General features: G+C 71.3%; 79 protein-coding genes and 1 pseudogene (1 of these 80 running past the window's edge). 34 read left to right on the top strand and 46 right to left on the bottom strand.

The window, feature by feature from the left end:
* The 6 genes from IE307_RS37010 to eccD form a co-directional block, all read right to left on the bottom strand.
* Positions 1-2,136, bottom strand: partial view of a hypothetical protein gene (locus IE307_RS37010; protein WP_191304111.1) — the 5' portion only. The gene continues 1,098 nt to the left of window position 1, outside the view; the window shows 2,136 of its 3,234 coding nt (coding positions 1-2,136); its start codon is at positions 2,134-2,136; its stop codon lies beyond the left edge, outside the window.
* A gap of 70 nt (positions 2,137-2,206) precedes the next feature.
* Positions 2,207-2,908: a hypothetical protein gene (locus tag IE307_RS37005; RefSeq protein ID WP_191304110.1), complete on the bottom strand. Its 702-nt coding sequence runs from the start codon at positions 2,906-2,908 to the stop codon at positions 2,207-2,209.
* Positions 2,909-3,017: 109 nt separating this feature from the next.
* Positions 3,018-3,305: a WXG100 family type VII secretion target gene (locus tag IE307_RS37000; protein ID WP_229905456.1), complete on the bottom strand. Its 288-nt coding sequence runs from the start codon at positions 3,303-3,305 to the stop codon at positions 3,018-3,020.
* Between the two features lie 38 nt (positions 3,306-3,343).
* Positions 3,344-3,667 (bottom strand): hypothetical protein, encoded by a 324-nt coding sequence (locus IE307_RS36995; protein ID WP_229905455.1) that lies wholly within the window; start codon positions 3,665-3,667, stop codon positions 3,344-3,346.
* Between the two features lie 150 nt (positions 3,668-3,817).
* Positions 3,818-5,239: a type VII secretion protein EccB gene (gene eccB / locus IE307_RS36990; protein WP_191304109.1), complete on the bottom strand. Its 1,422-nt coding sequence runs from the start codon at positions 5,237-5,239 to the stop codon at positions 3,818-3,820.
* Entirely contained in the window at positions 5,239-6,636 is a 1,398-nt protein-coding gene (gene eccD, locus IE307_RS36985) for a type VII secretion integral membrane protein EccD (protein WP_191304108.1), read from the bottom strand. The genes eccB and eccD overlap by 1 nt, the downstream gene beginning before the upstream one ends.
* Positions 6,637-6,768: 132 nt before the next feature.
* Between eccD and eccCa the strand changes: the two genes are divergently transcribed.
* Positions 6,769-10,743, top strand: coding sequence for a type VII secretion protein EccCa (gene eccCa, locus IE307_RS36980; protein ID WP_191304107.1), 3,975 nt, complete (start codon positions 6,769-6,771; stop codon positions 10,741-10,743).
* Positions 10,744-10,782: 39 nt separating this feature from the next.
* On the opposite strand, the gene mycP is transcribed toward eccCa, so the two are convergent.
* From mycP to IE307_RS36965, 3 genes are read right to left on the bottom strand one after another with little or no spacing between them, the layout of a single operon-like run.
* Positions 10,783-11,958: a type VII secretion-associated serine protease mycosin gene (gene mycP, locus IE307_RS36975; RefSeq protein WP_229905453.1), complete on the bottom strand. Its 1,176-nt coding sequence runs from the start codon at positions 11,956-11,958 to the stop codon at positions 10,783-10,785.
* Entirely contained in the window at positions 11,955-14,534 is a 2,580-nt protein-coding gene (locus IE307_RS36970; protein ID WP_191304106.1) for a hypothetical protein, read from the bottom strand. The genes mycP and IE307_RS36970 overlap by 4 nt, the downstream gene beginning before the upstream one ends.
* A 43-nt stretch (positions 14,535-14,577) precedes the next feature.
* Positions 14,578-16,971 (bottom strand): right-handed parallel beta-helix repeat-containing protein, encoded by a 2,394-nt coding sequence (locus tag IE307_RS36965; RefSeq protein WP_191304105.1) that lies wholly within the window; start codon positions 16,969-16,971, stop codon positions 14,578-14,580.
* Between the two features lie 188 nt (positions 16,972-17,159).
* Between IE307_RS36965 and IE307_RS36960 the strand changes: the two genes are divergently transcribed.
* Both IE307_RS36960 and IE307_RS36955 read left to right on the top strand, forming a co-directional pair.
* The gene (locus IE307_RS36960) at positions 17,160-19,859 is read left to right on the top strand and encodes an ATP-binding protein (RefSeq protein ID WP_191304104.1); all 2,700 of its coding nucleotides are present in this window, start codon (positions 17,160-17,162) and stop codon (positions 19,857-19,859) included.
* 69 nt (positions 19,860-19,928) lie between these two features.
* On the top strand, positions 19,929-20,093 hold the full coding sequence (locus IE307_RS36955) for a hypothetical protein (RefSeq protein WP_191304103.1): 165 nt from the start codon (positions 19,929-19,931) through the stop codon (positions 20,091-20,093).
* Here IE307_RS36955 and IE307_RS36950 read toward each other — a convergent pair whose 3' ends face one another.
* From IE307_RS36950 to IE307_RS36915, 8 genes are all read right to left on the bottom strand, one after another.
* Positions 20,094-20,603, bottom strand: coding sequence for a type VII secretion system-associated protein (locus tag IE307_RS36950; RefSeq protein WP_191304102.1), 510 nt, complete (start codon positions 20,601-20,603; stop codon positions 20,094-20,096). It lies immediately after the preceding gene.
* Complete coding sequence (locus tag IE307_RS36945) at positions 20,600-21,331, bottom strand: hypothetical protein (protein ID WP_191304101.1); 732 nt, start codon at positions 21,329-21,331, stop codon at positions 20,600-20,602. The genes IE307_RS36950 and IE307_RS36945 overlap by 4 nt, the downstream gene beginning before the upstream one ends.
* Positions 21,331-21,798: a hypothetical protein gene (locus tag IE307_RS36940; RefSeq protein ID WP_191304100.1), complete on the bottom strand. Its 468-nt coding sequence runs from the start codon at positions 21,796-21,798 to the stop codon at positions 21,331-21,333. Before IE307_RS36940 ends, IE307_RS36945 begins: the two co-directional genes overlap by 1 nt.
* 46 nt (positions 21,799-21,844) lie before the next feature.
* Positions 21,845-22,573: a response regulator transcription factor gene (locus IE307_RS36935; protein WP_191304099.1), complete on the bottom strand. Its 729-nt coding sequence runs from the start codon at positions 22,571-22,573 to the stop codon at positions 21,845-21,847.
* A gap of 186 nt (positions 22,574-22,759) precedes the next feature.
* Positions 22,760-24,118 carry an FNR domain-containing protein gene (locus tag IE307_RS36930; RefSeq protein ID WP_191304098.1) on the bottom strand — a complete coding sequence of 453 codons (1,359 nt, stop codon included), beginning with the start codon at positions 24,116-24,118 and terminating at the stop codon, positions 22,760-22,762.
* 170 nt (positions 24,119-24,288) lie between these two features.
* Positions 24,289-24,879 carry a type VII secretion system-associated protein gene (locus tag IE307_RS36925; protein ID WP_191304097.1) on the bottom strand — a complete coding sequence of 197 codons (591 nt, stop codon included), beginning with the start codon at positions 24,877-24,879 and terminating at the stop codon, positions 24,289-24,291.
* Positions 24,876-25,796, bottom strand: a complete 921-nt coding sequence (locus tag IE307_RS36920) for a hypothetical protein (RefSeq protein ID WP_191304096.1) — start codon at positions 25,794-25,796, stop codon at positions 24,876-24,878. The genes IE307_RS36925 and IE307_RS36920 overlap by 4 nt, the downstream gene beginning before the upstream one ends.
* Positions 25,793-41,929, bottom strand: coding sequence for a WXG100-like domain-containing protein (locus IE307_RS36915; protein WP_191304095.1), 16,137 nt, complete (start codon positions 41,927-41,929; stop codon positions 25,793-25,795). Before IE307_RS36915 ends, IE307_RS36920 begins: the two co-directional genes overlap by 4 nt.
* Positions 41,930-42,305: 376 nt before the next feature.
* On the opposite strand from IE307_RS36915, the gene IE307_RS36910 reads away from it, so the two are divergent.
* Entirely contained in the window at positions 42,306-43,559 is a 1,254-nt protein-coding gene (locus tag IE307_RS36910; RefSeq protein ID WP_191304094.1) for an FAD-dependent oxidoreductase, read from the top strand.
* Here the strand turns inward: IE307_RS36910 and IE307_RS36905 are convergent.
* The 3 genes from IE307_RS36905 to IE307_RS36895 all read right to left on the bottom strand — a co-directional run bounded on the left by IE307_RS36905 (position 43,511) and on the right by IE307_RS36895 (position 56,203).
* Entirely contained in the window at positions 43,511-54,391 is a 10,881-nt protein-coding gene (locus tag IE307_RS36905; RefSeq protein ID WP_191304093.1) for a WXG100-like domain-containing protein, read from the bottom strand. The genes IE307_RS36910 and IE307_RS36905 overlap by 49 nt on opposite strands.
* Positions 54,392-54,551: 160 nt before the next feature.
* Positions 54,552-55,589: a methyltransferase gene (locus IE307_RS36900; RefSeq protein ID WP_191304092.1), complete on the bottom strand. Its 1,038-nt coding sequence runs from the start codon at positions 55,587-55,589 to the stop codon at positions 54,552-54,554.
* Between the two features lie 14 nt (positions 55,590-55,603).
* Positions 55,604-56,203, bottom strand: coding sequence for a response regulator (locus IE307_RS36895; protein WP_191304091.1), 600 nt, complete (start codon positions 56,201-56,203; stop codon positions 55,604-55,606).
* 421 nt (positions 56,204-56,624) lie between these two features.
* Here IE307_RS36895 and shbA point away from each other — a divergent pair, with 421 nt between their 5' ends.
* Entirely contained in the window at positions 56,625-57,239 is a 615-nt protein-coding gene (gene shbA, locus IE307_RS36890) for an RNA polymerase sigma factor ShbA (protein WP_191304090.1), read from the top strand.
* Here shbA and IE307_RS36885 read toward each other — a convergent pair.
* The 8 genes from IE307_RS36885 to IE307_RS36850 form a co-directional block, all read right to left on the bottom strand.
* Complete coding sequence (locus IE307_RS36885) at positions 57,229-58,107, bottom strand: methyltransferase domain-containing protein (protein WP_191304089.1); 879 nt, start codon at positions 58,105-58,107, stop codon at positions 57,229-57,231. The genes shbA and IE307_RS36885 overlap by 11 nt on opposite strands.
* 79 nt (positions 58,108-58,186) lie before the next feature.
* Entirely contained in the window at positions 58,187-58,783 is a 597-nt protein-coding gene (locus tag IE307_RS36880) for a response regulator transcription factor (RefSeq protein WP_191304088.1), read from the bottom strand.
* A gap of 348 nt (positions 58,784-59,131) precedes the next feature.
* The gene (locus IE307_RS36875; protein WP_229905452.1) at positions 59,132-60,631 is read right to left on the bottom strand and encodes a tryptophanase; all 1,500 of its coding nucleotides are present in this window, start codon (positions 60,629-60,631) and stop codon (positions 59,132-59,134) included.
* 168 nt (positions 60,632-60,799) lie between these two features.
* Positions 60,800-61,390, bottom strand: a complete 591-nt coding sequence (locus tag IE307_RS36870) for a GTP-binding protein (RefSeq protein WP_191304087.1) — start codon at positions 61,388-61,390, stop codon at positions 60,800-60,802.
* A complete protein-coding gene (locus IE307_RS36865; RefSeq protein WP_229905451.1) occupies positions 61,374-61,706 on the bottom strand; it encodes a DUF742 domain-containing protein in 333 nt (110 codons plus the stop codon). Before IE307_RS36865 ends, IE307_RS36870 begins: the two co-directional genes overlap by 17 nt.
* Complete coding sequence (locus IE307_RS36860; RefSeq protein ID WP_191304086.1) at positions 61,703-62,131, bottom strand: roadblock/LC7 domain-containing protein; 429 nt, start codon at positions 62,129-62,131, stop codon at positions 61,703-61,705. Before IE307_RS36860 ends, IE307_RS36865 begins: the two co-directional genes overlap by 4 nt.
* A complete protein-coding gene (locus IE307_RS36855) occupies positions 62,128-64,395 on the bottom strand; it encodes a sensor histidine kinase (RefSeq protein ID WP_191304085.1) in 2,268 nt (755 codons plus the stop codon). Before IE307_RS36855 ends, IE307_RS36860 begins: the two co-directional genes overlap by 4 nt.
* 555 nt (positions 64,396-64,950) lie before the next feature.
* Positions 64,951-65,109, bottom strand: coding sequence for a hypothetical protein (locus IE307_RS36850; protein WP_191304084.1), 159 nt, complete (start codon positions 65,107-65,109; stop codon positions 64,951-64,953).
* 19 nt (positions 65,110-65,128) lie between these two features.
* Here IE307_RS36850 and IE307_RS36845 point away from each other — a divergent pair, with 19 nt between their 5' ends.
* The 4 genes from IE307_RS36845 to IE307_RS36830 all read left to right on the top strand — a co-directional run bounded on the left by IE307_RS36845 (position 65,129) and on the right by IE307_RS36830 (position 72,104).
* On the top strand, positions 65,129-65,743 hold the full coding sequence (locus IE307_RS36845; protein WP_191304083.1) for a hypothetical protein: 615 nt from the start codon (positions 65,129-65,131) through the stop codon (positions 65,741-65,743).
* 99 nt (positions 65,744-65,842) lie between these two features.
* On the top strand, positions 65,843-68,392 hold the full coding sequence (locus IE307_RS36840) for an NPCBM/NEW2 domain-containing protein (RefSeq protein ID WP_191304082.1): 2,550 nt from the start codon (positions 65,843-65,845) through the stop codon (positions 68,390-68,392).
* A complete protein-coding gene (locus IE307_RS36835) occupies positions 68,386-71,265 on the top strand; it encodes a discoidin domain-containing protein (protein WP_191304081.1) in 2,880 nt (959 codons plus the stop codon). Before IE307_RS36840 ends, IE307_RS36835 begins: the two co-directional genes overlap by 7 nt.
* Before the next feature lie 38 nt (positions 71,266-71,303).
* Entirely contained in the window at positions 71,304-72,104 is an 801-nt protein-coding gene (locus tag IE307_RS36830) for an alpha/beta fold hydrolase (protein ID WP_191304080.1), read from the top strand.
* Here the strand turns inward: IE307_RS36830 and IE307_RS36825 are convergent.
* Positions 72,026-72,517 carry a metallophosphoesterase family protein gene (locus tag IE307_RS36825; protein ID WP_191304079.1) on the bottom strand — a complete coding sequence of 164 codons (492 nt, stop codon included), beginning with the start codon at positions 72,515-72,517 and terminating at the stop codon, positions 72,026-72,028. The two genes, IE307_RS36830 and IE307_RS36825, sit on opposite strands and share 79 nt — an antisense overlap.
* A gap of 81 nt (positions 72,518-72,598) precedes the next feature.
* Between IE307_RS36825 and ku the strand changes: the two are divergent.
* Positions 72,599-73,384 (top strand): annotated as a pseudogene (gene ku, locus IE307_RS36820) (non-homologous end joining protein Ku); the annotation flags it as partial.
* 10 nt (positions 73,385-73,394) lie between these two features.
* Here ku and IE307_RS36815 read toward each other — a convergent pair.
* Together IE307_RS36815 and IE307_RS36810 are read right to left on the bottom strand one after the other, a co-directional pair.
* The gene (locus IE307_RS36815; protein WP_229905450.1) at positions 73,395-74,039 is read right to left on the bottom strand and encodes a PP2C family protein-serine/threonine phosphatase; all 645 of its coding nucleotides are present in this window, start codon (positions 74,037-74,039) and stop codon (positions 73,395-73,397) included.
* Between the two features lie 70 nt (positions 74,040-74,109).
* A complete protein-coding gene (locus tag IE307_RS36810) occupies positions 74,110-75,048 on the bottom strand; it encodes a helix-turn-helix transcriptional regulator (protein ID WP_191304077.1) in 939 nt (312 codons plus the stop codon).
* 43 nt (positions 75,049-75,091) lie between these two features.
* Here IE307_RS36810 and IE307_RS36805 point away from each other — a divergent pair, with 43 nt between their 5' ends.
* Together IE307_RS36805 and IE307_RS36800 are read left to right on the top strand one after the other, a co-directional pair.
* A complete protein-coding gene (locus IE307_RS36805; protein WP_191304076.1) occupies positions 75,092-76,168 on the top strand; it encodes an epoxide hydrolase family protein in 1,077 nt (358 codons plus the stop codon).
* Positions 76,169-76,199: 31 nt separating this feature from the next.
* Positions 76,200-78,806 (top strand): AfsR/SARP family transcriptional regulator, encoded by a 2,607-nt coding sequence (locus tag IE307_RS36800; RefSeq protein WP_191304075.1) that lies wholly within the window; start codon positions 76,200-76,202, stop codon positions 78,804-78,806.
* Here the strand turns inward: IE307_RS36800 and IE307_RS36795 are convergent.
* The 4 genes from IE307_RS36795 to IE307_RS36780 all read right to left on the bottom strand — a co-directional run bounded on the left by IE307_RS36795 (position 78,786) and on the right by IE307_RS36780 (position 82,667).
* Positions 78,786-80,333 carry an outer membrane protein assembly factor BamB family protein gene (locus tag IE307_RS36795; RefSeq protein ID WP_191304074.1) on the bottom strand — a complete coding sequence of 516 codons (1,548 nt, stop codon included), beginning with the start codon at positions 80,331-80,333 and terminating at the stop codon, positions 78,786-78,788. The two genes, IE307_RS36800 and IE307_RS36795, sit on opposite strands and share 21 nt — an antisense overlap.
* 74 nt (positions 80,334-80,407) lie before the next feature.
* A complete protein-coding gene (locus IE307_RS36790) occupies positions 80,408-81,439 on the bottom strand; it encodes an alpha/beta hydrolase (RefSeq protein WP_191304073.1) in 1,032 nt (343 codons plus the stop codon).
* Between the two features lie 45 nt (positions 81,440-81,484).
* A complete protein-coding gene (locus IE307_RS36785) occupies positions 81,485-81,844 on the bottom strand; it encodes a hypothetical protein (protein WP_191304072.1) in 360 nt (119 codons plus the stop codon).
* A gap of 49 nt (positions 81,845-81,893) precedes the next feature.
* Positions 81,894-82,667, bottom strand: coding sequence for a TetR/AcrR family transcriptional regulator (locus IE307_RS36780; RefSeq protein WP_191304071.1), 774 nt, complete (start codon positions 82,665-82,667; stop codon positions 81,894-81,896).
* 79 nt (positions 82,668-82,746) lie between these two features.
* On the opposite strand from IE307_RS36780, the gene IE307_RS36775 reads away from it, so the two are divergent.
* Together IE307_RS36775 and IE307_RS36770 are read left to right on the top strand one after the other, a co-directional pair.
* Entirely contained in the window at positions 82,747-85,005 is a 2,259-nt protein-coding gene (locus tag IE307_RS36775; RefSeq protein ID WP_191304070.1) for an ATP-binding cassette domain-containing protein, read from the top strand.
* Positions 85,002-85,784 carry a siderophore-interacting protein gene (locus IE307_RS36770; protein WP_229905449.1) on the top strand — a complete coding sequence of 261 codons (783 nt, stop codon included), beginning with the start codon at positions 85,002-85,004 and terminating at the stop codon, positions 85,782-85,784. The genes IE307_RS36775 and IE307_RS36770 overlap by 4 nt, the downstream gene beginning before the upstream one ends.
* An 80-nt stretch (positions 85,785-85,864) precedes the next feature.
* Here the strand turns inward: IE307_RS36770 and IE307_RS36765 are convergent, their stop codons facing one another.
* Positions 85,865-86,224: a class I SAM-dependent methyltransferase gene (locus tag IE307_RS36765; RefSeq protein ID WP_191304069.1), complete on the bottom strand. Its 360-nt coding sequence runs from the start codon at positions 86,222-86,224 to the stop codon at positions 85,865-85,867.
* Between the two features lie 61 nt (positions 86,225-86,285).
* Positions 86,286-86,612, bottom strand: coding sequence for a methyltransferase family protein (locus IE307_RS36760; RefSeq protein ID WP_191304068.1), 327 nt, complete (start codon positions 86,610-86,612; stop codon positions 86,286-86,288).
* A gap of 186 nt (positions 86,613-86,798) precedes the next feature.
* Here IE307_RS36760 and IE307_RS36755 point away from each other — a divergent pair, with 186 nt between their 5' ends.
* Genes IE307_RS36755 through IE307_RS36735 form a run of 5 tightly spaced genes read left to right on the top strand, consistent with a single transcriptional unit; the run spans position 86,799 to position 93,118 of the window.
* Positions 86,799-87,713 (top strand): ABC transporter permease, encoded by a 915-nt coding sequence (locus IE307_RS36755; protein ID WP_229905448.1) that lies wholly within the window; start codon positions 86,799-86,801, stop codon positions 87,711-87,713.
* The gene (locus IE307_RS36750; RefSeq protein WP_191304067.1) at positions 87,710-88,699 is read left to right on the top strand and encodes an ABC transporter permease; all 990 of its coding nucleotides are present in this window, start codon (positions 87,710-87,712) and stop codon (positions 88,697-88,699) included. The genes IE307_RS36755 and IE307_RS36750 overlap by 4 nt, the downstream gene beginning before the upstream one ends.
* 14 nt (positions 88,700-88,713) lie before the next feature.
* Positions 88,714-90,384: an ABC transporter substrate-binding protein gene (locus IE307_RS36745; protein WP_191304066.1), complete on the top strand. Its 1,671-nt coding sequence runs from the start codon at positions 88,714-88,716 to the stop codon at positions 90,382-90,384.
* On the top strand, positions 90,381-91,910 hold the full coding sequence (locus IE307_RS36740) for an ABC transporter ATP-binding protein (RefSeq protein WP_191304065.1): 1,530 nt from the start codon (positions 90,381-90,383) through the stop codon (positions 91,908-91,910). The genes IE307_RS36745 and IE307_RS36740 overlap by 4 nt, the downstream gene beginning before the upstream one ends.
* Positions 91,907-93,118, top strand: coding sequence for an FAD-binding protein (locus IE307_RS36735; protein WP_191304064.1), 1,212 nt, complete (start codon positions 91,907-91,909; stop codon positions 93,116-93,118). Before IE307_RS36740 ends, IE307_RS36735 begins: the two co-directional genes overlap by 4 nt.
* Here IE307_RS36735 and IE307_RS36730 read toward each other — a convergent pair.
* Together IE307_RS36730 and IE307_RS36725 are read right to left on the bottom strand one after the other, a co-directional pair.
* Positions 93,082-93,663: an SRPBCC family protein gene (locus IE307_RS36730; RefSeq protein ID WP_191304063.1), complete on the bottom strand. Its 582-nt coding sequence runs from the start codon at positions 93,661-93,663 to the stop codon at positions 93,082-93,084. The genes IE307_RS36735 and IE307_RS36730 overlap by 37 nt on opposite strands.
* On the bottom strand, positions 93,656-94,162 hold the full coding sequence (locus tag IE307_RS36725; RefSeq protein WP_229905447.1) for a winged helix-turn-helix domain-containing protein: 507 nt from the start codon (positions 94,160-94,162) through the stop codon (positions 93,656-93,658). The genes IE307_RS36730 and IE307_RS36725 overlap by 8 nt, the downstream gene beginning before the upstream one ends.
* Before the next feature lie 95 nt (positions 94,163-94,257).
* On the opposite strand from IE307_RS36725, the gene IE307_RS36720 reads away from it, so the two are divergent.
* On the top strand, positions 94,258-96,387 hold the full coding sequence (locus IE307_RS36720; protein ID WP_229905446.1) for an RICIN domain-containing protein: 2,130 nt from the start codon (positions 94,258-94,260) through the stop codon (positions 96,385-96,387).
* Positions 96,388-96,702: 315 nt separating this feature from the next.
* Here IE307_RS36720 and IE307_RS36715 read toward each other — a convergent pair whose 3' ends face one another.
* Complete coding sequence (locus IE307_RS36715) at positions 96,703-97,029, bottom strand: DUF6204 family protein (protein ID WP_191304060.1); 327 nt, start codon at positions 97,027-97,029, stop codon at positions 96,703-96,705.
* A 69-nt stretch (positions 97,030-97,098) separates the two neighbouring features.
* Here IE307_RS36715 and IE307_RS36710 point away from each other — a divergent pair, with 69 nt between their 5' ends.
* Positions 97,099-97,740 carry a thiaminase II/PqqC family protein gene (locus IE307_RS36710; RefSeq protein WP_191304059.1) on the top strand — a complete coding sequence of 214 codons (642 nt, stop codon included), beginning with the start codon at positions 97,099-97,101 and terminating at the stop codon, positions 97,738-97,740.
* Positions 97,741-97,776: 36 nt separating this feature from the next.
* Here IE307_RS36710 and IE307_RS36705 read toward each other — a convergent pair whose 3' ends face one another.
* Entirely contained in the window at positions 97,777-99,267 is a 1,491-nt protein-coding gene (locus IE307_RS36705) for a chitinase (RefSeq protein WP_191304058.1), read from the bottom strand.
* 94 nt (positions 99,268-99,361) lie between these two features.
* On the opposite strand from IE307_RS36705, the gene IE307_RS36700 reads away from it, so the two are divergent.
* Positions 99,362-100,126 carry an alpha/beta fold hydrolase gene (locus IE307_RS36700; RefSeq protein WP_191304057.1) on the top strand — a complete coding sequence of 255 codons (765 nt, stop codon included), beginning with the start codon at positions 99,362-99,364 and terminating at the stop codon, positions 100,124-100,126.
* Here the strand turns inward: IE307_RS36700 and IE307_RS36695 are convergent.
* Positions 100,116-100,946 (bottom strand): oxygenase MpaB family protein, encoded by an 831-nt coding sequence (locus IE307_RS36695; RefSeq protein ID WP_191304056.1) that lies wholly within the window; start codon positions 100,944-100,946, stop codon positions 100,116-100,118. The genes IE307_RS36700 and IE307_RS36695 overlap by 11 nt on opposite strands.
* A 57-nt stretch (positions 100,947-101,003) precedes the next feature.
* Entirely contained in the window at positions 101,004-101,822 is an 819-nt protein-coding gene (locus IE307_RS36690; RefSeq protein WP_229905444.1) for an ankyrin repeat domain-containing protein, read from the bottom strand.
* Between the two features lie 57 nt (positions 101,823-101,879).
* On the opposite strand from IE307_RS36690, the gene IE307_RS36685 reads away from it, so the two are divergent.
* Complete coding sequence (locus IE307_RS36685; RefSeq protein ID WP_191304055.1) at positions 101,880-102,746, top strand: DUF4231 domain-containing protein; 867 nt, start codon at positions 101,880-101,882, stop codon at positions 102,744-102,746.
* A gap of 182 nt (positions 102,747-102,928) precedes the next feature.
* Here the strand turns inward: IE307_RS36685 and IE307_RS36680 are convergent, their stop codons facing one another.
* Entirely contained in the window at positions 102,929-103,315 is a 387-nt protein-coding gene (locus tag IE307_RS36680) for a hypothetical protein (protein WP_191304054.1), read from the bottom strand.
* A 30-nt stretch (positions 103,316-103,345) separates the two neighbouring features.
* Between IE307_RS36680 and IE307_RS36675 the strand changes: the two genes are divergently transcribed.
* Genes IE307_RS36675 through IE307_RS36630 form a run of 10 tightly spaced genes read left to right on the top strand, consistent with a single transcriptional unit; the run spans position 103,346 to position 112,614 of the window.
* Entirely contained in the window at positions 103,346-103,891 is a 546-nt protein-coding gene (locus IE307_RS36675; protein ID WP_191304053.1) for a helix-turn-helix domain-containing protein, read from the top strand.
* 27 nt (positions 103,892-103,918) lie between these two features.
* Complete coding sequence (locus tag IE307_RS36670; RefSeq protein WP_191304052.1) at positions 103,919-104,998, top strand: NAD(P)/FAD-dependent oxidoreductase; 1,080 nt, start codon at positions 103,919-103,921, stop codon at positions 104,996-104,998.
* A complete protein-coding gene (locus IE307_RS47530; RefSeq protein WP_191304051.1) occupies positions 104,995-105,177 on the top strand; it encodes a 2Fe-2S iron-sulfur cluster-binding protein in 183 nt (60 codons plus the stop codon). Before IE307_RS36670 ends, IE307_RS47530 begins: the two co-directional genes overlap by 4 nt.
* Positions 105,174-106,364: an NAD(P)/FAD-dependent oxidoreductase gene (locus IE307_RS36660; RefSeq protein WP_191304050.1), complete on the top strand. Its 1,191-nt coding sequence runs from the start codon at positions 105,174-105,176 to the stop codon at positions 106,362-106,364. The genes IE307_RS47530 and IE307_RS36660 overlap by 4 nt, the downstream gene beginning before the upstream one ends.
* Positions 106,361-107,254, top strand: coding sequence for a dihydrodipicolinate synthase family protein (locus IE307_RS36655; protein ID WP_191304049.1), 894 nt, complete (start codon positions 106,361-106,363; stop codon positions 107,252-107,254). The genes IE307_RS36660 and IE307_RS36655 overlap by 4 nt, the downstream gene beginning before the upstream one ends.
* A complete protein-coding gene (locus IE307_RS36650; protein WP_191304048.1) occupies positions 107,251-108,243 on the top strand; it encodes a proline racemase family protein in 993 nt (330 codons plus the stop codon). The genes IE307_RS36655 and IE307_RS36650 overlap by 4 nt, the downstream gene beginning before the upstream one ends.
* A gap of 59 nt (positions 108,244-108,302) precedes the next feature.
* Positions 108,303-108,941 (top strand): VOC family protein, encoded by a 639-nt coding sequence (locus IE307_RS36645; RefSeq protein WP_191304047.1) that lies wholly within the window; start codon positions 108,303-108,305, stop codon positions 108,939-108,941.
* Positions 108,942-108,980: 39 nt separating this feature from the next.
* Positions 108,981-111,425: an ABC transporter permease gene (locus IE307_RS36640; RefSeq protein ID WP_191304046.1), complete on the top strand. Its 2,445-nt coding sequence runs from the start codon at positions 108,981-108,983 to the stop codon at positions 111,423-111,425.
* Positions 111,426-111,460: 35 nt separating this feature from the next.
* Positions 111,461-112,021: an ABC transporter ATP-binding protein gene (locus IE307_RS36635; protein WP_229905443.1), complete on the top strand. Its 561-nt coding sequence runs from the start codon at positions 111,461-111,463 to the stop codon at positions 112,019-112,021.
* Positions 111,997-112,614 carry an ATP-binding cassette domain-containing protein gene (locus tag IE307_RS36630; RefSeq protein ID WP_229905442.1) on the top strand — a complete coding sequence of 206 codons (618 nt, stop codon included), beginning with the start codon at positions 111,997-111,999 and terminating at the stop codon, positions 112,612-112,614. Before IE307_RS36635 ends, IE307_RS36630 begins: the two co-directional genes overlap by 25 nt.
* Before the next feature lie 49 nt (positions 112,615-112,663).
* Here the strand turns inward: IE307_RS36630 and IE307_RS36625 are convergent, their stop codons facing one another.
* Both IE307_RS36625 and IE307_RS36620 read right to left on the bottom strand, forming a co-directional pair.
* Positions 112,664-113,110 carry an Lrp/AsnC family transcriptional regulator gene (locus IE307_RS36625; protein ID WP_089911942.1) on the bottom strand — a complete coding sequence of 149 codons (447 nt, stop codon included), beginning with the start codon at positions 113,108-113,110 and terminating at the stop codon, positions 112,664-112,666.
* Positions 113,107-114,228 (bottom strand): M24 family metallopeptidase, encoded by a 1,122-nt coding sequence (locus IE307_RS36620; RefSeq protein WP_191304044.1) that lies wholly within the window; start codon positions 114,226-114,228, stop codon positions 113,107-113,109. Before IE307_RS36620 ends, IE307_RS36625 begins: the two co-directional genes overlap by 4 nt.
* A 28-nt stretch (positions 114,229-114,256) precedes the next feature.
* Here IE307_RS36620 and IE307_RS36615 point away from each other — a divergent pair, with 28 nt between their 5' ends.
* Positions 114,257-115,201 carry a 5'-3' exonuclease gene (locus tag IE307_RS36615; RefSeq protein ID WP_191304043.1) on the top strand — a complete coding sequence of 315 codons (945 nt, stop codon included), beginning with the start codon at positions 114,257-114,259 and terminating at the stop codon, positions 115,199-115,201.
* Positions 115,202-115,343 lie beyond the last annotated feature (142 nt).

Genomic DNA, 115,343 nt, shown 5'->3' with positions numbered 1-115,343 from the left:
ACCGCCCGCCTGTGAGCTGCCTGTGGACGGGTTCGTCAGGTCGTCGATCGCCTTGCCGGCGGCCTGCTTCGCCTGCTCCAGCGCAGCATCGCGGGCCGCATCTCCCGGGCTGGCCGAGGAGGTCTGCGGCGCGCCACCACCGGAGGGGCCGCCAGACGACGTCTCCGGCACGCCCGAAGGGCTCGTCAGGTCGCCGATCGCCTTGCCGGCAGCCTGCTTCGCCTGCTCCAGCGCGGCATCGCGGGCCGCGTCCCCTGGGCTGGCCGACGGGACCTGCGGCGCGCCGCCACCGGAGGGGCCGCCGGATGACGTCTTCGGCACGTTCGAAGGGCTCGTCAGGTCGCCGATCGCCTTGCCGGCGGCCTGCTTCGCATCCGCCAAAGCGGCATCGCGGGCAGCATCACCGGCGCCACCTCCGGACGGGCCGCCGGACGACGTCTCGGGCAGACCCGACGGGCTCGTCAGGCCGTCAATCGCCTTGCCGGCAGCCTGCTTCGCATCCTCCAGAGCGGCATCACGAGCAGCATCGCCAGGACCGTCCGACGAAGTCTGCGGCACGCCCGGCGCACCGCCGGCGGGAGCGCCCCCGGCGGAAGGACCGCCCGACGACGTCTCGGGCAGGCCCGACGGGCTCGTCAGATCGTCGATCGCCTTGCCGGCCGCGTCCTTCGCCTGTCCCAGTGCGGCATCGCGCTTGGCCTTGTCCTCGTCCTTCTTGCGGTTCGCAGATCCCATCGATGGCATCGTCGGCATCGACGGGACCGCGCCGCCGCCGGTCGACGGGGTACCCGACCCCGTGTCCGGCGGCGCGGAACCAGCGCCGGCACCGGACCCCGTTCCAGTGCCCGCCCCCGCGTCGGCGCCGGTTCCCGTTCCGGACTCGCTGCCCGTGCCACTGGACAGGGAGTCCGGGCTCGTGAGCGAGTCCATCGCGTCTCCTGCGGCCTTCTTGGCCGCGTCCAGTGCCTGCTGGTCGCCCGCGTCGTCCTTCTGCTTCGCCGCTGTGTCACCGAGCGTGCCACCGGGCGCGTCGGTCGGCTCACCGTTCGCGGAGTCGGTGTCTGCGGCGTCCGTGCCGCCCAGGTCGGCGCCGCCCAGGTCCGGGATGGCGAGGTTCGCGTCGCTCGAGCCGGTACCGGACTCACCCGCACCAGACTCACCCGTGCCCGCATCACCTGCGGCCGTCTCGGTGCCGTCAGCGCCACCGAGCAGGTCCGCCGCGGCGTCCTTGGCGTCGGCGAGGCCCTGTGCGTCAGCCGCGTCGCCATCTTTTGTGGACTGATCGCCGGTCACGTCGTCGGCGCTCAAGGCGTCGTCGGCCGTCGTTCCGCCGTCCTTGAGGTCGTCGATCGCCTCGGTGGCCTCGTCCGCCGCCTGCTGCTCCTGCTCGGTGGGCGCGTCTCCGTCGAGCGAGTCCGCTCCCGGCTTGCCGTTCGGCGCGCTGGCCGACGCAGGCGTGCTGCCGACTACGTCGAGCGGGACCAGGTCGCCGCCGCGGGCGCTGTACTGGTTGCCCAGCGAGGTCAGGGCCTGCTGCAGGTCCTTGACCAGCATCTCGTCGACGATGCGGTTCATGGACAGCAGGTCCTGGGTCAGCTGGTTGGCCGCGATGACCACTTCACGCTCGTCGTCCGCCGCGTCGACGGCCGCGGTCGCCTTCACCTGCAGGGCCTTGGCCGCGGCGTCACGCTTGTCGTCGGACGCCTGGATGATGTCCCACCAGCCGCCGGAGAACGATTGGATCGCGTGCCCGATGTTGTGGATCGTCTGCGCGTACTGCTTGCCGGTGAGCGTCTGGTAGACCTCTTCGCTCTGGTCCAGCAGCTTCGTGGCGGTCTGGGAGAACGCCTCGCCCGCGTCGCCCTCCAGCACGTCCTTGACGGCCTTGATCTGCTTGGCGATGTTCTCGTTCACCTCGCCGAGCCTCTTCGCGGCCGCCTCGAAGTAGTTGCCGAGGTCGTACCAGGCCTCGGCGACCGTGTTCCGCGCGAGTCCGGCCTTGGACCCGTCGGAGTTGAAGACCAGTTGCGAGGCGACTCCCTGGAGCTGCTCCAGCGTCGCGTACTGGTCCGCGACCATGGGCGGCATGGAGGACGAGTAGGCGCCCACCACCTGCGCAGCGGAGAAATCGGCCATGACCCTGGACTTCCTTCAGACGAGGTGGACGACCCCGCAAGGGGCCTCGGGCGATGTCGGGCAGAGGGGACTACTTGGCGATGTAGCCGTCGGAGTCGCCCTTGGGCTCCTCCTCCGGCTCGAGGTCCGACTCGACTTCTTCGTCGGAAACGCTGTCCTCCAAAGACTCCAGGTCCTCCATGGACGAGTCGAACGACTGCGTGCCGTCGCTGGGCAGGACGTCGTCGTAACCGTCACCGTCGGAGTTGTTCTCGTCGTCGGTGTCCACACTGGATTCCGCGGATTCCGTCACGGTGTCCTCAGCGGACTCAGCGGACTCGACATCCGTGTCGTCGCTGGAGAGAACGTCGTTGTAGCCGTCGCCGTCCGAGGAACTGCCGGAGGAGCCCGCCTTCGGGCCGGGCGTGAAGTTGTGCTGGTCCTGCTCGGTGTTCTGGTCGAAGCGCGCAATGTCGCTGCGCATCTCGGACGCCATGTTACCGATGCTCGCCTTGATCTTCGCGGCGTTGTCCTCGTCCGCCTTCTCGAAGTCGTCGGCGATCTTGGTCAGAGTGGACCGCATGTCGTCGAGGGCGATCTTGAGGTGCTCGGCGTTCGCGACGACACCGTTGCGGCGGTCGTCGACGACGCGCTCGACCCGCTGCGCCAGCTCGAAACCGCCGGCGTTGGGCCAGTTCGCTTTCAGGGCCTCGAACGCGGCCATGTCGTCCATGATCGAACCGAGCTTCTTGGCCGACTCCCTGATCGCGTCGGGGTCGAAATTGGTGGCCATCGTCCAGGCTCCTGCCAGGGGAAGGGGTCGTGTCGACAAGAGGGGTGACGATGTGCGCGTGCTTCCACCGGGGAGAGAGGAACTGGGAGCACGCGCACACCGTCGCGGGTCACCCGATCGCGGCAGCGCCGCGGCTGTCGCGAGCCTGCATGTCGCTCGCGGACGTGTGCAGGGCGGTCTTGAGGTTGTCCAGGTTGTTGCGGCTGTCCACCAGGTAGCCGTTGAGCTGGTTCGCCTTGGCGTCGTAGGCGTTGGCCGTCGAGCCCTCCCAGTCCTGCATGATCCGCTTGACGTCGCTGTACAGCTCGTCGGACTGGTTCTGGATCTCCGACGCCTTGTTCTTCATCAGCGAGATGCACTCGTCGATGACGCCGTAGTCGTAAGTGATCGTGTCCACTTTGGTTCCTTTTCGAAGTAGTTCTTGAGACGGCTGGATCAGGCGCCGAGGAAATTGCCGACGGCGACCGGGACGTTGGTGATGGAGGAACGAGCCGTGTCGTCCTGGTCCTGCTGGGCGCCGACCTCGGTGCGCATGGTCTGGCCCATCTCGCGCAGCTTGGACAGAACGGCGCCGCGCACCGACTCGATCCACTGGTCGGCCGTCGAGCTCAGCGCGCGGGTGGCCGCGCTCGGGCTCGCCGCGAGGGTGGCTTCGACCTGGGCCTTCAGCTGGTCCAGCTGCTGGCTCACGTTGTCCGCGGTCGAGTCGTGGCGCTGCGCCTGAGCGATGACCTGTTCCGGGCTGACCTTGGTCGTCATGGTGATTCCTCCTGGAATTCATCCGAGCTGAAGGGCCGCATTCCTCTGCGGCGCGCTCACGAAAAGAAGATTAGGACGGTGCGACCTGTGAGAACGGTGTCGTGAGCCTTTTCCGGAGCAGCGGGGGAACAACCCTTACGAGCACTCCGCTCACGGAGTTCCGCCTTGGCTGACGCGCGCCGCCTCGGTGCTCAGAACGGGTCCGGCCGGGAGCAACGCCACGAGCGCGGCGGGCACAGCGACGGTCGCGTTCTCGCTGTACCCGAGCGCGGACAAGGCTTCCTTGGACGGCAGCGGGAACCTCGTGCCCACCTCGGTCACCAGGTAGAGCGTCCCGGCCGTCGCACCCGCGGCGGGTGCGGTTCTGACGAGCGCACCCGCACCGGCGGGGATCGACACCCGGTCGGCGGCACTGCCCGCCTTGTGCGGAGCGGTCGGCACGGACGAGGAGCGGACCACGTTCGCCGACAGGAACTCCACTGTGGACACCGAACTCCCGTCCGCGGACGGCGTGAAAGCGGTGCAGGGAAGCGAATCCGACGGCGGTGGGACGACCTCGGGAGGCTGGGAGGGAAGTCCCGCACCGAGATCGGCACCCGCCTGCACCGGCACCCCGGCGAGTGCGCCCGCACCCGCCTCGACCGGTGCGACCACCGCGTCCGGGTAGGCGGCGCGCGTGCCGGGAGCGGACAGCACGAGTGCCGCCACCGTCCGGTTGATCGGCACCACCCCGCCGGACCGGACCAGGTAGAGCTGGTCCGTCCCGATGGCGCGGTTGCGGACCTCGTACACCTGCCCCACCCGGCTGGGACGTCCGTCGATCACGGGCCCCTGACCACCGGCCCCGCCCGTGTCCGGCATCCGGAGGTCCGGTCCCGGTGTCACCGCGTTCAGCCAGGGCGCCGAGACCTTCACAGCCGGCTTTCCGCCGTACCCCAGCGCTTCCAGGGCGGCCGGCTCGGCGATGCGCAGCCGTTTGCCGTTCCACAGCAGGTGATGCGCTCCGTCCGGGGCCTGGGCGAGCACCGCCTGCCGGTCCGCCACCGCGCGTCCTGGCGGGGCGCCGAGCAACAACGTCACCTGCGGACCGGTGTGGTCGGGTGTGTCGACGTCGACGCAGACGGTCCACGAGCCCTTGGACAGCTGGCCACCGGCCGGCAACGCGTCCGGTGCGCCGGGAATGCCGATCGGCTGGCCCACGGGCGTTCCGGCGAGCGATCCCGGCGAGACGCCGACGACCTTGCCGTCACCCCGTCCGGCCGCGAGCCTCGCGGAGGAGTAGTTCAGCACCGGGCGCAACTGGCCGTCGAGGTAGACGTACCGGGCGCCGGTCGTCTCGTCCATCACGATCGCGCCCGCCGTGCGCCACGAGTTGTCCTTGCCCGGCGAGAAGAGCCCGTAGACGCCGAAGATCCCCATGAGCAGCAACGCGATCAGGATGCCGAACACGGTGCCGGTGCTCAGGCGCTTGCTCGGGGCCTGCAACGCGTCCGGCTCCCCGTGCGTGACGGCGGCCGCCAGCCTGCCCACGACGAAGAAGTAGGCCTGTACCTGGTCCTTGCGAGATTTCATCAGCCCGCCAACGCACGCATCAGGGCGTAGACGTGCAGCACCTGCAAGAGGATCGGCAGCACGGCCATGGCGGTCACCGACTCCAGGATCTCCACCGCGCGTCCCCAGTACGGCCGCAGGCGCGTCCCTGGCAGCCGTTCCGCGCCGAAGAGGAACAGCAGCGCGGCCACCGTCACCAGGGGCACGACGACCAGCAGCCGTCCCGCCGCCGGGTTCACGGCGCTGACGTGCAGCACCACCGCCGCGAACACCACCGCGACCGGGGCGAGGATCGAGCACCGCGCGACCAGCCCGGCCGGGTGCCGGGAACGCAGGAGCAGCAGCAGGGCGATCACCAGCGCCAGCACGATCGACCAGGTGTCCCCGCCGGCCACGAGCAACGGCAGCAGCACGCACTGCGCGGCGCCGAGACCGACGTACAACGAGGTGACGTAGGAGAACGTGACCGCGCCCCGTTCGGTCACGAGCTCGTGCGGCACCGGCTCGATGTCCTCACCCAGCTCCTCAGCGCCGGTCGGCAGCATCGGCAGGGTCAGGCCCGAGAGCCGGAAAGCGAAGTGCGGCACGAAGATCGCCACCACCACCGACGCGGAGACCGCGATGGCGGCCGACTCCGACGTGGTGGCGGGACTCAGGGAACCCACCAGGCCGGCGAACACGAGGACGGCGGCGAACACGATCCCGCCGGTGAACAGCAGCACGGCGTCCGCGATCGCCACCACGCCCGTGATCAGCGCGAGCATCGCTCCCGCTGCCGCACCGGACAGCAGGATCATGGCGTTGGCGCCGGGATCCAGGACCTGGGCGATCGAGAACCCGGCTCCGGCGGCACAGCAGACGCCGGCCACGGCCAGCACCGTCGCGGGTTCACTCCTGCCCGCTCCCCTGGCCGTCAGCGTCGCGGCCAGCAAGAGCACCAGCGCCACCACCGACGCGACCTGCGCCTGCATCCCGCTCATGGGCCCTTGCACCAGGATCAGCAGGCCGATGCCGAGGCTCACGGCGGCAGCGGCCCGAAACATCCAGCGGGCACGCTCGGGCGTGATGCGCCCCGCGTGCTCGCGCACGACCTCGCCGACACCGTCGACCAGGTCGTCGTAGTCGACGGCGGCCAGCTGTCCCGCGCGTGGGCGCAGGTGCAGGCTCTCGCCGTCGAACACGTTCAGCTCGGTGAGGGTCCGGTCCTCGTCCAGCGGTTTCTCACCGATCCGCTGCACCACCCAGCCCTCGTGTTCCGCGCCCTCCTCCACCACGTCCGCGCCGAACAACGGCAGGACCGCGGGCAGCAGATCAGCGAGCGGGACGTCGGCAGGCAGTGCCACATCCCGTGATCCACCACCCAAAACGAACCGTAGCCGTGCGGAACTCGTTGTGCGAAGCTGTGTTTGCTCTTCCATCCGGTGCCAGGTCCTTCCTCCAGATCTAGACCCGTGACCAGGCCAGAAGCTAGGCGAGTCCTCGCACGCGAACACCGCTGCGAGCCGTCAGAGGCTGAAGAAGAGGAACTTCACCCACCGAGGGAGAGCCCGTTGAGCACAACGCTGTTCGCTCGCCGCGCACGGCGCCCGAAACCGCCTGCCCCGAGTTCGGACATCGAGCTGCAACCGCCGCCGAGCGTGCCCGAGGACACCGGCGGAACGATCAGCTCGGTGCTGATGTACGCGCCGATGGGCATCGGGTCGCTCGCCATGGTGATGATGTTCGTCCGGCCCGGCTCCGGCGTCTTCGCCTACATCGGCGGTGGCCTGATGGTGCTGTCCGCCGTCGGCATGCTCGTGACGCAGATGGTCCGGAACTCCGTGACCCACAAGCAGAAGCTGAACGGGCACCGCCGCGACTACGTCCGGTACCTCGCGCAGCTGCGCGGCCGGGTGCGCAAAGCCCTGTCCGCACAACAACAAGCTGCGCGGTGGACGCACCCCGACCCGCATGCACTGTGGTCGACCGCACTCGGCTATCGGCTGTGGGAACGCCGGCCCGCGCACGAGGACTTCGGTGAGGTCCGGCTCGGGCTGGGCACCCAGCGGTCGTCCACGAAGCTCGTTCCGCCGGACAGCAAGCCGGTGGACGACCTGGAACCGCTGACCGCGCACGCGTTGCGCCGGTTCCTGCGCGCCTACAGCACCTTGCCCGACGCGCCGATCGCCGTGTACCTGCGCGGGTTCGGCCAGATCCAGTTCGCGGGCGAGGACGACGCCGTGCTCGGACTCGTGCGCGCCCTGCTCGCACAGCTGGCCACCGCGCACGCACCCGGTGACGTCGTGATCGCCACGTGCGTCTCCGAGGAGCGCGCGGAGCGCTGGGAGTGGCTGAAGTGGTTGCCGCACCACCAGGACCCGGAGAGCCGGGACGCGGCGGGCGCCCGTCGTCTGACCACCCACGACCTCGCGCAGGCGGAACTCCTCCTCGGTGGCCCCTCGTTCACCGGCAGGCCGAAGTTCGAGGCCGACACCCCCATCACCGCCTCGGAACCGTTCGTGGTGCTGCTGATCGACGGCGTGAACGTCCCGTCCGACCACCGCGTGGCCGACGAGGGGTACCGCAACGCCGTCGTGCTCGACGTCTCGGGAGCGCTCTCACGCCAGCAGCGCACAGGTGCGCTCGTCCTCGACGTCACCTCCGAGAAGGTCCGCACCGTCTCGTTCGACCGCATCGGCAAGGAGCAGACCGCCGATCTGTGCACTCCGGACAGTCTCAGCGAGATCTCGGCCGCCGCGCTGGCGCGGACGATGGCCCGGTTCCGCGTCGGTGAGGCCGCGGAGGACGGCGAACCGCTGGCCGTCGACTACGACCTGTCCACCATGCTGGGCATCGGTGACGTCGCGACGTTCGAACCGGTGAAGTACCGGCGGGAACGGATGACCGCGAAGCGGCGACTGCGGGTGCCGATCGGCATCGCCGGCGCCGGTGCTCCGCTGGAGCTCGACATCAAGGAGTCCGCCGAGGACGGCATGGGCCCGCACGGGTTGTGTGTCGGCGCGACAGGCTCCGGCAAGAGCGAGCTGCTGCGCACCCTCGTGCTCGCGCTCGCCACCACGCACTCGTCCGAGGAGCTGAACTTCGTCCTCGTGGACTTCAAGGGCGGCGCGGCGTTCCTCGGGTTCGACCAGCTGCCCCACACGTCCGCGGTGATCACCAACCTCGCGGACGAACTGGAGCTCGTCGACCGCATGCAGGACGCCCTGACCGGTGAGATGAACCGGCGGCAGGAACACCTGCGTGCCGCCGGCAACTACGCGTCGAGGCGCGACTACGAGGCGGCCCGTGCTCAGGGCGTGCAGCTGGAACCGATGCCCGCGTTGTTCATCGTGGTCGACGAGTTCAGCGAGATGCTGTCGAGCAAGCCCGAGTTCATCGACGTGTTCGCGATGATCGGCCGGCTCGGCCGCAGCCTCGGCGTGCACCTGCTGCTCGCCTCGCAACGACTCGACGAGGGGCGGATCCACAAGGTGGAGACGCACCTGTCCTACCGGATCGGCCTGCGCACGTTCTCGGCGATGGAGAGCCGCAGCGTGATCGGCGTGCCCGACGCCTACGAGCTGCCGAACAGCCCCGGCAACGGATATCTGCGGCCGGACACGCAGACGTTGTTGCGGTTCAAGGGCGCCTACTCGTCGGCTCCCTACCGGCCCAAGCGGCGCAAGGGAGTCAGCACGGCCTCGGTCGTCGGCCAGGTCGTGCCGTTCGGCACCGGCTACCTCGAACCGCCGAAGAACCCGGAACCCGAGCCCGAACCGGAGAGCACCAGCGCCGAGGAGAACACGCTGACCATGCTCGACGTGCTCATCGAGCGGTTGCGCGGCGTCGGACCGAGGGCACACCAGGTGTGGCTGCCGCCGTTGAAGACACCGGCCACTCTGGACCAGCTGCTCCCGCCTCTGGTCGACCACCCGGTGCTCGGCCCGCGGCCGGTTGGCGACCTGCACACCGCGGACCTGACCGTCCCGGTGGGACTGATCGACCTGCCCGCGCAGCAACGGCGTGAGCTGCTGGTCGCGGACGTCTCCGGCAGCCGGGGCAACGTCGCGGTGGTCGGCGGCCCGCAGAGCGGCAAGAGCACGCTGCTGCGCACGTTCATCGCCGGGCTCGCCCTGACGCACACGGCGGCCGAGGTCCAGTTCTACTGCCTGGACTTCGGCGGCTCGCTCACGGCTCTCGCGGGCCTGCCGCACGTGGGCAGCGTCGCGAACCGCCTCGACCGCGACCGCGTCACCCGGACCGTGCTGGAGGTGACGAGCCTGATGGCGAAGCGCGAGGCGATCTTCGCGGAGCACAACATCGACTCCATGGCGAGCTACCGCCGTGCCCGCAAGCAGGGTCGTCACCTCGACGCCGACCCGTACGGCGACGTGTTCCTCGTCGTCGACGGCTGGTACACGATCCGGCAGGACTTCGAGGAGGTCGAAGAGCGGTTCACCGAGCTGGCGGCCCGCGGCCTGAGCTTCGGCATCCACCTGGTCATCGCGTCCAACCGGTGGTCGGAGATGCGGCCGTGGCTGCGGGACGTGATGGGCACGCGGTTCGAGCTGAAGCTCGGTGACGCGGTCGAGTCGGAGGTCAACAGCCGCTTCGCCGCGACCGTGCCGTCGATCCCCGGACGCGGGATCACACCCGACCGCCTGCACTTCCTGGCGGCGCTCCCGCGCATCGACGGGGACACCGGCACCGAGGACCTCGCCGAGGTCACCGTGGAACTCGCGGAGGCGCTGGCGACTCCCGGCGCCCCGGTGGCGCCGAAGGTCCGGCTGCTCCCCCACACGCTGTCGGTCAGGGAACTGCCCGCGCCGCACGCGCCATCACCGTCGGCGGAGATGCGGATGGCGCTGGGACTGGAGGACGTGAACCTCGGCCCCGAGTGGCACGACTTCGACGCCAGCCCGCACCTGCTGATCTACGGGGACGCGGAGAGCGGCAAGACGAACCTGTTGAAGCACATCGCCCGGTCCATCGTCGCGCACCACGACACGGACGAGGCGCGGATCATGTTCGGCGACTTCCGGCGTGAGCTGGGCAGCTCGATCCCCGCCGAGCACCAGCTGGAGTACGCCGTCGGTTCCGAGGCACTGACCAAGTCGATCGCCGGCGCGGCCTCCGTGCTGGAGAAGCGGATTCCCGGCCCGGAGATCAGCCCGAGCCGGCTGCCGCTGCGCGACTGGTGGGGCGGCGGCAGGCTGTACATCATCATCGACGACTTCGAGCTGGCGGAGTCGTCGGGCAGCGCCGGGCCGTTGCAGCCGCTCCTGCCGATCCTCGCGCAAGCCTCCGACGTGGGTGTGCACGTGATCATCGCCCGCAGCACGGCGGGGGCCAGCCGGTCGATGTCCAACCCGGCGATCCGGCGGATGTGGGAGCTCGGGACCCCGGCGCTGCTGTTGTCCTGTCCCAAGACCGAGGGGGCGTTCCTGGGCAACTTGAAGCCGAGGACGTTGCCGCCGGGGCGGGCGCAGTTCATCAACCGCCGCCGGACGGTCCGGCTGGTGCAGACTCCGCTGGTCGAGGGCTGAGGATCGCGGTCCACTTCGGATGTCCGAAGTGGACCGCTTTCAGCTCTTCGGAGGAGCCCATCCCCGCGCCCGGCCGGAACGGACCAGGCGGGAGACCGCGACGAGTCCACCGGCGAACACGACGACGAGCACGGCGGCGGTGAGGGCGAACAGCGGGCCCACGTCGTCGCCGCGGTCCGGTGCCGGTGCGGGCGCCGGGGGTGGTGCGATGACCGGTGCGTTCTCCTCGGGCAGGATCGCGGTCACGGCGGCGACCGGATCCACTGTGCCCCAGCCCATTCCGGGGTCGGGCAGCTTCGCCGTGGCCGGGCGCACCGCCGTGGCTTCGAGGCGGTGCTTGACCTGGGCCGCCGTGAGATCAGGGCGGTAGGCGCGGACCAGTGCCGCGACGCCCGTGACGAACGGGGCCGAGTAGCTCGTTCCGCTGCCGCGCCAGTGCCCGATGCCGCCGGGGCCGGTGCTCGCGACGTCCACCCCCGGTGCGACGAGGGACAGGAACGCGCCGGTCTGCGAGAAGTCCGCGCGGCCGCCGTTCACGTCGATCGCTCCGACGGCGATCACCCCGGGGTACGCGGCCGGGTAGGTGACCGGATCGCCCTGCTGGGCGCTGTTAGCGGCCGAGGCGACCACGACGACGTCGCGCTGCACCGCGTGCTGGACCGCTTGGGCCAGCTTGTCGTCCGGGGTGGACACACTGGCCGAGATGTTGACGACCTTCGCGCCGCCATCGACCGCCGCGCGCAGCCCTTCGGCGATCGTCGCCGCGGTCAGCGAGGGTTTACCGTCCGGCCCGGCCGTGGCGCAGCGCACCGGCAGAACCGTGACGTCGGGGGCGACGCCTGCGAAACCCGTGTCGCCCGGCGCCGCCGCGATGATGCCGGCGACGAACGTGCCGTGCCCGTTGCAGTCGGTGTCCGCGGGCTTGCCCTTGCTCACGACGTCCACGCCCGGCTGCACGCGCCCGGCGAGCTGCGGTGTCTTCGCGTCGACACCCGTGTCGACCACGCCGACCACCACCCCGGCGCCTTTTGTCACAGGCCAGACCTGGTGTGGCGCAAGCTGTCTCTGCGCCCACGGCACCGGCCCCTGGACGGTCTGGGGCGGCGGCAGACAGCCTTTCAGATCAGCCGGCAGCGGCGTGGCCTCGTTCGCGAACGCGGGCGGCGCGGCCACCAGCGTCACCAGCAGGGCGCACCCGCAGACCGCGCGCTTCACGAGGCGAGGGTGGCGGTGGCGCCCGCCGTGCTGTCGTGCCACCGGACCATCGGGGTCGTCAGCCGGATGGCCGCGTCCTCGTCCTCGACCAGCCGCAACGCCGCCGCGTGCCTCCGCACCAGCACCTGGTCGAGCTTCGCCAGCACCGCGAGGTCGCGCTCGTCGAGCTCCCCGCTCTCCGGCGTGGGCTCGGCGGGCCCCAGCTCCCGGAAGAGCGCGGCCACCCTGGGAGCTTCTTCGGACGGTTCGGGCGTGCGGACCGCGAGCGCCTTGAACCGGGCACCGGCGTAGAAGATCGCGTGGTTCACAGCGGCCCCGTCCGCGAGCTCGGCGGTGCGCCGCGCCGTCGACGGCCAGATCAGCACGTCGAGGTCGGCGTCAGGCACCGCGATGTCGAGTTCGGTGCTGCCGGTGAGGAACCCCGGCTCGGTCAGCACCGTGCCGGGTTCGCTCGTGTGCTCCAGCGACTGCCCGACCCTGCCTTGGCGCAACACGGCCCTCCTGTGCGTGGGAAGTCTGCGGATGCCCGAGGCCAGGCACTCGACGAGACAGTCGAGCGTGCCGCCCCGCCCGTCCCGGACGGCCTGGTTCAGCTCCGCCGCGGTGTTCCCGCGCGCCAGGTACAGGCACACGGCCACGTAGTCGGCTTTCACGCCCAGCCCTTCGCCCTGCCGCATGGCGGGCCACGTGGCGAGCGCCGCGTTGACCGTGGCGAGGGCTTCGCCGAACGCCTCGCCGGCCGCGGCGGCGAACCTGGCCTGTTCGGCGGCGGTGCTGGGGCGGTCGGGGACGGACAGGGGCCGCTTCGGGTGGGCGGGTGCCGGATCCGTGGCGGGTGGAGGGATCGGGACCGGGGTGGGTGGTGGTGCGGGGGTGGTGTCGGCGGGCGGAGAAGGCGCGCTGGGTGGGGGTGGCACGGATGGGGTCTGCACGGGTGCGGGCGGCACGGGTGCGGGCGGCACGGGTGCGGGCTGCTGAGCGGCGCTTGAAGTGGGCGACGGGCCAGGTGTGCTGGATTGGTCTGGCGTTCTGGGCAGGTCCGGTGTTCTGGGCAGGTCCGGTGTTCTGGGCAGGTCTGGCGTTCTGGTGGGGGCAGGTGTCGGTGTGCGGGTCGGGCCGGACACCGTTGGCACGGAGGAGGACGTCGTGAGGAACGCCGGCCGCGCAACGGCCTGCATCGGCGGGGAGAGTTGCGGCGCGGGCGGTGGTGAAGCCGGGGGAATCGGCGCTTCGGAGGCCGGTTCGGGCGCAGCGAGAGGCGGCGCCTGTGGTGCCTCGGCCGGCATCGGACCACCGAGCCGCTCGGCCAGCCGCTCAGCCACGCGTTCGACCGGACGCTCGTCCGCGCGTTCGACAGGGCGGTCCTCGGCCACCACCGGCAGCACCTCGGTCGGGCGCTCGTCCCGAACCGCGGCGAACCGTTGCGTGGGCTGCTCAACGGGTACCGGCGACCTGCGCCCGGCGGCGAGCAACGCCGCGGACCGGTCGTCGAGCACCCCGCCGACCCGCACACGAGCCAGGCCACGGGTACGTTCGTCCACACTGGACAGCAGACGTTCGGCGGCGGCCATCAGGTCGTGGCTCACCTGTTCGCCGGGCGCCCCGAGCCACAACGTCCACCGCACCGGGTCCCAGGCCTCCGGGGACCGCACCGGTGGCGTGGAGGCGTGGCGCAGCACCAGTCCGGACGGCACGACGTCGGCCACGACCTGGCCGAGGGCGTAGGTCGTGGGGCCGGTGCGCTGCCAGCCGGGCGGGGGTGGTGCCACGTCGGCGGTGCGTTGTCCCGCGGCGCTCTGGTGCAGGACGGTGGCGAACCCGCAGGGGTTCTCCGGTGCGAGGAGGACGTCGCGGCCCAGGTGGTGGGCGAACTCGGTGAGCCAGGCCGGTTTCGCGGTCACCGGCGCCTGCGGCACGACCATCAGGGCGCCGGGCACGATCCGGCCGGCCAGTGAGGCCGCTTCGGCCGGCCGGAGCGCGGAGTCGGTGAGGACGATCTTCGGGTAGCGGGGGTGCACGGCGACCGCGAAGCCGCGATCCCCCGCGGTCACGGCCGGGGCCATCTCGCGGCGCAGCACCAGACCGGCGGGAACGGGCTCGGCGACGACGTCACCGACGCGCGTGGCCGTGGTCGGCAGGGACGACTCCCACTCCGGTGCCGGGTACCGGACACCGGCGAACGACACCGGCCGGCCCGGCTGGAAGCGGCACCAGCCCGCGCTGCCCGTGCCGTGGCCGGAGTACAGCACCGAAAGCCCGCTCACGCCGCCTTCGGGGGCGATCACGGCGATCCCGAACACGTCCGCGAGTCCCTGGGCGACAACGTGATCGCGGCCCAGCCCGTCGAGGCAGATCCGCACCGCGCGCGCTCCCCGCACCGGCAGCAGGCGCGGCAGACCGGCCCGCAGCGCGGGTTCGCGGGCGGCCGCGTCCGTCACGCGGACCAGGACCTCGCCCAGCGGTGGCACGGGAAGCGCCGGCAGGGCGCAGTCCTCGCCGCGCAGGTGGATCAGGACGTGCGGCCCGGACTGCCGGGCGACCAGGTCACCAGGCCGTCCCGCGCCTGTTGCGTTCATCGTTGTCTCCCGCTGTCCGGCACGGGGAATCCGCGCCGGGAGGTCAGCTGATGGTCTCCAGGTCGGCGGCGGTCAACAGGCTCAGCTCGGCCGCCGTCGCCTCGGCGGACTCGGCCAGGCGCGAGGCCTGGCGGTCGACCATGCGCTCGAAGACCCGCCTGGCCGTGCGGCCGTTGCCGAAGGTCCCGTCCTTGGGAATGTCCTCGAAGTGCTGCAGGAGCACGTCGGCGGCGGCGCCGTCGAGGCGGTAGTCGTGCCTCGCGCACTGCGAGCGGACGATCGTGACGAGTTCGTCGGCGGTGTAGTTGGCGAACTCGATGGTCCGGCTGAAGCGGGACTCCATGCCGGGGTTGGACTCCAGGAACCGCGACATGTCCGCGGAGTAGCCCGCGGCGATGACCACGACGTCCTCGCGGTGGTCCTCCATCAGCTTCACCAGCGTGTCGATCGCCTCGCGGCCGAAGTCCGGTCCGTTGCCGCCCTTGCTGGAACTGAGCGTGTAGGCCTCGTCGATGAACAGCACGCCCCCGAGGGCGGTGTTGAACGCCTCGGTGGTCTTGATCGCCGTGCCGCCGATGATCTGCGCGACGAGGTCCGCGCGGGCCACCTCCACGAGCTGTCCCTTGCGCAGCACGCCCAACTGCGCCAGCACCTGGCCGTAGAGCCGCGCGACCGTCGTCTTGCCCGTCCCCGGCGCCCCGGCGAAGACGAGGTGCCGCGCCATCGGCGGCACCGACAGCCCGGCGTCCTTGCGCCGCTTCGCCATCTTGTTCAGGTTGATCAGCGAGGTCACCTCGCGCTTGACGCCCGCGAGTCCGACCAACTCCTGCAGGTCCCCGAGCGGATCGCCGGCGGCAGGACGCGGTGCGGCGGCAGGAGCCGACGGGCCGGGATCGGCGGTGGCCGCGGTGCCGAACGCGTCGGGGGTGAGGTTGCCGCCGGAGATCAGGTCGAGGACCTCGATCCCCGTGCCCGGCCGAATCTGCCGCACCCCGCTGCCGTGGTTGTCCCGCACGGTGCAGCCGGAGATGCGCACGGCTTCGTCGGTGTCGATGCGGATGCCGTCGGAGCTGCCGGAGGAGAACTCCGACTCGGTCACCGTGCCGGAGGATCCCGTGGTGAACAGGCATCCCGCTCCGGCGCTGTTCTGCACCCGGCAGCGCACCAGGGAGAGGTCGGCGCCCTCGCCGGCGTGCACGCCCTCGGCGCCCGCACCGGCGATCGCGCTGTCCGCCAGCGAGAGCGCGGCTCCGACGACCTTGACCCCGGCGTCGGCGGTGCCCCGGACGCTCAGACCGCTCGCGGACAGGCGTGCCCCGTCCGCCACCACGAGTCCGGCGTGACGGCTCCCGTCGATTTCGAGGTTCTCGACGGTGCCGCGGGCTCCTCCGTGGAACTCGACGGCCGCACCGTCGCAGCCGGCGACCCGCAGCCGCCGGAAGAACGGTTCCGCGTTCTCCGCCACGCTGACCCCGGTCGAACCGCAGCCCGACACCGTCACCTGGTCGAACTCGGGGCTGCTGCGGTCGGTCACGACCAGCCCAGCACCGTCCACTTCGGACACCTCGCACCCGCTCACGGTTCCGGTCGAGCGCGCGGTGAAGTGCATGCCGCCGCCTCGCGCACCGCGCACCCGGCACCCGCGCAGCGCGGGGGCCGCCTGCTCGTCGACGAAGAAGCCGTCGGCTCCGGCTCCCTCGACCAGGCAGTCCTCCAGGGTGATCGGACCGGTGCCCGCGAGGTAGAACCCGACGCTCTCCGAATCCGAGACGGTCAACCGCGTGGCCGTCAGGCCGGCTTCCTGCTCGACCGCCACGGCCGGCTTGCCGGTCACCGAGATGACGGTGTCCTCCGCGGTCAACCGGCCGCGGCCGTTGAGGCAGATCCCGTTGCCCACGGCGTTGCGCACGGTGCAGAACCGCAGTCGCAGCGCGCCTTCGTCCGCGACGACGACACCGGACGTGCCCAGGTCCTCGATCCGGCACGATTCCAGCGCGCTACCCTGGGGTGACGTCACCACGACACCCGCCCCGGTGCCGTTGCGCACCGAGCAGTCACGCATCAGCAGCGTGCCCTCCCCCGCCGCGAACACCGTCGCCCAGCCGTCGGAGGAGAGCGCGCACTCGCTCAGGTCGAGCCGGCCGCGGGCGACGACCACCGCCGGGCTCTCCACGTCCGACGACGTCACCGTCACGCCGTTGAGCGACGCGGACTCGGCGTCCACCGCCACGACGGGACCGGACGACGCGACGAGGTGGACCGTTCCCGGTCCTTCCTCCGCGGTGATGGTCACCGGCTTCGACAGCACGATGTTCTCGTGGTAGCGCCCCGGTCCGACGAGGATGAGCGCTCCCGACGGCGCACCGGCCACCGCGTCGCCGACCCGGGGATGCCCGTGTCCTGGCGTCTGGGTGACCCTGATGACGTTCTGGCTCACTTTCCGGCTCCTCGCAGTCCGCGGGCCGAGCCCGCGTACGACCAGGCCCGCGCCCAGGTGATCAAGCCGGACTCCACAAAACCTCTACGCCGCGCCTCGGCGAGCACTTCGGGCACAGTGGACGACTCAAAACGCCCCGTGCCGGACGAGTCGCTCGACACGACCGCCGCCCGGCCGATGATCGGGGCGTGGACGAGATCCTCGGCACCATCCGCGCGGCGCGCACGCCCCTGGTGTCCGTCACCGGGCCCGCGGGCGTCGGCCGCACCCAGCTGCTCGCCCGGCTGAGCGCCCTGCTGACCGCGGACGGGCGGCACGTCACCGCCATGCGGTTCACCAGCGACGGCAACGCGATGCCCGCGCGGTTCGCCCTTCCCGACGCCGCATCGCCCCACGACTCGATCGTCGGGCTGCGCGGGCCGGTGCGCAGCGAGTCGATCTGGGCCTCGCTCGGCCCGGTCGTCGGTGCCGCCGGAAAGCCCGACGTGGCGAGGAGCGCGGCCACCTCGGCGGCGGCGGCGCTCAGGAGGTCCGGCCCGAAGCCGGTGCTGCTGATCGACGACGCGCAGTGGATCGACCCCGACTCGCTCGCCGTGCTGGAGGCGCTGGTCCAGCAGGTCGCCGACAGTCCGCTGACGTGCGTGGTCGCCACCCGCACACCCGCGCCCGGCATCACCGGTCGTGCTGCCGCCGCCCGGTTGCGGCGCGCCGGTCTGGTGGAGTCGGTCCGGCTGCGTCCGCTGCGGCCGGAGGAGGTCCGGCGGACGACGGCGCTCGCGCTGCAGGCCGTTCCGGACGACGCGCTCGCCGACCACGTCCTGAGGCTCAGCCGCGGGATTCCCGCCGCTGTCGGTGAGACGCTCGACCAGCTGCGCGCCGACCGGGCGATCCGCGTGGTCGACCAGCGCGCGTACCTGGTGGCCGCGACGGGCCCCAGCGGTGCTCTCCCGCCGGGGCCGCTGCTGCGCGCCGTCCGCGAACTCGGCCCCGACGCGTGGGCCGTGGCCAAGGCGGTCGCCACGCTCGCCCCGTTCGGCGCCGCCGTGCCCGAACTCGTTGGTGCCGCACTGAACCTGCCGGTGCGCGAAGTCGAGCGGCTGATCGACGTCCTGCGCGCCGAGGGCGTCCTGCACCGCGGTCTGGGTGGCGCGTCGTGGCGGTTCCAGATCCCCCTGGTGGCCGAGGCGCTCGTCGCCGCGCGCGGCCCGTTCGAACGACGCCACCTCGCCGCCCAGGCCGTGACGTCCGTCTGGAACGGCGCCGCCACGTGCGCGGACGAGGACCACTTCACGAACCTCATCGCCGACGCGGGCCGACTGGTCGACTCGCGGCGAGCACTCGGGGAACTGCTGAGCAGGTCGGCGACAGCCCGCGCCGACCTGGCCCAGCGCTGGCTGGGCGCCGCGACCGAACTGTCGGACGACCGCACCCAACGGTCGGTGGTGCTGCTTCAGCACACCACCGCCTGCCACGTCCGCGGAGACCGCGAACAGAGCCTGCGGGGCGCGCTGCTCCTGCTCGCCGAGTACGCGGACCAGCTGAACTCCGTCACCGTGCAGGAACTCCAGGCGATGGCCGTGTACGCGTTGAGCAGCCTGGGCCACACCGAAGTGCTGCGGGCCCTGGCCGAACGCACCACGACGGAGCCGTTCCCGCCGACGGTCGTCACCAGTGCGCTGGCGTTCGGCATGCTCGACCGCTGGCGGGAGGCGGGTGAGCTGGTGCCCGGCTCGTCCGAGGACCCCTTGAGCCAGTTGCTGCTGACCATGACAGAACTCTGGCAGGGCAACCCGGAACGGTTCGAGCAGAGCCTGGAGACCAAGGCAGGCTGGCCGCCGCGCACCAGCGCGCATCGCCGCTTCGACCACGTCAACGCGCACGTCACCGCACTGCTGGTCATCGGTGATCTCGACCGGGCCGACAAGCTGCTGATCGAGGAAGGCCTTGACTGGCACCGGATGCAGCGCAGCGACCAGGCGATGGCGGCGGCGTTGCGCGGACAGTTCGACGTGGCGGCCGAGACGGCGCGGCGCGGTGTGGCCGACCGGTCCGCGTGCAGTTTCGACGCGGGCAACGCCGGGATGCACCACGCGACCGTCTCCGCGTTGGTGGCGCAGGGAAAGGTGCTGACCGCCAGGAAGCTGCTGGCCGCCGCGCGCACCACGACGCCCGTGCTGGCCCACCTCCTCGACATGGCCGAGGGGCTGGTCGACCGGGCGCTGGGCGACACCGGGGGAGCGATCTCACGCCTGCGCGCCACGCTGCACTCCGCTGCCGGCCGCGGGCTGCTCGTGGGCGCCGACCTGGGCTGGGCAGAGCTCGTCGACCTCGCACTGGACACCGGCGCGACGGACACGGCCGAAGAAGGCCTGCGCGCCGTGGAAGAACTCGCGGCCACCATGCCGACGAGCCGGGTCACCATGCACGCGGCGTTCGTCCGCGCCGTCGTCGGCGGGGACGCCGCCGCGACCCAGGAGTGCCTGCGCCGCCTGCAGGAGCGCGGTCACCCCGGTGAGAGCGCTGTCATCCGGGCCAGGCTGGTGAAGCACGGTGCCGCGCCGGCCGCGGTGCTCGGACCGGTCTACGCCGAACTGGGCGAGCTGGGCGCGTTCCTCTACCGGGCACGGGCCCGCAACCTGATGCGCGAGCTCGGCGTGACCGTCCCCGGACGGCAGGAGGCCGTCGCCGAGAACGAGTACCTGCTGACCGTGCTGGCCGCCGAAGGGCTCAGCAACAAGCAGATCGCGGCCACGCTGCGCACGAGCGACAAGAGCGTCGAGGGCCGGCTGAGCCGGTTGTTCGCCCGTCACGGCCTGACGTCCAGGATCGAGCTCTCACAGGCGATCCTGGACGAGGCGCTGACCGCCGGGGGAACCGGGCGTGGCTGAGGAGGCGGCGTTGCCGCTGACGGGAACGGTGATCAGTCACGACGAGCCGCGGGGCTGCGCGTCGAGTTCGTGGCGGCCAAGGGCGAACGCGGCCCGAAGGCGACCCGGGTCGGCATCCGCGACTCGCGGGTGTCGACGGAACCGGCGCTGACGAGCGAGCTCACCGAGCGGCTCCTCGAGGTGCGGCGCACGGTGGTGGCGCCGGCGCGGTCCGCCGGTCGGGTGCGCGACTGATCACTCCGCGGCGGCGTCGCGGATCGCGTCCGCGCTGAGCCGCAGCGACGCCGGGGAGCCCGAGTTGATCAGCACGTCGACACCGGTGGCGGGCAACGCCTTCGCGAGCTCTTCGACCGTGACGTCCAGCCACGCGGGCGACTCCACGTGCTCGCGGTGCCCGTACGCGGTCGCCACCAGCACCACCGCCCCGCCGTCCGGACCGGGGCGGACCAACGCCGTCGAGGTCTCGTCCACGGCGACGGAGAGCAGCACGTCCCGCAACGTGGGCCTGAGCTCCAGCACCGCCTCGTCGTCCTCGGTCATCGCGCGCAGCACCGCGTCCACGGGATCGAGCGGACCGTCCGGCGCCGAGGGCCGGTAGATCGGGTTGGGCTGGAACCGGCCGCGCACGCCGCCGGCGTCCACCGGCCACGCACCCAGCACGAACTCCCACGGCGGTTCCTGCTCCGGGTCCTGCGCCGGGTCGATGAGCAGCAGCAGTCGCGGCTCGGCCTGGTCCTCGGTCATCGGTGCGCTCCTGGTTCGGTCACGGCGAATCCCGGCACGTGGCTGGGTGGCGGCCACTGGTCGGTCCGGCTCGGTGCGTCGGCGAAGCGCAGCAGTGCGCGGCGGGTGAGGTCGTCGAGCTCGGCGTGCGCCGGTGCCCCACCGACCTCGGAGGCGGCCAGCTCCCGCAGCAGGAGCAGTCCGCGCTCCCGCAGGCCGACCACGCGGAAGCTCGTGCCCGGCGCGAAGACGACCTCGTCACCGATCCGGCGCCCCGACATCGACCACACGGCGAGGCCGGACATCGGGTGGCTGTCGGCGCCGAGCGTCAGGAAGCCCCACTCCGTCAGTTCGGTGCCCAGGCGGCAGAAACCCCACTCCGCGGCGGAGGGCGTGCACCGCGCCACCGCCGGTCCCCGGTGCGGGGCCAGGCGTGCGAGTCCGGCCGCCGCGCACCGGGCGAACGCGACGTGCGGGCCGGGCACGCCCCCGCGCAGGCCCGTGTCGAGGCCGGGCGCACGTCCGTCCAGGTAGAGCCGCAGGGCCAAGGCGTCCAGTTCGGCGTCGTCCTCGGGGCAGGAGTGGTGGGTGCGGCGGAACTCCGCGCGTTCCGCGTCCATGCCGTCCACCGGCGGACGGCCGCGCACAATCGGATCAGGTGTGGGCTGGAGGGTGAACGCCGGTGCGTCGCGCGGGTCCAGCAGGCTGCTGAGCAACGGGAATCCGCCGCTCCACTGCTCACCCCGCATCACCCACCGCCCGCGATCGTCCCGGCGCACCGGGCGCAGTCACAGCTCGCCGGTCGCTCGTCACGGGGCGGGGCGCCGAACACGGGCGGATACCTGGTCAACAGCAGCAAGCCCACCCCGACGCACAGCACGTCGGTGACCATCCCGGCGATCTCCGGCGCCGTCCACACCTGGTTGTACTGCCTGCCCACGCCCTGCGCCGTCGCGAGGACGTAGGAGGCGAAGGTGGCCACGCCGAAGTCGATCGCGAACCACACCGGCAGCCGGTGCCGCCACGAGAGCACCGCGGCGGTGATCGCGAGGCCGCACACCGCGTTGAGCGCGAACAGCGGCGCGACCGCGCTCGAGCCGACCACCGTCCAGAGGATGCCGTGCAGTGCCGCCGACATCAGCAACGCCAGTGCGAGAACGCCACGCAGCAGCCATTCAACCCGGCGGTTCGCCGCCGGTCGGCTGGTGTGGATCACGATGTGCCCCTTCCTCCGCGGCGGCCGCGTCCACAGTGTCCTGAACTCACGGCGCCGCTCCCGGAGATCGCCTCGAACGCGCGGGACTTCCCTCACCAGCGCCGTGCTCCTGCGCGTTGAGCCGGAACCCCACGCCGCGCACGGTCTCCAGCAGGTCCGGGCGCCCGAGCCTCCTGCGCAGCGCCGAGACGTGGACGTCGAGCGACCGGTTCTCCGCCGGGCCGCGACGCCCCTGCCACAACCTCGTCAGGAGCCGGTCGCGCGGGCAGACCACGCCCCGTGCCCTCGCCACCATGGCGAGCACCTGGAACTGCAGCCGGGGCAACGGGATCAGGTCGCCGTCGACGCGGACCTCGTTGAGCACCAGGTCGATCCGGATGTCGCCGATGACGATGACCGGGTCCAGCGCCGCTGCCGCCGGCCGGGCCGGGCGCAACCGGACGGCCTTCAGCCGTGCGACGAGGTCGTCGACGTCGTAGGGCTTCACCACGTGGTCGTCGGCTCCCTGCTGGAACGCGGCGATCCAGTCGCTCACCGCTCCGTGCGCCGACGCGACCACGATCGGCACGACGCTCGCGTGCCGGATGCGGCGGCACAGGTCCGCGCCCGCCGTGTCCCGCACGCCCGTGCCGAGCAGGACCACGTCGTGACGGCGGAGCAGGTCGAGGACGCCGTACCGGGACGGCAACCAGGTGACGGCGAAACCGCGACCGGTCAGCGCCGGGATCACCGCGGTGGCGGCGGTTCTGTCGTCGTCCACGAGGAGAACGCGCATCAGTCGCGCTCCGGGCGCCGGGCGTGGACCTCGACGGTCGACGAGAGGAAGAAGTTCTGCGATCTCGCCGGCAGATGCGTGGTTTCACCGCTCGCCATTCGCACATACTTCACGGGCATTCGGGTGTATCCGAAGGAAAATGGCCGTCGCGTGACTTCTTGCCAGCCCGGTTGCCCCGCGGCCCGCTCACGAGTCGAACAGGGCGCCGTTAGCGACGATTCCGCGGCTTTCCAAGGCGTTGATGACGTCCACAGTCGCCCGCTGGTTCGCCGTGATGTAGACGGCGTCGGCGCGGAACCTGGTGGCGAGGTGGTAGGTGAGGGTGGCGAGATGGGGCTTCGCGTCGTGCAGGGTGTCGACGACGTGGGCGTCGGGAACGAGGCTGAGCACCTCCCTGATCACGTCCGCACCGAAGGTGTGGAACGGATCGCGGGCCACCCAGAGCAACGCCATCGGCCCCTTCCCCTCCTTCGCCCGGCCGATCATCGACGTGAGCACCGGTCCGATGCCGCTGCCGGTGGCGACGTACAGCACGCGCTCGAACAGGCCGTCCACCCGGCCGGGACCGCTCGTGGGCGCCTTCCTGATCCACACCCGCTCCGGCGGGGCGTCGATGAACGCGCCGGTCCAGTCCCCCGCCCTGGACATGAAGACCCGGTACCCGCGTTCAGTCCCGAGTGGAGCGTCGACGGCGGCGAACTTGTGCCACTCCCGCAACGGACTCAGGCTCATCGCGGTGGTCGAGCTGTTGAACGGTGCCCAGCCGCCGTCGTGGTCGAACCCGACGATGGCAACGTGGGAGGAGGGCCGGGTCACGGTGACGCTGACCCTGCGCAGGTTCCGCCACGGCACCAGTGAACACAGACTGGCCACCAGCAGCGCCCACACCTGCGGGTCGCTCGTCAACGAGGTCCAGTCGAGCTCACCGCCCGGCGTCGTGGCGCCCAGCAGCACCGTCTGCAGCCAGAACAGCCCGAGCAGGAGCCACCCCGCGAACCGGTGCGTCCGCTCGAAGAGGTTGTGGAACCTGCGGCGCAGCACGGGATGCGCGCAGACGCAGATCGTCACGAGCAACGCGGCGATCGCGTAGGTGAAGAGGTGCAACGGCGAGCCGGGCGACGCCGTGGTCTGGACGAGTTGCACCAGCAGCACGAGGTACCAGACCAGGGCGGACATCGCGGCGCCCACGTGCACACCGCCGAGGTGGTGCACTTTGGACAGTGTGCGGCGCACGGGCGTCGGCCACGACCTCGGCGCGCACCGCACCAGCGAGAAGGCCAGGTTGAGGACCCGCCGTTGGCGGATCAGGATCGCCGCGGTCAGGTTCACGAGCACCGCGTTGCGCGCGAACTCGACGTCGCTGCCGGGCACGAGCGCCAGGTTGACGACGAAGACCACGGCCATGAGCCGGTAGTAGTGGACGAACAACGACTGCTTCGCGAACCGCTGCCAGGCCGAGACGGGAGGCAACGGCGGTGGTTCCGGCTCCCTCAGGCGGTGCCGTCCGCCGGAGGAGCGGGCGGGCCTGTCCACAGTCGTAGTCATCGTCCGTCCCCGTCCGTCGAGCTCCACGCAGGTAGAGATATATCCCTCCGCGGACGGATCGATGTTCGATCTGTGCAGTTCAGAGTCGTACGCTCACCATCGTTGGACGAATGCGCGCTCGATCGCGCGACCTGGCTCACAGTGCGGTCGGCGTGAGCGGAAAGGGTCGGTCACCCCGCCCAGGTGTCCATCCGCAGGCCGGCGGGATGAACGTCGGTCTTGAGCAACTGCCTCGCCTCCTCCTCGGTGAGGTTCGCCGTCTCCCGCAGGAAGTCCCCGGAGAGGCGGACGGACGCGGGGCCACCGGGGTTGATCAACGCGTCCACCCCGTCGGCCAGGAGGGCGACGACCTCGGCCAGATCGGTGCGCTGCCAGTCCGGTGCGAACATCCTCGCCCGGTGCGGTTCGCTCGTGCAGACCACGACGCACGGGATCTCGTCCGGAGACTTCAGGACTAGTGGACGGCCGTCCCCGTTCATCGCCACGTCAACGAGCGAGTCCCGCAGCAACGCCTGGACCTGGCCGATCTCGGCGTCACCGCGCAGCACCAGCCGTAGACCCGCGTCGATCGGGTCCGACGGGGAATCGGCGTCCACCGGGCGGTAGTCGGGGTTGGCGCGGAACCGGCCGACGGCACCGTCCTCCTCGACCGGCCACAGCCCGACCACCGCGTGCAGCGGTGGAGCTTCGTCCTCTTCGGACGGTTGCCAGGCAGGGTCCATGAGCAGCAACCAGTTCTCGTCCGCCACTTGCTCGGTCATGCTGTTCCTTCCGTGGATGTGCTGTGGGCCCGGAAGCACCGCAGTCCTTCGATGGCGTGGTGCAGCCTCACGCTGTCCAGCGCTTGCAAGGGTTCCGACGCCTCCAGGTGCCGGAGCAGTCCCGGTTCGGGGGCCACCCGGTGCCGTGCGAGGTAGTACGTCACGGCCTCGGACCAGATCCAGTCGCCGTCGGTGCGCAGGCCGAGCGGCACCACGCTCCCGAGGTCGGGCCGCAGCACGTCCGGCTCTGCGAGAGTCGTGGTGAGCAGGGGATGTCCGGCGCGCAACCGGTCGAGCAGGGACGTTCGCCGGCCCCCGTCGAGCCGGGGGCGGTCCAGGCGGGGCACACCCCGGTCGTCGAAGCCGTCGTACACACGGGCGAACGACAGCGGCCGCACCGGCCGGCCCGACCACAGCAGCGTCGCCGCCGCCAGAGCCCGGCGCTGGTAGTCGGGAGGCGGCTCGCCCTCGACGAGCACTTCGACCCTGGGAACGGCGTCGCCCGACTCCACCAACGCGCGCGTGAGCCGGCCCGCCACCGCAGGCGCACCGTCCTCGACGGCGACCAGGTAGACGGGATCGGCAGGATCCCGCCACGCCTCCCACAGGCCGACAGCCCCCACCTCGCTGAGCAGAACGACCAGCAGAGCGATCCGTGGTTCGTCGAAGGCGTCCGGCGCGCGAAAACGCCACTGGGGCCGCGGGCCGATCGCAGCGCCGGGCAACGAGATTCCGGCAGCCGCGAGCACGCTCACGTCCCGCTCGGTCAGAGCGACTCCCCCGGACGCGATCACGGCGGCCGCAGGCCCCGGTCCGTCCACGTCGAGCACACACCGCGCCCGTGCCACGAGATCGTCGGGAAGGTACCCGGCGAGCCGCAACACCAGGGCGTGCAGGGAATCTGACAGGATGCTCATCGCCGCACCACCCGAACCCGATCGGAGAGCCGGGCCGCGGCCACGGCGTCCACGAGATCGGCTTCGGCGAACCGCGCGGTCTCCCCGCCGTGCTCGTAGAGCACCCATCCGGCCGGGTCGGGCCAGGCGGTGCCGTCGGCGGCCCTCGTCAGACCGGCGGACAGCGTCCGGCCGTCGGCAAGGGTCACCACGCCCGCCGCGGGTGCCAGCACACGGGCGTCGACCACCTCCGAGAGCACCGAGGCCAGCGCCCCGGCACCGTCGGCGAGGAGGACCAGCTTCCGCTCCCCGTCGAGCTCGTTCAGCCGGTGCCCGATCATGCGGGCGAACTCGGCGTACGGGCGTTCGCTGCCGTCCCACAGCCGAACCGTTCCGGCGGCGAGGTCCGCCGCCACCACGCTGACACCGGCGAACCGGGGCAGCGTCCGCGCGCGTTCGATCGCCGCCCGCGCGCTCTCGGCGGGACCGGGGTACACGAGGCCGTTGCCGGGAGATTCGAACGACAGCAAGCGTTTGTTCTCGTCGTTGCTGCCGGTCGGCTCCCACGGCCGTGTCGTCGCATACAGCTGTACCGCCTGGACGCGCGCCGCCGGAGCGAGCTGGAGCAGGTCCAGCAACGACTGCAGCCTGGCCCACCGCGTGGCATCGTCCGGAACAGGTCCGTCCGGGTCCCACAACAGGTCCGGATCCGCCATCGCCGCCCGGATCCGCTCGTGCCTGGCCGGATCACCGGCCGCCCTCAACGCGGCTAGGGACAGCTCGGTGCGGATCTGCCACACCCCCGGATCGAGGCTGCCGCTCCACAGCCGGAACTCCACCCGGTCGAGCGCGTCCTGCCCGTGCACGTGCTGCAGGTTCACCGCGTCGAACTTGCCCAGGCTCAACTGGCGCACGTCCGCGGGCGCGCGGACCGCTTCCGGGGCCGGCGGCCACGGGTTCGGCCCGGCCGCCCACAGGTCGCGCTGCACCGGCGAACCCGGTGGGTTCCCCAGCCGGAACCAGGTGGCGCCGAAGGCCTTCACGAGGTGGACCAGCCAGGCGTAGTCGGACGGCGGGGTGCGGCCGGCGAAGCTGATGTTGACGTGGCCGCCCATCTCGTCCGCCCGCGCGCCCTCGTCGCGCAGCAGGGCCAGCATCCGGCCGGTCTCGCCCCAGGGGTCCGCCTCGGCGGTGTACAACGGTGAGACCATCTCGGCGCCGTTCGGATCCGACGACTCCTCGACGAAGTGCCACCTGTTCCCGGTGAGTTCCATCGAGGGGTCCGACAGCCCGCTGTCGCCGGTCCTGTCGACGAGTTCCTGCTGCTGCGCGTTCTCGCTCACCCGCTCGACGGCGGCCTGCCCGAGCTGCACCTCGACCTCGAACCCGAACCTCGCGTCCGGTCCGGAGCTGATCCCGCCCGGGATGCCGCCGGGGTGGAAGTCGACGGCTCGCCCACCGGTGGCCAGTGCGGCCCTGGCGGCGTGGAACACCGCTCCGTCGCCCGCGGGAGCCGGGCCCGACCGCCGCGCGGGGTCGAGTGCGGCGAAGGCGGCGTCGATGGCGCGCTCGTCACCACTGCCGAGCGCCCGCGCGCCGACGTCACCGGGCGGCAGGGTGACCGTCAGCGCGGCGACGTCGTGGGTTCGATGACTGAGGCGGTGACCGAGCGAACGGATTCGTTGTGCCGCAACGCTCCTGTCCGCCCCCGGATGGACGACGCGGGTGATGTCGGCTGCCTCGACGTGCAGGTCCGCGCGCGCCAGGCGATCGGCCTCGCGCCGGAACTCCTTGTCGAACTCCCGCTCGGTCCGCGCGGCCTCCTCGCCGGCGTTCGGTCCGAAGCCGGCGATCTCGACCTCGGGCATCCCCACGCCCCGGACCTTCCGCCACGCCCCTGCCCGCGCGAGCAGCACGGCCGTCCTCCTGACCCCGGCGAACCGGTCCGCGCCGCGCGACGCCACGCTCACCGGAGCGGCGACCTCCAGGGCGAGGTCCCGCAACGGCACCGGGTCGCCCTGCTGCGTGACGTCGACGAAGTGGCTTCCCCTCTCGGTCACCAGTCCGCCGCCGGCGATGTGCCACGCCGTGTTCTGCGCCGCCACCAAGGCGTCCAGCGGCTGGCCCGTCCGGCGCCAGGCGTCCCGGAGCCGCGTCGCGGGGCTGTCGGCCTTGCCCTCGGACATCGCCTGCGAGCAGGAGAAGAGCAACAGTCGTGCGGGTGCGGCCAGGTGGTGCTGCCCGAACAGCCGCCCACCCGCCAGTGCCGAGACCGCGACAGCACCGTCGAGGCCCACGACGTCTCCCGTCTGGTAGGGCCGGCCGCTCCTGAGGGCCGCGTTCAGCCCCTTGACGCTGCCGTGCGCCTGCACGTGCCAGGTGCTCGACGCCGGCAACAGGTACGAGTGATCTCCGTCGATCGCGGAACGCGTGCCGTCAGCGGTGAAGTAGACGCGCTGCTCGGCCCGGCGCCCGGCGAGGACGTACCACTCGGCGGCGTCGTGGGTGGCCATGGGGAAGAACTGGCCTCGCACAACGCCGTCCGAGCCGATCACGGGGTAGGTGACGAGCTGGTCCTGTGCCGGCGTGGGGCGTTCGGCGCGGTAGTACGCCTTGGCGCCGATTCCCGGGCCCCTCGAACCGTTCCACGGCACCGCGGAGGTCGTGGCGAGCACCTCGCGCGAGTACCCGCGTGCCAGCACACCTTCGGCGAACCTCTCGGCAGGCTTGGCGTCTTCGAGCTTGCCCGCCAGCGGTACCAACCGCAACGGGGTCGGCGTCATCCTCCTGGCGTCGAACGCGCGGTCTCGTGCCGCCAGCGCGTCACGCAGAAGACCGGTGTCCCCGACCTGCCGCGCCAACTCCCCCAAGGACAGGCGCAGCGGGGTTCCGTCCGAACGCAACGCCTCGAAACCACGCGCTGCCGGCCGCATCAACACGGACACCGGTGGCGCGACGCCACCGCCGCGAACCAGTTCCGCATCGCCGGCAGCCCATTCACGGGCCTGTCGAAGGAAGTCCGCGTCGCCGGGGAACCGGACGAACACCCCGACAGGGCTGCCGTCAGCGCCCGCCAAGGGCTCGATCGCCACGTCGCCGTCGCGCAGACCGGACACCACGGCGAAGCCCTGTTCACCGGCGGCGGCGTACACGTCCTGGAAGTAGCCGTGCCTGTGCAGCACCCCGGCCAACTCGAAACCGAAACCCCCGTGATCGGCCCGCTTTCCCGCGTCGTCCCCCACCAGCACCACCGGACGACCCTCGTCCAGTTCGGCGCGGAACGTCGGATCGGCGACCAGTGCCCGGCCCAGATCGGCACCGCCGATCTCCACCCGGGACCCGTCGGGCAAGATCACCACGGCGTGCGTCTCAGCGGTGTTCGCGAACACCGCCAGCGGCGGATTGTCCTCGTGCCGCCGGAAAACATCGCGGAAGGCGGTGGCGTACCGCTTCTTCAGCGCCGCGACCGGCTCCGGACCGTCCACGACGAACCCCGCGTCGTCGGCGCGCAGAGGTGGATTCGCGGCAGGACCTGTCTCGATGCCACGAGCGTCCTCGATGCGGATCTGCCCAGAGCTCATCACCTGCAACGCCCCGTGGTAGGTCCACATCGGACGCCAGCCGGTGAGCGCCTGCACGGCCTCGGCCAGTTCTGCTGCCAGAGAAGGCCGAGCGGCGGCGGAGTGGTCGGCGATGAGCAGGACCACCGGCGGCTGGGTGCCGTGCGCGTCAGGCTGCCGGAATCCGTCGTGTGCCGCCATCAGCCCGGCCATCTGCCGCACGTTCGCTGTGGCGTCGGCACCGTCCGCACCGGTGTAGCGGAACGCGCCGCCGGCGAACTCGAGCAGTGCGAATCGCGGCGGGGTGCGGATTCCGTCGAACGCCGCCGCCCACCCCGGCCTGGTCTTGGCCGACGCGGGGCCCAGCAGCTGCAGGGCCTGGTGCGAGTGCTCGGAGATCAGCCTCCAGTTCTCGGCTCCCACGTTCTTGTGAGCCGTGGACGTCGCGAACGAGAGCAGGCTTTCCCGGCCGTGGGCGTCGGTCCACCTGGCCACCCGCGGTTCGGGCGTGCCCAGCACAGTGGCGCCGTCCGAGGGCGGTTCACCGTCGGGAAGCTCCCGCAACCGCCCCGACGGCGTCAGCTCCAGCCGCCCTTCCGGTCCCCACACCCGGCCTCCGAAACCGGCGCCACGGGCGAGCGCGGCCAACGCGGACAACCTCGGCGCGTACTCCGGCGCCCCCAGCCGGCAGCTCGCGAACTGCAGGACCGCCCCGCCGCGCCAGTCGCCGAACCGCGCGGCGTCCAGTCCCGCGAGGACGCGGATCATGTCGCCGGTGCCGACGACGACCTCGCCTCCCGACCGCCGCGGCAACCGGAACCCGCGCTCGTCGTGGTGCACCGCGGCCGTGTAGGTGCGGGTGCCGGTGCTCTTCCCGAACGCGGCCTGGGCGCGAACAGCCTCGGATGCAACGAGGAAAGCGGCGCCGATCGCGACTCCGTCCAGGTTCCGCAACGGTTCCACCGCCAGGTCCGACAGACCTCGGGCATCCACCGGCACCCCAGTTCGGCGGGCCGGATCGAGCGCGCCGAAGGCCGCGTCAATGGTCGCGGGGTCACGAGTGGCCAGCGCCCGTCCGCCCACATCGCCCTGCGGCAGCGCGACGGAGATCGTGACGGCGTCCCCCGCCCGGCGGCTCAACCGGTGTGCGGCGAGCCCGGCGTCCGGGTGCACGCGGACGTCGATGTCGGTGAGGGCGATCGGCAGGTCCGCCCGCGCCAGGTAGCGCGCTTCGCCGGTGAAGGCCTTCGCGAACTCCGCCAGGGCCGTTGCCGCGTCCGGCCCAGCTCCGACGACGTCGACCACCGGCAACCCCAGGCCGCCGGCCTTGCGCCACGCGCCGGCCCGGGCGACGCGCACGGCGATCTTCTCGGCCACGACGAAACGATCGGTGCCTGCCGCCGGAACGCTGACCGGAGCTATCACCTCGGCGGCGAGGTCCTGCAGCGGCACGGGTTCGGTCCGTCCGGAGACCATATCGGTGAAGTGCCCTCGGTCGTAGGTCAGCAGGGTGCCGTCGTCGGCGGTGAGGACCTCGGAGTCCGCTGCCACCAGTGCCTCCAGCGGAGACCTGCCCTCGCGCCACGCGTCCCACAACCGTGCCGCCGGACTCACCCCGGCACCGGCGACCTCACAACTGGTCAGCAGCAGCCGCGCGGGCCCCGGCGGGTGGTGCCGTGCGAACAGCCGGCTGCCCGCCAGCGCCCTGGCCGCGGCCTCACCGTCGACCTTCACCACGTCACCGAACTGGCCGGGCCTGCCGGTCCGCAGCGTCGCGCTCAGCCCCTGACCGTCGCCGTGCGTCTGCACGAGCCAGGTGCTCGACACCGGCAGCAGGTACGGCCGGTCGCCCTGGGAGTGGTAGGTGCGCCTGCCCACCGCGTTGCCCGCGCTCGCCGACCACCGGGCGGCCTCGAAGGTGGTCGTGGGGAAGATCTGCCCGCGCACCTCCCCTCCCGGGCCGAGCACCGGGTAGGACAGCAGCCGTTCCGGTCCGGGGGTGACCGGCCCAGCCGGCTCGTACGCGTCGAGTTCGATCACAGGGCCGCGCGACCCCTGCCACGGCACTTCCGCGCGGGTCGCGAGAACGTCCCGCGCGTATCCCCTGTCGAGGATTCCGGCGGCGAAGTCGTCGGCGGGGTGCGCTTCTCCGTGCCTGCCCCCCAACGGCACCAGGCGCAGCGGCGCCGGCGAGGTGCGATCGCGCGGCGCGAGAACCTCGCGGAGCAGCGCGATGTCCCCGAGCTGCCACGCCAGTTCCCTCAACGACAGCCGCAGCGGCGCACCGTCCGAGCGCAGTGCCTGGTAGCCGTCCTCCGACGGCCGCATGAGCACGGGCATCGGCGACGAGTCCGAACCTGATCCCGCTGCCCAGTTCCTGGCCTGCCTCAGGAAGTTCTCGTCTCCGGGGAACCGGACGAAGACCCCGGCCGGGCGACCGTCCACACCGGACAGTCTCGCGACGGACACGTCGCCGTCGCGCAAGCCGGACACCACGGCGAGCCGTCCCGAGGTCGTGGCGAGCACGTCCTGGAAGTGACCGCGCCGGTGCAGCACACCGGCCAGATCGAACCCGACACCCCCGTGGTCGGCCCGCTTTCCCGCGTCGTCCCCCACCAGCACCACCGGACGACCCTCGTCGAGCCCGGCGCGGAAACGCGGATCGGCCGCCAGCGCCCGCCCCAGATCAGCGCCGCCGAACTCGACGCGCGACCCGTCGGGCATGGTCACCAAGGCGTGCGTCTCAGCGGTGTTCGCGAACACGACCAATGGCGGATTGTCCTGGTACTGCTGGGAAATGTCGCGAACGGCGGCGCCGTAGCGCGCTTCGGGTGCCGAAACCGACTCCGGTCCGTCCACGACGAACCCCTCGTCACCTACACGCACCGGCGGGTGCGCGCCAGGCCCCTCGCCGAGGCCGTCGACGTCCAGGACCTGGATGTTCCCGCGCGAGGAGAACCGGAACTGGCCTTGGTACGTCCAGGTCGGTCGCCATCCCGCCAGCGCGTGCAGGGAGTCGACCAGCTCGCTCATCGGCGCGGTGGCAGTGGTGGCGACGAGCAACACCGTCGGTGCGAGTGCTCCCCCAGCTCCCGGCTGCCGGAAGCGGTCGTTTCCCGCGACCAGTGCGGCCATCTGTCGTGTGGTCGCTACGGCGTCGGAACCGTCTTCGGCGGTGTAGCGGAACGCGCCGTCGGCGAACTCGAGCACCAGGAACCTCGGCGGTGTACGGGTTCCGTCGAAGACGCTCTTCCAGCGCGGGACCACTTCCAGGTTGTCATGGCCCGTGAGCCACAAGGCCCGGTGGGAGTGCTCGGAGAAGCGCGTCCAGTTCGCCAGCCGGACCTGCCCCTGGGTTCCGGTGGTCGCGAACGCCAGGAGGCCGACCCCGCCGGAATCGGTCAGCTCCCGCACCGCGGCGGGCGTGGACGGCTCCTCCGACATCCGCGGCTCAGTCGCGTCGAGAACGCCCGTGCGCGCTTCGGGGTCGAGGTTGACGAAGACGTCCTGGATCTCCTGCCAGTTCCCCTCGCTGAGGGCTTCCCGGCCCAGTTCCGCCCTCGGAAAGGTGACCTCCACGACCGGCGGACGACCACCCGCTTCCGGAGTGATCTCCGTGAGCACCTGCGGTTCCACCCCGCGATCACCAGGAACGTCATAGCCCTTCATCCGCTCGGCTTCGTCGTCGAAGGAGCGGAGGAACGCTTCCCCAGCGCGCTCGGCGGCTCCCGTCGCCTCGGCCGTCGTGCTGCCGTAGCCGGTGATCCGCACGGAAGGACGGGGAGCGGACCGGATCGAACGCCAGGCCGCACCACGGGCCGTGCGCCGGGCCAGCTCCGCGATGGCGCCGAGGCTGCCGGGGTACGCCGGGTTCCCGGCCTGCACCCGGTAGGTGCCGGTCTCGGCGAGGTCGGCCAGCGGAACCGGGGAACCGTTGTGCCCGGCGAACTCGGCGAAGTGCCCGCCGTCCCGGACGACCACCTTCCCGCCGTGGTACAGATCGGCCTTCGCCGTCGGGGCCAGCAGGCTGCGCAGGGGGAAGCGCTCGGAGGACCATGCCCGCGCCAGGTCCGCGGCGTGGCTGCCGCCGTCCGCCCGCTCGGCCCCGTAGTTGCAGGCGAGCACCATGAGGTTCACTTCGGAGGTCGCGTGGCCGCGCCGGAAGACCTCCGTGCCGTGGATCAGCCTGGCGGACGCGGCCGCGTCGAGGAACACCGCGTCTCCACGGCCGTGCGGCCGGGAGGTCCCCAGCGCCGCGATGAGGCCCGAAGAGCGGCTGCCGTGCCCCAGCACCGACCAGGTCTGCTTCGGACCGGGGTGGAGGTGGGCGGTCTCCCCGCTCTCGTGCGTGGACAGGTACGTCCGGCCGCCGGTCGAGGAGGTCGCGAACCCGGCCATGTGCGTCGCGTCGAAGGCCGAGCTGGGGAAGAACTGGCCGCGCACGCCCAGTCCCGTGTCGGGCCAGGGGTAGCCGAGGTAGCGGTCGGCCGCCGGTTCGGGTGCCTCGGCACGGGAGAACCGCCCGCCGGAGGCCTCGATCCCCCCGGCGGTGAAGGTCAGCTCGCCCTCCGCCACGTAGACCGGCCGCGCGAAGCCGACCGAGACCAGTCCCGCGGCGAAGCCGGTGGCGTCCGCGAGGCGGTTCTGCCCGCCGGCGGCCACCAGCAGAACCGGCTTGGCCTGGCGGCCTTCGGCTTCGGCCTGGCCGGGGCCGAGCAGGTCGCGCAACCCCGGCCCGTCGCCGAGCACTCCCGCCAGCTCGGCCGCGGGCAGGGACACCCGGTGCCCGTCTGAGCGCAGGGCTTGGAAACCGTCCTCTCCTGGACGAGCGACGACCAGGCCGGGGGCGACCGGCCACGGAGTCCGCACCCCGCCGCCGGTGAGGTCCGATCCGCGCCCCTTCGCCCACTCGTCCAGCTCGGCGAGCACGTGTTCGTCGTCCGGCGAGCGGACCAGGATCGCCGCGGGTGCGCCGTTTCCGTCGAGGACCACCTTCGTCCGGACGTCTCCGTCGCGCAGACCGGAGACGAGCACCGGAGAGGCGTTGCGGGGAAGCACGTGGACGTCGTTGAACCGCCCGTCCGCGTGCAGGGCACCCGCGAGGTCGTGCCCGAACCCGCCGCGGCCGTTGTGCACCTGCGCGTGGTCGGTCGTGATGACCAGCCTGGCACCCGGATCGGCGAGCTGGTCGCGGAACTCCGGCAGGGACAGCAGAACCCGGCCCAGCCGCGCACCGTCGAGCTCCACCGGGCGTCCCCCTGGACGACCCACCAGGGCGTGCCCCTGCCCACCGGTGACGGCGAGAACGACCGTGGGGCGATCATCGCCGACGAGGCCGGTCGAGCGCGGCGTCTCGCCTCCCGCGGTGAAGTCGAAGGTCGCGCCGTCCTGGCGCCAGACCAGGTCGCCGGGCACCGGGTCCGGCCCGGCGGAGATGTGCCCGTCCTCGGTCAGGGCCGGCACGCCGGAACTCTCGAAGGCGAACTCGCCCTGGTGGTGGTAGATCTCGCGCCACCCGCCGAGTGCGATGAGGTGCTCGACCAGTTCCTCGGTCTCCGGCTTGTCCCGCAGGGGATCGGGGTCGTCGGCCAGGACGACGAGCGGTGCGAGCACGCCGCCGGGCTGGTGATCGGACAGCAGGAGGTGCGCGGTCTCCTCCGGCGTCAGGTCGCGAATCGACCCCTCGCCGAGGTTGACGGCGAACCCGCCGGGCGTCGCCTGCAGCACGACGAACCGCGGCGAGGTCCGGCCGTCGTCCACAGTGGACGCCCAGTCCGCGGGCCACTCGGTGGCCAGTCCTCCGGAGTCGCGCACGGACAGCACACGCTTGCTGTGCCCGGTGGACCACGTCCAGGCGCTGACGTTCAGCTGGTCGCGCAGGTCCTCGGACACGTAGCAGGCGAGGTTGGATTCGCCGGCCCGATCGGTCAGCACCAACGGGCCACCGAGCGAAGGCGCGGTATCGGGCGGCATCGGGACGAAGCCCCGTGCCGATCCGGCTGGACGGTCCCTGAGCCCGGGATCCAGGGCGGCGAAGGCGTCCCGGACCTGCTGTCGGCCCCGCCGTGCCAGGGCGAGCGCGCCCAGGTTCGAGGCGGAGAACTCGACCTCCGCCACGGTGCCGTGACGTGGTCCGCCGTTCTCCAACTGGACGTCGGCGCGGTTCACCGGGATCTCGAAACGCGCGAGCTGTGCCCTCTCGGCGTCGAAGGCCGTGCCGAACTCCGCGAGAACCCCGGCGTGGTCGGCACCCAGGCCGAAGACCCGCAGCACCGGCTGCGGCGCCCCGTTGATCCGGCGCCAGGCCGCCGCCCGCGCCACCGTCCTGGCCAGCGCGGGCACCTCGTCGAGCCCGTCGGCCCGGTAGGTGCCCGACACGGCGAAATCGGCCAGGGGAATGGGCTGCGCGCCCGGACGGACCAGGTCGGTGAAGTGACCGCCGTCCTCGGCGATCAGCGCTCCGGCGAGGGAAGCCGACGCGTCCATGTTCGAGGCCACCAGGCTGCGCAACGGCGAGACACCCCGGTCCCAGGCATCGCGCAGTGCCTGAGCCGCGGTCGGTCCCCCGTCCGGGAACGGCCGGTCGTAGGAGCACAACAGCATCAACAGATCCGTCGGCCGGGCGCCGTGGTGCCGCTGGAACAGCCTGCTGCCCGCGATGGCCGCGGCCGCCGCCGGGCCGTGCAGGTCCAGCTGGTCGCCGAGCCGGTGCGGCCTGCCGGTGGACATCGACACCAGCATTCCCGCGTTCTCGGCACCGTGGCCGTCCACGACCCACGTCCGGTTCGGTGCGGGGATCAGGTGAGGCGTCTCGACGCCGTCGGCGTCGCTCGAGAAGTACACCCGTTGCGACGAGTACCCCCGCCCGCTGCGCGCCATCTCGGCCCGGTCCACCAGTTCTCGTGGGAAGAACTGCCCGTACGCGGTGGGGCCGGTTCCGGGGAGGGGGTGGCTCACGATCTGGTCGGGGGACGGCTCCGGCAGTTCCGCCCGGACGAATCCGCCGCCGTCCACGGCAAGGCCGGCCGGGGACAGGTGCAGGACCCCGTCCGGGACGAACACCGAGCGGGCGTATCCGTGCGGCACCAGCGCTTGCGCCAGTTCCGCGGCCAGCCGGTGGGGGTTCGCGACGGTGCCGCCCACCGGGACCAGCACGATCGGCATCGAGATCTGGGCGCTGCCCCGGCTCTCGCCGGCGGGGCCGAGCAGGTCGCGGAAGGCGTCCTCACCGCCGAGGACCCCGGCGAGCTCACCGGTGGTCAGGCTCACGGGTGCCCCGTCCGCACGCCACGCCGCGTACCCCGTCTCGTCGACGTGGGCGAACACCAGAGCGGGCGGATCCTCCCAGGGGCTCTGGTGCCACTGTCCCCGTGCGTCGAAGTAGGACGAGAAGTCGGCGTTCGTGAACCTGCCGGCCCAGTCGGCGATGTGCCTGAAGACCTGGTCGTCGCCCGGACGCCGGACGAGCATGCCCACCTGCGCACCGTCGCGGCCCTCGATCTCGCGCAGCGCCAGATCTCCTTCGCGCAGACCGGAGACGAGCGCGGACACCGGGGACCCGTCGGCCTCCCGGCCGAGCGCGTGCACCGGGTTGAAGTGGTTCGCCGCGTGGAAGGCTCCGGCCAGGTCGAACGCGAGTCCGCCGTGGCCGGCGTGCACGCCCGTCCCTCCGCCGGAGACGATCACCGGCAGCGCGGGGTCGGCGAGCCGCTGCCGGAACTGCGGGATCTCGAGGAGCAGCCGCCCGGTTCGCGCTCCGTCCAGCTCGACCAGTGCGCCGTCGGCCCGTCGCAGCACCGCGTGTCCGGCGCCGCCGTGGGTGGTGACGATCAGGTCGATGGTGTCGGTGCCGAGACCGGGCACAGCGGCACGCAGGGTGCCGGCGTCACCCGGATCGGCCTGCAGGGTGAAGTCGTAGAGCCTTCCGTCGGAATGCCAGCGCACCTGGTCCGGTGTCAGTGGCGGACCTTCGGCGAAGGTGCCACCGGACTCGAGGGTCAGCACCCCGGTGCTGTCGATCTCGAAGGGTCCCTGGTGGTGGTACGTCTCGCGCCAGCCTCCGGCGGAGAGCAGTTCGTGCGTCAGCCGCTCGCCCACCGAGGCCGCGCCGGTTCCGTCGTCGTGCACCAGCAGCACCAGCGGCGCGACGACGGCACTCCCCGGATCCGGCTGCAGCCGCGCGTCCGAGGCCAGCCGCCGCGCCGCGTCCGCGAGGTCCACCTCCACGACGTCGTTGCCCGACCCGAAGACGATCCGGTCGTCCTTCGCCTGCACCAGAACGAACCGCGGGCGCGCACGGCCGTTGTCCAGCGCCGCCGCCCAGGGCGCGATCCTGGTCTGCGGCGAGGTGTCCTCGTCGGCGCGGCGGCCGAAGAGTCGCTGCCCGTGTTCGGTGCTGCCAAGCCAGTTCTGCACACCGGTCGAGCGCACCGCCTCGTCCGGCAGGTAGCTCACCAGGGTGTGGTGCCCGTCGATGTCGGGCGCCTCGTACCGGGTGACGGCCGCCGGTGCGGTGATCTCCTGCGAACGAACCGGGTCCTGGACCTGGGCCACGGCCAGCGCGTTCGTGAAGGAGTCCTGCCCGGTCGGGAGGGGATCCTCGCCGTGCCGGAACTCGATCCACTCGCCTTCGCCGCGCTCGGTGGTCGTGACCAGGTCACCGTCGGTGCCGACGCGGACTTCGCCGGCGGTGGCGAGCACCGGCATCTTCCGCGCGTCCGCCAGTCGCTGGGCCAGCACCTGAGCTCCACCGGCGACGGCCAGGCCGAGCCAGTTGGGCGGCAGTGCCGCCTCGTCCCCCGCGTCTCGCTCACCGATCCGCCTGCTCCTCATGACCTGCAGGAACTTGTCGAGCGGCTCGGTGGTCCCGTCCCACAACCGCACCCCCAGGCCGTCCGGGGCCAGCGCGAGCGCGATCAGGTGGGCCGAGTCGTGCGGCCGGATCGACCGCACCACGGACACCGCGTTCGCCGTGGACACCCCGGGTCCTGGGAACAGTTCGACGCGGTCGCGGGTGATCGTCCTGGAGCGCCACTGCACGTCGCTCTGCTTGCTCGCCGACCACGGCCTGCTCAGGGCCGCGCGCTGGATCAGCGTCCGCTGGGCGTCGGGGCTCAGCGGCAGCAGCTCCATGAAGTCGAGGAGTTTGGTGCTCCAGAACGCCTCCGCGTCCGGGCGCCCAGGAGCACCGAGCACGAACGGGTCGCGGAGCAGCGCGTCCAGCCTCGGCCGGATCGACGGGTCCGTGGCGGCCTGCAGCATCGCGCCGCTGATCTCGGCGTTGGCCTGCCAGACCTCCGGGTCGAGCGAACCGGCCCAGAAGCGGAACTCGACCCGCTCGCCAGGACCGTTCTCCTCGAGGTGCGCGAAGTTGAGCGCGACGTACTTGCTGTGGTTCAGCTGCTCGAACGAGTGCCCGGCGGTGAACGACTCGAGCGACGGCGGGAGCGGGTTCGGTCCCACCACCTGGACGACGCGGTGGCCGGCGTCCGGGCCGGTCCTGTTGCCCAGCCAGAAGAGCACGCCTTCGAACGCCTTGCCCAGTGCGCTCAACGCCCACGCGTCGGCCCGGCTCAACGGCCGGTCGAAGCTGAGGTTGATGTGCCCGCCCACGCCGCCTGGGTCCGGGACGGCGCCGGCGTCGCGCCGCCTCCTGACGACGTCGAGCACGTCGGACACCTCGCGCCAGGTGTCCGGGCCGCCTCGCATCACCGGCGAGACCAGCTCGGCGCCGTCGACGTCCCCGGGCTCCTCGACCAGCTTCCACTTGCCCTCGGCGGCCGTGTGCTCGGGTACGTCGAACTTCGCCCCGCCTGCCCAGTCGAGGAAGCCGCCCCGTTCCAGCTCCTCCCCGATCGGACCGGGCGTGGGGAAGACGAACTCGATCTCGAAGCCGAACCGGGCGTCAGGGCGGGCGGTGACCCCGCCGGGTACTCCGCCCGGATGCCAGGCCAACGGGTTGCCGCCCGCCCCGACTTCCGCGCGTGCCTCGGACAGCGCGGTGTTCACGAACGTCAGCCGTGCGTCGCGCACCTGCTGGACGAGCTGCTCCAGGCCGTCGACCTGCGGGGTCAGCCGGGAGGTGTCGACCGCCTCCTCCGGGGTGGTGCGGAGCACCTCGGCCGAGCGTTCCCACACGTCGAGCCGGTCGCGCAGCGTCGTTTCGAACCCGTCCGGCATCGCCGCGAGGTGGCGGCGCAGCTGGGCGATGTGGTCGGTCAGCTGCGAGACCAGGGCCGCTGGTCCCGGTGGCGCGGCCACGGCCTCGGCGACCGCCTCGACGAGCACTGCCCGGTCGAAGGCCCGCTCGAGTGGTGCCAGCCCGTCGGTGGTCCGCTCGGTGAGGTCGGGCAGCCCGGCCGTGGTGCGCACCGGGTTCCACGACCGCACCGGACCCAGCTGATCGACCAGCGTGCGCTCGACCTGCCACAGGTGACGGGGTTTGACGTGGGCCTCGCGGTGGATCGCCGTGCCCATGGGGCCGTCGTCGCGCTGCACGCGGCCGCCACCGTCGGCGAGGAACACGCGCTGCGCGTCCGCGTACTCGTCCACCAGGCCGACGAAGTGCGCGACCTCGTGCGACAACACCGCGGCGTCGCCGACCCGCCACCGCACCTGGTCACTGCCCGCGGCACCGGCGGTGGGCACCAGGGCGACGTCGGCGTGAGCGGGATCGTTCCGGCCCACGAAGTCGACCCGCAGGTGGAACTGATCCCCGCCGGGCAGCCGGAAACCCCTGTTCCACAACCGGTCGACGCGCGCGGGCAGTCCGGCCTCGACCTCCCCGCGCGCGGACGGCCCGACCGCCGAGTCGTCCAGCCGCAGGCGAACGGTGAACTCCTGGACGAACTGCCCGGGCCGGACCTCCATGCGGCGCACGTCGTAACGCACCAGCTGTTCGAAACCAGCCGCCAGCCCCGGCCCCGCCGTGCCGCCGCGAGCGGGATCGAAGAGTTCGGTGTGGACGGTGCGCACCTCGGCCGCGTCCCGCAGGTGCTCCCAGTCCCCGGACCTCAGGGGCTCGGCCGCGGGGCTGAACCACGGCGCGTCGGAGGCGGGCGAATGCCGCCAGCTCTCCACCTCCAGCACGGACCGCTGCGCCGGAGCCGGCGGCAGGGCGTCGGGTGCGAAGGAGGAGGCCAGGCGCACCGAGTCCGCGGCCCGCAGCCCAGCAGGCGCCGTGCTCCACGACTCCGCTCGCGACCGCGTGCCGGCCGGACCGGCGTGCCCGGTCGCGCCGACCGCGGCGGAAAGTTTCGGCCCGGCACCACTCGGCACGTGACCGGGGAGCCAGGCACCAGGAATGACGGCCGCAGCCGACCGCGTCTCGCCGGCCGCAACGGTTCCGGTGGCACGTGCCGCCGACGTCACCTCCGAAGGAGCAGTCGATGGAACCTGAGCGCCGGCACGCGGAGAATCTTCTGAAACGACGCGAACACCGCCGCCGGCACTCTTCGCGACCGCGTCGCCCGCTCCCGCACGGCTCTCCCGTGCGGCTGCGCCGGACACCGCTGAAGACTGTGCGGACTCATCGGCGGCGACGGAAGAACCCCCGTCTGAAGCAGACTCGACCCCCTTCTCGGCGGCACGCTCGCCCTCCGGCGCGTCGACAGAGAAGGTCAGCCCGTCCGGAATGGACAGTTCACCGACCGGTTTCACATCGGCCGTCTTCCCGGCCCCTCCTCCGTGGACACCGTCGGCGCGCGAGGCCGAGCCGATGAGGCCGTCCCACACGTTGCCGCGCGACCCCGTGGCGATGTTGACCAGCGGGTTGCCCACCGTCGTCGACACCATCTGGCCACCCGCGTACCCCAGGTGCCCCAGCGCGCGCACGTATCCCGGCAGCTGCGCCCGTGTCGACGCCGACAACCCCGCCACCACGCCCCGCGCGGCCGAGTGGGCGACGCCGGCCACCGCTCCGCCCACGACGCCGCCGATCACCGAGCCCTTCAACGACTCCAGGTCGAACTCGTCGCGCACGCCCGCCGCGATCTGGCCCGCCTGGATGCCGCCGTCGAGGCCTCCCATGAACGCGCCGCCGATGGCTCCGAACTTCGCCGCGTCGATCCCGGCCCGGACGATCGCGGCGCCCACGTCCCGCACGGTCAGGGCCGAGATGCGCGCGGCCAGTTCCCGCAGCAGCAATCGCAGGCCGACCTGCGCCGCCGCCTCCACCGCGGGCACCATCCACGCGAAGACGAGCGACCACAGCAGCGAGATCACGGTCGCGAGGGCGAGGGCCGCCATCGCGATCAGCATGATCTTCGTCTTCTGCACGTCGGCGGCCGCGGTCTTCGCCGCCTTCGCCAGGTCGCGCGAGCCGGCGACGAGTGCGTCCACTCCCCCTTCGACGTCGCCGCGCAGGACTCGCGTCATCGCTTCGCCGAGGGCGCCGTCCAGGGCTTCGTCGAGCTGTGCCGTGCCCGAGCCGATCTGCTCGCCGAAAACCTCCAGGGAGTCCGCGACGTCCGCCCAGGCGCCGGAGAGGGCTTTCAGGCCGCCCTCACTCGCCTCGGGCCACTCCAGGCCCAGCACCACGCCGAAGAACTTCTGCAGCGCGCGCGGCAGGTGCGTCACCTGGTCTTCGCCGCTCATCGCCGAGTCCTGTCCGGGCACAGCACTGCACGCGACGAGATGAACTCGCCTGCGACGGCAACTCGACTCACGATTCGGCTCTCCTCGGCCACAACGTGAGCGAGCCCACCAGTCCCGCACGCGCAGGGGAAGGAAGAAAGCGGGTTCGGACAACACGTGTGCCCTCGCGCACCCAGGTGCCTTCGCTGAACCTCGTCCACGGCACGGACCCGGTTTCCGGACGGCAGGGCAGAGATCGTGTCGCGGCCGTGCACTCCGTCCGGCCTGTGGGCGCTTCCCCCCGAACCCGGGCCGACACTGAGGAGCGGCGCTCTGGAGGCGTTGCCCGCGTGCCGGTTCGGCCCTGACGCGGCTGAACCACCACTGAGGAGAGACAATGGAACGAACCGGATGCGTGATCGCCGGGGGCGGTCCGGCGGGGCTCTTCCTGGGCCTGCTGCTCGCCCGGGCCGGAGTCCAGGTGACGGTGCTGGAGAAGCACGCCGACTTCCTGCGCGACTTCCGCGGCGACACAGTGCACCCGTCCACCCTGACCCTGCTCGACGAGCTCGGGCTGTGGAGCGAGGTGGAAACGCTGCCGTGGCACCCGATGCGCCGCATGCGGATGGTGTTCGACTCCGGCGAGGCGACCGTCGCCGACTTCTCCCGGCTGCGCGCACCGCACCCGTTCGTCGCGATGGTCCCGCAGTGGCACCTGCTGAACACGATCGCCGAGGCCGCCGCACGCGAGCCGGCGTTCCGCCTGATCCGCAACGCCGAGGTCCTGTCACCGCTGATGCGGGACGGCCGGGTCGCGGGCGTCCGCTGGACCGACAGAACGGCAGGACTCCAGGACGACCGCAAGTTGTGGGCGGACCTCGTCGTCGGCTGCGACGGCCGGGACTCCGTGCTGCGCGCCGGTCTGCCCCTGCGGGAGTTCGACGTCCCCGTCGACTCCTGGTGGCTCCGGCTGCCGCACCTGCCGCACGACCAGGACGCCGGCGGCACGATTCGCCGCAGTGGCAAGCGTTTGCTCGTGATGCTCGACCGGGGCGACTACTACCAGATGAACTACCTGATCCCGCGTGGCGCCGACAGCGCGTTGCGCCAGAGCCCGATCAGCACGCTGCACGAACAGCTCGTCGAACTCCACCCGTGGCTGGCGGACCGCGTCGCCGGCATCGCGTCGTGGGACGACGTGAAGCTGTTGCACGTCAAGCTGAACCGGCTGCGCCGCTGGAGCAGGCCCGGCCTGGTGTGCATCGGCGACGCCGCGCACGCGATGTCCCCGATCGGCGGCATCGGCATCAACCTGGCGGTGCAGGACGCCGTCGCCGCCGCCCGCTACCTCGCGGGCCCGCTCCTCGCCGGACGACCACGCGCGATCGACCGTGCCGCCCGCCGGGTGCAACGGCGCCGCCAGTGGCCGACCGCCCTCACCCAGGGCCTGCAACGGTTCATGCACCAGCAGGACGAGGCGGTCGAGCACTCGGAGCTGCCGCCGCCGATGCGCCTGCTGGGCCGCTACCCGTGGTTGCAACGCGGTCCCGCCCGTCTGCTGGGGATCGGCGTCCGCCCCGAACGCGCTCCCGCCTGGGCCCGTCAGTCCACGACCTCCTGCTTGACCGACCCCTCGAACATCACCAGGTAGTCGTCGCCGTAGTCCACGGTGACGATGCCGTGCCGGTTCGCGACCGGGTCGAAGGCGTTGTCCAGCAACACCATCGCGGCGACGGGCAGCTTCCGCATCCGGCCCGTGGCGTCCGGCAGCGTGACCGTGAACCGGACGAACTGGGCGTTGATCGCCTCGGTGTCGTACTGCGGCGAGCGGGCACCCGCGAGGAGCCCGGTGTTGGCGAAGGCCGTGAAGTTCGCCGCCCCCTCCGCGGTCATCGTGTAGACGCCGGCGCCGCCCACCTGCATGGCGTAGCTCGGGAACCGCACGTGCTCCGCACCCCACCTGTCCTCCTCGGCCCTGCTGCGCAGCACCGCGCCCAGGTACAGCCCGAGAACGCGCCCGTTGGTCACCGATGGACGATCGGCGGACACCGAGTCCGAAGTGGACAAACTGAGTCCCCACTTGCCGACGAGTGCCTGTTCGTGCGGCCGGACGTGTTCGAGCGCCAGGATCATCGGTCGCGCGGGAGGCCGCCAGCCGGGCTGCGGACCGTCCACCAACCGCCGCACTTCGCGCACCACGTCGGCTTCGAGCAACGGCCACAACCGTTCCATCTCCCTCGGCCCGACGGTGGGCAACCGGCGATCAGCGGGGTCGGCGGCGATGGCCTTCAGCAGGGCCTTGCCGCCGGTCATGTGCGCGGTGATCCGATCGGATCCCGCCCGGACCGCCGGGTGCAGCGATCCGTCCGCGGCCGCGAACGGCCCGTACACCCGCCGCACCGGACTTCCGGGATCACGCCACGGGAACGCGTGGTCCATCGCCGGGTCGGGCACCAGGTCGTGCCGGATCGCCCGCACGATCCGGACTTCGTCATCACCCGGACCGCTCTCCCAGCGCATCTCGTGCCGCCCCTGGTCCAGCCGCGCCTCGACCGTGGCACGGCGCTTGGCCGCCGAGCCGTCGTCAGGCAGGTACCGCTTGGCAGGACGCGGTCCCACGGACTCCGTCGCGGGCCTCGACGCCATCGGCTTCGGTTCGGCGGTCTTCCTGAACCAGCGCACGACGGTGCTTTCCGCGACGAGCCCGCCGGAGAGCTCGGCCACGGAGCGTGCCGTGTGGCGCCGGCCGTCGCCGTTGACCTCCTCGGACATCCCGGCCGCCCACCGCTCGACCCAGGCCATCGCCTCGGGTGCGAGCGTCGGCGCGCGGTTGCCCGTGGCACGGCGGCGTTCGAAGCTGATGCCGGGCGGCAGTGCGAGGCCCGCCAGGTGCTCGGCCAGGTTCCGCGGCCCGTCCGGCCCCGGTCGCCAGGCGACCACGTGCGCGGGCGGTTCGGCCACGACCGGCCTGCCCCACCACGACGTCACGGTGCGCGCGGCCACCAGGTCACCGGAGAGCCGCGCCACCGCTTCCGCGTCGAGGACCTCGCCGTGCAGCCGGACGCCCTGCAGCCGCTGCGCCCACGCCCTGACCCACTGCTCGGCGGCGAGGGACAGCCGGCTCGTTCCGGTCTCGAACGAGACGCGAGCCGGCAGCGGCCGCTGCCGCAGGTACTCGCGCAACGTGCCGGATCCGCCTTCCAGCGGGCGCCAGTGCAGGACGTCGTCCGGCGGCACCGCGGCGTCGGCGACTTCAGGACCGACCCGCGGCCACCACCGGGCGACCTGCTCGGCGTTCGCCAGGCCACCCGACATCCGCGCCACCTCCGCGGCGGTGAGCGGCAGGCCGGTGTCGTCGCTGAGCAGGTCCCACATGCTCTTCGCCCAGTCCCGCACCCAGTGCGCGTGAACCGGCCCGCCCAGGCGTTCCAGCAGGGTGCGCGGTCCCGACGAACCGGTCGGGCGCCACGACACCACGTCCTGGGGCAGGGCGGGCAGCGCGGACGACCTGATGTCCGCCACCCAGCCGTCGATGGTGTCCTTGCCGACCAGCCCGCCGACGAGTGCGGTCACCTCCGCGAGCGCGGCGTCGAAGCCGGTGGACGCGAGACGCTCGCGGACCCGTGCGAGGAGCCACTCCCTGACCCACGAGTTGATCGTCGTGGGAAGACCGCCGTTCCCCTTCCGCACCAGGGTGACCCCCGGCGGCAGCGGGTGGTTGTCGAGGAACTGGCCCAGCGTCCGCGGTCCCGTGCCGTCCGCGGCCGGCGTCCAGTCGAGCACGGCGCGCGGGGCCGCGGTCTGCTGCCCCGCGCGGAGCCAGCGCGACACGGTGTTCTGCACGACCAGGCCACCCGAGAGCTCGGCGATCTTCCCGGTCGTGACGAGCCGCCCGTCGACCACGCGGTCGCCGAAGCCGCGCACCCAGGCCTCGACCCAGGACCTCGTGGCGGCGTTCAGCTTGCCGGTGCCGTCTCGCTCCAGCGAGATGCCCGGTGGCAGGTCGAGCCGTTCGACCACCTCGCGGAGGGTCTGCGGCCCGTCCGCCGAGGGCCGCCACGTGACGACCTCCCGCGGGGGGAGGAGCTGGCTCACCGGTCGTCGCGCCGCCTCCCGTTCCCGCACCTGCTCCGCCGTCACGAGACCGCCTGACGCGGCGGCGACGCGCTCGGGATCGATCGCCGGACCGCCGCCGTTCCCCGGATCCCGCAGGCGATCCACCCAGGCGTGGACCCAGGTCTCGACCACGTGGTTCAGCCGCCCGCCGGAACCACGTCCGAGGTCGACGCCCCGCGGGAGGTCGAGCTGGTCGAGGAACCCGCGCAACGTCTGCGACCCGTCTGCCCGCGGACGCCACGTGAGAACCTCCTCGGGGGTCTCGAGGAGGTTCCCCTTCGACGCCGTGGTCCAGATGTGGCTCACGGACTTCGCGTTCACGAGGCCACCGGACAACGCGGCGGCCGCCGCGGCGCTGTACGGCTTGCCGTTGACGTCGTGGCGCAACCCTTCGAGCCACGCCCGCACCCAGGCCCGCGTCTCGGCGTTCACCCGTCCCTGCCGGTCGCGCTCGGCCGAGACACCCGCCGGACGGTCGAGCTGCGCGATGTGCTCGATCAACGTGCGCGGTCCCGTTCCGTCCGGGGCCGGGCGCCAGGCCGCGACGTGAGCGGGCACCGACTGCGCCAACCGGGCCGCGGTGCGCACGGACGTCTGGTCCCTGGCCGCTCCCAGCAGCGACTGCGGCGGAGCAGCGCCCAGCACCCCGGCGAGACGCTCGGCGAGCACCACTGCCTCGGCATGACCACCATCGCGGAAAGCCCGCGCCACCACCACTTCCACGTCGTCGACCAGGCGGCGTTCTTCCGGCCGGTCCGACCGCGTGGCCGGGAGACCGAGGTCGACGGGAATCGCGTAGCGGCTCGACACGATCGGCACGGCCTCCGCCATCAGGCGCCGGTAGGCGGCCTCGCCGAGCTTGCCCAGGCTCGCCCGAGCCGCACCCGCCTGGTCCGCCAGCCACGCCCGCGCCGCGTCCGGGGTCGCCGGCGGATCCTCGGTGACCTCCTGCTTGACCGGCTGCTCGAACAACGTCAGGTAGTCGTCGCCGTAGTCCACCGTGATGATCCCGTGAGGGTTCGCCACGGGGTCGAACGCGTTGTCCAGCAGCACCATGGCGACGACGGGCAGCTTCCGCGGCTTGCCGGTGCCGTCCGGGACGGTCACGACGAACTGCACGAACTGCGCGTTGATCGCCTCGTGGTCGTACTGCGGCGACGCGCTGTCCGCGAGGAGCCCGGTGTTGGCGAAGGCGGTGAAGTTCGCCGCCCCCTCCGCCGTCATCGTGAAGCTGCCCGCCTGCATGGCGTAGCCCGGGAACTGGGGGTGCTCCGCGCCCCACCGCTCCCTGTCCTCCTGGCCGCGCAGCACCGCTCCCAGGTAGAGCCCGAGGACGCGCCCGTTCGTCACGGACGGCCGGTCAGCGGGCGGGGCGTCCGGTGTGGACAGTCCGAGACCCCACCTGCCGACGAGCACCTGCTCGTGCGGCCGGACGAGGTCGGGCGTGAGGGTGACCGGCCTGGCGGGCGCGGTCCAGCCGGGCTGTGACCCCAGCACCAGCCGCCGCACCTCTCGCGCGACGTCGGCTTCCAGCAAGGGCCACAGCCGTTCCATCTCCTTCTGCCCGGCATCGGCGAGCCGGCCGTCGCCGGGTGCGGCGGCGATCGCCTTGAGCAACGCCTTGCCGCCGCTCATGCGCGCGGTGATCCGATCCGCGCCCTCCCGGACGGCGGGATGCAGTGATCCGTCCTCGGCCGCGAACGGCGCGTACACCCGCTCCACCGGGTTTTCGGGGTCACGCCAGGGAAACGCGTGGTCCATCGCCGCGTCGGGCACCAGGTCGTGCCGGATCGCCCGCACGATCCGCACGTCGTCGTCACCCGGACCGCTCTCCCAGCGCATCTCGTGCCGCCCCTGGTCCAGCCGGACCTCCGCCATGCCCGTGGTGATCGTGGCACGGCGCTTGCGCGTCGGGGGGTCGTCGGGGAGGTGCCGCTTGTCCGTCGTCTCCGCCTCCTGCCTCCACCACCGGTAAGCGACTGTGCGCGAGATGAGACCGCCGGACAGCTCGACCACGGCCATGGGCTCGAGGGCGCGCCCGTTCTCGTCGGTCTCCAGGAACATCCCGGCGGCCCACCGCCTGAGCCACTCCGTCGCGCCGCCGGGCATGCGCTGCGAGCCACCGCCGGAACCGGACGTGCGCTCGAAGCTGATGCCCAGCGGGAGCTCGACGCCTGCCAGGTGGTCGGCCAGGGTCCGGGAACCGGTGCCGTCCGGTGCCGGCCGCCACCGCACCACGTGCGCGGGAGGTTCGATCACGTCCTGCTTCGGCCACCACCACCTCACCGTGGAAGCCACCACCAGGTCGCCGGACAGCGTGGCCACCGCGTCGGCGGTGAGGTGCTCACCGTGCACACCGGTGCTCTGGACGTTCTGCACCCACGCTTTCAGCCACCGCAGGGCGTTGTTGGACAACCGCGTCGCTCCGCCGACGTCGAAGGACATGTTCTCCGGCAGGTCGCGCTGACGCAGGTACTCGCGCAGCGTCCGGGGCCCGCTCTCCTCCGGGCGCCAGGTCACCACGTCGTCCGGCACCACCGGCCCGGCGGAGGAACGCGGCCACCACCGCCTGACCTCGGCCGCACTCGCGATCCCCGACATCCCCGCCACCTCGGCGGGCGTGAGCGGCTCTGCGCTGTCACCGATCCGGCCCCGCATCCCCCTCGCCCACTCCCGCACCCAGTGCGGGTAGACGGGCAGGCCCAGCTGGTCGAGGCGCTCCCGCAGCGTCCGCGGTCCCGACTGGTCGGCGGGCAGCCACGACGCGAGGTCCTGCGGCAACGACGGCAGCGCGGCGGACCTGGGATCGCGCACCCAGTCGCCGAGGGTGTCCCGTGAGACCAGCCCGCCGACGAGTGCGGTCACCTCCGCCAGGGCTCCTTCGAAGCCGGTGGCCTCCGCGCGCTCCCGGAGCCGGCTGAGGGTCCACTCCTTGATCCACGAGGTGATGCCCGTCCCGAGGGTGCCGCCCGGCCTGCGCGCCAACGTGATCCCCGGCGGCAACGGGTACTCCGCGAGGAACTCGGGCAACGTGCGCGGCCAGGTGCCGTCCGGTGCGGGCGCCCAGGTCAGGAACGCCCGCGGTGGTGCCGGCGGTTGTTCGTGCCGCAGCCACTGCGACACCGTGACCGGGTTGACGAGGCCACCGGACAGCTCGGCGACGTCCGACCTCGACATCGTCCGGCCGTCGACCAGGTGGTCCCCGATCCCCTGCACCCAGGCCCGGATCCACGAGGTCGTGGCCTGGTTCAGCGCCCCTCTGCGGTTGCGCTCCAGCGAGATGCCCGGCGGCAGGTCACGCTGTTCCAGCACCTCGCGCAGCGTCCTGGGCCCGTCCGCCGCCGGACGCCACTCCACGACCTCCCGCGGTGGCAGCGCGCCGTACCGGTCGCGCACCTGGTCCACCGACAGCAGGCCGCCCGAGGCAGCGGCGACGGTCTCGGGTTCGACCGCCGGACCGGCGCCTCCCGTATTCGTCCACCGGTCCGCCCAGGCCCAGACCCAGGCCTGGACCGCCCGGTGCAACTCGCCCGCGCCGGTGCGCGTCAGCGTGCTGCCCGGCGGCAGGTCGCGCTGTTCCAGCACCTCGCGCAGGGTGCCGGGCCCGCTCGTGGACGGCCGCCACGCGACGACCTCCTCCGGTGGCGCGCTCAGGCTCGCGTTCGCCGTCCTCCGCCACCTGGACGCCACCACGTGCGCGTTGGTGAGACCACCGGACAACCGGGCCGCGGTGGCCGGGGTGTGCGGGCTGCCGTTCACGTCGACGGCGAGACGCATGCCGTCGACCCACGCCGTGACCCAGATGCTCGTCTCCGGACTCACCGCTCCTCGTTCACCGACCTCGGTCGAGATGACGCCGGGACGATCGACCTGGTCCAGGTACGCCCTCAGCGTGCGCGGGCCGTTCCCGCCGGGGTCCGGACGCCAGGTGGCGACGTCGTCGGGCACCGGCGGCGCCAGGAGGGACGCGGTGGAGGGCGTCGTGCGCCCCCTGGCACCGCCCACCGGGGTGCTCGGGGGCGCGGCGCCCAGCACCGCGGCCAGGCGTTCGGCCAGAGCCACCGCCGCCACCCGGCCGCGGTGCCGGAAGGACTGCGCCACCACGGCTTCCACGGCGTCGACGAAGCGGCGTTGCTCCGGCCGGTCCGACCGCGTCACCGGAAGCCCGAGTGCGAGAGGAGGCTGGTACCACCTCGTCACGATCGGCACGGCCTCCGCCATCAGACGCTCTTCGGCGGCCCTGTCGAGCTTGCCGAGCTTCGCCTCCGCGACCCGCGCCTGCTCCTCGAGCCAGGCGCGCGCCGCCACCGGATCCGCCGGGACGTCGCGTGCCACCGGGGCGTCAGGGCCTGCGGGAACCGGCTGCGGCACCTGGCTTTCACGGGTTGTCCCGGTCGCGCGGGCAGGTGGGCCTCCGGTGAGGAACGCGGCGGTGTCCGCCGTCGCGCCACCGGTCGCCGGAGACCCGCCGAACAGGGCGGGCCCGGCCGCCGCGTCCTCCTTGGCAGCCCAGGCCGTCAACGCGTCCGGGGTCAGGACCACCGGTCGGGCGTACATCGGATCGTTGAGCGCGAACACCCGCTTTCCGCCGACTGTCCCCGCGCCGAGGTGCACGGCGTGGTCGGGTGTGCTCAGGACGGTGCCGCCCCGGCCCGCGACCCGGTCCCAGAAGCGGTCCACGTCCTGCGGCGTCGTGAGCTCGTCCGCCAGCGGAACGGCCGGGGAACGCTCGCTGGAGACCTCGTCGGCGCCGAACAGGCCGCCGCCGGGTTCGATCGCGAGCTCGCTCTGCAGCAGTCCCAGGTAGTTCTGGTGGTCCACGCCGGTGCGGCGCCGGGTGGGCCGGTCGAGGAACACCGAGGACATCACGGCGACGCTCGCCGTCCAGTCGCCGCGGATGACCTTGCGCGTGAGCACGGGAACGACGGGCAGATCGAGCTGGGCAGCGGCGAGCTTCTGCATCGTCCGCGACCACCGCACGGTCAGTTGCCGCCACTCCTGCCGCACGGCGCGGGTCTGTTCCCCCTGGGAGAGCCGCAGTGCCCGGTCCTCGACGGCCGTGAACTCCGTCCGCGCGTCCGCGATCCGCTTGCGCGCCATCGTCTCCTGGCTCCGCCCGAACGGCCGGTCCGCCTTCTGCCTGGCCTCGGGACTCGCCCTCGTGATCTGACGTTCGGTCGTGTCCGCCACAGACCGGCCCACGTGCAGGAGTGACGCGAGGGTGGGCACCTTCGCGCGCACCGCGCTGTTCACCGCGGCGGGAACGCAGGTCGTGATGAAGTACTGCTCCTCGAACCCGGTGGCGGCGAACAACGACTCGACCAATGCCTCCGGCCTCGCCGTCAGCGCGGTGAACAACGGACCCGCGGCCACCGCCTCCCGTGCCGGCGGACTGAGGTTCGTCAGCGCGAGGGTCGCGAGCCGGACCGGGAGCGGCGCGTTCTCCGGTGCGGCCAGGCCGTGCAGCGGGGAGGACCGTCGTGCGAACGGATCTCGTCCGTGCGCCAGTTCCGCGGTCAGGTCGTCGAGCAGCTGGTCGATCCTGTTCGCGGGCACCAGGTGCAGGGACGTCTCCCTGACCGGGGTGAGGCTGGAGGCGAGCAGCGCGTCGTTGACGAACGTGCGGACTCCGGCCTTGAGCGCCGGATCGGTCACCGCGGCGAGAGCGCGGTCGACGCCGGTGAGCCGGTCACGGGTGCCGGCGGACGGCGCGTGGTGCACGAAGTCGTCGGCCAGCGCGTCGAACTCGGCCATCCTCGACCGCAGCTCCTGCGGTGGCAGGACCAGTTCCGGCAAACCGTGAGCGACGCGGTCGTAGGCCAGGGCGGCCTCGTGCCGCGGGTCGCGTGCGGCGGGCTCGTCGAACGAGACCCGCAGCGTCGCCATGCGGTCGTGACCCCTGCCGAGTTCGACGTGGGCCGCGATCTCCTCGACCGTCTTCTCGTTGCCCTGCAACCGGTGCAGCTCCCCTGCCACGGCTTCCTGGAACGTGGCCAGCACCTGTTCGGCCCTGCCCCTGGCCACGGCGTCGGCGAAGCCTGCCCGGCCGGCGCTGAACCCGCTGACGGTCACCTGCGGGAGCGGGAGTCCCAGGTCCGCCCTCGCGACGGCCGCCCTGGCCACGTCGCGTGCGGTCGACCGCACGCCCACGAGCGCGTCCGCCGGCGCGGTGCGCTGTCCCTGGTCGAACCCGACGGTCACCGGTGAGAAGCCGGACAGGCCACCCGCGGCCACGACGAAGAGCGGGGCGATCGTCCTGCCCTGGGCGTGCTGGTCGAAGAACGTCTCACCGGAATCCTTGGTGTACATGCGGAAGTGCCACTGCTCCGGGCCCGGCACGAGGCCGAGGTGTGTCGCCATCGCCTGCCCGGCACGCGCCCGTGCGATCGGGTCCGCACCGTCGAACCCGGTCTTCCGGACACCCTCCAGCGCCGCGGCCAGGGCGGGATCACCACTGCCCCGTCGCAGTTCGGCTTCGACGGCCGCGCGCACGATCTCGTGCGTCTCGCCACTGCGGGAGTAGTTCTCCAGCGTTATCTGGGACCTGCCGTCGGCGCTCTCCGCGATCACGGTGGCGAAGTGGTGACCGGTCGCCTGGTCCGCCGCGAGGACCGGCCGGCCTTCCGGAATTGGGACCGCGACGTACATCTGGCCCGGCTTCGCCCAGGCGTGCTGGTTGACGCCCGCGTTCTGCGACACCTCGTCCAGCAGCGCCCGGTTCGCGACCAGTTCGCCGTAACTCCGTCCCGGGAGCGAGCCGGGGGTGCCGGGCTGGTCGCGGCGCGCGAACTCGGCGGCCCTGCCGGGCGTCAGCGCGGCGGGCTCGCCGTGGGTGGCGGTCTCCACCAGACCTTCGGCGAGGTGGCGGGCACCGGTCACCTCGCTGCCGTCGACGCTCATGGGCACGAACGCGGTCTGGTCGCCGCTGCCGAGGACCAGGGTGTCAGGACGGCCGTTCTGCACCACACCGGCAACGTGGGAAGAAGAGTCGGTGGTGAGCTCTCCGGTCCTCGGCACCACGCGGTGCAGCACCTGCCGCGTGCCGTCGCCGAGCACGATCCGGGTGTCGTCCACGGCCAGGCTGACGCGGCTTCCCAGTCGCCGCAACGTCTTCTGCGCGGCGGCCAGCACCTCGGGAGCGGCGAAGAACTCGCGCGCCTCGGTCACCGGTCCGGTCCCGGCGACCGGCTTCCAGCCGTTGATCGCCAGCGTCCCGTCCCGCGCGACGCGGATCTCGGGACGTGCCGGGACGTCTGAGGGCCGCGCCGTGGCGAAGACCGCGCCCCCTGCGGACTCGACCTGGTAGGCGGACGTCAGAGCTGCCGCGGGTTCGGCGCCGACGAAACCGGCTGCCGCCAGCACTTCCTGTTCCAGCGGGAGATCTCCGTCCCGCAGGAGGTCCAGTTCGAGGGCGGGAACGGCGAACGTGCCGGTCTCCGGTCCGTCCGCACCGGTCCTGCCGGCGGCGTGGCCGCGGGACGCGGCGCCGATGATGCCGTCCCAGACGTTGCCGCGCATCCCCGTCGCCACGTTGATCAACGGATTGCTCACACCCGCCGCGGCCACCTGCGCCGAGGCGTAACCGAAGTGCCCCAACGCCCGCACCGAACCGGACACCCGGCCGCGCACCTCCGCGGACAGCCCGGACACCACACCACGCGACAACCCGTGCGCCACACCACCCACAGCACCACCGACGACACCGCCGATCACAGAGCCCTTCAACGACTCCCAGTCGAAACTCTCCCGCCCGCCCGCCGCGATCTGCCCGAGCTGGATCCCACCGTCCAGGCCACCCATGAACGCACCACCGAACGCACCGAACTTCGCCGCGTCCACACCCAGCTTCACCGCCGCCGCACCCACCTCGCGCACCGACAACGACGCGATCTTCGCCGCCAGCTCCCGCAACACCAACCGCAAGCCGACCTGCGCAGCCGCCTCCACCGCCGGGATCATGAACGAGAAGATCAACGAGTACAGCAACGAGATCACCGTCGCCAACGCCAGCGCCGCCATCGCGATCAACATGATCTTGGCCTTCTGCACGTCAGCCGCCGCGGTCCCCGCCGCACGCGACAACTCCCGCATGCCCGCGACCAGTTCGGTGACACCATCAGCGAGATCGGTACGCAGATACCCGACGACCTGATCACCCAGCGCGCCGTGCAACGCCTCGGTCAGCACGACCGCATCGGCCCCCACCAGGTCCGCGAAGTCCTCCACCGCCGAGGCCGCGTCCCACCAGGCGTGACGCAGGTCCCTCAGCCCGCCTTCGCCCGCCTCCGGCCATTCCAAGCCCAGAACCACCTGGAAGAACTTCTGCAGGGCCGCAGGCAGATGGGTCGTGTCCTCCGCACCGCTCACCCCTGCATGGGACCACTTCTGGGCGACTCAGCCCGCATCGAGTGTCCACTTCGGATGAGAAGGTGCAGCAGCTCTAACCGAACGACACTCGTTCGCGCCCGAATCGCACCCGTTTCCCGACGAGCAGCCGGCGCGACGTGGAGGCGGGCTCAGGAGAGGATCACCCGGTCGCATGGTCCGCGGTGACGCCGCGCACCGCTTCGACGGCGAACATCGCCGGGCCGATCCGGGTCGCCTCGACGAACACGAGTCCGCAGCTCGCGAACAGGTCCTGGAACTCCTCGACCGTGCGTTCCCGGCCCCCGAGCAGAACGCGCACGAGGACGTCCCACGACTTCGTCTGGCTGGGGGCGTTGTCGGGCACCAGAACGCGTTCGAAGAGAACGAGCCTGCCGTCGTCGGGCATGGCGTCCCGGCAGTGGCGCAGGATCTTCTCCGCGTCCGGCCGGGACCAGTCGTGGACGATCGACTTGAGGACGTGGAGATCGCCCTTCGGCACGACGCCGGTGAAGAAGTCCCCTGCCACGATCTCCATGCGCCCGTGAAGGCCGAGTTCGCCGCGCCTGCGCTCCGCCGAGGGAACGACGTGCGGCTGGTCGAACAGGGTGCCGGAGGCGTCCGGGTGTGCGAGCAGGATCGAGGCGAGCAGCGTTCCGTCGCCACCGGCGACGTCGACGACGTGCCGGTACGGGGAGAAGTCGTACCCCGCCAGCACGTCCTCGCCCTCCGAACGGCTGAGACCTGCCATGGCGCCGCCAAATACCGTCCCGAGCGCGGGATCGTCCCGCAGGTACTCGAACAACGGCTGCCCTTCGAGGTCCGGGAACGCCGGTTCACCGGTGTGCAGGGTGTACCCGGCGTGTCCCAGCACGTGGTAGTTGAAGCCCAGCAAACGCACGACGTCCCGCAACGAGGAGGGGTGCTCGGTGCGGAGCAACGCGCCCCGCGGCGTGAGCTCGAACGTGCCGTCCGGCAGCTCGTGGAACACCCCGTGTCCGGCCAGCAGCCGCAGGAAGCTGACGAGCGCGTCCTCGTCGGTGTCCGTCCGCGCCGCGAGCCACCGCGGTTGCGCCGGTCCGTCCGCGAAGTGGTCGGCGATGCCGAGCTCGGCCACGAGGTGCAGCACGCGGGAGGCGATCGAGGCCTCGGCGAGCTCCAGCAGGGCCGCGGAGTCCTGGGCACGGTTCACCTTGTCCATGACGAGCGTTCTCCTCAGTCGATGATGTTCGCGCGGATGGCCAGGCTGACGAGATGTGCACGGTCACGCGCCCCGAGTTTCAGCCGGGCCCGCCGGAGCAGTCCCGTGGCCCGGGCCGTGGAGACGCCGATCTCCCTGGCGATCACGGCGTCCGAGGAGCCGTCCGCCAGGAGCTTGAGCGCGCGCAGCTCAGAGCTCGTGAGCACGCCGATCCGGCCCTGGCTCGACGACTCCGCGGGCCCGGCTTCGCGGACGGACTTCACCAGGAACGACCGCGCTCCGTTGTGGACGGCGGCGTCGGCGAGGTGGCTCGAACCGGGTGACAGCACGGCGACGATGCTGGGCCAGTGGTGTCTGCTCAGCTCGGCGATGAGGCCCATCCCGGCGTCCTGCGGCAGGTCGAGGTCGACCAGCACCAGGTCCCGCGACTCGGAGGCCGCGGTGCGCTTCGGCTCCCCGGCCGGCCGCACCACGTGGACAGGGTTCGCGCCGACGCGCATCAGACCGCCTGCCAGCCGGGAACCGAACACGCGATCGCAGGTCACCACCAACGCGGAGAAACCGCCCCGCGCGCGATCGGGGGACTGGGACGTGACCGGGAAGGGGAACAACACCAATCCTTCGTCCCGCCTGCCGGAGCGAGGGCCGGTCCGGCAGGCCGGGTGAGACGAACCGAACGGACTCGAAGAGGGTGCCGGCACCAGGGGACCGGGTGCCGGCACCTTCACCGTAGAGCGGCCACGTCCCCTCTCCTGGCCGGCAGGTGGATCGATGCCCTTCCTTCTGGACACCCTGCGCTCGGGGACACGGACCAGGTGGCCCGGATCAGTCCTGAGTGGACTGAATGCCGGTCGTGGGCCTGTGTCGCAGATCGCGGACGGACGTACCGAAGGATTTCGCCGTTCGGCCCAGGTTTCGCCCCAGGTCTTTGCTCCGGCGCGGCTTTGCGGTCCAGTGAGGTCAGGAGAACGCTCACCGCTCGGGTCGTGATCGACCGGCGAGCCCGGCCTGGAGTGCACGACCATGGCACAACAGATGAGTTCAGTCGCGGGCATTCCCTACTGGAACGAGGACGTCGACGCGGAGGTGCAGGCAGCGGCAGCGGGCGACGAGCGTGCCGTGACACGCCTGCTGACCCACCTCCAGCCGCTGGTGATCCGGTACTGCCGCGCTCGGGTGCGCGGTCCCGGTTGCTCGTTCCTCGCACCGGAGGACATCGCCCAGGAGATCAGCCTCGGCGTGCTCAAGGCGTTGCCCGGGCTGCGCGAGCGGAACCTGCCCTTCCTCCCCTTCGTCTACGGCATCGCCGCCCACAAGGTCGCGGACGCGATGCGCGCGGCGAAGCGGGACCGCACGGAACCGACCGCGAGCCCCCTGGACGACCGGCACGCCGCGGAAGATCCCGAACGGCTGCTGCTGGAGGCCGAACTGACGGCGAGGCTCGACGCACTGCTGGAAGAACTTCCACCGCGGCAGCGGGAGATCGTGGTCCTGCGGCTCGTGGTCGGGCTCTCCGGCGACGAGACCGCGAAGGCGCTCGGCACCACCTCCGGGGCGGTGCGCGTCGCCCAGCACCGGGCGCTGGCCAGGCTGCGCACAGCACTGCGGGCCGGACTCCCCCGCCCCGGCCCGGCCGAGGTCACATCCTGACGGCCCGGAACAGCGTCTGCCCGAGCGCGGCGGGTCCTCCCGCGCACGACACCGATCTGACGAAGAACCCGGCGCGCCGCAACGCGGTGCGCCACCACCCGGCCGCCGGGAAGACCTCGCCCTGCCTGATCACCTCGCCGCCGGGACGCGGTGAGAAGCCGAAGTGGCTCGACACGAGCGAGGCGCAGTCGTCCCCGACCCGTACGACGAAGACCAGTTCGCCGCCGGGCACGAGCACGTCCCGCACTCGCGCGAGCAGGAGCGGCAGGTCGGGCACGCGGTGAAGCACGTTGGCGGACAGGACGACGTCCACCGGCCCGCTCGACCCCGCCTCCGTCATCGTCGCGAGGAACCGGCCGGGGTCGTCACCGAGGTCCAGCACGCGAGGCCGTCCCCCCGACGTCCGCGCGACGCGGTGCGCCAGGCCCGCGCACGCCTCCGTCACCTCGCCGGTGAAGACGTCCGGCCGGTCGACCAGCGACCGGACCCTCTCCCCCGCGAGGTCCTCGACGGTGATCCGATCGCTCAGCAGCAGGTCGAGGTTCCGCGCGGAGGCCCTTTGGAACTCCGCCATCCCGTCCGGCAACCGCAGTCGCGCGCACAGCCGGCCGAGGTCCTCGGGACGGGTTCCGGGCGGCTCTGCCGTCACCTCGACCCTCTCGCCGTCCAGTCCCACCACGCCCTCGCGCCGCAGGGCCAGCAGCCAGCGGCGCACCAGCCAGGTGTGCCGCGCGGCCACCTCCCTGCTCTCCAGCACCTCGTCCACGGTGGCGCGAGCACCCACCTCCAGGCCGAGCGCGTGCCACATGCTGTTCAGGCCGAATTCCTGCAGGCCCAGCAGGGGCGACGATCGAGTCGGGTGTGACATCTTCTCGTTTCGGAGAGCATTGGACGGAAAACCCAGGTGTTGTGATTTCGGCAGCGAACCGCTCTCTGAATTCTCGTGGTCACCAGATCACTCCCCGGCGCAGCGACTGCAGCACCATCGCCGCCCTGTCCCCCACGCCCAGCTTCCGGCTGATGCGTTCCAAGTGGGACTTCACGGTCAGGGGCGACAGGCTGAGCGCCTTCGCGACGCCGGCGTTGGTGTGACCGGAGGCCACCAGCCGCATGACCTCGACCTCGCGCACGGTGAGGTCGCCGGTGTGCAGCTCACCGTTCAGGGCGCGGCTCATCCAGTCGCCGCCGGTCTCCGGGATGAGGGAGCGCATGAGCACCCCGTCGACTCCAGAGGCGACCACCTGCGTGCGGGCCGCGTTGTCGTAGCGCGAGATCACGGCCAGCACCCGGTGCCAGCCGGCGCCGCGCAGGTTCCAGACCAGGTTCACGCCGTGCGGCCCGATCATCGCCAGGTCGACCAGCGCCAGGTGACCCGCGGGCTCGGCGCGCAGCACCTGGCGCAGCGCGTCCGCGTCGACCGCGTGGTGGACGACCTCCACGCCCGTCGCGACGAGCGACTCGGTCACCTGGGTGATGACCCGCGCGTCGGTGCTGGCGATCAGCGCGGAAGGCACGCGTTGCCCCGCGAAAGGCGGCGGGATCATCGCGTCCGTCCGTGCTCCACGGCAACTCGCGGTCATCGAATTCCTTTGCTCGGGGAGAACAAAGGAATCGTGACACGAATCGGAACACGTGTTTCGCCTGAATGACGCGACGACATTTCCGGGTGCGGACCGGGAAAGGCCGCACCCGGTGAGGGGTTTCCCTACTAGTTCGGCGGCCGAGGCGACGGGGCGGGTTCCCGCCGCCCGCCGAGCTGGGGATCGGCGAGCGGCGGCCGGGCCGCGCCGGACGTGCTCCCTCGCCGCGAAGACCCGTTTGGGGCCTTCCGGTTGTGGGAGCTCTGCCCGGTTCCCCGGCCGGCCTCCACCACGGATCTGGCCGACGCGTCCTCACCGACCACGACGGCCGACGCCCTCGGCGTGCACCGCGAACCCGTCCTCGACCACATCGCTCGGATCGGCGAAACCCTCGCGGTGGAACTCGACGTCCAGAGACCCGCGGTCCACCTGACCGACCGGCCTCGGGCTCTGCGCGACGGGCTCGAGGCGGCACTTGAAGTGCCGCAACACCTCGGGGCTCTCGACCAGCCGGTATCCGGGCAGCTCGCTCACGTGCTTCATGACGGAGGCGGCGGTCTCGGCGACGTACTCGAGATGACTCTGGGTGTAGACCCTGCGCGGCAGCGCGAGCCGCACCAGTTCCCGTGGCGCGGGCTTCACCAGGACGCCGTGCTCGTCGACGGTGCCGCACATCAGCGACCCGATCTCGACCGCGCGCACGCCACCTTCGAGGTAGAGCTCGGTCGCGAACGAGTGCGCGGGGAACAGCTCCGGTGGCAGGTGCGGCAGGACCGCACCGGCGTCGATGTAGACGGCGTGCACGCCCGGCGGACGCACGACCGGCACACCCGCGTCCGTCAGCAGCCCGGCGAGGTGTGCGGTGGCGGCCGCCCGGCCCCGGAGGTACGCCGCGTCGGTGCCCTCGCGCAGTCCCTGGGCCAGCATGTCGAGATCGCGCCCCGACAGGCCGCCGTAGGTGCTGAACCCCTCCCCCGCGATGAGCGCCTGTTCGCACCGGGCCGCCAGTCCGGCGTCGCGCAGGGCGATCACGCCTCCCATGTGGACGATGCCGTCCTTCTTCAGGCTGGCCACGCATCCGTCGGCGAGGGCGAACATCTCCCGCGCCACCGACCGGGGCGAGTGACCGGCGAACTCCCGTTCGTTCTGGCTGACCAACCACGCGTTCTCCGCGAACCTGGCCGCGTCGAGGAAGAACAGGACACCGTGCGTGCGGCAGATCTCGGCGGCACGCCTGATGTTCTCGATCGAGACCGGCTGGCCGCCGCCACCGTTGTTGGTGACCGTCATGATCACCTGACCGACGTTGCCCCACCGCAGGAACAACTCCAGCGCCGCGAGGTCGATGTTGCCCTTGAACGGGTGGGCGGACCGGATGTCGCGTGCTTCCTCGCACGGGATGTCCCGCGCCTCGCACCCGAGCAGCTCGACGTTCGCCCTGGTGGTGTCGAAGTGCGTGTTGCTCAACGACATCTGGCCCGGCTTCAGGGTGGCGGCGAACAGGATCCGCTCGGCCGCGCGCCCCTGGTGCACGGGGAAGATGTGCGGGTAGGACGTCAGATCCTCGATCTCGGCCCTGAACCGGTAGAAGGAGGGCGAACCCGCGTAGGTCTCGTCCCCGCGCGTTCCGGCCGCCACCTGTTCGGCGGAGAGCGCGCCGGTGCCGGAGTCCGTCAGCAGGTCGATCATCACCTGCTCGGCGCGCAGGTTGAAGGGGTTGTACCCGGCGGCGGCCATGAACTTCTCGCGCTCGGGGCGATCTGTGAGCGTGATCGGTTCGACCACCTTGATCCGATAGGGTTCCATGAGCATCGGACACACCCGAATTCGGTAGGCAGGCGCTCGCCACACGACGTGGCCAGCTGGTTACCCGTCTGATCTATCAGGCCTTTTCGCCTCCGGTCACCCATTCGGGGACGCGCGGGCAACAACCGTGTACGGAGCGTCTCCACGAAGGACGTCCACATCGGACGGACGCGGTCAGTGCGGCACCGCGACGCCCGTGCGGGTCACGCGGTGCAGGATCGCCTGCTCGACGGCCGCCAGCAGAACGTTCTTCACCGACTCCCGCTCCCGCGCGTCGCAGAAGACGAGCGGGGCGCTCACGTCGAGGTCGAGCGCCTCGCGCAGTTCGTCGGCGTCGAAGCCGCGTTCGCCCGGGAACTGGTTGACCGCCACGACGAACGGCAGACCGGCCTGCTCGAAGTAGTCCATGACCGGGAAGCAGTCCTCGATCCGGCCGGTGTCCACCAGGACGACGGCGCCGAGCGCGCCGTCGACGAGGTCGTCCCACAGGAACACGAACCGCTCCTGGCCCGGTGTCCCGAACAGGTACAGCACGAGCGTCGGGTCGAGGGTGATCCGCCCGAAGTCCAGGGCGACGGTCGTCGTGGTCTTGCCCGTGCGCTCGCCCCGGTCGTCGACGCCGACCGACCTCTCGGTCATCGCCGCTTCGGTCACCAGCGGTTCGATCTCGGAGATCGCGCCGATGAGGGTGGTCTTGCCGACGCCGAAACCGCCGCTGATGACGATCTTGGTGGAGATCGGCTGGTGCTCAGAGTGCCCGGACACGGTCCCTGATCCTTTCGAGGAGCTCGATGGAGAGTTCTGAGGCCTGGTGGACCCGGACGTGCCCCTCGGCGACCAGGTCGCCGACCAGCACCCGCGCGACCCCGAGCGGCAGGCCCAGCCGGGCGCCGAGCTCCGCCACCGAGGTCGGGGTCACGCACAACCGGACCGCGGCCGCCCGTTCGAACCGCAGGGACGCCGCGGACGCGTCCGGTGCCGCGACGACCAGGGCCTCGACCCGCAACTCCGCGCCCGCCGACCGCGTCCGGCCACCGGTGACCATGAACGGCCGGACGAAGGCGTCCGCGTCGCCGGTCACCCCGGCAGCCTCTCGCGGAGCTCTCCGATCAGGACCGGCGACAGCATCCGGCCCGCGCGCTCGGCCAGGCCGGCCATCTCGTAGCCGACCGTCCCGACGTCGCAGCCGTCGTCCGCGATGACCCCGAGGCAGCTGCCGTCCCCGACCGCGGAGGCGAGCAGGAACCCGCGCTGCATCTCGATCATGATCAGCTTCATCCCGTCGAACTCGTACCGGCGCGACGCGCTGCGCGCCAGGCTGGCGAGCCCCGAGATGACCGCGGCGAGCCGATCGCCCTCGGCGCGGTCGAGTCCTTCGGACATCGCGATCAGCAGGCCGTCCGACGACACCGCGACCGCGTCGCGGACCCCGTGGGTGTCGCGGACGAAGTTGCCCAGCAGGAAGTCGAAGGTGTGTGCGGCACTGCGCCGGACATCGGTGCTCACTGCGTTTCCTCCTCCGAGCCGGTGACGATCCGCACCGGTGGTGGTGACTGCGCGCCGCGCTGGTGCCCGGAGCGGAAGGTCGACAACATCGACCGGACGTCGTCCGGTGAACGGTTCGCCGCCGGTGCGGCGCGGTGCACGGGCGTGGCCGGCGCCTTGACCGCGGACCGGGTGCGCTTGGCCAGGCCGTTGCGGGTGCGCCCGGACGGCGGGGCCACGCGGGCCTCGGTCGTCGCGACCACGACCGGGCGCTGGTGCCGGCTGGGCGCGCCCGGCGAGATGTCGGTCGGCGGCTGTTCGACCGGCTGCTCCTGCGGCCAGGCGATCGGCTCGTCGGCCGCACGCGGCCGCTCCTCGGCGCTGGTGAGCAGGTCGGCGGGCACGGTGATGCGAGCGACCACCCCGCCCACCGGCGACACGGTCAGCTCCACGCCGACCTGCAGGCGCCGTGCCAGCTGGCCGACCACGTAGTGCCCCAGGGACTTCGTGGGAGCGACGAGGAACACCTCCTCACCGGACAACCGCGCGTTCGCCCTGGCGAGCTCCGCCTTCGTCATCCCGACGCCGTGGTCGACGACGGCCAGCACGTACTCGTCCGCGCTCCGCCGGCCGTAGATCTCGACGTTGATGTCCGGCGGCGAGAACGCGAGGGCGTTCTCCGCCAGTTCCGCGATCATGTGCGCCAGCTCGGTCACGGCGGCCCCGGCCACCTTCGCCTCGTCCACCCAGCGCAGGACCACCCGCCGGTAGTCGGCCACTTCGGACAGACCCGCGCGCACGACGTCGGTCACCGGCATCGGCTCGGTCCACCGGCGCGGGCTGCTGCGGCCCGCCAGCACGAGCAGGCTCTCGGCGTTGCGCCGCATCTGGGTGGCGAGGTGGTCGAGCTGGAAGAGGTTGCTCAGGGCTCCCGGGTCCAGCTCGTCCTGTTCGAACTCGCTGATGAAGCCCAGCTGGCGGCGCAACAGGTTCTGATTGCGGTGCGCCAGGTTGGCCAGCGACTCGGTGGCGTTGTGCCGCAACACGACCTGCTCGGCCGCCAGGTCGAACGCGGTCCGCTGCAGGCTGTTCACCGCCGCACCGGCCTCGGTGATCTCCCGGACGGCGTCGTCGGGAACGACCACCGGGCGCGGCGGCTCCGGACTTCGTGCGACCAGGTTCTCCTTGCTGATCGCGGCGGGCAGCCGGCGCAGCGAGATGTCCTGCGCCTCGTCCGCCAGCCGTTTGAGCGGGCGGATGATGGTGCGAACGCTCGACACGACCAGCAGCACGGCGATCGCGATGGCGAGCAGCGCTCCCACGACGTAGCCGGCCACGATCCACGTCTCCTCCCGCACCAGCGCGGCGGCCCGATCGCGCATCTCGGTCGCCGTGGCGGCGAGCAGGGCGAACGACCCGTTCACCACCACCGACATGCGCTGCCACCAGGCTGTGACGTCGAGTCCGCGCAACGGCCGGTTCCCGGTGGAGTCGGTGGCGAGGGCCTCCAGCCGTTCGGCCTCGACGGCGTCGGCGGACTTGAGCAACCGTGCCAGGCCGTCCCTCCGCTCCCGCGTGGCCTCGTGGCCGAACAACACGAACCCGGCGTTCTTGTCGGCCCGCAGTGCCGAGTACTCCGCGAACTCCCCCGGCCCGAAGCCGCCCCGCGCGAAAACGCCGGTCAGCAGGTCACGTTCCGCCGCGGCGGACTCCTGCGCCCGCGCCATGACGTAGAGGGGGTGGCTCAGGTCGAGCAACCGCGGGTCGTCGGAGTTCTCCAGCGTCAGGTTGACCTCGTGCACGTTCCGGATCACGTCCGAGTAGTGCCGGAACATCGGCAGGAGCTGGGCGCTCCCGGCGTCGACGGCCTGCCGGACGTTCACGGTCTGCTCGAACCCGCGCAACGCCTCGCGCATCGCGTCCATCTCGGGCAGCGACGACCCGGCGACGGCCGCCTCGAGCGCCCCCAGCGCGTCGTCGGTCTTCACCCGCTGCCCCACGAGCTGCTCCGCGAACGGCGTGAAGCCCCCGACGACCCCCGCGCTCAGCCCTCGCTCGAGTTGCGCCTCGCGAACGAACCTCCCGATGGCCGCGGCGAATCCGACGGACTCGTCGACGTCCTGGGTCAGCATGAACGAGCGCAGCGTCCGGGTGACGTCCACCGAGACCACGACGACCACGAGGACGATCACGAGCAGGAGGATGCGGCTGAGCCCACCGCGGATCGTCTGCGCGCGCAGCGAGACGCCGAACCGGCGACCGGCGGGGTGCTTCGAGCGGGTCACGGGAACTCCTTCGCGGTGGGCGGGCATCGCGCCCGCCGCGCCGGCCAGGTCCCGCCGGCGTGAACTCTCCGAGATTCCCCCATTGGGATGTAACGGAGGACACTTCGCGACCGGACAGGGCTCGAAGTGGAGGAGGTTCCTCCACGAGCTCGGGCACGACGGATCTTCGCCACGACCTCCCCGGAGGACGCCCTCGTCGTCTTCCGGGGGCGGGCGCGGCGTCGAGCCGCTGGGGCGGGGCTGTCGCTCGGCTCGCGGGGTGCCGATCGTCGAGGCGATCGGACCGGTCGTGCGCCTGATGGGCCGCGGTCGTGCCATCGCACCGGGTCTGCTCACCGGTGCGGGCGGTCTGACGATCGTCGGCTTCAACGCCGAGTACGGGGCGGCGGGCGGTGTCGGAGACGGCCTACGAGTTCGCTGTGGCGCTGGGCATCGCCGTGCCCGGCACGGTGCTGCCGGCGTGGGCCGCGACGGGCACGCTCACCGGGGCCGTGCAGGGAACGGCGTTCATAGCGGCCGCGCTCCTGGCCGCAGCCTCGTTCGTGGCCTACCGGTTCATTCCGAGCGGGACGCCTCGGCCAGGCGTGCGTGCAGGCGCTCCCTGATCTCGTCCGGGGTGTAGGCGGCGCGGCGGCGCTGGTTGCGGGCGGCGACCACGCCGCTCGCCGCGACACCCGCGAAAGCGGCGATGCCGAGCAGCTTCCAGAGCTTCATGTGCCTAGGCTATCGGGCTATGCCGACAACCCTGGACCAAGCCGTCGAGATGACCCGCACCGGTGACGTGTGGGTGTTCCGCGGGCGCAGCCCGGCGGACCGGGCGATCCAGGCCATGACGAACAGCCCGGTGAACCACGTCGGCATGGCGATCGTGATCGACGACCTGCCGCCGCTGATGTGGCACGCCGAGCTCGGCAAGTCCCTCAAGGACATGTGGAGCGGCACCCATCAGCGCGGTGCGCAGTTGCACGACCTGCGCGAGGCCGTGGTGACGTGGCACGACAAGTACGGGCAACGGGCGTGGCTGCGGCAGCTCGACTTCGAGGTGACGCGCGAGATGGAGGACGCGGCGCTGCGGACAGTGGCGCGGCTCGACGGCACGCCGTTCCCGTCGACGGCCAAACTCGCCTCGCGCTGGCTGCGCGGGAGGGTTCCGGTGGGAGGCAGGACCGACGCGACCATCGAGAGCGCGTTCTGCGCGGAAATCGTCGCCGTCACGTACGAGGAGATGGGGCTGCTGCCCACGCGCAGGCCCAACTGGTACGACCCCGGCCGCTTCTGGAGCGGTGACGACCTCGACCTGCTCGGCGGCGCGAAGCTCGGCAAGGAGATCGAGATCGTCGTCATGTGAAAAGCCTGTCCGCAAGAGGACTGATAATCATCAGCCACTTGACCGGGTGCGGACCGCCTCCACACGATGGAAGCGGTCTCACACCGGGAGCTGACAACGATGTCACGACTGCTCGTACTCGTGCTCGCCCTGCTGTTGCCCGCCGCGCCCGCCGTCGCCGCGCCCACCGGCTGGACCGTCCGGGGTCCTGGCGAGGTCACCGCGGAACTGGCCGTGAACAGCGGCAACCTGACACTCGCCGTTCATCGGCAAGGCAGAGCGGTGCTCCAACCGGCAGCAGTCGGGCTCACCACGACCACCGCGGACCTCACCAGGGACCTGGCGCTCACCGGGCGCAGTGACCGCGTTGTCAACGAGCGCTACACGATGCCGACCGGCAAGCGGCTGCAGCGCACAGCCCGCATGACCGAGAGCAGGTTCGGCTTCCGCAACGCCGCGGGCACCTTCGACCTGGTCGTGCGCGTCGCGGCGGACGGCGTCGCCTACCGCTACGTGCTGCCGCAGCCGGCGACGATCACCGCGGAGGCGTCGAGCTTCCGCGTCCCCGCCGAGTCGAAGGCGTGGCTGCTGCCCTACAACGCCTGGTACGAGGCCAACCGCGTGCGCACGACGGCCGGTGAGGCCACCGGCGACTTCGGCTACCCCTCGCTCTTCCAGACGGGCCAGGACTTCGCGCTGCTCACCGAGTCCGATGTGGACGGCCGGTACGCGGGCAGCAGGTTGCGCAGGAGCGGCGACGGTTTCCAGGTCGTGCTGGCCGACCCGCAGGTGGCCTCGACCGGCACGACCCCCTGGCGCACCGCGATCGTCGGCGACCTCGGCGCGGTCAGCACCTCCACGCTCGTCGACGACCTGGCCACCCCGTCGAAGCTCGCGGACCAGAGCTGGATCAAGCCGGGCAAGGTCGCGTGGTCGTGGCTGAGCGAGCACTCCAGCCCGGGCGATTTCGCACGGCAGAAGCAGTACGTGGACTTCGCCGCCCGCAACGGCTGGCAGTACTCGCTCGTCGACGAGGGCTGGAGCGCCGCGTGGGTGCCGGAGCTCGTCCGGTACGCCCGCGCGCAGGGCGTGGAGATCCTGCTGTGGATGCACTGGACCGACCTCGACACGCAGCAGGAACGCGACACCGTGCTGCCCAGGGTCAAGCAGTGGGGCGCCAAGGGCGTGAAGCTCGACTTCATGGAGTCCGACTCCCAGGAACGCTATCGCTGGTACGACGCCGTGCTGCAGAAGACGGCCGATCTCAAGCTGATGGTCAACTTCCACGGCTCCACCATCCCGCACGGCCTGGCACGCACCTGGCCGCACGTGCTCACGATGGAGGCCGTGCGCGGCGCGGAGAACAACCCGCCCGCCGCCAACAACCCCGTGCAGTTCTTCACCCGCAACGTCGCCGGCTCGATGGACTACACGCCCGTGTCGCTCGAAGTCGGCACGAAGGAGGCGTCGATCGCGCACGAGGTCGCGCTGCCGGTCGTGTACGAGTCGGGCTGGACGCACTTCGCGGACAAGCCCGAGGCCTACGAACGGCACCCGCAGGCGTTGCGCTACCTCAACCAGCTCCCGACGGTCTGGGACGAGACCCGGCTGCTCGACGGTGACCCCGACTCGCACGCCGTGGTCGCCCGGCGCAACGGCGACAGGTGGTTCGTCGGCGGCATCGCCACCCAGGAACGCTCCCTGCGGGCGCCGCTGAGCTTCCTCGGCGGCGGGCAGTGGCTGGTCGAGACCGTCCGCGACCCCGCCACCAGGGCCGACGTCGTCCGCGACCGGCAGGTCCTGCGCAACACCGACACGCTCACCGTTCCCGCTCGGCGCAACGGCGGTTTCGCCGCGGTCATCTGCCGCAACCGCCCCGGTCTGCAGACGTGCGACCAGCCGATCCGCCAGGTCCCGAAGACCACGCTGACCGTCACGCCCGGCGGGGTGACCGACACCCCGGCCGGCTCGCCCCTCGACGTCACCGGCACGTTCACCAACGGCGACAAGGAGATCCGCGACGTCAAGCTGACCGCCACAGCGCCGGAGGGCTGGTCCGTCACGGGACCGGTCGTCACGAAGCGCACGCTCGCACCCGGCGAGTCGATCAGCGGCAGCTGGCGGCTCACGGCGGGCACGCGGGTCGGCCCGGTGGACGTGCCGGTCGTCGCCACCTTCGGCGACGTGCACGTCGAACAGGCGGTCAAGGCGTTCGTGCCGCCGCCGACGCCGTCGAACGGGGCGCAGGTCAGCGATCTGCCGTTCATGAGCGAGACCAACGGCTGGGGCCCGGTCGAACGCGACAGGTCCAACGGCGAGAACACCGGCGGTGACGGCCAGGTGCTGTCCATCGGCGGCACCACCTACGCCAAGGGGATCGGCGTGCACGCCCCGTCCGAGGTTTCCGTCTACCTCGGCAGGAGCTGCGAGCGTTTCACCGCGAAGATCGGCCTCGACGACGAGACCACCCAGGCGGGCTCGGTCGCGTTCCAGGTGTTCGGTGACAACAAACCGTTGTACGACAGCGGAGTCATCCGGACCAAGGGTGCGGCGACACCGATCGACGTCGACCTGACGAACGTCCGGATGCTCAGCCTCCGCGTCACCGACGGCGGCGACGACCGCAACTTCGACCACGCCGACTGGGCGGAGGCCGCGCTGACATGCTGATCAACCGCCGGACGTTCCTGGTGGCAACGGGTGTGCTGACGCTCGCGCCGGAAGTCTCGGTCGCACAGCTCAAAGACACCTACTACGAGGTGCTGCTCAGGCACACCAGGTGGGCCGAGACGCAGTACGACGCCACCGCCGGACGCTACCGGCGCACGGACTTCGGGTTCGCGGTCGTGCTCGGCAACGCCGTCCTGCTCACCAGGGGCACCTACGACGCGGCCCTGGCAGGCGTCGAGAAGGACGTGCTGGAAGCGCACACCCTCGCCACGATCAAGCACTTCGCGGCGAGCAACGTGCTGGCGGGCGGCGCGGAGTGGGGCAAGACGTTGTTCTGGGACACCACGTTCCAGTCCTACTTCGTGCTGGCCGCCCGCCTGCTCTGGCCCGGTCTGGACGCGGCGACCCGCGCGAACGTCGAGGCGATCGCGCGCGGCCAGGCCGACTACACCACGTCGCTCGGCACCGCGAACGACCCGCGCTCCGGCAGCTGGACGCCGAACGGGCTGACCGGCGGCCACCGCGGCGACACCAAGCTGGAGGAGATGGGCGTCTACGCCCAGGCGCTCGCCCCCGGCCTGGCGTGGCACGGCGACGGGCCGGGCTGGCGCGAGGCGTTCGGCCGCTGGAGCCGCAACGAGGCGGGGCTGCCCGCCGCCGACCTCGCCAACCCGTCCACAGTGGACGGTGTCGCCATCTCGGCCAACACGGCGACGAACCTGCACGACACGTTCATCGTCGAGAACCACGGCTCCTTCGGCCCGCACTACCAGGAGGAGCTCTGGCGCACCTCGGGCCGCAACGCCGTGCACTTCCTGCTCGCCGGGCGACCGCTGCCCGAGGTGCTGACCAGGCAGCCCAACGGAGAGCTGTTGTGGCGCACCATCCTCGCCACGATGAGCGACGCCGGCGAGCCGTTGATGCCGATGGTCAACGACCGGGAACACCTCTACGGCCGTGACGTCATCCCCCTCGCCTTCCGCTCCACGGTCCTGCGCGACCCGATGGCCGCCCGCGCCGAGGCCGCGCTCGCGTCCCGGCTGCTCGCCTACCAGGCCCACCCGCCGGTCCACCGGCTCGCGAAGTTCTCCGGCGAGGCCAAGTACGAGCCGGAGGCACGGGCGGAGCTCGCGATCAGCTACCTGCTGCACGAGCTGCGCCCGCCTGCGGAACCGGTGTCCGAGCAGGACTTCTTCACCCGCGCCGCGATCACGATCGACCACGGCGCGGACCCCGGCCTGCTGACGCACCAGTCGGCGGCCGCCTGGGCGGGCACCGTGACCAAGCCGGGCTTCACGAAGCTCGCCTGGCAGCCCTCGCACGACGACTGGCTGTTCAAGATCAGCGGCGCGACCCCGATGCTGCTGCCACCGACGCCGGTCACCGGCCGCGACACCACCGCCTACCGCAAGGTCCGCGACGGCTTCGACGCGACGGCGAGCCTGCTGCGGTTCGCGGACGGGTTCGCGGGCACCGCCACCCTGCCCACCGGCACCATCGTGTGCGCGCTCCCCCTTCCCGGCCGGGTAGACGTGCACAACCTCGCGATAGCGGGGATGCCGGGCCTCTCCGGGTCCCGCACCTACACGGGTTCGGCGGGTCGCGTCACGGTCAAGGCCCGCGAGGGTTTCCGGGTCGACGAGCTGACGTTCCCCGCGACCACCGCCCGTCACGTCCGCATGACCGGCATCACGCCCCACCCCACCTACGGCTACTCGCTGTTCGACTTCGAGACCGGGACGAGGCCCGCGGTGACCACCGCGTCGTCGTCCGACCCCGGCTACGAACCCGGCAGGGCGACGGACGGTGACCCGGCCACGCGCTGGGCCGTCGCCCGTGCCGAACGCGGTCGTGCGGACAGCTGGATCGCGGTGGACCTTGGTGCCGCCACGACCGTGAGCCGCGTGCGCTTGCGTTGGGAGACAGCGGCCGCGGTCGCCTACCGCGTGGAGACGTCCGCCGACGGCGCCGCGTGGACGACGGTGGCCGAGTACCCGCGCCCTGACCTCAGCACGCCGGGCTGGCTCGACGTCGACGGCCGGGCGGGGTTCGTCGCCAGGTCGGCCGAGCCGATCACCGTGCGGGGCGACACCATCACCGTGCCGGCCGGGCTCGTCGAGGGGTACGTGCGAGCCGACCTGCGCAAGATCGCTGCGGAACCGGCACCGGACTGTCCCTCGGGCGTGCTGGCGAGCACCGCCGACGGGTTCCTGAGCCTGTTCAACCTGACCGGCGCCGACGTCACCGGCACCGTCCGCCTGCGCGGCACCCGCCTCTACCGGGGCACGCAGGTCACCACCCGCGACGGCACCGAATACGCGCTCACCCTGCCCGCGGCCACCGCACGGGTCGAAGCGCCGTGGTTCACCGCACGCGGCATCCCGCCGGGCATCACCGCAGTCGTGCACGACGCGCGGAGCCTCACGTTCCGCGGCGGCCCGGCCGCGTTCGTGCTGACCCACCGCGACGGCCACTCCCTCCCGGTCGTGCTGGGCAGGGGCGAGCGCACGGTGACCTTCCCGCTGGCCACCCCGTTCCCGGTCAACGACCTCGCACTGGGCCGCGTCACGTTCCCGGACTCGGTCCTGCCACCGGGCATGAGCGACCCGGCGGCCGCGGTCGACGGCTCCCAGCGCACCGCGTGGACACCGGGCCGCGACGGCCGCATGGTCGTGGATCTCGGTGCCGTGCACGCCATCGCCGATGTCAGTCTGAAGTGGACGCACGGTCGGCCGCCCCCGCACACCGTCACCTACAGCCTGGACGGCAGGACGTACGGACCGGCCGCATCCGCCCGGTACGTGGCGGTGTCGACGCAGTGGAAGCCGGGTTACGCGTCGCTCCAAAGCGTGGTGGTGACGCCCTCGGCCTGAGGCGGGTTTAACGGCGGCATGCCGGGCAATCCGATGGCATGTTCGACGGATCGCGTTCCACCCCACGGGAAGGCGTCGTCCGCGCACTGTGGAGCGTGCCGAAGCTGGTGCGGCACCCGGTGTGGCGCGGCGCCGACCCGGACGTGGGCCAGGGGCTCGGCGTGGTGCTCGTGCCCGGCTTCGGCGCGGGCGACGTGAGCCTGCTGCCGGCGGCGTCCTGGCTGCGCGCCCGCGGCTACGTGCCGACGAGCGCGGGAGTCGGGCTCACCGTGGGCTGCACGGCGGACCTGCTGGCGAAACTCCTGCGCACCACCGAGGAGCACGCCGAGCGCACCGGTCGCCCGGTGGTCCTGCTCGGCCAGAGCCGCGGCGGCTGGCTCGGCCGCCTCGTCGCCGTGCGGCGCCCGGAACTGGTGCGGGGCCTGGTGATGATGGGAAGTCCCGTGCTCGACCCGATGGGCGCGCGTCCGAGCCTCATGCGCGTGGTCCGGTTCCTGACCCGCCTCGCCTCGGCGGGTGTGCCGGGCCTGCTCGACGAGGACTGCATGCGCGGGCCGTGCTTCGAGGAGCACAGCGAGATCCTGGCCGAGCGGCTGTCGGTGCCCGCTGTGTCTATCTTCTCGCGTTCGGACGGCGTCGTGCCGTGGCAGTTGTGCCAGGACCCGTGCGCCGAGTGCGTCGAGGTGCGCAGCACGCACACCGGCATGGGGTTCGACCCGCACGTCTACGAGGTGTTCGGCCCGCGGCTCGCGGCCTGGGCTCAGGTGACCGGCACGATCCGCGCGCCGAGCAGCACGCCGTCGGCGATGTCGAGCAGCCCGAGCGTGCCCTGCGGCTGACGGCGCTTGTCGGTGGGCGAGCCGGGGTTGAACACCCGGACGCCGTCCTCCTGCTCGTCCCACGGGATGTGCGAGTGCCCGAACACGACGAGCCGCGCGGCGGGGAACCGGCGGCGCATCCGGGTCGCCCTGCCGGTCTTCTGCCCGCTGTCGTGGATCATCGCGAACGGCAGTCCGTCGATTTCGGACTCGACGACGTCCGGTGCGCCCCAGGCCATCACGTCGGGCCCGTCGTTGTTGCCGCACACGGCGATCACGGGCGCGTACTGCGCGAGTTCGTCCAGCACGGGAGCCACGCACACGTCTCCGCCGTGCAGGATCAGGTCCGCTGACCGCAGATGCGCGGCCACGGCCGGTGGGCACCGCTTCCAGAACCGTGGCGCATGGGTGTCGGACAGCACGACGACTCTCACGGCGCGACCGTAGCAACCCCCGGGACCACCCACACGACTGATCGACGAGTAACCCCACCTCCGACGGGGTACCTGACCTGCATGGCGAGGGCGATCTGGAGCGGTTCGGTCAGTTTCGGGCTGGTGAGCATCCCGGTGGAGCTGTACAGCGCCACCACGGACCACACCGTGCACTTCAACCAGTTCCAGCGCGGCACGTCCGACCGCATCCGCTACAAGCGGGTCAACGAGCGCACCGGCCGAGAGGTCCCCTACGACAAGATCGTCAAGGGCCACGAGACGGACAACGGCGAGTACGTCATCGTGGAGCCCGAGGAACTGGACGAGATCGCCCCCGGCCGCAGCCGCACGCTCGACATCGAGGCCTTCGTGGACCTCGACGAGATCGACCCGGTGCACTTCCAGAAGACCTACTGGCTGGGCCCGGCGAAAGCCGAGTTCTCCCGCCCGTACCTCCTGCTCGCGCAGGCGATGAAGAAGACCAACCGCGCGGGCATCGCCCTGTTCGTCATGCGCGGCAAGCAGTACCTGACGGCGCTGACGGAGGACAAGGGCATCCTCGCCGTGCACACGCTGTTCTTCGCCGACGAAATCCGCAAGCCGAAGGACGTGCTGGACGTGACGCCGCAGGGCCGGGCGCCGCGCGGCAAGGAGCTCGACATGGCGGTGTCGCTGGTCGAGTCGATGGCCGACGACTGGCGGCCGAAGGACTACCGCGACACCTACACCGAGCGGGTCACGAAGCTGATCAAGGCCAAGCAGAAGGGCCGCAAGGTGAAGGTCGAGGACGAGCCGGCCGAGGCGACCGGGGTCGTGGACCTCATGGAGGCGTTGCAGCGCAGCGTCGAGGCGAGCAAGAAGAAGCGCGGCAAGAAGGTCAGCTGACGACCAGGGCCGTCGCGTTGTCGGTGCCGTGCGCGTACAGGGCCGCACGCACCAAACGCTCCGCCGTGGCGTGACCGGACAGGATCGCTTCGATGCCGCCGTGCCCCAACGGCCCGTAGACACCATCGGACACGAGGGCCACGCAACCGGCCCGTGTCGCCGCACGGCCGATGTTCTGCAACGTGGCGTGACGGACGGTGTTGGTGACGATGTGCTCCATGCGCGGTGCGGGCGTGGTGCCGCGCGAGCGGAAGTACTCGGCGACCGTGTGGTCCGCGGTGAGCTGCACGAGGTCTGAGCCGTCGGACGCGTACGCGCGCGCGTCGCCTGCCCACGCCACGTCGAAGCCTCCCTCCGGGCGGGCCACCGCCACCACGATCACGGCGTCCCCGGAGTGCACCTGCAGGGCGTCGCGGGCGGCGAGGATCGCCGAGACCGGGTCGACCGGCAACGCCGCCGCGCGTGCGGCCGCCCACGCGGCCTCGGCGGCGGCTGAGGAGTCGCCCACGCCATCGGCGACCACGAACGTGCGGCGGCCCACGGCATACGCGTCGGCGTTGAACGTGCGCGGTCCACGGTCCGACGCGTGGGTCACGGTGAGAGCGGTGCCCAGTGGCATGGTGCGATCGATCAGCATGACGGACCTCCCTGACCTCCACTGAGCCCTTCGCGGCTAGGAGTCTGCTGTCAGGACCCTGAGAATCTCTCTAGAACTTCGCCGCCCGGCGAAACCGGTCCGCTGCCCGGAGCAACGCGGCGGACAGTTCCGGCGGGGAGACGACCTCGAACTCGACCGTGATGCTCGCGAGCATGAACACCACGTCGTCCATCGTCTCGCCTCCGACCCGCACGAGGCACGACTTTTCGTCCACGGCCGAAACCTCGCCGTAGCTCTGCCAGTCCAGCGCCTCCGAGGCGGGCACGCCCAGTCGCACGACACCCTGCACGGGCCACCGGTCGGCGACACGCGCCGCCACGAACGCCCCCGCGTCACCGCCGGGGATCTCACGCGGTGTGAAGCGCGCGCCGAACGGCGTCCGCACGCTCATCCGTTCGAGTCGAAAAGTCCGCCAGTCCTCCCGGAGCACGTCCCACGCGACCAGATACCAGCGCCGTCCCCACGTCACGAGCCGATGAGGCTCGACGTCGCGCAGCGTCCGCTCCCCCGAGTGCCCGACGTAGTCGAACCGCAGCCGCTGCCGGTCGCGGCAGGCAGTCCCGACGGCCGTGAGCACCCCGGCGTCCAACGCGGGACCAGCGGACGTGTGCGGCACCGTCGAGATCTCCAGCGCGGCGACTCGGTGCCGTAGTGCGGAAGGCAGCACCTGCTCGACCTTCAGCAACGCGCGCACGGCCGTCTCACCGATGTTCTCGATGCCGCTGGCGGTCCGCAGCCCGACCGCCACGGCCACCGCCTCGTCGTCGTCCAGCAGCAGCGGAGGCAACTGCGCGCCCGACCCGAGCCGGTAGCCACCGCCGGACGTGCCCAGCGACGCGTGCACCGGGTAGTCGAGCGTGCGAAGCCGGTCGACGTCACGCCGGACCGTGCGCGTGGTGACGCCCAACCGGTCCGCGAGCTCCGCGCCGGACCACTCACGGCGCGACTGCAGCAGACCGAGCAACTTGAGCAACCGGGCAGAAGACACTGTAGGACCATAACTGTCCTACAGCTGAAATAGCGTCAGAGCCATGAAGCCATTCGAGATCAACATTCCCCAGTCCGACGTCGACGACCTGCACCGCCGTCTCGACCAGACCCGCTGGCCGGTCGACCCCGAAGGCGCGAGCTGGGCCCAGGGAACGCCCCAGGCACGTCTGAGGGACCTCGTCCAGCACTGGCGCGACTTCGACTGGCGCGAACAGGAGCGGCGGCTCAACAAGATCCCGCAGTTCGTCACCGAGATCGACGGCACCCGGCTGCACTTCCTGCACGTCGTCAGTGCCAACGAGAACGCAGAACCGCTGCTGCTCACCCACGGCTGGCCGACGACCTGCTTCGCGTTCGAGCAGATGGTCGAACCGCTCAGCCGCGACTTCCACCTAGTGATCCCGTCGGTGCCCGGTTTCGGCTTCTCCGGTCCCACCCTGGAGCTGGGCTGGACCATCACGCGTGTGGCGGACATGTACGCCGAGCTGATGAAGCGCCTGGGCTACGACCGGTACGTCGCGCACGGCTTCGACTACGGCGCCATGCTCACCCGGCAGCTCGGCCTGCGGGACGAGGTGAGGGCCGTGCACCTCAACCAGATCTTCTCCGCGGGGGTCACCCAGGAGACGGCGGACATGGAGGTCGAGGCCGAGCGCAGGTCCGTGGAAAAGGCCTACCGGTACGACTTCGAGCAGTTCGCTTACGTCGCGATGCAGAGCACGCGGCCGCAGTCGGTCGCCCACGCGCTCACCGACTCACCGGTCGCGCAGCTGGAGTGGATCGAGTGGGCGTTCCACACGTGGAGCGACCCGGACATCGGGGTACCCCTCGACGCGTTGCTGACGAACGCGTCGATCTTCTGGTTCACCCGGACCGCGGGCTCGTCGGCGCGCTACTACCAGGAGGGCTACGAGACGTGGGGCGAGCTGGAGCCGCACTCCACCACGCCGACGTCGGTGGCGGTGTTCCCGCACGACGCGGGCGTGCCGATCCGGCGGATGGCCGAACGCAACCACAACATCGTGCGCTGGAAGGAGATGCCGCGAGGCGGCCACTTCGCGGCGATGGAGGTGCCGGAGCTGATGGTGCGCGAACTGCGAGACGCGTTTCTTTTGTGAGGCTGCCGCTGGAGCGGCTACGGTGATCACCGTGCGCTTCACGCTCTTCGGCGGGGTCTCGGCACGGACGGGCGACCGCACCACCGAGTTCGGTCCCACCCGGCCGGGAGCCCTGCTGGGCGCGCTGCTCGCCGACGCGGGTCAGGTGGTGAGCGCGGAGGAACTGGTCGACCGCGTGCTGGGTGACGCTCCCCCGCCGCGGGCCCGCGCGATGATCCAGACGTGGCTGACGAGGCTGCGCCAGACGTTGCCGGGCCTCATCGAACGCGACCGCGACGGGTACGTGGTGCGGGTCGATCCGCTGGAGGTCGACCTGCACCTGTTCCGGCACCTGGTCGAGGAGGGGCGGACCGCGGAGGCCCTGCCGCTCGTCCAGGGCGATCTGCTGTCCACGGTGAACACGTCGTGGGCGCGGCAGCGGCGCGCGGACTTCGCGGACGAGCTCCTCGCCGCCCGCCTCGGCCACGTCGACGAGAGGCTGGCCGGGGGCGAGCACGCGGACCTGGTGCCCGAACTGCACGCGCTCGCCGCCGAACGGCCGCTGGACGAGCGGATCGCCGCCCAGCTGATCGAGGCGTTGCACGGCAGCGGACGCGCGGCGGAGGCGTTGCGGCACTTCAAGGTCGTGCGTGCACGCCTGGCCGACGAGCTGGGCGCCGAACCGTCCCGGCACCTCGCGACCCTGCACCGGCGCCTGCAGGCCGCCTCGGCGCCGCGCCAGCTGCCGGCCGCGCCGAAACCGTTCACCGGCAGGGCCCTGGAGCTCGCGGAGCTCGACCAGGCGCCGACCGGCGTCGTGGTCATCACCGGCACCGGCGGCGTCGGCAAGACCTCGCTGGCCGTGCACTGGGCGCACCAGGCGGCGGAACGGTTCCCGGACGGCCAGCTCTACGTGAACCTGCACGGGTTCGGCCCGAGCGGCGCGGCGGTCAGTCCCGGGGACGCGCTGCTGAGGTTCCTCTCGGCGCTCGACGTGCCGCGCGCCCAGGTGCCGCACGACCTCGCGGGCCAGTCGGCGTTGCTCAGGGACGCGCTGGCGGACAAGCGGGTGCTCATGGTGCTGGACAACGCCACGGACACCGAGCAGATCGAGCCGTTGCTGCCGCGCACGCCCAACACGCACGTGGTGATCACGAGTCGCACGGCGCTGAGACCCGCGCACGCCAAGGCCTTGCCGCTCGGACTGCTGCCGCCCGACGACGCCCGCGAGCTGCTGGCCTCCCGCATCGGGCACGACCGGGCGCGGGCCGAACCGGACGCGGTCGACACCGTGGTCCGCCGCTGCGCCCGCCTGCCGCTGGCGCTCGCGGTGGCCGGCGCCCGCGCCGCGACGCAGCCGGAGTTCCCGCTGGCGGCGCTGGCGGACGAGCTGGCCGACCTCGACGCGTTCGCCGACGACGATGACGTCACCGCCGACCTGCGCTCGGTGTTCTCCCACTCCTGCAAGGCGTTGAGCCCGGCGGCGCTGCGGCTGTTCCGGTTGCTCGGCCTGATCCCGGGTTCCGACATCAGTCTCGCCGGAGCCGCGTCACTGGCCGGGCTCGCCCAGCACGAGACGGCGGCGCTGCTCGCGGAACTGGCCAGGGCCAACCTGATCGACGAACCCGAACCCGGCCGGTTCACCTGCCACGACCTGCTGCGCGACTACGCGGCCGAACTGGCCCTCGACAGCGAACGCGACGAGGCGCTCAACCGGTTTCTCGACCACCTCGCGCTCACCGGCGTCGAGGCCGGCGTCGTCTACACCCCGAGCCGCCACCGCCCCTCCACCCCGGACCCGGCACCGGGCGTGGTGGTCGGTCGGTTCGGCACGCACGAGGAAGCGCTGGCGTGGCTCATGACCGAGCACCCGGCGCTGATGGCGGCGATGCCCCACGGCACGGCGGCGCAGACGTGGCTCATGGGCTGGTCGCTCGCCGACGCACTCGACCGGCAGGCCCGCTACCGCGACCTCCTGACGTCCCAACAGCTCGCGGCCGCCGCCGTGCAACGGCTCGACGACGTCGACGCCCTCGGCCGCACGCTGATCAACCTGGGCCGCAGCCTGAGCCGCACGGGCAGGCCCGACGAGGCCACCGCGGCGCTGCGCCGCGCGTTCGACATCTACGACGGCAACCCGGCGGGCCAGGCCGAGGTGCTGCTGAACATCGCGATGCTGTGCCCGGACGACAGGATCGGCGAGGCGATGGAGCACACCCGGCGCGGGCTCGCGCTGTTCGAGCAGTGCGGGGACGAATACGGTCAGGCCAACGCGCTGACCGGGCTCGCCTGGGGCCACGGCAAGCTCGGCGAGTACGCGCGGACCGTGGAGTACGCCGAACGCGCGATGCGGATGTGGCGGGCGATGGACCACCTGATCGGCCAGGCCGAGGCGTGGGACAACCTGGGCACCGGCCACCTCGGCCTGGGCGATCACGTGAAGGCCGTGGAGGCGTTCACCCTGTCCTCCGAGATGTTCCGGCTCGGCGGCGACCTCAAGCTCGAAGCCGGTGCGTGCGAACAGCTCGGCGACGCCCACGCTGCCGCGGGTGCCGCCGAGCAGGCTCGTCAGGCCTGGCAGAAGGCCGTGGAACTGCGCACGCGGGCAGGACTTCCGGCCGACCACGTGCGCGCGAAGCTACAAGCCGAAGGCGAGTAGCACGTGGCCGTGCGGGTTCACGAACCCCGACGAGTAACCCGACTGCACGTAGACCATGCCGTCGGACACCACCGCGCCCGCGCCCGGACCTGCCAGCACACCACCGCGACCGGTCAGCCCGTTGACACCGCGAACGTCCTGAACGGTGTCGTAGGACCAGATGATCTTGCCCGTCCTGGCGTCGTACGCGCGGAACTTGCCGTCGAGAGCACCCAGCCACACCACACCGGGTGAGCTGGACACGGGCAGGCCGTGCGCCTGGTAACAACCGGGCTGGCCCGCGGCGCCACCGGTGGAACAGCCGTCGGCGGGTGCCGGCGTCTCCCACAGGACGTCACCCGTGGCGGGGTCCACCGCGAACAGCTTGCCGGGATCGGCGTAGTAGGTCGCGATGTAGAGCCGCTTGCCGTCGTAGCTCGAGCCCCACTGGATGCCCGAGATGCCACCGCTGGGCAGCGGCACGCCGAGCTGACGACGCCACACGACCTGCCCCGTCGAGGCGTCGAACACGTGGTACACACCGGACTTCTGCCCCACGCCGACGAGCTGCCTGCCGTTCACGCTGAACAGGTTCGGCGTGGCACCGATGTCGTAGTCGAGGTTGGTGCCGTCCTTGAGCCCCGGGCAGTAGCCCTCGGCGTCGGGCTGGTTGCACGCGTCGCGCCAGGTGTCGGCGTCGGTGACCTGGTTGGTCCACCTCACCGCGCCGGTGCGGGCGTTGAGCGCCAGCAGCGAGTCGAACTCGCCGCCCTTGCCCGTGTAGTTCTGTCCCGTGCCGACGTAGAGCGTGCCGGTCCTGCGGTCGATCACCGGCGAGCTCCACACGCCGACGCCGGACGGCTCGAACCGCTTGGCGCCGTTGGGCCACGTGCCGACCTGGACCGGCTCCGGCACCGTGTAGTGGCGCCAGACCAATGCGCCGGTGTCGATGTCGAACGCGTCGATGTGACCCCGGAACGTGCAGCAGTCGTGAGTGTTCGGCAGGGTGTTCTCGGCGCTGGACGTGCCGACGTAGACCAGTCCGTTGTGGACGATCGGGGAGCTGGTGGTCATCGACGCGATGCCCGTGTCGAGCTGCACCTGCCACTTCAGGCGCCCGGTGCGCTGGTCGAGCGCGAAGAACCTGCTCGCGCTGTCGCCGAAGAACACCTTGCCGTCGGCCACCGTCGGGCCGTCGGAGTTGAACGCGTACCGGTTGCCCTGCGGGAGCGCGTACTCCCACCTGGCACGGCCGGTGCGCGCGTCACGGGCGTAGAACTTCCCGTCGGGACCACCGAAGTAGATCGTGTCCCCCACCACGGCGGGCTGGCTGCGCACGCCGTTGTAGTCGCCCTTGGGGTAGGCGAACGCCCACTTGAGCTTCAGCTTGCCGGCGTTTCCCGCGTTGATGCGCCATTCCGCGGCCTGGTGCCGCGACCCGTTGAGGTCCTTCTGCCACCCGGACCAGTCCCCGCCGGAGTGCGCGGTGGCGGGCGAGGCGGTCAGCACCACTAGCGCCGCAGTGAGCAGCGCGGTCGTCTTGAGCATGGAATTTTCCCCCTTCCGCCACCAGACTGGCAGTGGCGGAAAGGGGACACGTCCCCCCAAAGTCTCTTCGAGGCCTAACCGATCGGTTGATGCGTCACGACGTCGACACCCGGACGGCCCCGGCTGACGACCGGGTTCCAGCGGCCGTTGAGGTACTGCTGGAAGAACGCCGGGACGTACGTCGTCGCGATCTTCCGCTGCTGCTCGGGGGTCAGCGCGGTGGCCGGGCAGGTGCTGTCGTCGTCGTAGGACCATTCGGTGTTGAAGTAGTTGTGGTTGGCGTTCTTCGGTGTGACGGCGTGGATCGGGACGACGTTGCGGCCCTTGGCGTTCTCGATGAACGTGCCGCCGCTGACGGCGCCGTCGCAACTGCCGGTCATGGCCGCGAACGGGATCCTGGTGATGCGGTAGTCGAGGTTCTCCGGCGCTTCCGGATCGGGCGCGTAGTAGTCGGCGGGCGCCAGCGGGAGCACGGCCCTGATCCTCACACCGGAGGGCAGTTCGCCGACGTGCTCGTCCGACGCCTGGTACACCGCGCCGCGGCCACCGCGCGAATGGCCGAGCGTGCCGACGTTGGTGAGGTCGACGTGCCCGCGGAACCCGGCCAGCTTCAACGGCCCCTTGCCGTCGTTGAGGTCACGCCACAGCTCCAGGTGCTTGCTCATCACCGCGGCCCTGGCCACGTCCGCGATCTCGCCCATCTCACCCGCGTTGACGCCGTTCACGCTCACCGACACGACCACGAAACCCTGCCGTGCCAGCTCTTCGGCGAGGTAGTCGTACCCGCGGTAGCTCGGGAACGCGTCCCCCGCAGGACACGGCCAGGCCCACTGGTCGTTCGCGCACGGCTTCCAGTAACCGTGCGCGAGCAACACCAGCGGGCGCTTGCCGACGAGCGTGCGCGGCGCGTGCACGACCGCGGTGAGCTCGAGGTCCGCGAGGGGGCCATCCGGTTCGGTGTGAAAGCCGGGCACCTGAAATGCCCGATCACCGAGCGAGTACTCGACCTTTCTGACTCCGGGGTCGTGAGCGGGGGCCGCGGAGGAGGTCGGCGCGGCCAGCACCATCGCCATCACGACGGCGGCCGCGGCTTTTCCGATAACCATGCGGTGATCTCATCGGGAAGTTGTCGGGGTCTCGTGAGCGGCGTGTCACGGTTCTGCCACAGCGAAGTGGCCGGCGAACCCGGCGAACCGCTCCGCCAGCGGCCCGGCACCGTCGTTCAGCTCACGCCACAGCTCGTGGTGCCGTCGCAGCGACGAACGATCGGCAACCAGCACCACCACGGCTCCCCGGTGCACCAGCTGCCCGGCCGCGAGGTCGTGGGTGAGCACCAGCGGGAGAACGCCGACGAGCGTGCGCGGCGCGTGCACCACCGCGACGAGGTCGCCGACCTCGTACTTCATCGTCGTGGTCGCGGGGCGGTGATCGTCCTGCGAGGGGGCGGCCGCCGTGCTCGGTGCCGTCAGCACCAGGGCGCACGCGACCGCAACAAGGACTCTGCCGAACACCATGGGCACGATCTCACCGAGCCCATGTGCGGTGAACGTCCGGACCATGTCACGGTTTCGCTACAGCGCCCTCGACACCGTCGAGAAGAACTTTCAACCCACCGCGGAAGTTCTCGACCGCGTCGTTCTCCAGATACGGCAGTTCTGGATCGATCGGCTCTCGATCGTTCTCCAGGACGTGCAGCATCGGGAACTTCTTCTCGAGATCGGGCTCGATCTCCACCAGCACGGCCGACCTCGCGTACCACCACTCCTCGTCGGCCTCCCCGGTCGCGCCTCCCGCGGCACGGGCCTCGGCGACGGTCTGCGCCGCACCGCGCACGAAGTAGTTGACGGCGCCGACGATGCCGCGCAGCTCCCGGCCGGGCAGACCGGTCGACACGAGGATCGCGGCCAGCGCCTCGGTCACCGCGAACTCGTGCGGGCCGAGCACCGGACGCGCCTGCGACACCTGCAGCACCCACGGATGACGGCAGTAGCACTCCCACATGTCGTGCGCCCACCTCGTCGCGGCCGCGCGCCAGCCGTCGTCGAGCGGGTACGACGTGGGCAGCTCGGCCATCGTGCGGTCGTACATCAGGTCGACCAGCTCGTTCTTGCCCGGCACGTACGTGTAGAGCGCCATGGCCGTGCGCCCGAGCTTCTCGCCCACCGCGCGCATCGAGAACGCCATGCCGTGCTCGTCCGCGACCTCGATGGCGGCGTCGACGATCGCGTCCACGCTCAGTCCGGGCTTCGGACCGGGGCGGTTCTCCTCGGCCGATCGCCGCCAGAGCAGCTCGATGGAGCGGCGTGGGTCGCCCTGACCTGCGTAGACGACCACGGTTGCGACTCCTTACAACGTAAAGTAACCTCGTTCGGTCGATACTTTACGGCATAAACAATCTCTTGGGGGAAGCAGCGTGAACGCTGTCGCGGACAGCCATGACGTGATCCAGGTCAGAGGAGCGAGGGAGAACAACCTCGCGGACGTGTCACTCGACGTCCCCAAGCGCCGCCTGACGGTCTTCACCGGCGTGTCCGGCTCCGGCAAGTCCTCGCTCGTGTTCGGCACGATCGCCGCCGAGTCGCAGCGCATGATCAACGAGACCTACACCGCGTTCCTGCAGTCCTTCATGCCCTCGATCGGGCGCCCGGACGTCGACGCGCTGCACAACCTGAGCGCGGCGATCATCGTCGACCAGGAGCGCATGGGCGCGAACTCCCGGTCCACCGTCGGCACCGCCACCGACGCCCACACGATGCTCCGGATCGTGTTCAGCCGCCTCGGCGAACCGCACGTCGGCACGTCCGGCGCGTTCAGCTTCAACCTGCCCGAGGGCATGTGCCCGGCCTGCGAAGGCCTGGGCAAGGTCACCACCATCGACGTGGACGCCATCGTCGACAGGACGAAGTCGCTGAACGACGGCGCGATCGACGCCCCGAACTACGCCGTCGGCTCCTGGTACTGGCAGGTCCTCGCGAACTGCGGCCTCTACCCCGCCGACCAGCCGATCAGCACGTTCACCGAACAGCAGCTGCACGACTTCCTGTACAAGCCGACGACGAAGCTGACCATCGGCGGCAGCAACATCACCTACGACGGACTGATCGCCAAGCTGCAGCGCACCGTCCTGTCGAAGGACCGCGAGTCGATGCAACCGCACATCCGCGCGTTCGTCGACAAGGCCGTCACGTTCGCCACCTGCCAGGACTGCCGGGGCGCCCGCATCAACCAGGCCGCGCTGAACTCGAGGATCCGCGGCGCGAACATCGCCGACTGCTGCGCCATGCAGATCAGCGACCTCGCGAAGTTCGTGCACGCCATCGACGACCCGTCCGTCGCGCCGCTGCTCGCCACCCTGCGCGGCACACTCGACTCACTGGTCGAGATCGGCCTCGGGTACCTCTCGCTCGACCGCGAGTCCGGCACGCTGTCCGGCGGCGAGTCCCAGCGCGTGAAGATGGTGCGCCACCTCGGATCGTCGCTCACCGACATCACCTACGTGTTCGACGAACCGACTGTCGGCCTGCACCCGCACGACATCCAGCGGATGAACGACCTCCTGCTCCGCCTGCGGGACAAGGGGAACACCGTCCTGGTCGTCGAGCACAAGCCGGAGACCATCGAGATCGCCGACCACGTCGTCGACCTCGGCCCCGGCGCGGGCGTCAACGGCGGCCACCTCTGCTACTCCGGTGACGTGGAGGGACTGCGCGCGTCCGGCACGCTCACCGGCCGCCACCTCGACCACCGGGCCAAACTCCGCTCGGAGTTCCGCTCCCCCAAGGACTTCCTGACGATCAGCGGCGCCAGCACCAACAACCTCAAGGACGTCTCCGTCGACCTCCCGCTCGGCGTGCTGACCGTAGTCACCGGCGTCGCGGGCTCCGGCAAGTCGTCGCTGGTCCACGGCTCGTTGCGGGGCCGCAAGGACGTCGTCACGGTCGACCAGTCGCCGATCCGCGGCTCGCGCCGGTCCAACCCCGCCACCTACACCGGCCTGCTCGACTCGGTGCGGACCGCGTTCGCCAAGGCCAACGGCGTCAAGGCGGCGTTGTTCAGCGCGAACTCCGAAGGCGCCTGCGAGAACTGCAAGGGCATCGGGCTCGTCTACACCGACCTCGCCATGATGGCCGGCGTCGCCACGGTCTGCGAGAAGTGCGAGGGCAAGCGCTTCACCCCCGAGGTGCTGCGCTACACGTTGCGGGGCAAGAACATCAGCGAGGTGCTCGGCATGTCCGTCGCCGACGCCCGCGACTTCTTCCCGTCCGGCCAGGCCCGCGCGGTCCTGAGCCGCCTGCACGACGTCGGCCTGTCGTACCTCTCGCTCGGCCAGCCGCTCACCACGTTGTCCGGCGGTGAGCGCCAACGGCTCAAGCTCGCCATCCACATGGCGGAGAAGGCCTCCACGTACGTGCTGGACGAACCCACGTCCGGCCTGCACCTCGCGGACGTAGACCAGCTGCTCGGGCTCCTGGACCAGCTGATCGACGCCGGCAACACGGTGATCGTGATCGAGCACCACCTCGCCGTGATGGCGCACGCCGACTGGATCGTCGACATGGGTCCCGGCGCGGGCCACGACGGCGGCCAGGTCGTCTTCTCCGGCACCCCCGGCGACCTCGTGTCCACTTCGGACACCCTCACCGCCCGGCACCTGAAGGAGTACCTGTCGTGAGCCTGCTGACGGTGACCTCGATCGACCGCCTGACCCCGCGCATGACCCGCATGACGTTCACCGGCCCCGGACTCGACGAGATCGGGACCTGGCCGGACCAGCAGCTCAAGCTGCTGTTCCCCAGGCCCGGCGGGTCCGCGCACGTGTCGGACGCCCCGGACGTCGGCACCTGGTACCAGGCCTACCTCGCCATGCCCGAGGACGAACGCCCGTGGATGCGCAGCTTCACCGTCCGGTCGCTGGCCGACGGCGTGCTGACCGTGGACTTCGTGCTGCACGGCGACAACGGGCCAGCCTCGCGCTGGGCCGCACGCGCTCAGGCAGGCGACGTCCTCGGCCGGTTCGGGCCCTCCCCCGACTACGCCCGCCCGCTCGGCACCGCCGGCCTGCTGGTGCTCGCGGGCGACGAGACGGCGTTGCCCGCGATCACCTCCCTGCTGGAACTCCTGCCCTCGCACCAGCGACGACTGGTGTTCGTCGAGGTCGCGGATCCGGCGGAGGAACAGGACATTCCTGACGTGCGGTGGGTTCACCGCAGCGCCGGGGAGGACCTCGTCTCCGTGGTGAAGGCGGCCGAGATCGTCCCGCCGGCCTGGGTGTGGCTCGGCGGCGAGGCCTCCGCGGTGCGCGCGCTGCGCAGGCACTTCGTCGGCCTGGGTGTGTCCAAGAAGGACATCGAGTTCGCCGGCTACTGGCGGCGCGCGCTCACCCAGGACGACGCCCCGACCGCCGACGACCTCGCCGAGGCCCGGGAGAGGATCGCCGCGCTCAGCGAGTGAACTCCAGCAGGCTGCGCCCGTCGGTCACCCTGGTCACGGACCCCGCCGTTGGGATTCTTGAGACCCTCGGTCATGCCCACCTAAGTGCACGAGCATGACGAGGGCTTCACGGCAGGCGCACGGTCGATCGTCGCGACGCAACGGGCCAGGATCCGGTGCGCGTTCTCGTCGTTCCAGTTGTGCGAGACATCAGACAGCAGGAAGGCGTTCTCGAACAGCGATGGGCCGCAGAGCTGCCCGCAGGTCACCTCGGTGCGTCTTCGAGCCCTTGCGATGGAACAGCGCACGCGCACCGGCTGCGGTCTCGTCCAAGCGACCAAGTTGCCGCACACCCCAGGGTTGGCTTCAGGGGTCATGACGAGCAGGCTGCCGACATCAACGAGCACGCGGACCCCTGCCCAGTCGAAGCCCGCCACGGCCTGAGGGATCCAGTTGCTCATCTGGTCGTAGTGGACCGGGTGAGCCGGCGCACCGGCGTGAGCGCTGTGGAGTCGGCGCGCTCTACGACCGCCTGGTGGACACTGCGGTCAGCTTGACGAACGCCAGATCGGCGCGACCGGCGGCGGAGTCGTGGTGCAGCAGGTTGTTCAGGCCGTTGCCCGCGTCCGCACCGAGGAGCGCGCCGAAGCCGGTGGTGCGGTAGCCGGCATCTGTTCGTTCGGCCACACCCAGCGTCGTCAGGTGCGCCAGCAACAGGTGGAGAGCGAGCGGGTCGACCTCCAGTTCGAGCGCCAGGTCGTGGGCGGTGGCGGGCTCGTCGCGCAGGCGGTCCGGCAGCCCCAGGGTCACCGCGACCCGCAGCACCATCGGCGTGACCAGCCCGGACATCTGTCGAAGCCTTCGTGTCTCGGTGTCCACGCTCACCAACCCTGCCACCACGCGCAAACTTATTTCGGTCAACACTGAAGCAATAGTGTTAACAGCTTCTCAGCCAGTGGACGTGGACGACGCCGTCACTCGATCGGCTTACTGTGCGCCGCGACAGATCAACTGAAGCGAAGACAGGTCACGCAGTTGTCCACTCCCGTCGCGCGGTCGGTGCCCGCCGCGATCAGATCGGTGCTCGCCCGCGACCGCTGGGCGCTCGCCGGCACGGTCACCGTCGTGGTGATCGGCCTGGTCGCGATCTTCGCGAACGTCCTCACCGCCATCGAGGGCCACGACCCGTACACCTACGACGCCACCGCGCTCGACCCGAACACCGGTCTGCCGGCGGGGTCGTTCGGCGGGGTGAGCGCCGAGCACTGGTTCGGCGTCGAGCCGCTGACCGGCCGCGACCTGTTCGCGATCGTCGTGCACGGCGCGCGGACGTCGTTCCTGATCGGCCTGCTGGCCACGCTGGTGTCGATCGGTCTCGGCGTGCTGGTCGGCGCGGCCGCCGGGTACCTCGGCGGCTGGATCGACCGGGTCATCACCTGGAGCGCCGACGTGTTCCTCGGCTTCCCGTACCTGGTGTTCATGATCGCCCTGGGTGCGGTGGTGCCGGCCGAGTTCCCGCGGGCCCTGCTGCTGATCGTCGTGATCGGGTTCTTCGGGTGGCCGTCGACCGCGCGGATCGTGCGGGCACAGGTGCTCACGCTGAAGGAACGCAACTTCGTGAAGGCCGCGCGGGTGCTCGGGGCCTCGCCGTGGCAGGTGTTCCGCACCGAGCTGCTGCCGAACCTCTGGGGCCCGGTGCTGGTCATGGCAACGTTGTCAGTGCCCGGCAAGATCGGGCTGGAGGCCGCGCTGTCGTTCCTGGGCGTCGGCGTGCTGCCCCCGACGCCGAGCTGGGGCCGGTCCATCAGCGCCGCGATCGACTGGGTGAGCGTCGATCCCGCGTACCTGTTCTTCCCCGGCCTCGCGCTGTTCGCGGTCACCTGGGGCTTCAACGCGCTGGGCGACGGCCTGCGCGACGCGCTCGACCCGAGGTCGGTGACCCGCCGATGACCAAGCACGTCGCGGCCCGGCTGGGCGGCATGGTCCTCGTGCTGCTCATCGTGGCCTTCTGCACGTACGTCGTGTTCTACCTCGTGCCGTCGGATCCGGCCCTGCTGGCGTGCGGCAAGCCGTGCACGCCGGAGAACCTCGCGCTGGCGCGGGAGTTCATGGGCTTCGACGAGCCGTGGTGGCAGCAGTTCTTCACTTTCCTCGGCGGGATCTTCACCGGCCGCACGTTCGGCACGGGCGCGACCGCGATCCACTGCTCGGCGCCCTGCTTCGGCTACTCGTTCCGGCAGAACACCGACGTGCTGGAGCTGATCGCCGGACGGCTGCCGGTGACGTTCTCGCTCGCGATCGGCGCGGCGGTCCTGTGGGTCGGCGTGGGTGTCGCCGTGGGCGTGTACGCCGCGCTGCGCAAGGACTCCTGGTTCGACCGGGCCGCGCTGGCCGGGTCCGTGATCGGGGTGTCCGCGCCGGTGTACCTGGTGGGGCTGCTCGGGATCCTCGTGCTCGGGTTCCAGCTGAACGTGGTGCCGGTCGGCAACTACACGCCGTTCGCCGAGGACCCGGTGCGGTGGGCGTGGGGGCTGGTGCTGCCGTGGTGCGTGCTCGCGTTCGCGCACGGCGCCCACTACGTGAAGCTCACCCGCTCGCAGATGCTCGAGACGATGAGCGAGGACTTCATCCGCACCGCCCGCGCCAAGGGCGTGCCGGAGCGGACCGTCGTCGGCAAACACGCGCTGCGCAACGTGTTGCTGCCCGTCGTGACGCTGACCGGCATCGAGTTCGGCTCGCTGCTGGGCGGCGCGGTGATCACCGAACGCGTGTTCAGCCTGCCGGGTCTCGGCGGGCTGCTGATCGAGGCCGTGCACTCGCGTGACCTGCCGACGCTGCTCGGCTGCACCTTGTTCGCCGGTTTTCTCGTTGTCGTCGCCAACGCCGTCGTCGACCTGTCCTACGGCCTGCTCGATCCCCGAGCACGGCTCACCTGAGGGAGGAAAGTCCGTTGCCTGGCAAGAAACTTCTTGCGGTCGTGCTGATCGGTGCCCTGGGGGTGTCGGCGTGCGGCGCGAACGACCAGAAGCCCTCGGACGCCGCCGCGGCCAAGCCGGACAAGGGCGGCACGCTCCGCATCCTGTCCGAGTCGCGCACGATCAACTTCGACCCCGCCAAGTCCCAGAGCCTCGCGATCACGACGCTCGGCCTGGTGCACCGCAGACTGACCGGCTGGCAGAACGCCGTCGGGCAGCCCGCGAAGGTCGTGCCCGACCTCGGCGACACCGGCAAGACCACCGACGGCGGCAAGACCTGGACGTTCGTGCTGCAGGAGGGCCTGAAGTTCAGCGACGGCACCCCGATCACGTCCGCGGACGTGAAGTGGGGCGTCGAGCGCTCGTTCGCCCCGGCGTTCGGCGGCGGCCTCGGCTACCACAAGGACCTGCTGGGCGGCGCCGACTACAAGGGCCCGTTCGAGGGCAAGGAGCTCGACTCGATCGAGACGCCCGACGCGAAGACGATCACGTTCAAGCTGACCCGCCCGTACGGCGACTGGCCGTGGATCGCCTCCACGCCCGCGTTCGCGCCTGTGCCGAAGGGCAAGGGCGCCGAGGCGGACTACCAGGAGCACGCCATCGCGTCCGGTCCGTACCAGATCGCGACGTACTCCAAGGGCGTCGAGGTCAAGCTCTCGCGCAACCCGAACTGGGACGGCTCGAAGGACCAGGTCCGCGCCGGACTGCCCGACGACGTGGTGATCCAGCTCGGCCAGGACGCCTCCGTCGTCTCGCAGCGCCTCGCCGCGGACTCCGGTGACGACCAGTCCGCGTTCGGCGCGTCGTTCACCTCCCCCGCCCAGCTCGCGCAGCTGCAGGCCAACGCCTCGGCCAAGTCCCGCGTCGTGACGTCGAAGTCGGGCGCCATCGCCTACCTCGCGCTCAACACGCAGAAGGCGCCGCTGAACAACCCCAAGGTGCGCCAGGCGTTCCAGTACGCGGTGAACAAGTCCGCGTACCAGATCGCCTCCGCCGGCACGGCCGCGCTGGCCGGTGACGCCGCCACCACGCTGATCACGCAGGGCATCGAGGGCCGCGAGCAGTTCGACCTCTACCCGTCGAAGCCCGAGGGCGACCCCGAGAAGGCCAAGGCGCTGCTCGCCGAGGCCGGTTTCGCGAACGGTCTCGACGGACTCTCGCTGGTGCTGAACAAGTCCAACAACCAGACCGAGAAGGCCGAGGCCATCCAGGCGGCTCTGGCGCGCGCGAACATCAAGGTGAACATCCGGTCGCTGGAGGCCGACGCGTTCGAGACCGAGACGAACCTCTCGGACAACCCGACCTACGACCTCACCCTCTCGTCGTGGCAGCCGGACTTCCCCAGCGCCAACGCGAACATCCAGCCGTTGTTCGCCACCTCGGAGATCGGCAAGGGCGGCTACAACATCTCGCGGTACTCCAACCCCGAGGTGGACAGGCTGATCGAGGAGGCGCAGTCCACTGTGGACGCGACGGAGGCCGGCAAGAAGTGGGCCGCCATCGACAAGCGGATCCTCGAGGACTCGCCGGTCGTGCCGTTGATCTACACCCGCAACTCGTTCATCCACGGCTCGAAGGTCGGCAACTTCTTCATCGCCGACTTCCCCGCCTACCCGAACTACCTCCAGGTGGGTATCACCAAGTGAGTGCCCTGCTGTCCGTCGAGAACCTCTCGGTGGACTTCGGTTCCTCCCCGGCGGTCAGCGAGGTCTCGTTCTCGCTGGCCGCCGGGGAGGTGCTCGCCGTGGTCGGCGAGTCCGGCTCCGGCAAGACCGTGACCGCGATGTCGTTGCTCGGGCTGCTGCCCCCGACGGCGTCGGTGTCCGGGCGGGCCGTGCTGAACGGCCGCGAGCTGTACTCGCTGTCCCCCAGCGAGCTGCGCGAGGTGCGGGGCAACGAGGCCGGCATGGTGTTCCAGGAACCCATGAGCGCCCTCAACCCGGTCTTCACCATCGGCAGCCAGATCGTCGAGGCCGTGCGGGTGCACCGCGCGGTCTCGCGTGCGGAGGCCCGTTCCAGGGCGCTGGAGCTGCTGAAGCTCGTCGGGCTGCCTCCCGAGCGGTTCAAGGCCTACCCGCACGAGATGTCCGGTGGTCAGCTGCAGCGCGTGGTGATCGCGATGGCGGTGGCCAACGAGCCGTCGTTGCTGATCGCCGACGAACCGACGACCGCGCTGGACGTGACGGTGCAGGCCGAGGTGCTCGGGCTGCTGCGGGACCTGCGCGACCGGCTCGGCGTCGCGATCCTGCTGATCACGCACGACATGGGCGTGGTCGCGGACCTGGCGGACCGGGTCGTCGTGATGAACGCCGGCCGGGTCGTGGAGACGGGTCCGGTGCGGCAGGTCTTCGGGCAGCCCGCGCAGGAGTACACGCGCACGTTGCTCGACTCGGTGCTGCGGCTCGACTCCCGCGAACTGGCCGCGCGGACCGCCGAAGAGCCCGTCCTGGAGCTCTCGGACGTGTCCGTCACCTACGGCAAGTTCCGCGCGGTGTCCTCGGTCAGCCTGGAGATCGGGCGCGGTGAGACGCTCGGACTCGTCGGCGAGTCCGGCTCCGGCAAGTCGTCCCTGGCCGGGGCGATCACCGGCCTCACCCGCTACACCGGCCGCCTCGTGGTCGCGGGCAAGGAGGTCTCGCAGCTGCGCAAGGCCGACCGCGGCCGCATCGGGCTGGTGTTCCAGGACCCGCTGTCGTCGCTGAACCCCCGCGCCACGATCGCCCGCTCGATCGCGCAGCCGCTGGTGCTGCACACCTCGTTGCGCGGCCGTGAGCTGGCCGCGAAGGTCGACTCGCTGCTCGACGCCGTGCAGCTCTCCCCCGCGTTGCGCGACCGGTACCCGCACGAGCTGTCCGGCGGGCAGCGCCAGCGGGTCGGCATCGCCCGTGTCATCGCGCTGGACCCGGACCTGCTGATCGCCGACGAGCCGACCTCCGCGCTGGACGTGACGGTGCAGGCGCGGGTGCTGGACCTGTTCCGCTCGTTGCAGCGCGAACTGCGGTTCGCGTGCCTGTTCATCAGCCACGACCTGGCCGTCGTCCAGCACCTCGCCGACCGGGTCGCGGTGCTGCACCGGGGCGTCGTCGTGGAGGAGGGCACGTCGGTGTTCGCCGCGCCGCGGGACCCGTACACGCAACGCTTGCTGGCGTCGGCGCTTACCGTGTCGGTATGAGCACCAACTGGGCGGGCAACGTCACGTTCACCGCGGCCCAGGCCGTCACCCCGGCCTCGGCCGACGACCTGCGTGCGATCGTGAGGGGTTCGGCGGCCGTGCACGTCCTCGGGACGGGGCACTCGTTCAGCCCGATCGCCGACACGACCGGCACGCAGGTGTCGCTGTCGGCGATGCCCGAGGTCTTCGAGGTGTCCGGCCACACGGTCCGGGTGAGCGCGGGCATGACGCTCGCCGAGTTGTCCGTCCGGCTGGAGGCGGCCGGACTGGCGCTGCACACGCTGCCGTCGTTGCCGCACATCACGGTGGCCGGCGCGGTCACCACGGCCACCCACGGGTCCGGGAAGCGCTCGCTGGCGGGCGTCGTCCGGTCCGTCGAGGTCATGCGCGGGGACGGTTCGGTCGTCGAGCTGTCCTCCCCCGGCGCGGTCGTGTCGCTGGGCGGGCTGGGCGTGATCACGACCCTCACCCTGGACGTCGTGCCGTCGTTCCAGGTCGCGCAGACCGTCTACGAGGACGTCGCCTGGACGACGCTGCTCGTGAAGCTGGAGCAGATCTTCGACGGCGCGTACAGCGTGAGCGCGTTCGTCGACTGGCAGGGCGGCGCGACCCTGTGGACGAAGCACCGCGTGGGCGACGAGGAGTTCGCCTTCCCGGGGCGCCCGGCGACCGAGCCCGCCCACCCCGTGCCCGGTCAGCCCGCGTCGCGCTGCACGGTGCAGGGCGGCGTGCCCGGCCCGTGGCACGAGCGCCTGCCGCACTTCCGCGCCGAGTTCACCCCGTCCGTGGGCGAGGAGCTGCAGACCGAGTACTTCGTGCCGCGCACGCGCGCGGTGACGGCGTTGCGGGCGCTGGCCGAGATGTCCACGGTGATCTCACCGCTGGTGCAGACCTGCGAGATCCGCACGATCAACGGCGAGCCGCAGTGGCTGAGCCCCGCCTACGACCGCGACAGCCTCGCGATCCACTTCACCTGGGTGCCCGACACCCCGGCCGTGCTGCGGCTGCTGCCGCGCCTGGAGGAGGCGATCGCGCCGCGGCCGCACTGGGGCAAGCTCTTCACCGTGCCGCCGGCGCTGCTCGCCGCCCGCTACCCGCAGTGGGAGGCCTTCCGGGCCCTGCTCCGCGAGCACGACCCGAAAGGCGTCTTCCGCAACGACTTCCTGACCCGCTACTTCGGCTCGACGACCTCGGCCGGGCCCTTCTGACGCAGCGCCTCCAGCTCGGCGTCGGAGAACCCGTAGGTCGTCACGACGGTCATCTTGCCCGGGCTGACGACCAGGAGGCCTGGGCCCCACTCCTCCACCACGACGCCCCGCTGGTTCGCCGACTCGAAGAACGGCCTGCCGCCCACGCCGAGGTCGACCTCGGACGGCCAGAACAGCGTCCTGCGCTTCTCGCCGGGGTGGAACTCGTGGGCGAACTTGAGCTGGTGCAGGAACGTGATCCAGCCCTCGGTGATGTCCTCGTAGTAGTCGTCCCACTCGGGTGAGCTGCCCTTGGGCGCGCGGGTCAGCACGACGCGGGTGCCCTCGGGAACGGCGGTCAGCGCGAACGTGTCGTGGCCGTGGATGACCAGCGTGGTGCCGTCCTCCTCGGCGTTCTGGAAGTAGATGTGGTCGATCTCCGCGTCGAGCTCCGGGATGTCCCAGCCGTGCCAATGGCGCAGCTTCTCCCTGTCCCGGAACGACTCCCACACCTCCTCGACCGGCGCGGCAACGGTGATCTCGATCTTGATGGCGTCGTCACTCATCTGCTGCTCCGGGATGGCCCATGGCGACCACCCGGTACGGGCGGCCTGACTCGGTGTCGTACTTCAACGCGATCTGCCGCACCGCTTCGGCCAGGTCGCTGGTGAACTCGTGGACGGCGCCGGGCGCGCCGAAGCGGACCGTCGTCTCCACCGTGAACGTGAGCAAGCGCTTTCCGGCGTCGGCCGCGGCACTGGACATCCGGTCGACCTCGCGCGCCGTGTCCTGCGCGACCGACACGAGGTGCGTGGCGGCGAACTGGTCCTGCACGTCCGCGGCGATCTCGCGGCCCGGCTTCGCGCGCAGCACGCGTTCGACGCAGCCACGCCGCTGCCGCTCCTCGACCAGCTCGACGAGTCCTGCCTGCTCCAGGGCTCGCACGTGGTAGTTGACGCGCTGCCGGGGCAGGTCGAGCACCGCCGCGAGCTGCGTCGCCGAGGCAGGCGATTTCAGCAGCTCCAGCAGCGACAGGCGCAACGGCGACAGCTCCACGCCCAGCACGGTCCCATTTGACAAAATCATTTGTCAATACCGGAACGGGACCGGAAACAGTTAGGTTCGTTGACGGTTGCAACAAACCACCCCACCCTGTGACTGTGAGAACCCCCCTGCTGGTGGCAGCGTTGGCAGCAGCGGCGATCGTTCCTGTGTGGACGGTCGCGGCGCAGGCCGACGTGGTGCCCGGAACCGCTTATCAAGTGACGAACGTCGGCAGCGGAAAGTGCGTGGAGTCGCTGGGAACGGCCAACGGCGCACAGCTCCGCCAACAAGGATGCTCGGGACAGACCTGGAAGTTCACGCCCACGAGCGACGGCTACTTCACCGTCGGCGAGGGCCAGGTCTGGGACGTCTCGAACGTCTCCACCGCGGACAACGCGGCCGTCCACATGTGGCAGTCGTTCACCGCGAACAACCAGCAATGGCGCGCTGAACAGGTCGGCACGGACACCTACCGGTTCGTGAACCGCAACAGCGCGAAGTGCCTCGACGTGCCCGGCGCGTCCACGGGAGACGTGCAGCTGGTCCAGTACACCTGCAACGGGACCAACGCGCAGCTCTTCCGCCTCACCGGCGGCACGCAGCAGCCGGGCCAGCCGGACTTCGGCCCGAACGTGCTCGTCTTCGACCCGTCGATGCCCGCCGCCACCATCCAGGCGCGGCTCAACGACGTCTTCCGCCAGCAGGAACAGGGCCAGTACGACGCGCGCCGGTACGCGATCATGTTCAAGCCCGGCAACTACAACGTCGACGTCAACATCGGCTTCTTCACCCAGGTCCTCGGCCTCGGCCTGCTGCCCGACGGCGTGACGATCAACGGCCAGGTGCACGTCGAGGCCGACTGGTTCCAGGGCAACGCGACGCACAACTTCTGGCGCGGCGCGGAGAACCTCGCGATCCGTCCCCCGTCGGGCACCAACACGTGGGCCGTCTCCCAGGCGTCCGCCATGCGCCGCACCAAGACCTACGGCAACATGCAGCTCGACGACAACGGCTGGTCCAGCGGCGGTTTCCTCGCGGACTCCGTGGTGACGGGCCAGGTCCGCTCCGGTTCGCAGCAGCAGTGGCTGTCGCGCAACACCGAGTGGGGCTCGTGGACCGGCGAGAACTGGAACATGGTGTTCGTCGGCGCCCGCAACGCACCGCAGACCTCGTTCCCCGAACCGCCGTACACCACCGTCGCGCAGACCCCGGTCATCCGCGAGAAGCCGTTCCTGAACGTCGACGGCAGCGGCAACTACAACGTGTTCGTCCCCGCCCTGCGCTCCAACACCAGCGGCACCACCTGGGCCTCCGGCAACCAGCAGGGCACGAACATCCCCCTGTCGCAGTTCTACATCGCGAAGCCGGGCACCCCGGCCGCCACGATGAACGCGCAGCTCGCAGCCGGCAAGAACCTGCTCCTCACCCCGGGAATCCACCAGGTCTCGGAGCCCATCCGCGTCACCCGCCCCGACACCGTCGTGATGGGCCTGGGCCTCGCGACCGTCATGCCCACCAACGGCAACATGGCACTCGACGTGGCCGATGTGGACGGTGTGAAGATCGCCGGCCTGCTCATCGACGCCGCCCCGACCAACTCCCCGCTCCTGGCCCAGATCGGCGCGCCGGGCAGCAACGCCAACCACTCGGCCAACCCGACCTCGCTGCACGACGTGTACGCCCGCATCGGCGGCTCGGCCGTGGGCAGGGCCACCACCTCGTTGGTGGTCAACAGCCACAACGTGATCGGCGACCACCTCTGGCTCTGGCGAGGCGACCACTCCATCGGCGTCGGCTGGGACCTCAACACGGCCGACACGGGCCTGATCGTCAACGGCAACAACGTGACGATGTACGGCCTTTTCGTGGAGCACTACCAGAAGTACCAGACCATCTGGAACGGCCAAGGCGGCCGAACGTACTTCTACCAGAACGAAATGCCCTACGAGGTGCCCAACCAGGCAGCCTGGATGAACGGCTCAACCCGCGGCTACGCGGCCTACAAGGTCTCCAACAACGTCACGACCCATGAGGCGTGGGGCCTGGGCAGCTACGCCTTCATGAACGCGAACCCGTCCGTGGTCGCCGACCGCGCCTTCGAGGTGCCGAACACCCCCGGCGTGAAGTTCCACAGCATGGTGACCGTTTCCCTCGGCGGTAAGGGAACCATCCAGCGGATCATCAACAACTCGGGCGGCACGGCCACCGCCGGATCGACCGAGGCCTATCTGGCCAACTACCCGTGATGACGCACCCGCACGGATTCTGAACGAGCGTCCCCGTGCCCGGTCCGCATGGACAGGGCACGGGGATTCTTCTTGCGCCACAAGGCGTCCACCCCCGAAAGGCGACGAACGCACGCAAGGCGACCACCCCGCTGGAACAGCAACCAGCCAACGCAGCCGCACCCACGCGGTGCCAACCGGTCAGCCGACAACGCAAAGGCAACCTCGGACGAAACCTGGCGTGGCGATGCGCAGCGAGCCGTCCGAACTTCTGCCCGCTGGGCAGCGGTCCACCCCCGCCAAACCGGCGAAACCCCACGCAACCCGACCCCGGCGTCAGCCCAACCGCTTAGGCCGGTTGATCTTCATCTCATCCATGTCGGTGACCTTCGCCTTCAACCCCTGAAAGTCAACCCCCAAAGCATCAAGCGCAGCAGACGCACGCCGCAACCCAGCCTCATCCGGCTTCTCCGCAGCCGTCAACACGACCCGATAACTGAAAAAATCCAGCTTCTCGTCATAAGTCAGCGCACCCTCGTCGCTGAACCCCGCATCACGCAGGAAGTCGAACCCCTTCAACCGCTCCTGCAACGAAGCACGCTGGTCAGCGGTGAGGTCCGCGAAGCGTCCGCGGACGAGTACCCGGTAGGTGTGTTCAGCCACGAGCGAAGATGCTCCCTGATCGCCCGCAGATCTGGCGAACGATTTCCCGAGTGCGAAACAATCCAGCCCATGAACGCAAAAGAGCTGGTCACGCGCATCCGGACCGAACTGCACCCCGGTGACCACGACAACCTCGTGGTGAAGCTCATCGAAACGGGGGAAGCTCCGCGCGCCGTGATCCAGACGTTCGCCGCTGAAGAGAACCACATCGTGTCGTCGGACTGGCGAACATTCCTGGCGCTGGCGGCGAAGGCGGAGGAGCCGAACGCGCGGGCGTTCTTCACGCTGCTCGCGGGCGGCGAGGAGCTCGTCCACCCGATGTTGCGGCCGCTGGCGGAGGCCGCGGGCATGTCCGCCGACAAGTTCGAGCGCTACGAGCCGTTCCCGGGATGCCAGGCCTATCCCGCGTTCCAGGCGTGGATGGCGCTCAACGGTGAGCCGGCGGACGTGATCCTCGCGATCCTGGCGAACTTCACCGCGTGGGGCGGTTACTGCGCGCGGATGGCCAAGGGGCTGCGCGAGCACTACGGGTTCGACGACGAGGCGTGCGCGTTCGTCGACTTCTTCGCCACACCAGCACCCCAACTCGAGGAGCGCGCGGTAGCCGCGATCCAGGCCTCGCTCGACGCGGGCTGGCAGCCGAAGCACGCGTGGCGCTACGGCCGTCTGCTGCAGGCCTACGAACTGCAGTTCTGGTCCACACTGGCGTGAGGCGCGGGGCGGCACCGAAGTGCCGCCCCACACCACCTATCGGGGCAGATAGGCCCGGTGGGCCTTGGAGAACTCGTAGTTGTTGAACTTGTCCCAGTTGATCGACCACGTCATGAGCCCGCGCAGGTTCGGGTACACGCCGCGGGGCTTGTAGCTGCCGCACCGCGTGCCCTTGGTCAGGCAGTCCAAAGCGATCTGGACGTCCGCCACCGACGTGAAGCCGTTGCCCGCATACATCGCGGCGGGCAGACCGAACGCGACCTGTTCCTGCTTCAACGGTGCGAAGAACTTCGACGCGTCACCGCGCACCGGGAACCCGGCGAGCAGCATGTCGGTCATGGCCACGTGGAAGTCCGCGCCGCCCATGTTGTGGTACTGGTTGTCCAGCCCCATCACGGGTCCGGAGTTGTAGTCCTGCACGTGCAGCAACGTCAGGTCGTTGCGCATGGCCTCGATCACCGGCAGGTACGCGCCGGTGCGCGAGTCGCCGCCGCCCGCGCCACCGTAGAACTGGTAACCGACCTGCACGAAGAACGTCTCCGGCGCCATGGTGAGCACGAAGTTGGCTCCGTAGCGCGCCTTCAGCGAGCGCAGCGCCGAGATCAGGTTCACGACCACGGGCGTGGTCGGGTTCTTGAAGTCGACGTCACCGGCGTTCAGCGACAGCGAGTGGCCCTCGAAGTCGACGTCGAGCCCGTTCAGGCCGTACTTGTCGATGATGGCGCCGACCGACCGCACGAACGCGTCGCGCGCGGCCGTGGTCTCCAGCCGGACCTGGCCGTTCTGGCCGCCGATGGAGATGTTGACCTTCTTGCCCTTGGCCTGCTGGGCCCGGATGCCGGCGATGAACTCGGCCTCGGACTCGACGTTCGGGCACTCCGCGACCGGGCACTGGGCGAACCGCAGGTCACCGCTCGTGGCACTGGTCGGCTCGGCGAACGAGAGGTTGATGACGTCCCACTCGTCCGGCACGTCCTTCATGCGGATGTAGCCGGAGCCGTTGGCGAAGCTCGCGTGCAGGTAGCCGACGAGCACCTTGCGCGGCAACTGGCCCGTGGGCGGCTGACCGGTCGTGGTGGTGGTGGTGGTGGTCGTCGTAGTGGTGGTGGTCGAAGTGGTCGAAGACGTCGTCGGACCCGTACCACCGGTGCACGCGCCGCCGTTGATCGTGCAGTTCGACGGGTCGGCGGTGCCGGCGGCGTTGAAGCCGAACGACACGCTGGCGCCGGGCGCGACCGAGCCGTTGTACTCCCGGTTGACGAAGGTGTTGTGGTTGCCGCTCTTGGTGAGCAGCGAGTCCCAGTAGGCACCGACGGTGGTCGAGGCCGGGTAGTCGAACTCGACCTTCCAGGAGCTGATCGCCGCGCTGGTCTCGTTCTTGATCGTCACCGTCGCGGTGTAGCCGGTGCTCCAGGCCTGCTTGGAGAACGTCGCCGTGACTCCGGCGGCACTGGCGGGGGCGAGGCTCACGATCACGGTGCCGAGCACCAGTGCGGCCACCGCGGATATTCGAGCGAACAACAGCATGGGTTCCATCCCTCACGCGTTGGCGGCCGGCAGGGGGTCACCCCGAATTGGACTAGACCATCTATCGTGAAGTCAAGGTTCTAGACTCACGCCCGTGCCCCACGCTCGTGCCACCGACGGAACCAGGCTCTTCTACTCGGTCGAGGGCTCGGGACCGCCGCTGCTGCTCATCGCGGGTCAGTCGAACTCGTCCCGCTGGTGGTCACAGGTCCGCGAGGACTTCTCCGCGCACTTCACGACGATCGTCACCGACCACCGCGGAACCGGTTCCAGCGACAAGCCGGACGCCCCGTACAGCACGCGGATGTTCGCGTCGGACTCCGTCGCGGTCCTGGCCGACGCCGGTGTCGGGAAGGCCCACGTCTACGGCACGTCGATGGGCGGCCGCATCGCGCAGTGGATCGCAGCCGAGCACGGCGACCACGTCGACCGGCTGGTGCTCGGCTGCACGTCCCCCGGCGGACAGCACTCGATCGAACGAAGCAAGGAAGTCCGCAAGTCGCTCGCGCAGGTCGAACCGATGAAGGCGCGCAGGGCGTTGGAAGAACTGATGTACACACCGGCCTACCGCGGCCCGTACAACACACTCGGCGACCCGCAGATGCCGCCCTACGCGCGCAAGCGCCACCTCTTCGCGAGCGCCGAGCACGACGCGTGGGACGCGCTGCCGTCCATCACCGCGCCGACCCTCGTGGTGCACGGAACCGAGGACATCTTCAACCCCACGGCCAACGCTCCCCTGATCACCGAACGCATCCCCGGCGCGCGCATGCACCTCGTCGAAGGCGCACGACACGGCTACTTCGAGGAGTTCCGCTCCGAAGCGTCGCCTCTGGTCGTGGACTTCCTCAGTTCGTGACCCACCGAAGGCCGCGCATCAACGCGTGACCCGCGAACCGCACGCCCGTCGCCTCCGCGATCGGCAGGTACGGCAACCGGAGCGGTACGCGCGCCCACACGGGCAACGTCCCGACGGCCGTGGCGCTCAACACCGCGTACGGCCCCCGCGCCAGCACCGGCAGCGGCGCCTTGACCAGCAGGAACCGCGCCGCTTCCCGCGCCTCGGCCGTGCCCTTCAGCTCGGGCCGGTAGGACTGCAGCTTCGCTTCGAGCTCGGCCGTCGTGCGCGGCGGGTCCGGAATGCCCATGGCGTCGGCGATGACGGCCATGTCCGCGACGTACCCGTCGTAGTCGTCGAGCGGCTCCTCGCCGTAACGCTGGTGGCACCGCAGGAAGCTGTCGACCTCGGCCACGTGCACCCACGCCAGCAGGTGCGGGTCGTCGGCCCGGTACTGCCGCCCGTCCGGCGCGGTGCCGTGGATGTGCGCGTGAACCCGCCCGAGCCGTTCCACGGTCTTGAGCGCGTCCTCGGCGGTCCCGTACGTCGTCGTGCCGACGAACAGGCTCGTGCGCTGCAACCGGCCCCACGGATCGGTCAGGTAGTCGGAGTGCTGCGCGACCGCCGCCATCGCCAGCGGGTGCAGCGACTGCAGCAGCAACGCCCGCAGCCCGCCGATGAACATGGCGTGATCAGCGTGGACGTGCCGGATCGGCCTGTCGTCGGCGAACAGGCGAGGGCCGGGCGAGTCGTGGATCCGGCGGGCGTGTCTCTCCCGCTCCGGACCCGCGACCTTCTCGAAGAGTCCCTCGCTCAGCTGCCGCCGCAGTGCCTCCAGCATCACCCCATCATGCGCGCCGGTCGCTGAGAGCGGCACCGCGTCGGGGCAGGGAACCGCTCAGCCGTTCACGACGTGGCCGGGAAGGCGCAGCCACAGGTCGGGTGCGGTGAACGCACGTGCGTCCGTCGGCCGCAACCCCGCGAACGCGAGGCAGTACGCCACCGGTTCGTCCTGGTGGAGGTGCGCCAGCAGGACGTCCGCCGCGTTGTCCTCCAGGTCGACGCCCCCGCCGGTGTTCAGGTCCGACGCCTCGCAGTCGCCGTCGCGCCAGATCTCCCCGTGGTTGCCGCCCTTGGGATTGGCGTACATGCCGAACGCGACGGTGCCCGCCGACAGTCGTCCGCCCACCCGCACCGCCGTGTAGCCCTTGGGCTGCATCACCACGCAGCCGCCGGGCACGGTCGTCACGCCGACCACGGCGAGGTCCGCGTCCCAGGTCCACACCTGCTCGGTCACCTCGACGGGTTCGGCCTCCAGCCTCCGCGCGGCCGTCTCCGCGTCCACGCCGGCGACGCAGGCCAGGCTGTAGCCGTCGTCGCGGGGTATTCCGCCGAGTGCTGCCACGAGCCGGTCGCGTTCCTCGACGGCGGCGCGTTCCTCGGACGTGAGCACCTCCGTCGTCGGCAGCGGGTGGCCGGTGACGAGGCTCAGCCTGGCCGGTGACCAGCCGAACATCATCGGGCGCGCCGGATCCGCGCCCGCGGCGAGCAGGACCTGAACGTTCTCGTGACGGCCCGCGTGCACGGCGCGCCACAACGCCGTGCGCTCCTCGTCCATCGCGTCGACGTCGTCCACCTCGGCGATCAGCGAGGCGACTTCCCGCGGCGACTTGAACTCCGCCGCCCAGTGCAACTCCTCCAGCGCGTCTTCCCCCATGGGTCGAGGCTAGCGCGGACACTCGCCACAAGATCACCACCGTGGTAGTCACAGCGGATGGACGACACGCACCTGCCCGGCTTCTACCACGACGCGGAGGCCGTCTCCCGGCGCGGACAGCGCCTCACGCTGCTGTTCAGCCGCGTCCGACTGATCGGCGCGGTGGTCGCGGCACTGGGCGGTGCGTTCAAGTGGCAGGTCGGCGGCGGCGTCGACGTCTGGGCGTGGGTGGCGCTGGCCGGGTTCCTCACCGCGTTGTTCGGCGAGCTCCTGCTGTGGGTGATGCACCCGGAGCTGAAGTGGAACGCGGGCCGCACGGTCGCGGAACGGGTCAAGTCGCTGGCGTGGCGCTACGCCGTGGCGGGCGATCCGTTCCACGGCGCCTCGCAGGACCCGCGCGCGGACCTGGACCTCGCCATCGCCGACGCGGTGAAGGAGCATCGCAGGGAGGTGATGCTCACGAGCGCGAACGAGCCGGGCGAGCGGGTGATGGCGGAGTTGCGCGCCAAGCCGTTCACCGAGCGGAGGAACGCGTACCGCGAGACGCGCGTGCGGCCGCAGCTGCGGTGGTATCGGGAGAGGGCGGCGATGAACGAAACGCGGGCGACCGTCTTCCGCGTCCTGATGATCGTCGGGGAGCTCGTCGCGATCGTCTTCGCCACGCTGCGGATCAACGGCGTCTGGGACGTCGACCTGTCCGGGGTGATGGCCGCGGCCGTCGCCGGTGGCGCGGCCTGGATCGGGTTGCGGCAGTACGAGAACCTCAGGGTCACCTACGCGGCGGCGGCCGGGGAGCTCGCGGACGTCCACCAGCGGCTCCCCCACGTGCGCGAGAGCGACTGGGCCGTCGTGGTCGCCGAGACCGAGGCCGTGATCGGCAAGGAGCACACCGCCTGGCTCGCGTCGCGGCCGAGCGCGACCTGACCAGGCCCTGTCCTGCAGGTCCGTTCGATGGGAGTCGCGGTCGAGAGTCACGGAGGTGGTGCCGCTGCGGCGCCCTCATACCGGGCGTGTTCGGGCGTTGCGGCGGTGCCGCCTCCGTGGCCCTCGGCCGCGACTGTCGCGGACGAGACCCGCAGGACAGGGCCTGGGGCGGTGGCGTCCCGTCAGCCGAGGGCCTCGACGACCTTGGTGACCATCGCCCGTTCCGCCACGGCCACCTCGCCGTCCGCACCGGCGACCGAGCGGCACATCTCCGTCACGGCGGCGCGGAAGATCGCGACGTCGCGCGGTTCGTGGGCGTTGATGATCGCCACCGAGTCGCGCAGCGCCGTGAGGACTCCCGACTCCACATCGGACGTCGAGCCCTTCGGCAGCGAGGGCGGGGCGGAGGAGATGATGGCGCGCAGGTCGTCCGTGAGCAGGGTGATGGCCCTGATGCCGGCGTGGCTCTCCTCGTCGACCGAGCCGGGGTCCGCAGTGGACACCAGCACCATGGCACCGAAAACGGCTGTGCGGAGGGTCTGCCCCTCCGCCTCCGTGTACGCAGTCATGGGCGCAAGCCTATGCAACGATCAGTGGTTATGAGTGCGGGTCAGGTGCTTGGCGCCAACATCAGGGCGTTCCGGGAGCGGCGCGGGCTGTCGCTGTCGGAGCTCGCGCGGCGGTCGTCCATCGCCAAGGGCACGCTGTCGCAGCTGGAGAGCGGCACGGGCAACCCGACGATCGAGACCGTGTTCAGTTTGTCGAACGCTTTGGACGTGCCCGTGTCGGAACTGGTGACCGAGCGGACGCCCCCGGACGTCGTGCTGGTGCGGGCCCGCGACGTCGAGGTGCTCAGCAGCGCCGCCGTCGACCTGCGGCTGATGCGCCGGATGGACATCGGCGACACCGTGCTGGAGATCTACGACCAGCGCGTGCGGCCGGGAGGGGTCCAGACCAGCGAAGGTCATCCCGGCAGGGAGCACGTGCTGGTCACGAGCGGCGAGCTGCGCGTGGGTCCGGTGGACGAGCCCTACGTGCTCGGACCGGGCGACTACGTCTGCTTCCCCGGCTCGACGCCCCACCTCTACGAGACCGTCGGCGGCGAGGTCAGCTCGGTACTGGTGCTGGAGTACCCGAAGCACTAACGTTCATTCTATTGAACGGAGGTGGCGATGAACCCGGACGTCGTGGTCATGGGCGCGGGCATCATCGGGGCCGCGTGCGCCCAGGCCCTGCGGGCGCGCGGCCTCGGTGTGGTCGTCGTCGACCGCCGCGGACCGGCGTCGGGCACCAGCGCGGCCGGTGAGGGCAACGTCCTCGTCAGCGACAAGGAACCCGGCCCGGAGCTCGACCTCGCCCTGGCGAGTCGCGCCCTGTGGCCGGAGCTGGCAGAAGACGCCGAATGGGAGGAGAAGGGCGGACTGGTCGTCGCCACCGCTCCCGGTGCCGTCGTCCCGCTGCAGGCCTTCGCGGCCGCCCAGCGCACCGCCGGTGTCGACGCCTGCGAGATCAGCGCGGCGGACGCGCTGGCCCACGAGCCGCACCTCAACCCGGAGATCACCGCCGCCGTCCACTACCTGCAGGACGCCCAGCTCAACCCGGTCAAGGCCACCCGGACCCTGTTGCGCGGCATCGAGGTCCGCCGCGCCGAGGTGTCCACGGCGGACGGCAGGAGCGTGACCACCACCGACGGCGTGATCAGCTGCGGCGCGGTCGTCAACGCCACCGGGCCGTGGGCGCGGACCTTCGGCGTGAACGTGCTCCCCCGCCGCGGCGTGGTGCTCGTGACCACCCCGATCCCCGGCACGATCCGGCACAAGGTCTACGACGCGGACTACGTCGGCGCGGTCGCGAGCGGCGACGCCGACCTGCAGACCTCCGGCGTGGTCGAGTCGACGCAGGCAGGCACGGTCCTGATCGGATCGAGCCGCCAGCGCAAGGGCTTCGACGAGACGATCGAGAGCAAGGTGCTCAAAGCGCTGGCGCTGCGAGCGATCGCGATGTTCCCGATGCTGGCGAGCGTGCCGGTCATGCGCGCGTACGGCGGGTTCCGCCCGTATGCCCCGGACCACCTGCCGATCATCGGCGAGGACCCGCGCACGCCCGGTCTGTGGCACGCCACCGGCCACGAGGGCGCGGGCGTCGGCCTCGCCCCGGCCACCGGGCGCCTGCTCGCCGACCTGCTCACGGGCGGCACCCCGCTCGTGGACCCCCACCCGTTCCGGGTCGACCGGCCGGAGGTGATGGTGTGAAGGTGACGTTCAACGGCCTGCAACGAGAAGTCGCGCACGTGGCGGAGTTGTTGCCGGGCAGGTACTTCTGCGGCATCGGCGTGTGCTTCGGCTGCGTCGCGGAGATCAACGGCGTGCCCGAGGTCCGCGCGTGCCGCCACCCGCTGCGCGACGGCGACGTGATCAGGACGACGCCGTGAGGGTCGTCGTGGTGGGCGCGGGCCCCGCCGGGATGGCCGCCGCCCGGACCGCCGCCGACGCGGGCGCCGAGGTCGTGATGGTCGACTCGGAACCCGACGCCGGCGGTCAGTACCTGCGCGGCAGGGCCAAGTTCAGCCACCCCGGCGTCACGCACCTCAAGAACACCGAGGCCTGGATGGTCGAAGGGGACGTGCTGCACCTCCGCGGTCCCGCCGTGCTGCGGTTCGACGCGCTGGTCGTCGCCACCGGCGCCTACGACCGCCCGCTGCCCTTCCCCGGCTGGGACGGCCCCGGCGTGATCACCGCGGGCGCCGCGCAGGCGCTCGCCAAGCAGGGGATCACGCTGGCCGGACGCGTCATCGTCAGCGGCACCGGCCCGTTCCTGCTGCCCGTCGCCACCGCGCTGCAGGACCTCGGCGCCACGCTCGTCGGCGTCTACGAGGCCTCCTCCCCCGCCCGATGGCTGCGCGAGGCCAGGGCGGTCGCCGCCAACCGGCACAAGATCGGCGAGCTCGCGGGTTACCGGAAGGTGCTGCCGCGCCTGGAGACCCGCACCGCCGTCATCGGCAAGCACGGCGACCGGGTGACCGTCGCGAAACTCGACAGCCAGTGGCGCCCGGTCAGTCACCGCACCGAGCACGCCGACCTGGTCTGCGTCGGTTACGGCTTCCTGCCCCGCACCGACCTTCTGCCGAGCGCCAGTCGCACCGACGACTTCCTCGACGTCGACGAGCACCAGCGGACATCGGTCGAGCACGTCTACGCGGCCGGCGAGGTCACCGGCATCGGCGGTGCGGACCTGGCCGAGGCCGAGGGCGTCGTCGCCGGAGCCGCCGCGGCCGGGCACAAACCGCCCGCGAATGCCCTGGAGGCCGTACGCAGGGGCCGTCTGTTCGCCGGGGCGCTGGCCAGGGCGCACGCCGTCCAGCCCGGCTGGAAGTCGTGGCCGCACCAGGACACCACTGTGTGCCGGTGCGAGAAGGTCCGCCTCGAAGACCTCAGCGACGCCACGAGCATGCGCGAGCTGAAGCTCACCAGCCGCGTCGCGCTGGGCCGGTGCCAGGGCCGCATCTGCGCCCGCAACGCCGCCGAACTGACCGGCGTCCCGTTCGACGGGCAACGCCGCGTGATCGCGATCCCGATCCCCCTTGGCGAACTGGCCGACCTCCCGGAGGAGAAGTCATGACCGAACGGCTCGACGGCGTCATCGTCGCCACCGCACTGCCCTACGCCGAAGACCCGTCGGCACCCGCCGGTCTCCGTCCCGACCTGGAGAAGTTCGCCGAGCACTGCCGCTGGGTCGTCGACAGCGGCTGCCGCGGCGTCGGCCCGAACGGCTCGCTGGGCGAGTACTCGTCGCTGACCGACGCGGAACGCCGCGAGGTCGCGCAAACGGCCATCGCCGCGGTCAAGGGCAAGGGGATCGCCGTCATCGGCGTGCACGGCGTGGGCGCGCACCAGGCCCGCCACTGGGCCGAACTGGCCGCCGAGGACGGCGCCGACGGTGTGCTGTGCCTGCCGCCGACGATGTACCGGGCCAACCGCGGCGAGGTCGTGCACCACTTCCGCGAGGTCGCGAAGGCCGGGCTGCCGATCATGGTCTACAACAACCCGATCGACACCAAGGTCGACCTCACGCCGGACCTGCTCGCCGAGATCGGCCAGATCGAGAACGTGGTGGCGGTCAAGGAGTTCTCCGGCGACGTCCGGCGCGTGCTGGAGATCCGCGCGGCCGTCCCGCACCTCACCGTCGTGGCGGGTGCGGACGACGTCGTGCTGGAGAGCCTGCTGATGGGCGCGACGGGCTGGTTCGCGGGCTACCCCAACGTGTTCCCCGCCGAGAGCGTCGAGCTGTTCACCCTCGCGCTGGCAGGCAAGCTGGACGAAGCTCGCGCGTTGTACGAGAAGCTCGTGCCGGCGTTCCGCTGGGACTCGCGCACCGAGTTCGTGCAGGCCATCAAGCGCTCGATGGACTACGTCGGCCGCTACGGCGGTCCCTGCCGTCCCCCGCGCGGCCCGCTGAGCGCGGAGCAGCTCGCCCAGGTCGACGCGGACATGAAGCTGGCGACCTCATGAGGTTCGCCAAGTACTTCAGCGCCGTCGACTCGCACACCGAGGGCATGCCGACGCGGGTGATCACGGGCGGCGTCGGCGTGATCCCCGGCGAGACCATGGCCGAGAAGCGGCTGAACTTCATCAAGAACCACGACCACATCCGCAGGCTCCTGGTGAACGAACCGCGCGGCCACGCGGCGATGAGCGGCGCGATCCTCCAGCCGCCGACCCGGCAGGACGCGGACTGGGGCGTGCTCTTCATCGAGGTCTCCGGCCTGCTGCCGATGTGCGGGCACGGCACGATCGGCGTCGCGACGGTGCTGGTCGAGACCGGCATGGTCGAGGTGGTGGAGCCCGTCACGACGGTGCGGCTCGACACCCCCGCCGGGCTGGTGCTGGCCGACTATGACACCCGCACGAAGCTCGTGACGATCCGCAACGTCCCGGCGTACGCGCACGAACTCGACGCCGTCGTCACCGTGCCCGGACTCGGTGAGGTCCGCTACGACATGGCGTACGGCGGGAACTTCTACGCCATCGTGCCGCTCGCCGATCTGGGAATCCCGTTCGACAGGGCCGAGAAGGACAGGATCCTGGCGGCCGGACTGTCCATCATGGACGGCATCAACGCGGTCAACCGCCCGGTGCACCCGGTGGACGCGGCGATCAGCGGGTGCAAGCACGTCCAGTTCACCGCCCCCGGCCAGGACGGCGCTCATTCGCGCAACGCGATGGCGATCCACCCCGGCTGGTTCGACCGGTCACCGTGCGGCACGGGCACCTGCGCCCGGATGGCCCAGCTGCACGCCCGCGGTGAGCTCGGCATCGGCGAGGACTACGTCAACGAGTCGTTCATCGGCACCAGGTTCATCGGCCGCCTGCTGGAGGAGGTCCCCCTCGGCGACCGCACGGCCGTGGTGCCCACTGTGGCCGGTCGCGCGTGGATCACCGGCATGGGCCAGTACCTCCTGGACGAGACCGACCCGTTCCCGGAGGGATTCGTGCTCTAGCGGCGGCCGGGGACTGACGGGCCGGCGAACTGGGTAGGTATGCGCTGGGAGGTGGGCTGATGATCAACACTGAGTACGTGCCGGGAGCGCCGGCCTGGATCGACCTGGGCACCTCGGACGAGGCCAAGGCTGCGGAGTTCTACAGCGGCGTGCTCGGCTGGGAGTACCGGCCGCTCGACACGCCCGGCACCGGCGTGTTCACCTGCGGCGGCCGGACGGTCGCCGGTCAGGTGGCCTCGCAGTCCGGCTCGTGGACCGTCCACTTCGCCGGCACCGGGCCCGAGGTCCGGCTGACCGACCCGCAGGGCGGGGAGTTCGGGGTGTGGCAGGGGCCCGCCGGGCTCGAGGTGGTGTCGGCGCCGGGATCGCTGACGTGGCTCGAGCTCCACTCCCCCGCGCCCAGCGCCTCGGCGGCGTTCTACCGCTCGCTGTTCTCCTGGGAGATCGAGATCGTCGAGGGGGCGCCGGGCCAGTTCCTGCGACCGGCGGGTACGGGGCAGGGCAGGCTGTTCGGCTCGATCGTCGCGGACGCGCAGGCGTTCTGGCTGCCGTACTTCGAGGTGACCGACGTGGACCAGGCCGCGGCCTCGGCGCCGGTGCTCCTCGCACCCCACGACCTGGACGGGGTCGGGCGGATCGCGGTCCTCGTGGATCCGTTCGGAGCGCGGTTCGGCGTCATGCGTTCCGTTACCTCCTGAAAGCTCCCCAAACCGGGGACGGCCGGTTAGCGTGCGCAGGTGCAGTTGCCGTGGAGAGCCGCGCCCGGTGCGGCGCTGTCGAGTCCGCTCACGTTGCTGGTGAGCATCGCGACGACGTTGCTGCTGGGCTTCGTCGTGGCCGCGGCCGCGCTGCACTCCTCCGCCGCGGGCAGCGCCGCGCTCGCCTACCAGCAGAGCCGCATGTGCCCCCATTCCGTGCACCCGTCGCTGGACGGCGACGGGCTCGCTCTGCCCGCGGCCGTCTCGATGGCGGCGCGCAGCGACGTCGGCGGGGTCTACACGCGGATCGGCCGGCCTGATTTCAACGGCATCGCCACCTACGGGCGGTTCGGCCACCGGCCGGACGCGCCGGCGCACCTGAGCGTGCTTCAAGGCGGCGGCACGGGCCTGTGGGTGCCGCAGACGATCGCGACGGCCGCGAAGGTGCGGGTCGGCGACCGGCTGACCGGGTCGCCGCTGGTGGTGACCGCGATCTACGCCGACCTCGCGCAGCCCGTGTCCGGGTGGTGGTGTTCCGAGGCGAAGACCGTGGTGCCGAACCCGCTGGGCGGGGACGGCGCCAGCACGTCGGTGATCTGGGTGGCCTCGCCGTCGGACCTCTCCGCGCTCCCGCCGGAGTTCTCCTCCGGCGCCACGGTGTCGCTGCGGTTCCCGACCGAGCCGCCGGCGACGCTCGCCGAGGCCGAGGCGCTGCGGGACGGGGGCAACGCGCGGCTGGCGTCGCTCGGGCTGCCGCTGACGCGGACGGACCTGCTGTCCGGTACCGTCGCGGCGGCGCGGACCTCGGAGCGCAACGTCTCGTCCGCCCTGCTGCCGTTGGTGATCATCAGCGTGCTGGTCGGGCTCGCGGGCGTGGGCACCGTGACCGTGCAGTGGGCGCAACGGCGGCACTCGGAGCTGCGGCTGCTGTGGGTGCGCGGGGCCAGTCCGCTGGCGCTGGGCTTCCGCGGTGTGCTGGAGCTGGGGTTGCCGCTGGTGCTGGGCGGCCTGCTCGGTCTGGTGGCCGCGCGGCTGCTGCTGCCGTTGTACGCGCCGGGGGTCGTGCTGGCCTCCGGAACGTTGTGGGTGGCGCTGGGTTTCGTGCTGGCCGTGGTGGTGCTGAGCCTGGCGGTGACCGTGCTGGTGGCGTCCTGGCGGGCGCACCGGACGTTCCAGAAGCGGGCACGGGCGCGACGGCTCGCGTGGGTGCCGTGGGAACTGATCGTCGCCGGGCTGGCCGTGCTGGCGTGGTTCCGCCTGTCCCACAACGGATTGGGCACCGCGCTGAAGGCCGGAACGCTGCCGCGCGTCGACGTGGCCGCGCTGGCGTTCCCGCTGCTGGTGGTGCTGACGGCGGCGTTGCTCGCGACCCGTCTGCTTCGCTGGTCGCTCGGGTGGTCGCACCGCGTGCAGTGGTGGCAGGTCCCGGCCGCGCAGCTGGCCTTGCGGCGCCTGGCCGCGGCCGCCGGTCCCGTGACGGGCGTGCTGCTCGTGGGCGTCCTGGCCGTCGGCACGATCGCCGTCGGCAGCGCGGTGGCGGGCGCGCAGCAGTCGGCGCTGGACTCGAAGTCGGGCGTGTTCGTCGGCGCCAACAGCACCGTGCAGGTGTCGCAGGACGTCGCGCTCGGCCGGATCGCGCTGCCCTCCTCGTTGCAGGGCAGCACGACTCTCGTCGGCATGAGCACGGGCGCGCTGGTCGTGGACCCCGCGACGTTCACCGACGCGGCCGTCCTGGACGACGCTCCTTCGGTGCGTGCGCTGCTCTCCGGTCTGCGACGGACCGGAGAGATCGCGCCCGCCGTGCGCATCGGCCGTTCGTCGAACCAGGAGATCCAGGTCCCCGGCCTGCCGCTGCTGAGGCCCGTGGCGTCGCTGCCGTCGTTCCCCAAGCTCGGCACCCGCGGATACGTGGTGAGCCGCGAGTCCGTGCCGGCCGTGGAACAGGTCGGCTCGTGGCACCTGTGGTCGTCACTCCCGTTGGCCGCCCTGACCTCCACGCTGCAGGCGGAGGGCATCCACTACACGAACGTCGCCGACCGCGCCCGCGTCCTCGACGGCCTGCCGTTCCTGACCGTCGAGTGGACCTTCGGCTTCGTCGCGGCCATCGGCGTCGTCCTGGCCGTGGTCGCCGCGGTGGCGCTGCTGCTGGCCGTCGAGGTCCGCCGCCGCCAGAACGCCGTCTCCGGCGCGCTGTCGACCCGCATGGGCATGCGCCCGTCCGTGCTGTGGTCGAGCCACCTGATGGAAGTGGGCGCCCTGGCCTCGCTGGCGATGGGAATCGGCCTGGTGGCGTCGTTCATGAGCGCGGGGGCGGCCGTCCCGCGGCTGGACCCCGCGCCCTGGCTCAACCCGGCGCCGATGCTGCCGAACCTGGTGCCGTTGCTCGGTTCGATGCTCATCTGCGGCGCTCTCGTGGTAGTTGTGGCGGCCTGGCTCGCGTTGCGCGGTATCAGGACCGCGCGGATGGGAGAACTGCTCAGGTGATCCGCGCTTGTGGCGTAGGGGTGTCCTACGGTTCCGTGCGCGCCGTCAAGGACGTGTCGCTGTCGATCGCACCCGGCCTCACCGTCCTGTCAGGCCCGTCCGGTTCCGGCAAGTCGACGCTGCTGCGCGTGCTCTCGCTGGTCGAACGCCCGTCCCTGGGCGAGGTGTTCGTCCGCGACGTGCCGACCTCCTCGCTGTCGTGGTCGGAGCTGCGCACGCTGCGGCGCAGGGAGATCGCCGTCGTCTTCCAGAACCCGGGCGACAACCTGATCGCGCACCTGACCGTCGGCGAGAACCTCCGCGCGGCCGGCGCCTCCGACCTCGCGCTGCTCGACCGGCTCGGACTGGGTGGGTCCGCCGCCTGGCGGATCGGCGCCCTGTCGGGCGGGCAGCAGCAGCGTCTGGCGTTCGCGTGCGCGCTGGCGCGCGGTGCTTCCGTCGTGGTGGCCGACGAACCGACCTCGCAGCTCGACGCGCGTTCCGCCGACCTCGTGCTGGAGACACTGGAGTCGCTGCCGGTGCCGGCCGTGGTGGCGTCGCACGATCCGCGGCTCGTGTCGCTGGCGGACCTGTGCATCCCGCTGGCCGCGTCGTGATCCGGGCCGCCGGGGTGCACCGGGCGTTCGGCGGGGTGTCCGTGCTGCGCGGGGTGGACCTCGCGGTGGGCGCCGGAGAGCTGGTGACCCTGAGCGGGCCGTCCGGGTCCGGGAAGACCGCGTTGCTGTCGTTGTTGTGCGGGTTCGACTTCCCGGACAGCGGGTCCGTGTCGCCGGGGCGGGCCTCCTGGTCCGCCTGCGCCGTTCTGCCCCAGTCGCTCGGGCTGGCGTCCGAGTTGACGCTGGAGGAGAACGTCGCCCTGCCGTTGCGGCTGGCCGGGCGCGAGGTGGCCGGGGTGCCGGAGTTGCTGGCGGAACTGGGGATCGCCGGGCTCGGGCGCCGGTATCCGGGCGAGGTGTCGTTCGGGCAGCAGCAGCGGGCGGCTCTGGCGCGGGCCGTGGTGGCCGGGCCCGCCGCGTTGCTGGCCGACGAGCCCACCGCGCACCTGGACGCCGTCAGCGCGGTGGCCGCCGTCGGTGTGCTGCGGCGGGTCGCCGACGAAGGGGCCGCCGTGCTGATCGCCACGCACCACGACGCCGTGCACGAGGTGGCCGACCGGGTGCTGGTGCTGGCGGACGGGCAGGTCCGCTGACAGATCGTTGCTGCGGCGGGTCGTCCCCACCGCAGCACACCTCGTTCCGTCAGACCGCGGGCGGCCGGTCCTCGTACGGCGTGGACAGCACGACCGTCGTCCGCGTCGACACGTTGGCCGACTCCCGGATCTTCTGCAGGAGCTCCTCCAGCGCGACCGGCGAGGAGACGCGGACGCGCAGGACGTAGGAGGCGTCGCCCGCCACCGAGTAGCAGGCCTCGATCTCCGGGAGGTGTTCGAGGCGCTTCGGGTAGTCGTCCGGTTCGGACGGGTTGATCGGGAACAGCGAGATGAACGCGGACATCGGCAGGCCGATCTCCGCGCCGTCCAGGCGGGCCGCGTACCCCTTCACGATGCCGCGCTGCTCGAGGCGCTTCACCCGTTGGTGCACGGCCGAGACGGACAGGCCCACGCGCTCGGCGAGGTCGGTGAAGCTGCACCGGCCGTCCGAGGCGAGTTCCTTCAGTATCGCTCTGTCGATCTGCTCGAGGGTCAAAGCACCACCAGGTCGTGAGGTCGGTTGTTGAAGGACTCGACGCCGTCCGGGGTGGCCACCACGATGTCCTCGATGCGCGCGCCCCAGCGGCCGGGCAGGTAGATGCCGGGCTCCACGCTGAAGGCCATGCCGGCCTCGAGCGGCAGGGAGTTGCCGCTGACGATGTAGGGCTCCTCGTGCACGTCCAGGCCGATGCCGTGACCGGTGCGGTGGACGAAGTACTCGCCGAAGCCCGCGTCGGTGATCACCTCGCGCGCGACGGCGTCGATCTCCTCGCACGTCACCCCGGGCTTGACGGCCTCGACGGCCGCCTGCTGCGCCGCCTGCAGGACCGCGTAGGTGTCCCGGACGTCGTCGTAAGTGGGCTCGCCCATCACGTAGGTGCGGGTCGAGTCGGAGTTGTAGCCCTCGGCGACCGGGCCGCCGATGTCGATGACGACGACCTCCCCCGCCTGCACCACGCGGTCGGAGTCGCGGTGGTGCGGGGACGCGCCGTTCGGGCCGGAGCCGACGATCACGAAGTCGGCGACGGTGTGGCCTTCCTCGACGATCGCCTCGGCGATGTCCTTCGCCACCTCGCGCTCGGTGCGGCCCACGCGCAGGAACTCGCCCATGCGGGCGTGCACGCGGTCGATCGCGGCACCTGCCTTGCGCAGGGCGTCGATCTCGGCGGCGTCCTTGCGCATGCGCAGCTCGCGGATGATCGGCCCGGCCAGCGACTGCGCGCCGCCGATCGCCTGGCCGAGCTTGATGGTGTGCAGGGCGGGCATCATGTCCGCGACGGCGGTGCGGTCGCCCTTCAGCGCGGCCTTGACCAGCGCGTACGGGTCCTCGCCGTCGACCCACGTGACGACCTCGACGCCCAGCTCGTCGGTCGGGATCCCCGCGTACCCCGGCTGCTCCAGCTTCGGCACGACCAGCGTCGGCGTGCCGCCCACGGGCAGCGCGAGGCAGGTGAGGCGCTCGAACGAGTCGCCACCGGCACCGATCAGGTACCGCAGGTCCGAACCGGGCGAGATGAGGAGGGCGTCGACGCCCGCCCGCTCGGCGGCGGCGGAAGCGCGGTCGAGCCGCGCACGCAGCGCGGACACGTCGATGGGCCCGGTGATCGTTGCCATGGTCGAAAGCCTAGTAGCTTGTCCACTCGTGAGCTCTCCCCTGGTGCTGCTCGACTCCGCGAGCCTCTACTTCCGGTCGTACTACGCGCTGCCGGACTCGATGACCGCGCCCGACGGCACGCCGGTCAACGCGGTGCGCGGGTTCGTCGACACGATCGCCCGCGTCATCACCGAACGCGGCGCGGCCCGCCTGGTCGCCTGCCTCGACGCCGACTGGCGCCCCGAGTTCCGCGTGAAGGCGCTGCCGTCCTACAAGGCGCACCGGGTCGCGGAGAGCGCGACCGACGGGTCCGAGGAGGTCCCGGACACGCTGACGCCGCAGATCCCGATCATCCTCGACGTGCTCGACGCCGCCGGCATCTGCACCGGCGAGGCGGCGGGCTACGAGGCCGACGACGTGATCGGCGCGCTCGCCCACCGCGAGAAGAAGTCCCCCGTCGAGGTGGTCACCGGCGACCGCGACATGTTCCAGGTCGTGCGCCACGAGCCCACGCCCGTGCACGTCGTCTACGTCGGCCGCGGCTGGAACAAGGCGGAGGTCCTCGGCCCCGAGGAGCTGGCGGCCAAGTACTCCCTGCCCGTCGAGAACGCGGGTTCGGCGTACGCCGACATGTCCGTCATGCGCGGCGACCCCTCCGACGGCCTGCCGGGCGTCGCGGGCATCGGCGAGAAGACCGCGGCGAAGCTCATCACCGAGTTCGGCTCGCTCGACGCCGTGCTCAAGGCCGTGACCGACCCGATGGACCGCAAGCTCAGCACCAAGGCCCGCAACGCCCTCATCGCGGCCGAGGACTACCTGGCGGTGGCGCCCCTGGTCGTCCGCACCGCGCTCGACGCCCCCGTCGTGCTGGACCGCTCCGACGACGTGCCGCGCGAGCCCGCCGACCCCGAGCGGCTGCGCGAGCTCACGCAGCGCTGGGGCCTCGGCAGTTCGGTACCGCGCCTGGTGAACGCGATGGAGCGGCGCGCCTAGCGCCTGTCCTGCGAGTCTCGTCGGGCGACAGCGACAGGCGAGGGCCCGCGTCTCTCACCTGACGAACTTGCCGGACAGGCCCTAGCTTGAGTTTTAACCTCTGAGCGGCTGGGTGAGACCCTGGTTGATCATGAGTGAAGCC

This window comes from Lentzea cavernae (genome assembly GCF_014653695.1).
In the GTDB taxonomy this organism is placed as follows: domain Bacteria; phylum Actinomycetota; class Actinomycetes; order Mycobacteriales; family Pseudonocardiaceae; genus Lentzea; species Lentzea cavernae.
The sequence above is the reverse complement of the archived record's forward strand: the minus strand, read 5'-3'. Positions and strand labels throughout refer to the sequence as shown.

Bases quoted from the DNA above. Each gene is read 5' to 3' on its own strand.
- IE307_RS37005 (WP_191304110.1), bottom strand. From the start codon at position 2,908: ATGGCCACCAATTTCGACCCCGACGCGATCAGGGAGTCGGCCAAGAAG.
- IE307_RS36995 (WP_229905455.1), bottom strand. From the start codon at position 3,667: ATGACGACCAAGGTCAGCCCGGAACAGGTCATCGCTCAGGCGCAGCGC.
- eccB (WP_191304109.1), bottom strand. From the start codon at position 5,239: ATGAAATCTCGCAAGGACCAGGTACAGGCCTACTTCTTCGTCGTGGGC.
- eccD (WP_191304108.1), bottom strand. From the start codon at position 6,636: ATGGAAGAGCAAACACAGCTTCGCACAACGAGTTCCGCACGGCTACGG.
- IE307_RS36970 (WP_191304106.1), bottom strand. From the start codon at position 14,534: ATGAACGCAACAGGCGCGGGACGGCCTGGTGACCTGGTCGCCCGGCAG.
- IE307_RS36950 (WP_191304102.1), bottom strand. From the start codon at position 20,603: ATGACCGAGGACCAGGCCGAGCCGCGACTGCTGCTGCTCATCGACCCG.
- IE307_RS36945 (WP_191304101.1), bottom strand. From the start codon at position 21,331: ATGCGGGGTGAGCAGTGGAGCGGCGGATTCCCGTTGCTCAGCAGCCTG.
- IE307_RS36935 (WP_191304099.1), bottom strand. From the start codon at position 22,573: ATGCGCGTTCTCCTCGTGGACGACGACAGAACCGCCGCCACCGCGGTG.
- IE307_RS36930 (WP_191304098.1), bottom strand. From the start codon at position 24,118: ATGACTACGACTGTGGACAGGCCCGCCCGCTCCTCCGGCGGACGGCAC.
- IE307_RS36925 (WP_191304097.1), bottom strand. From the start codon at position 24,879: ATGACCGAGCAAGTGGCGGACGAGAACTGGTTGCTGCTCATGGACCCT.
- IE307_RS36920 (WP_191304096.1), bottom strand. From the start codon at position 25,796: ATGAGCATCCTGTCAGATTCCCTGCACGCCCTGGTGTTGCGGCTCGCC.
- IE307_RS36915 (WP_191304095.1), bottom strand. From the start codon at position 41,929: ATGAGCGGCGAAGACCAGGTGACGCACCTGCCGCGCGCGCTGCAGAAG.
- IE307_RS36910 (WP_191304094.1), top strand. From the start codon at position 42,306: ATGGAACGAACCGGATGCGTGATCGCCGGGGGCGGTCCGGCGGGGCTC.
- IE307_RS36900 (WP_191304092.1), bottom strand. From the start codon at position 55,589: ATGGACAAGGTGAACCGTGCCCAGGACTCCGCGGCCCTGCTGGAGCTC.
- shbA (WP_191304090.1), top strand. From the start codon at position 56,625: ATGAGTTCAGTCGCGGGCATTCCCTACTGGAACGAGGACGTCGACGCG.
- IE307_RS36885 (WP_191304089.1), bottom strand. From the start codon at position 58,107: ATGTCACACCCGACTCGATCGTCGCCCCTGCTGGGCCTGCAGGAATTC.
- IE307_RS36880 (WP_191304088.1), bottom strand. From the start codon at position 58,783: ATGATCCCGCCGCCTTTCGCGGGGCAACGCGTGCCTTCCGCGCTGATC.
- IE307_RS36875 (WP_229905452.1), bottom strand. From the start codon at position 60,631: ATGCTCATGGAACCCTATCGGATCAAGGTGGTCGAACCGATCACGCTC.
- IE307_RS36850 (WP_191304084.1), bottom strand. From the start codon at position 65,109: ATGAAGCTCTGGAAGCTGCTCGGCATCGCCGCTTTCGCGGGTGTCGCG.
- IE307_RS36845 (WP_191304083.1), top strand. From the start codon at position 65,129: ATGCCGACAACCCTGGACCAAGCCGTCGAGATGACCCGCACCGGTGAC.
- IE307_RS36840 (WP_191304082.1), top strand. From the start codon at position 65,843: ATGTCACGACTGCTCGTACTCGTGCTCGCCCTGCTGTTGCCCGCCGCG.
- IE307_RS36835 (WP_191304081.1), top strand. From the start codon at position 68,386: ATGCTGATCAACCGCCGGACGTTCCTGGTGGCAACGGGTGTGCTGACG.
- IE307_RS36830 (WP_191304080.1), top strand. From the start codon at position 71,304: ATGTTCGACGGATCGCGTTCCACCCCACGGGAAGGCGTCGTCCGCGCA.
- IE307_RS36815 (WP_229905450.1), bottom strand. From the start codon at position 74,039: ATGCTGATCGATCGCACCATGCCACTGGGCACCGCTCTCACCGTGACC.
- IE307_RS36805 (WP_191304076.1), top strand. From the start codon at position 75,092: ATGAAGCCATTCGAGATCAACATTCCCCAGTCCGACGTCGACGACCTG.
- IE307_RS36795 (WP_191304074.1), bottom strand. From the start codon at position 80,333: ATGCTCAAGACGACCGCGCTGCTCACTGCGGCGCTAGTGGTGCTGACC.
- IE307_RS36790 (WP_191304073.1), bottom strand. From the start codon at position 81,439: ATGGTTATCGGAAAAGCCGCGGCCGCCGTCGTGATGGCGATGGTGCTG.
- IE307_RS36765 (WP_191304069.1), bottom strand. From the start codon at position 86,224: ATGAGCAACTGGATCCCTCAGGCCGTGGCGGGCTTCGACTGGGCAGGG.
- IE307_RS36760 (WP_191304068.1), bottom strand. From the start codon at position 86,612: ATGTCCGGGCTGGTCACGCCGATGGTGCTGCGGGTCGCGGTGACCCTG.
- IE307_RS36750 (WP_191304067.1), top strand. From the start codon at position 87,710: ATGACCAAGCACGTCGCGGCCCGGCTGGGCGGCATGGTCCTCGTGCTG.
- IE307_RS36735 (WP_191304064.1), top strand. From the start codon at position 91,907: ATGAGCACCAACTGGGCGGGCAACGTCACGTTCACCGCGGCCCAGGCC.
- IE307_RS36730 (WP_191304063.1), bottom strand. From the start codon at position 93,663: ATGAGTGACGACGCCATCAAGATCGAGATCACCGTTGCCGCGCCGGTC.
- IE307_RS36710 (WP_191304059.1), top strand. From the start codon at position 97,099: ATGAACGCAAAAGAGCTGGTCACGCGCATCCGGACCGAACTGCACCCC.
- IE307_RS36705 (WP_191304058.1), bottom strand. From the start codon at position 99,267: ATGCTGTTGTTCGCTCGAATATCCGCGGTGGCCGCACTGGTGCTCGGC.
- IE307_RS36695 (WP_191304056.1), bottom strand. From the start codon at position 100,946: ATGCTGGAGGCACTGCGGCGGCAGCTGAGCGAGGGACTCTTCGAGAAG.
- IE307_RS36690 (WP_229905444.1), bottom strand. From the start codon at position 101,822: ATGGGGGAAGACGCGCTGGAGGAGTTGCACTGGGCGGCGGAGTTCAAG.
- IE307_RS36685 (WP_191304055.1), top strand. From the start codon at position 101,880: ATGGACGACACGCACCTGCCCGGCTTCTACCACGACGCGGAGGCCGTC.
- IE307_RS36680 (WP_191304054.1), bottom strand. From the start codon at position 103,315: ATGACTGCGTACACGGAGGCGGAGGGGCAGACCCTCCGCACAGCCGTT.
- IE307_RS36675 (WP_191304053.1), top strand. From the start codon at position 103,346: ATGAGTGCGGGTCAGGTGCTTGGCGCCAACATCAGGGCGTTCCGGGAG.
- IE307_RS36670 (WP_191304052.1), top strand. From the start codon at position 103,919: ATGAACCCGGACGTCGTGGTCATGGGCGCGGGCATCATCGGGGCCGCG.
- IE307_RS36655 (WP_191304049.1), top strand. From the start codon at position 106,361: ATGACCGAACGGCTCGACGGCGTCATCGTCGCCACCGCACTGCCCTAC.
- IE307_RS36650 (WP_191304048.1), top strand. From the start codon at position 107,251: ATGAGGTTCGCCAAGTACTTCAGCGCCGTCGACTCGCACACCGAGGGC.
- IE307_RS36645 (WP_191304047.1), top strand. From the start codon at position 108,303: ATGATCAACACTGAGTACGTGCCGGGAGCGCCGGCCTGGATCGACCTG.
- IE307_RS36620 (WP_191304044.1), bottom strand. From the start codon at position 114,228: ATGGCAACGATCACCGGGCCCATCGACGTGTCCGCGCTGCGTGCGCGG.